Raw genomic sequence first — 113,377 nt, 5'->3', positions numbered from 1 at the left:
ACGCCGATTACGACGACGCCTCGACCTTCCTGAACAACTACCGCACGGGCGACAGCCAGAACACCTCGCGCTATACCAATAAAGCGTACGACGAGACCCTGGCGAACGCGTCGAAAGCCGCCAATGTCACCGAGCGCGGGAAGTATTACCAGCAGGCGGAGATTATCCTGGCGGAAGACGTGCCTGCCATTCCGGTCTATCACTACGTGCGTACCCACATGGTGAAACCCTGGATTGGCGGTTTTTACTCCAATAACCTGGGCTTTTACTACACCAAAGACATGTACATCAAAAAGCATTAACCGAAACGCGCTGCCGTTATCGCCTGTAAAACTGCTGTATTTGTGATCGTTGTGCCGGTATTTCAGTCAATTAGCGCGCTTTTGGCTGTTTTTAAGGCAATCGAACACATTCGGGCTTTACACGGCGCAGGGGGATGTTTATAGTTCGCGTCATTGCGGAAGTGTGGCCGAGCGGTTGAAGGCACCGGTCTTGAAAACCGGCGACCCGAAAGGGTTCCAGAGTTCGAATCTCTGCGCTTCCGCCAACCAATTTAAGGGGATGCCGAAAGGCGTCCCCTTTTTCATTTGAACGTTTTGTCTTTCACGCGCCATCAGGGTTTCCTTAACGATTTTCGGTAAACTTGTTACTGAAGACAACGTGCCCGCCGCTTGCAGCGCCGTAAAACCGCATTACTCCTCTCCTTATCCGTCAAGTCTGCTTACATCTGCCCGTTACCCGGTGCTTGTGTCTGTCTCTTCCGTGCGTAGCATCTGCGCTTTAACACGCTGTTAAATAAACGCTTCTCGCTGAAGTCAAGCGGGCAGGCGGTTTCAGGGAGAGAAACAATGGCATCGCTGCAGACGATTTTAGAGAGTTGTCGGGCAGGGGCAGAGGAGCTTGCCGCACAGGCGCAGGCCCGTCTCGCGCTCTGGGAAAAATGGCTGCAACCCCTTTCGGCGGATTCCCCCACCGGCGACGATCCGGGCTATGACGACGATTTCCAGCAGATCCGCGAAGAGGTGAATAAGCTTTCCGGCGCGGATATCACGCTTATCGGCGAGCTGGCGGAAAAAGTGCTGACCACATCAGCCAAGGATATTCGCGTCGCGACATATTACGCCTGGGCGCGGCTGCACCGCGACGGCGAAGCGGGCTTTGCCGAAGGGCTGGAGCTGCTCGCCGCGCTGCTTCAACGTTTTGGCGCCGCGCTGCACCCGCAACGGGCGCGCAGCCGTCAGGCGGCGCTGGAGTGGCTGGCGTGCTCACGCGTGCTCGACAGCCTGTCGCTTTACCCGGAAGTAACCCGGGATGACGCCCGGCGCACCGCGGGCGCGCTGTTGTTGATTGAGCAGGCGCTGGCTCATGAAGATCCCACCGCGCGCGCGCCGCTCACCGCGCTTTACGGCGCGCTGGAAGCGCGGCTGATGAAAGCAGGCGGCGTGGATGCGGTGGTCCCGCAAACCACCAGCGACAGCGGCGCAGCGCAGACGGCAACGGCGCCCGTTATCGGCGCCATTACCTCCGGGCGAGATCTGCTGGATCAGGCCCGCCAGCTTGCTGACTATCTGCGTAATCAGCCCGACGGCTGGCTTGCCGCCCACCGGCTGATGAAATCCCTGCGCCACGACACCCTTCACCAGTTGCCGCCGCTCTCAGGCGACGGACGCACCCGCATTGAACCGCCGAAGGCCGATCAGCGCGCCCTGTTAAAACGTCTCTGGCTCCAGCAGAGCTGGCTGGAGCTGCTGGAGCAGGCCGACAGCCTGTTCTCGCGCGGCGGCAGTCATTTGTGGCTCGATTTGCAATGGTATCTTCATGAAGGGCTTGTGAAATCGGGGCAGGAGACGCTTGCGGGCATCATTCGCGCCGATCTGAACGGTCTGTTAAACCGGCTGCCGGGCCTTGAGACGCTCGCCTTCAGCGACGGTACACCGTTTGCCGACGACGTGACGCAGCACTGGATAGCGCAACAGGTGCGGGAGCGTTCGCAGGACCCCGATGTCACGCACTCAGCGGAGACGTGCAGCGCCGGAGACGACGAGGTGCTGCAACTGGAGCCGGAAGCCGTCGCGCTTGCCGACAGCGACGGCATTGACGCGGCGCTCGGCTGGCTACAGACCCGGCCCGCACTGACCACACCGCGTCAGCACTGGTTGCTGCGTCTGCTAATGGCGCGTCTTGCCGAGCAGTACGGCAAAAACGATCTGGCGCTGCATCTGCTGGCCGGGCTGGACGCGAGCGCATCGCAGATGACGCTCTCACAATGGGAGCCCGCGCGGCTTTTTGAAGTGGGGGCCAGACGATTACGGCTGCTGCGCATGAGGGCCGGGCGCAGCGAGGCGGATAAGGCGCGTCTGCAAACCGATATGGAGCAGCTATTGGCGGGGCTTATCGCTATCGATCCGGCGCGTGCCGCCGTTTTGTGCAGTTAAGCCGGTACATCACATCACTCAGGGAAGGAGAAACCGATGCCCGAAAACCCTCGCGCGCCGTCGCTTTACGAGATTCTGTACGGCAATTTCGCAGGCGGCCTGCCGCTGGATGTTGTCAGCGAAGAGAATCAGGTGGTCTTGTCGGTGCTTGATAACATGCAGCGCATTCTGAATACCCGCGCCGGCAGTCTCAAGCATCTGCCCGATTACGGCATGCCGGATATGACCAAAATTCTTCAGGGCATGCCGGGTACGGCGCATGAACTGATCGGCGCGCTCTCCGCTGTGTTGCTCAAGTACGAGCCGCGGCTGAAGCGTCTGAACGTCGTCATGCTCCCGCAAACGACGCCCGGTGAGCTGCGCTACGCCATCGACGCCGAGTTAAAAGGCGTGGGGCTGGTGCGCTACGGTACGGAATTTATGCCGGAAGGGCGGGTGCTGATCCGCCACCTCAAACAACAGCAGTTTATGGATAACCGCGCCGCGCGCTGAGCGGCCTTCAGGACAGGGATATTATGGAAACGTCCACTGAACGTCATCTGAAAACCGGCGGCGATCCACGCCTGCTACCGGACTACGCCGCGCTTCGCGAAGAACTCGGCAAACTCACGCACCCGGCGCGCCCGGATGTGAACTGGCGCCGTGTCGAGCAGTTATCGCTGTTGCTCTTTGAGCGCAATGGCGTTGAGCTGCAAACCGCCGCAGCGTATACGCAGGCCCGTTTGCGCTTGCTGGGGTTGCCTGGCCTGAACGAAGGGCTGGCGATTATCGACGCACTCATTGCGCGCCAGTGGGGCAACCTGTGGCCGCAGCCGGTGCATGCGCGCATGGAGATTTTAAGCAGCCTCAGCCAGCGCGTGCAGCAGACGCTGCGCAGCATGCCGCTGCGCTATGCGGAACTCGGCGCGCTCTATCAGGCGGAGCAGCACCTGACGAACATTATCGCGGTGCTGGAGCGCCTTGAGCTTAAGCATTTGAGCCAGATGGACGCGCTGCGTCTGCATCTGCATAACGCGGCGGCGCGGCTGGAAAATGACGCGGAGCAGAGTGATGCGCCGCCTGTCGTACAGAATGCGGCAGACGTTAGCGAAGCTCACGTCGACGACGTGCGCCGGGTATATGTCGCCGCCAGCGCGCCAGCGTCAGACGTGATATCACCTCAATCGCCAGCCCGTCGCGGCCTGAAACCTTTTATCGCCGGGATGTTCACCATGCTGGTGGCGGGCAGTGCGGTGCTGATGGGCTGGCAGGTGTATCACCGCCCCAATCCGGCGCAGGTGCGAATAGCGGCGTCCCTTCGCGACTGGCCGCAGGTGGCCGCCAGTCCAGCGCTCACGCCGGAACAGGCGCGCCAGGCAGACCCGGCGGCGGTGCTTGACCAGACGCGCCAGCGTCTCGACTGGCTGGCGGCTCAAGCGCCGGATCGCAATATTCGCTTTGCCTGCGCGCTGGCGCGACAGGCAGGCGCACTCTTGCCGCAGCATCCACAGGCGCAGGCGCTGACCCGCCAGTGGCGTCAGCAGATGAGCGCCAGCGCGATGCCGCTGCAAAATCTGGAGAGCTGGCGCCACGGTATGACGCAGCTTGATGAGCTTACCGCCAGGCTTAACGCGCTTGATGAGCGGCGGGGGAAATACCTGACTGGCAGCGAGCTCAAAACGATGGTGTTTAACATTCGCCAGGCCTTTGCCGCCATGCCGCCCGCCGAGGAGCTGCTGCGCCAGATGGCCGAACAGCGCCAGCAGGGCGTCGTGCCGACCGCGCTGCGCCAGGAGACCGAAACCCGGCTCAATCAGTTGCTCTATCGCTACGTTCTCCTGACGCCGCCCGCGCCGGATAACATCACGCCATAGCCTGGCGCGTTCGCCCGATGCTGACAGGCTATTTCACCGTCAGATAGCGACAGGCTGTAAGATTTTTAATGCATAAAAATGCGCAGGGAAAAGGGCAATGAAGGACTGAGGGGGCACCTCAGACACGCACATGTGGGGCTGTAAGAATACAAACGCGTCTGCGCATTGTGGTGGAGTCGCGCAGCCCTGAAATGAAGCCCTCTGCAGGCGCAGAGGGCCGAAAGGTCAGACGTTCTTACGTTCGATCGTCTGCTCGCCCCAAAAGAGGGAATCTTTGTCGGTTTTCTTAAAGGCGCGGATCAGCACTTCATCGCTGCCTTCTTCCCAGATCTTCTCGGCCATAACCTCATCGTAATCGGCCACTTCGAAAATCGCTTCAGCAATTTCAGGGGACGTATTACGCAGGCTGGCCCATTCCCCCACGTGATGGGTTTTCGATTCTTGTGTTGGCATGCTTTCCTCCAGTGAAGTGAGTGAGTTAGCCTTTCATTTTGACGGCGAGGCCCGCCACATATTCGCCCTGATAGCGGGCGATCGCCAGTTCTTCCTGGCTTGGCTGGCGTGAACCGTCGCCGCCTGCGATGGTAGTCGCGCCGTAAGGCGTTCCGCCGCGAACCGTGGAAATATCAAAGAGTTCCTGCGCGCCATAACCGATAGGCACAATGATCATTCCATGATGAGCAAGGGTAGTCCATGTGGAGGAGATTGTGTGTTCCTGACCACCGCCGGTGCCGGTAGAGCTAAAGACGCTCCCCAGTTTCCCGTACAGCGCGCCGGAGGCCCACAGGCCGCCCGTCTGGTCAAAGAAGGTACGCATCTGGCCGGACATATTGCCAAAACGGGTCGGGGTACCGACGATAATGGCGTCGTAATCCGCAAGCTCTTGCGGCGTGGCCACCGGGGCGTTTTGCGTTTTGCCGCCCGCTTTCGCGAACGCTTCCGCCTGCATGGTTTCCGGCACGCGCTTAATGGTCACTTCCGCGCCCTGAACCTTTTCAACGCCTTCCGCAACCGCGTGCGCCAGCGTTTCGACATGCCCATACATGGAATAATAAAGCACCAGAACTTTCGCCATCAGCCTTGCTCCTGTATCAGTGTTTGCCACAGCCTGTATCGCTGCGCTCATCTATAAAGCATATGCTTCCGGCGGCAGAGTGCAAACTGATGCGCAAAAAAGCTTTAAAAATAAGGCTTTATCTATAAACAGGTCATTTGTAGCATCAGGTCACATTTTCCCATCCCTGAAATTTTTTAATCATAAGAATAGTTTATTAATCGTTTCGTCAGATTCTTCACCGAAACGCCAGATTGATGTTGCTAAATGTTTCCGAAAAGTGGCGAAGTCATAGGCTCTGGCTAAGCTTTTAATCACGCGGCAACGATAACGGCTCCGGCCAGTGCCGTGAGGTGAAAGAATCCTCTTTTACTGAATGCAGTATGATGTCTAATGATTCACACAATCTGGAGGTCAGAAATGGCAAACCATCGTGGTGGTTCAGGTAATTTCGCAGAAGATCGTGACAGAGCATCAGAAGCAGGTCGTAAAGGTGGCCAGCAGAGCGGCGGGAACTTCAAAAATGACCCGCAACGCGCTTCCGAAGCTGGGAAAAAAGGGGGCAAAAACAGTCATGGCGGCGGTCATAGTTAGCGCCTCGCATGACCGTTATTAACCACCTTATTTGAAAGCGTAAGGTTAATAGCAACCCTCCTCACCGCCGGGCACTCCCGGCGGTTTTTTTATGCCTGCGAGGGTGGATCCTGCGGCGTAAGCACTGGCTCAGCCGCGTGCGCCTGTTTGCGGCTTAACAGCGCATTTAGCGCAATCGCTCCGAATGTGGCGGTGCCGATCCCGCCGAGCGTAAAGCCGCCCACCGTGAGCGCGAAATCACCCGCCCCCAGCACCAGCGTCACCGCCACCATGATCAGATTGCCGTTCTGGCTGAGATCGACATGGTTCTGCACCCAGATACGCGCGCCCGCGACCGCAATCAGCCCGAAGACCACAATCGACGCGCCGCCGATAACCGGCGCCGGAATAGTGTGGATCAGCGCGCCGAATTTCGGCGAGAAGCCCAGCAGCAGGGCGATTACCGCCGCCGCCACAAAGACCAGCGTCGAGTAGACTTTCGTCACCGCCATCACGCCGATATTCTCCGCATAGGTCGTCACGCCGCTGCCGCCCACTGCGCCGGAGAGCATCGTCGCCAGCCCGTCGCCGACAAACGCGCGCCCCATATACGGGTCCATTGTGCGCCCGGTCATGCCCGCCACCGCTTTCAGGTGCCCGAGATTTTCGGCGATCAGAATTACCGCCACTGGCGCAATCAGCATGATGGCCTGCACGTTGAACGTCGGCGCGGCGAAGTGCGGCAGCCCGAACCACGCGGCCTGCGCCGCCGGCGTGAAGTCCACCGGCTTGCCGAAGCCAAGCACATTGGTGAACAGCGCATACAGCGCCCAAGCGGCGATAAGCCCCATCAGGATCAGCAGCCGCTGCACCATGCCGCGCGTGAATACCGCCACGAGGCCGATACAGAGCACGGTCATCACCGCCATCCAGCCATCAAAGCCGCTGGCGGAGACGCTTTTGACCGCAATCGGCGCGAGATTAAGCCCAATTGCCATCACCACAGCGCCAGTCACGACCGGCGGCATCAGCCGTTCTATCCAGCGCGTACCCGATTTCATGACCACCACGCCGATAAGCGTATACAGCAGGCCGCAGGCGATAATACCGCCGAGCGCCACGCTCATATTCGGGTTCAGCCCCTGGCCGTTAAAGCCGGTGGCGGCGATCACCACCCCCACGAAGGCGGCGCTGGAGCCGAGATAACTCGGCACACGCCCGCCGGTAATCACAAAAAACAGCAGCGTGCCGATGCCGGACATCAGGATCGACAAATTCGGATCGAGCCCCATCAAGAGCGGCATCAGCACCGTCGCGCCGAACATCGCCACCGCGTGCTGTACGCCCATAACCAGCGTCTGACCGGCGGAGAGCGTTTCGTCCGGGGCCACCACGCCGCCCGCGGGGCCGGCAGGTTTACGCCAGCGAGGAAACCAGGAATTGGCCATGTGTATCTCCTGTGGAGCTAAGAGGCGAGCCCGCAGACGGGGCGCGAGAGGGCGTGATAATGCCGGTCAAACCAGACCAGCCCGTGCGTATCGTCGTTTCGTGTAATTTCAAGCACCCGGCACAGCAGTACGTCGTGGGTGGAGACCGGCACTACCTGTTCCACCCGGCAGTCGAAGGAGACGACCGCGCCGTCAAGCTGCGGAGAGCCGGTGACGCCGCGACGCCAGCGGGCGGCGGCGAAGCGTTCTTCCATCGGCGTTTTACCGCCGAAGAGACCAGAGAGCGCCTCGTGCCCGGCGGCAAGCGTGTTGACGCACAGCTGACCGTTGGCCTGAAACACCGGCCAGACAGAGGCGTTGCGGTTCAGGCACACCAGCAGCGTCGGCGGGCTGTCCGTCACGCTGCACACCGCCGAGGCGGTAAAGCCCGCCATGCCCGCCGGGCCGTCGGTAGTCACAATATTCACTGCCGCCCCGAGCCGGGACATCGCATCGCGAAAAGCCTGTTGTTCACTCATAACGCCTCCTTAAACGATCGCGCAGGCGTCTTCAAAGGAAAGACGCGGCAGGCGCGGGTGCAGTTTATCCGCATCGCCATAGCCAATATTGATAAGCAAATTGCTCTTCCAGGGAGTGCCGCTGAAGAATTCGACATCCACCGCCGCACGGTCAAAGCCGGACATCGGGCCGGTATCGAGCCCCAGCGCGCGGCAGGCCATAATCAGATACCCGGCCTGTAGCGAGCTGTTGCGAAACGCGGTCTCCTCAGCCACCGCCGGGCTTGAGGTGAACCAGGCGCGGGCGTCGGCGTACGGGAACAGCGTCGGCAGCGCCTCGTAGAATTCACTGTCCCAGCCGACGATGGCGGTCACCGGGGCCTGCATGGTTTTCTCAACGTTGCCGCTGGAGAGCGCAGGCTTCAGGCGGGCTTTAGCCTCCGGCGTTCTGACAAACAGCAGCCGCCCCGGCGAGCAGTTGGCGGAGGTCGGGCCGAGGCGCACCATCTCATAGAGATCGCGCAGCTGCGCGTCGCTGACCGGCGTTTCCCGCCAGGCGCTGTGGGTGCGGGCGTCGGTAAATAAGGTGGCGAGCGCGCTGGCGCTCAGAGCTTCGCTCATACGGTCTCCTTGTGGGGCGCGGGCGTAAGTGCCGCAAGCCCGGCATAAAGCAGAGAATTAAAGCGTTGCGGCGCGGTGACGTTGCAGGCGTGGCCGCCGGACGTCATGACATCGAGACGACTGTGGGGCAACGCCTCGTGCAGCGCCTGCGAACAGGTCCACGGCACCAGCACGTCATCGCGCGCGCAAATCAGCTGGACCGGCGTGGTGACGCGTGCGGCGCGCTCGCGATAATCGGCGGTTTTCAGCGCCCACAGCCTGCGCAGCAGGTTTTCGGTGCCCTGAAAATGGGCGTTTTGCAGCGCCTCTTCGGCTTCGAGGCGCGGCTGGTTTTCCTGCGCCCACTGCGGCGGGTAGAGGAACAGCGGTTGCGCGGCGACGTAAACCGCCGGGCCGCTGTCGAGCAGCAGCCGCTCGCGGGCGTCGAAGCAGCGGCGCGTCCAGGTGCCGAGCGACAGCCAGCCGTTAATAATCACCAGCGCGCTGACCGCCCTGGGGTACGCCAGCGCCAGTTCAAGGCCGACCAGTCCGCCAAGCGCGTGGCCGAGCACCGCGTAGCGCTGCACGCCGTGGAGCGCCAGCGCGCGGTGCAGCTCCTGCGCCATGTCGGTGAGCGTATAACCCTCCGGCAGCGTATCGGCGTTGTCGCCGGTGCCGCGCTGGTCATACACCACCACCTGATACGCCTGACTGAGCGCGTTCTGTTGCGCCAGCCAGTAGCCGCCAAGGCCGCCGAGGCCTGAAATCATCACCATCACCGGCGCGCCGGGGAAGGGAGCGTCGCTTATACGCAGTTTCATCATGCGCCTCCTGACGGCCCGATATGGGCGACCGTGGCTATCTCCACCAACGCCTCCGGCTTCACCAGACCGCACTGAATACAAAAGCGCGCCGGTTTGTCACCGGGGAAAAACTCCGCGTAAATTTCGTTAATCGCGGCGTAGTTTTTCCAGTCGGTAATAAAAATCGAGTTGAACGTCACGTCCTCCATCGTTCCACCCGCCGTTTCGATAACGTGCCGGATCGTCTCCAGCACATGACGGGTTTGCGCCTTTGGGTCGCCGGGATACACCACATTGTTGGCCTTATCGAAAGGCAGCGTGCCGGAGACATAGACCACGCCATCGGCGAGCGTGCCGGGCACAAACGGCGCGATGGGCGTGCTGGCGCCGGGCGGAATAATGACCTGTTTTGGCATAACGGCTCCTTACGCGATGCGGGCGAGGGCGGCGGGAGAAAGCGCGTCGCAGAAGCGCTGCACGTCGCTCACCCAGCCGAAAAAGGTTTCGATATTAAACAGCGCGGCCTGCTGGGCGAACGGCGGCCCGGCCTGGTGCGTGGCGTCTTCCAGCACCACGCCGAAATACTCCAGGAAAAAGCCGTCGCGCAGCGTCGATTCCACACAGACATTGGTGGCGATGCCGGTAAAGACCAGATGGCGGATATTGCGCGCGCGCAGCATGCTGTCGAGCGGCGTGTTGAAAAAGCCGCTGTAGCGCGGTTTCGGCAGTACGATATCGCCGGGAAGCGGCGTGAGTTCATCCACGAGTTGATAATCCCAGCCGCCTTTCGCCAGCAACTTGCCGTGCAGCTCCGGGCGGCGGCGCATGGTTTTCAGCGCGTTCGATTTATGAAAGTTTGGCGATCCGGGGCCGCCCGCTTCGAGATAGTCGCTGTCCCAGCCGTTCTGGAACCAGACGATGGTCATGCCCGCCTCGCGCGCGGCCGCCACGGCGGTTTTAATGTTCTCAATCACCGGCGCGGTGGTTGAGACATCAAACCCCGCCAGATCCAGATAACCGCCCTGGCTTGCATAGGCGTTTTGCATATCCACCACAATCAGCGCGCTCTGTTCCGGCGCGAAAGTGAGCGCCTCAGGGCGCGCCATCAGATTCACCGCATTCATCAGGCCACCTCCTGCGTCACGCGCAGATGATCGCGACAGCGCATCAGCGGCTGAATATGTTCGCCAAAGGCGTCGATGCCGGTCAGGAAATCGTCGAACGTCAGCAGCACGCCTTCGGTGCCCGGCACGGCGGCGACTTCATCCAGCATCCGCGCGACGCTTGCGTAGGAGCCGACCAGCGTGCCCATATTGATATTGACCGCCGAGGTCGGGTCCGCCATCTGGCGCACGTTGGTATCCGCGCCGGAGCGCGTATCTTTCTGGCTCTGCTCGGTGAGCCACGACAGCGCCTCTTCATCGGCGCCGGCTTTGTAGTGCTCCCATTTGGCGCGCGCTGCGTCGTCGGTTTCGTCGGCGATCACCATAAACAGCACGTAGGAGCCGACGTTGCGCCCGGCTTTATCGGCAGCGGCTTTCATCCGCGCGGCGGTCGGCGCGAAAGCGGCAGGCGTATTCACGCCTTTGCCGAAGCAGAAGTTGTAGTCGGCGTGCTGTGCGGAAAACGCCATGCCCGCGTCGCTCTGGCCCGCGCAGATCACTTTCATCGGCTGCTGCGGGCGTGGGCTGACGCGGCAGTCGTTCATCGTAAAGTAGTCGCCTTTGAAATCGCTCTGGCCGGTGTCCCAGAGGTCGCGCAGCACGTGGACATATTCGGTGAGATAGTCGTAGCGGCGTGAGAAGTACTCATCGCCCGGCCACAGGCCCATCTGTTCATATTCCGGTTTCTGCCAGCCGGTCACGAGGTTCACGCCAAACCGTCCGCCGGAGATGGAGTCGATGGTTGACGCCATGCGCGCCACAATCGCGGGCGGCAGGGTGAGCGTGGCGGCGGTGGCGTAAATCTGGATGCGCGAGGTCACGGCGGCGAGGCCCGCCATTAAGGTGAACGACTCCAGGTTGTGATCCCAGAATTCGGTCTTCCCGCCGAAGCCGCGCAGTTTGATCATCGAGAGCGCAAAATCGAACTGCTGCTGCTCGGCTTTCTGCACGATGGCTTTATTCAGCTCGAACGTCGGCATGTATTGCGGGGCATGGGTAGAGATCAGCCAGCCGTTGTTTCCGATAGGCACAAAGACACCAATTTTCATCACGAACCTCTCTTTTGCGGGTAAAAGAACCGTCGCGTGGCGTTGCATCCTGCACGTCCCGTGCCGCGCTCACAGAGGCTTTTGCAAAGCGAATGCCAGTTTTGAAAATGCTTTTGTTATCATTGTGTTGCTCAAGTGTGTTGTTTTTGCACCTGAAAAAGCGGACTAAACGGTCAAAAACGTTGCACAGAAAACAGGCAGCGTTGCGCAATCAAAGTGCAGCGAGGTCGAGCCTGGAGCGCGCTTTTGCTATGCTTGAGCAAAACAGAAGGAGAGGGCGCATGGCACAAGGCGCGCAAAAAGAGACGGGCAAGCGTTCAAAGGCGGTAGCGGCGAAGAAACAGGCTATTCTGGACGCCGGGCTGACGCTGTTTTCCCAGTTTGGCCTGCATGGCACCAGTCTGGAACAGGTGGCGGAGCGCTCAGGCGTTTCCAAAACCAATCTGCTCTACTATTTTCCTTCCAAAGAGGCGCTGTATGTCGCCGTGCTGAAGCACATTCTGGATATCTGGCTGGCGCCGTTGCGGGCCTTTCGGGCGGATCTGCAACCGCTCGCGGCCATCAGCGAATACATTCGCTTAAAGCTTGAGGTCTCGCGCGACTTTCCGGAAGCCTCGCGGCTGTTCTGTCTGGAGATGCTTCAGGGCGCGCCGCTTTTAATGACTGAATTACAGGGCGATTTAAAAGCGCTGGTGGAGACCAAGTCGGCCATCATCAGCGGCTGGGTGGCAAGCGGTAAGCTGGCCCCCGTCGATCCGCACCATTTGATTTTTATGATCTGGGCTACCACCCAGCACTACGCTGATTTCGCGACCCAGGTAGAAGCTGTCACCGGCGCGACGCTCGCCGACGAGGCGTTCTTTAACCGCACCGTCGAGAATGTTCAGCGGATGATTATTGAAGGCGTTCGGGTGCGGTGAAGTAAAACGGGCGTCGGCTTGCGGCGCCTGTTTTACGGAAAATGCCTCTGAGAAGTGAGCCCAGGTGAGGCGTAATATTAAGCGGAAATAAGATCTGTCATTAACAGGGAGTTATACAGATGGGTAATGCCAGTTTTCCGCTTGTTCTGTTTTGCACGCAGCGTAAATTTAATGATAAATCGGCGCCGGATATGAAATCAGGCGATTTGACGGCTGAGCAGTTACAGCAGCATTTTAATTTGAATCACGTTTCAGACCGCGTCGATCCTTATCAGCTTAGAAAAATGACCGCCTTTTCTAATCCCCAATCCCGTTTCGCTGGTATTTATGGCGCAGGACGGGGTGATCTTCTGACCGTCGATCAGTGCGCCACGCTGTTATTTGATGAATTACGAAACACCTCCTGGCCGTTTTCCATGTATGGGGATTGTCGGGAAATCATCAACCGTATGTTTTCTCACATGCAGCATGAAAAAGGGGCGGATTTTCAGGATTTGAAACTTAACGCGGCGCTACGTGAGCGCATCCTGAAAGACACCACTCATAACAGCACGTTACTGGCTATCAGGAGAATCATTAGCAGTGGCGTTGATTATACTAATAAAGGTTTTCCGCAGGCGCTGACAGGGCAGTTTGCTTATACGCTTGGCAAACTTGTTTTACCAAAATTCAATGATTTATCCGACAGATTTAACGGGCTTGGCATCACCGTTCATGATATCCATGCCACGCAAATCACGCTGACGCAGCTACGGGTTGAGGAGGATGGCTGGTCTGCAACGGTGAAGTATCAGTGCCAGGACCATTTTGGACTTGATGAAACGGATATCAGGAATCCCAAATTCAACCAGTTTCTTTTCTTCAGAATTTGGTTTGTTCTTCAGCATTACCACCGCTTTGGTTTTAAACCTTTTATGACCAATATGGAGGCCACCTTTAACCTGAGCGAGGAGCTGGCATGATAAAAAAGCGAGTTTTGCTGCTTGTCATTATCCTGGCGGCGGTCGTTATTATCAGGTTTATGACTGACCGCTCTGTAAACATCATCGCGGTGCATCAAAACCCCTATACAGCGGCGGTAATTGTGGAGCGTCTGCCCTGGCGCGATCGCGATAAAATAGCCTGGTGGCGTGATAATGAAAAACGTCTGATTAAGCACTATTCCCTCAAAATCGATAACCCTCGCGGCGCGTTAGATTACTTCGTCTATGCCTTCGGGGAGGGTTATCAACCGGAAGGTGACGCCGATCGGTTGTGCTTTGAAGAAATAAAAAGCCCTTCTCGCTGTATCGATAAAAACCTGCTGATGGTTGTGACGCAAAACCGTGCGGGTGCGCAGATATTTTTGATTGATCAATATCGATATCAAGTGATGCGTGATGGCGAGCTGCAAAAGCAGCCGCTTATCGAACCCGGAGATATACGTTAATACTTCCTCTCCCAAAGAAAAAGGCGCCCGCGGGCGCCTTTCGTGTTTATTAACCGTCAGCCGATGGTCATCAGGCTGGCGTTGCCGCCTGCGGCGGCGGTGTTGACGCTAAGCGAACGCTCAAGCCACAGGCGCTCCAGCAGGAGGTTGGTTTCTCCGCGTGCGAAGCCCTGCACCGAAACAATCGCGCCCTCGCGCGCGGCCACTTTCTCACACAGCGCGCGCAGCTGGTCGGAATCGCCGTGGTAAATCACCGCATCGAAGAACTGGCTGAACAGCACGTCCGGTTTGGCGAAGTCGATAATCGCGTTCACGGCGGCCGGAAGCTGTTTGGCCAGCGTGCGTTGCAGCGGCTCGTCAACCCACAGTACGCGGCTGCCCGCGCTGGTGGCGGCGGCGAGCTGCACCAGCACGTCCTGTTCGTTATCCGCCAGGCACAGCACGCGCTCGCGCGGCAGCAGGGTATACGTGTTGCGCTCGCCGGTCGGGCCCGGCAGGGTGCGCTGCACGCCGCTTTGCGACAGAGCAAGGTAGTGTTCGCACAACGCTTTAAGCTCCGGACGGCCTGCGGCCCATTCGGTCAGCGCCTGGTGCGGGCGCGTAATCAGCGCTTTGACCTGCGCGTCCTGAGCGTAGCGGGCGTCGTGACGCTCAAGCGTCGTCTGCACCGCCGCTTCCGGACGGCTCGCCAGCAGGCGGTAGAGATAGAGCGGCCCGCCCGCTTTCGGCCCGGTGCCGGACAGCCCTTCGCCGCCGAACGGCTGTACGCCGACCACGGCGCCAACCATATTGCGGTTCACATACAGGTTGCCGACGTGCGCGCTGCCGGTCACCTGCGCGATAGTTTCATCGATACGCGTGTGCACGCCGAGCGTCAGGCCGTAGCCTGCTTTGTTGATCTGCTCAATCAGCCCCGCCAGGTTGTTGCGGTTGTAGCGCACCACGTGCAACACCGGGCCGAAGACCTCTTTTTTCATCTCATCAAAGCTTTCGAGCTCGATAAGCGTCGGCGTGACAAACGTGCCGGTCTGCCATTCACGCGCATCAAGGCTGTTGTCGCGCGCGGCCTGGAAGACTTTGCGGCCTTTGGCGCGCATCGTCTGGATGTGGCGCTCGATACCGGCTTTGGCCTCGGCGTCGATAACCGGCCCGATGTCCGTCGTCAGACGACCAGGGTTGCCCATCCGGCATTCGGCCATCGCGCCTTTCAGCATGGTGAGGGTGTGATCGGCAATCTCTTCCTGAAGGCAGAGCACGCGCAGCGCCGAGCAGCGCTGACCGGCGCTGTCGAACGCCGAGGCGACGACGTCCACGACCACCTGCTCAGTCAGCGCGGAGGAGTCGACAATCATGGCGTTCAGCCCGCCGGTTTCCGCGATAAGCGGTGTCGGGCGGCCCTGCGGATTGAGACGGTCTGCGAGGTTGCGCTGTAAAAGCGTCGCCACTTCCGTTGAACCGGTGAACATGACGCCGCGTACGCGCGGATCGCCCGTCAACTGCGCGCCCACGGTTTCGCCGCGCCCTGGCAGCAGCTGCACCACGCCCTGCGGCACGCCTGCATCCAGCAGGATCTGAATACCCTGGGCGGCGATAAGCGGCGTCTGCTCAGCCGGTTTCGCCAGCACGCTGTTGCCTGCGGCAAGCGCGGCGGCCACCTGGCCGGTAAAGATAGCCAGCGGGAAGTTCCACGGGCTGATACAGACCACCGGGCCGAGCGGGCGATGGGTTTCGTTATCGAAATCATCACGGACCTGGCCTGCGTAATAGCGCAGGAAGTCTACCGCTTCGCGCACTTCGGCGATGGCGTTGGCGAAGGTTTTACCCGCTTCGCGCACCAGAATGCCAATCAGCGTCTGGGTCTGGTCTTCCATCAGCACGGCGGCGCGCTCAAGAATAGCGGCGCGCTCCTGCGGCGGGGTGGCAAACCAGATAGGCGCGTTGTTTACCGCGCTTTGCAGCGCCTGCGCCACTTCGGCTTCGGTGGCTTCACGGGCGTAACCGACAATGTCGCGCGGCTCGGCGGGGTTGATCACCGGCGCCAGTTCACCATCATCCACGGCGTCTTCCAGCATCGGCAGGGCGCGCCATTTTTGCAGCGCGCTGTTCAGCAGCGACGAGGAGAGCGACGCCAGGCGGTGTTCGTTCGCCAGATCAAGCCCGGCGGAGTTGACGCGCCCTTCGCCGTAGAGATCCTGCGGCAGCGGGATTTTCGGGTGCGGCAGACCGACGCGGCCTTCCTGCGCGGCCAGCTGTTCGACCGCGCTGACCGGATCGGCCACCAGATCGTCAAGCGACAGCGTGTTATCGGCGATGCGGTTCACAAACGAGGTGTTGGCGCCATTTTCCAGCAGGCGACGCACCAGGTAGGCCAGCAGCGTTTCATGGGTGCCGACCGGCGCATAGATGCGGCACGGACGGTTGAGTTTGCCGTCGCTGATTTTGCCGACCACCTGTTCGTAGAGCGGCTCGCCCATGCCGTGCAGGCACTGGAATTCATACTGTCCAGGGTAGTAGTTCTGGCCCGCCAGGCTGTAGATTGCCGCCAGCGTATGGGCGTTATGCGTGGCGAACTGCGGGTAAATCAGGTTCGGCACCGCCAGCAGTTTCTTCGCGCAGGCGAGATAGGAGATGTCGGTGTAAACCTTGCGGGTGTAGACCGGGTAGCCCTCAAGGCCTTCCATCTGGGCGCGCTTGATTTCGCTGTCCCAGTAGGCGCCTTTCACCAGACGGATCATCAGACGACGGCGGCTGCGGGTGGCCAGATCGATCAGATAATCGATAACGAACGGGCAGCGCTTCTGGTACGCCTGAATCACAAACCCGATGCCGTTCCAGCCCGCCAGATCCGGCTCAAAGCAGAGTTTTTCCAGCAGGTCGAGGGAGATTTCCAGACGGTCGGCTTCTTCGGCGTCGATGTTAATGCCGATGTCATACTGGCGCGCCAGCAGCGTCAGGGATTTCAGGCGCGGGTAGAGCTCTTCCATCACGCGGTCGTACTGCGCGCGGCTGTAGCGCGGGTGCAGGGCGGAGAGCTTAATCGAAATGCCCGGCCCTTCATAAATGCCGCGTCCGTTAGAGGCTTTGCCGATGGCGTGAATAGCCTGCTGGTAAGAGACCATATAGGCCTGCGCGTCGGCGGCGGTGAGCGCCGCTTCGCCCAGCATATCGTAGGAGTAACGGAAGCCTTTCTCTTCAAGCTTACGGGCGTTGGCCAGGGCCTCGGCGATGGTTTCGCCGGTCACGAACTGCTCGCCCATCAGGCGCATCGCCATATCCACGCCTTTGCGGATCAGCGGCTCGCCGCTCTTGCCGATGATGCGGTTGAGTGAGCGCGACAGGCTGGCTTCGTTGTGGGTCGAGACCAGACGGCCGGTAAACAGCAGACCCCAGGTGGCGGCGTTGACGAACAGCGACGGGCTGCGGCCAATGTGCGAGTGCCAGTTGCCATTGCTGATTTTGTCGCGGATCAGGGCATCGCGCGTGGCTTTATCCGGAATACGCAGCAGCGCTTCGGCAAGGCACATCAGCGCCACGCCTTCCTGCGAGGAGAGAGAAAACTCCTGCAACAGGCTCTGCACCATACCGGCGCGGCCGGAGGCGGTTTTCTGGTTGCGCAGCTTTTCGGCAAGGCTCCAGGCGAGCTGGTGGGTTTTTTCCGCGACCGGCTGCGGCAGGCGGGCCTGCTCCAGCAGCATCGGCACCGCATCGGTTTCCGCACGTCGCCAGGCGGCGGTAATAGCCGCACGGCTGACAGACTGCGGCTGGATCTGCTCGGCGAACTCGAGGAACGGCTGGTGGCTCTCTTCCACCGGCGCCGCGGCCTCGTCGCTTTCGTTCGCCGCGCCCGCCAGTAGCGCAGGCAGCTCCGGCAGGCCGTCGCTGTTTTCCAGCTGTTCCAGATAATTAAAAATGGCCTGCTTAATCAGCCAGTGCGGCGTGCGGTCGATTTTCGTCGCGGCGGATTTAATGCGCTCGCGGGTGGCGTCGTCCAGCTTGACCCCCATCGTAGTGGTGCCCATGCCCTTACTCCTGTGTCTCGGTCTGTATAAAAAGGGGAACGATCGGCAATATCCATCATGTTGCAACTTTGTGCAACCTTGTTAATTGTGACCTCACCAGCAAGCTTAAAAATGAATGAAATGTTAAATATGAAATCGCTATGACGCGTGGGCTAAAAGGCGGTTATAAGCTCAGAATTCGGGGCTGGTTAACATTTTTAACAGGTGCAACCCGGAAAAGCGTGAGCGAGTGCAACCTCTCAAAAAATGTACAGGTTTCACAGATGCAAAACATGTGAATGGTGTGTTAAATCGATTGTGAATAAAAAACGCTTCCGGCAGGATACTGCCGCCACACGAAACGACAATAACGCCACCGCTACGTTCCGGCGGTGATAAACGGGGCGACCCGGCAATAACGCGGAGAAGTGAAATGACGACGAGTACACCGATGCTGGTGACTTTCTTTATTTATATTTTGGGGATGATACTGATTGGGTTTATTGCGTGGCGTTCCACCAAAAACTTTGATGACTACATTCTCGGCGGGCGCAGTCTGGGGAGCGTCGTCACCGCGCTGTCTGCGGGCGCGTCGGATATGTCGGGCTGGCTGCTGATGGGCCTGCCGGGCGCGGTGTTTCTCTCCGGGATCTCCGAAAGCTGGATCGCCATCGGGCTGACGCTCGGGGCCTGGATTAACTGGAAGCTGGTGGCGGGGCGCCTGCGCGTTCATACCGAGCACAACAATAACGCCCTGACGTTACCGGATTATTTCACCGGCCGTTTTGAGGATAACAGCCGTCTGCTACGGATTATCTCGGCGCTGGTTATTTTGCTGTTCTTCACTATCTACTGCGCCTCCGGCATCGTGGCGGGCGCGCGCCTGTTCGAAAGCACGTTCGGCATGAGCTATGAAACCGCGCTCTGGGCGGGTGCCGCAGCAACCATCCTTTATACCTTTATCGGCGGGTTCCTGGCGGTGAGCTGGACCGATACCGTGCAGGCGAGCCTGATGATTTTCGCGCTGATCCTGACGCCGGTTATCGTGATTTTCGCGGTCGGCGGCCTGGACGATTCGCTGGCGGTCATTAAGCAGAAGAGCATCGAAAATATCGATATGCTCAAGGGCCTCAACCTGGTGGCGATTATTTCGCTGATGGGCTGGGGACTGGGCTACTTCGGGCAGCCGCATATCCTGGCGCGTTTTATGGCGGCGGATTCCCATCACACTATTGTTAAGGCGCGTCGCATCTCCATGATCTGGATGATCTTGTGCCTTGCAGGCGCCGTGGCCGTTGGCTTCTTCGGTATCGCCTACTTTACTGAGCATCCGGATCAGGCCGCGGCGGTGAACCAGAACGGCGAGCGCGTGTTTATCGAACTGGCGCAGATCCTCTTTAACCCGTGGATTGCCGGTATCCTGCTGTCGGCGATTCTGGCGGCGGTGATGTCAACGCTGAGCTGCCAGCTGCTGGTCTGCTCCAGCGCCATTACGGAAGATCTCTACAAAGCGTTCCTGCGTAAAGGCGCGAGCCAGAAAGAGCTTGTGTGGGTCGGCCGTATGATGGTGCTGGTGGTGGCGCTGGTCGCGATTGCGCTGGCGGCAAACCCGGAAAACCGCGTGCTGGGCCTGGTGAGCTACGCGTGGGCGGGCTTTGGCGCGGCCTTCGGCCCGGTGGTGCTGCTCTCGGTGATGTGGTCGCGTATGACGCGCAACGGCGCGCTGGCGGGCATGATCATCGGCGCGGTGACGGTTATCGTCTGGAAACAGTTCGCCTGGTTTAACCTCTACGAAATTATTCCGGGCTTTATCTTCGCAAGCCTCGGTATCGTGGTGGTGAGCCTGATGGGCAAAGCGCCATCGGCCTCAATACAGGCGCGCTTTGAAAAAGCGGACGAGGAGTACCACACGCCCGCGCCGTCTAAGCTTCGCGCTCACTAAGCGTTTTAACAAACCCGCCGCCTGGCGGGTTTTTTCTTTCTCATCAATCCGGTAGCTTGCCAGACGCCGCGATTTACGCTGTTATCTTCGCGTTCACCCATAACAAAAAAGGACAGGATGATGGCGATTCGCAAGGTTATCGTTTCACTCGCACTGGCAGCGACGCTCGCTGGTTGCGCGCCGCACGCGGCAGACCAGGCGCAGAGTTGCGCCGCGCAAAACCGCATGACGCAAACCACGCTGTACTTTGGCCTTAACCGGCCGTCCGGCCCCGTGATTACGGGCGAAGAGTGGCAGCGCTTTGTGGATAACGACGTTACGCCGCGTTTTCGCGACGGGCTGACGGTGTTTGATGCGCGCGGGCAGTGGCTCGGTAACGATGGCAAGGTGGCGCGTGAGCCGAGCAAGGCGCTGATGCTTATTCACAGTAATGACAGCGCGAGCGAGAAGGGGATTGAAGCGCTGCGCGGGATCTATAAATCCCGCTTCGCGCAGGAATCGGTCATGCGCGTCGATGAGCGCGTGTGCGTTCAGTTCTGAAAAAAGGCGGGGGAAACCCCGCCTTTACGTTTACAGCACCAGACCGGCGAAGGCCGCAGAGAGTAAACTCACCAGCGTCGCGCCATAAACCAGGCGCAGACCAAAGCGCGACACCGCGTTGCCTTGCGGCTCGTTCAGCCCCTTAATCGCGCCCGCCACAATGCCGATAGAGGCGAAGTTGGCAAACGACACCAGGAATACCGACAGGATACCGAGACCGCGCGGAGAGAGCGTCGCGGCGATTTTTTGCAGCTCGATCATCGCCACGAACTCATTAGCGACCAGCTTGGTGGCCATAATGCCGCCTGCCGTCAGGGCATCCTGCGCCGGAATGCCGATAAGCCAGGCGAGCGGGTAAAAGACATAGCCCAGCAGTTGCTGGAAGCTCTGGCCGAACAGCGTCAGGAACAGCGCATTCACCGCGCTGATAATGGCGATAAAGCCAATCAGCATCGCGAGAATAATCATCGCCACCTTAAAGCCCGCCAGAATGTACTCGCCGAGCATCTCGAAAAAGCTTTGTGATTCATGCAGCTTTTCGAGCTTCACGTCCGGCTCATCCTGCGGGCGCGTCGGGTTAATAACCGAGAGAATAATGAACGTGCTGAAGAGGTTAAGCACCAGCGCCGCCACCACATATTTCGCCTCAATCATCGCCATATACGCGCCGACGATGGAGAGCGAAACGGTGGACATGGCGGTCGCCGCCATCGTAAACAGCCGACGCGAGGAGAGATCCGCCAGCACGCCTTTATAGGCGATAAAGTTTTCCGACTGGCCGAGAATCAGCGAACTGACGGCGTTAAAGGATTCCAGCTTGCCCATGCCGTTGACTTTCGACAGCAGCGTACCGATGACGCGAATGAAAATTGGCAGAATGCGCCAGTGTTGCAGAATGCCAATCAGCGCCGAGATAAACACGATAGGGCAGAGCACGCCGAGAAACACAAACGCGAGGCCTTTCTGACTCATGCCGCCGAAAACGAAATCGGTGCCCTGGGCGGCGAAGTGCAGCAGCGAGGAAAACGCCCCGGCAATGGACTGGATAACCAGCAGCCCGGCCTGCGCATGGAGAAAGAACCAGGCCAGCGCCGCTTCAATCACAATCAGCTGAAGAATATAACGCGGGCGGATCTTTTTACGGTCAAAACTGGCAAGCCAGGCGAGCAGGAGGATCGCCACGACGGCGAAAACAAAGTGCAGTATGGTTGTCATAGTTACGCAGGTGTCTGAAAGAAAAATAGTTAGCCACACAAAAACCGGCCGGTAAACAGCGCGCTAAGCATAATTTCCCGCATCGTTATCTGGCAAATGGAATAAGAAAAAGCGATGACTGAATATTTTTCCCGCCAATATTGTCAGGCATCAGGGAAGGGGAGTTAGAGGCACCGGACGGGCGAATTTCGCTTATGGTTTCATCCTGTGACTACTCAACTTCGCAACTTTTACACTTCGTCATACTTATCCCCACATTTCGCTTGTGTTTCTCCTGGCGGTAATGATAATCACTTTCACTCCCATTTACTTTTCTTTGCATCAGTTGACCTGATTTCACATTTACAGGTGCCCGAATGTTTGTTCCTTTTCTGATTATGCTGCGTGAAGGTCTTGAAGCGGCGCTTATCGTCAGCCTTATCGCCAGCTATCTCAAGCGCACCCAGCGCGGTCACTGGCTTGGCGTGATGTGGGCAGGCGTATTTCTCGCCGCCGCGCTCTGCCTGGGCCTTGGCATTTTCATCAATGAAACCACTGGCGAGTTCCCGCAAAAAGAGCAGGAGCTGTTTGAAGGGCTGGTGGCGGCCGTGGCCGTTGTGATCCTCACCTGGATGGTGTTCTGGATGCGTAAAGTATCCCGCAATGTGAAAGGCGAACTGGAACAGGCCGTGGATCGCGCGCTGAAACGCCCTGGCGGACACGGCTGGGCGCTGGTGATGATGGTGTTTTTTGCGGTCGCGCGCGAGGGCCTCGAATCGGTCTTTTTCCTGCTGGCCGCGTTTGGCCAGGATGTGGGCGTCTGGCCGCCGCTCGGCGCGATGCTTGGGCTTGCGACCGCCGTGGTGCTTGGTTTCCTGCTCTACTGGGGCGGCATTCGTCTTAACCTCGGCGCGTTTTTCCGCTGGACCAGCCTCTTTATTTTGCTCGTCGCCGCAGGGCTCGCGGCGGGCGCCATTCGCGCGTTTCATGAAGCCGGTCTGTGGAATCACTTCCAGGCGGTGGCGTTTGATTTCAGCAATGTGCTCTCCACGCACTCGCTCACCGGCACGCTGCTGGAAGGCATTTTCGGCTACCAGGAAGCGCCGACCGTCAGCGAAGTGGCGGTATGGTTTATCTATCTGATCCCGGCGCTGGCGTGCTATGCGCTGCCAGCTCGCGCCGATACGCGCGTCTCCGGGAACGCCTGATTTTTTGCCGCGCCCGTGCGCGGCTTAGTTACAACATACTTTTAGAGGGATGGTCATGACGAAACAACTTCGCCGTAGCGCGCTTTCCGTGACGCTGCTGGCGCTTATCAGTTCCGCGTTTGCCGCACAGGCCGCGGATATTCCGCAGGTGAAAGTTACCGTAAACGACAAACAGTGCGAGCCGATGACGCTCACGGTAAATGCCGGTAAAACCCAGTTCATCATCCTGAACCACAGCCAGAAGGCGCTGGAGTGGGAAATCCTTAAAGGCGTGATGGTCGTTGAAGAGCGCGAAAACATCGCGCCGGGCTTTAGCCAGAAAATGACCGCTAACCTTGAGCCAGGCGAATATGAGATGACCTGCGGCCTGCTGAGCAACCCGAAAGGCAAGCTTATCGTCAAGGCCGTTGGCGGTGAAAAAGCCGCGGCGAAGAGCGAGCTGATGTCGCTGGAAGGCGCCGTGACTGAGTATAAAACCTGGGTGAGCGCAGAAACCGCCGCGCTGGTCTCCGGCACCAAAGCCTTTACCGATGCCGTAAAAGCGGGCGATATCGCCAAAGCGAAATCTCTCTATGCGCCGACGCGCCAGCATTATGAGCGTATTGAGCCTATCGCCGAGCTGTTCTCCGATCTCGACGGCAGCATCGACGCCCGTGAAGACGATTACGAACAGAAAGCGGCCGACCCGAAATTCACCGGCTTCCACCGCCTGGAAAAAGCGCTGTTTGGCGATAACAGCGTCAAAGGCATGGATCAGTATGCCGACAAGCTCAACAGCGACGTGCTGGAGCTGCAAAAACGCATCAGCGAACTCGCGTTCCCGCCGGGTAAAGTCGTGGGCGGCGCGGCGGGCCTTATCGAAGAAGTCGCGGCCAGCAAAATCAGCGGCGAAGAAGATCGCTACAGCCACACCGACCTGTGGGATTTCCAGGCCAACATCGATGGCGCGCAGAAAATCGTCAACCTGCTGCGTCCGCAGCTGCAAAAAGAGAACGCGCCGCTGCTCGCGAAAGTGGACGCGAACTTCAAAAAAGTGGATGCGATCCTTGCGAAGTACCGCACCAAAGACGGTTTTGAGACCTACGACAAGCTGACCGACGCTGACCGCAACGCGCTGAAAGGGCCGATCACGTCGCTTGCTGAAGATCTCTCATTACTGCGCGGCGTGCTCGGACTGGACTAAGCGTGATGCAAGAATATGATAATCACGGCGTGCCGCAACCGGCGCGCCGCCGTCTGCTGAAAGGACTTGGCGCGCTGACCGGCGCGCTCGCGGTCACCGGCGGTTGTCCGGTGGCGCATGGCGCGCAAGCTGAAAGCGCGCCCGGCACGCTCTCGCCGGATGCGCGTCAGGAGACGCAGCCGTTTTACGGCGAGCATCAGGCGGGCGTGCTGACGCCGCAACAGGCGTCAATGATGCTGGTGGCTTTCGATGTGCTGGCGGGCGATAAGGCGGATCTCGAACGTCTGTTCCGTCTGCTGACTGACCGCATCGCGTTTTTAACCGCAGGCGGCCCGGCGCCGCAAACGGCGAACCCGCGTCTGCCGCCGATGGATTCCGGCATTCTGGGGCCGGTGATTGCGCCGGATAACCTGACGATCACCGTGTCGCTGGGGCGTTCTCTTTTTGACGATCGCTATGGTCTTGCGTCGCAGATGCCGAAAAAGCTGCAAAAGATGGCGCGGTTTCCGAACGATTCGCTGGATGCGGCGCTGTGTCACGGCGATCTGCTGCTGCAAATCTGCGCCAATACCCAGGATACCGTTATCCATGCGCTGCGCGACGTGATAAAGCACACACCGGATCTGCTGAGCGTGCGCTGGAAGCGTGAAGGGTTTATCTCCGATCACGCGGCGCGCAGCCGCGGCAAAGAGACGCCGGTTAACCTGCTCGGCTTTAAAGACGGCACCGCGAACCCGGATACCCGCAACGCGCCGTTAATGGACAATGTGGTGTGGGTGACGCCGGAGCAGGGAGAGCCCGCGTGGGCGGTGGGCGGCAGCTATCAGGCCGTGCGCATTATTCAGTTTCATGTGGAGTTCTGGGACCGCACGCCGCTCAAAGAGCAGCAGACGATTTTCGGGCGCGACAAGCAGACCGGCGCGCCGCTTGGCATGCAGCATGAGCACGACGTGCCGGACTACAGCAAGGATCCCGAAGGCAACGTGATTGCGCTTGACAGCCACATCCGGCTGGCGAACCCGCGCACGCCTGAAACGCAGTCCAGCCTGATGGTGCGCCGCGGCTACAGTTACTCGCTCGGCGTGACCAATTCCGGCCAGCTCGATATGGGCCTGCTGTTTGTCTGCTACCAGCACGATCTCGAAAAAGGATTCCTGACGGTGCAAAAGCGACTTAACGGCGAAGCGCTGGAGGAGTATGTGAAGCCCATCGGCGGCGGCTATTTCTTTGTGCTGCCGGGCGTGGCGGATAAATCCCGCTTCCTGGCCGACGGCCTGCTGAAAGCCTGATAAAACCCCGCCGCGACGGCGGGGTTTTTTTATGTTTCATTTACTAACAATTTTCGCACTGCCGTGGCGGCGCGTTTCCGTGCGGCTATTCTGTTGATACATTTCTGTAATATTTCTCTGTCATAAAAGAGGCATCAGAAGACAGAAAACAAAAGTTATCTTTTAGTAAATATTATGTTGCAAATATGATAATTTTTGTTGTACTTAACGTGTTAGCGGTAGTTCCCCACTGTGACAGCAGTAGCACGACGGAGATCGCGAATGGTAGCGTCCAGAACTGGACTTAAAAGGAAAGCAACCCGCACCACCCGGCGCGGAGGACCCTCCTCCGGCAGCGTTATCTCCACCCCCTCAAACTTGTTCCAGGCTTCTCCCCCTGTTCCAGACGATGCGGTAAGCGGTGCGCGTAGCCGTACTACCGCGTCTTTTCGACCGGCAATTCATGGCTTAAAAGGAAGCCAAACCTCAAATGTTTGTGCGCATAATCGCGTCCACCAGCAGGACGCGGCTCATGTAAACCAACTTAACAAGGTGCCATCCATGGGAAGACAGAAAGCAGTGATCAAAGCTCGTCGTGAAGCCAGACGCGTTCTCAGACGAGATTCACGCAGCCACCGGCAGCGTGAAGAGGAATCGGTCACCACGCTTGTGCAAATGAGTGGCGTTGAAGCAATCGGCATGGCGCGGGACAGCCGCGATAATGCGCCGATTGCCGCTCGTACCGACGCTCAGGCGCATTATCTTGAGGCTATTGAGAGCAAACAGCTGATATTCGCCACCGGCGAAGCCGGATGCGGCAAAACGTTTATCAGCGCGGCGAAAGCCGCTGAGGCCCTGATTCATAAGGATGTCGACAGGATAATTGTCACCCGCCCGGTCCTGCAGGCCGATGAAGATCTCGGCTTCCTGCCCGGCGATATCTCTGAGAAGTTCGCCCCGTATTTCCGCCCGGTGTATGACGTGCTGGTGCGCCGCCTCGGCGCTTCCTTCATGCAATATTGCCTGCGCCCGGAAATCGGCAAAGTTGAAATTGCGCCGTTCGCCTATATGCGTGGACGTACCTTTGAAAATGCCGTCGTGATTCTGGACGAGGCCCAGAACGTGACAGCCGCGCAGATGAAAATGTTTTTAACCCGCCTCGGGGAGAACGTGACCGTGATAGTCAACGGCGACATCACCCAGTGCGATTTGCCGGCAGGCGTACAGTCTGGCCTGAGCGATGCGCTGGCGCGTTTTGAGGAAGATGAGATGATTGGCATCGTGCGGTTCGGCAAAGCCGATTGCGTGCGTTCCGCGCTGTGCCAGCGGACGCTTAACGCTTACGATTAAGCCCGCCTTTCACATCAACGAAAAAGCCCAACGGATGTTGGGCTTTTTTTGTTTTTACCTTTTGCGTTTTCTTTGCGACTGGAAGGTGGGTGCGCTTGCGCTTACCCACCCTACGGAAGGTTCCTGGCACGCGGAAGGTGGGTGCGCTTGCGCTTACCCACCCTACGGCAGGTTCCTGGCACACGGTTGGTGGGTGCGCTGCGCTTACCCACCCTACGGAAGGTGTTGTAGGGCAGGTAAGCGGAGCGCACCTGCCGTTTTCCTGACGAGATATAAAACAAAAAAGCCCGTACTTGCGTACAGGCTCTTTCTTTGAATATGGCGGTGAGGGAGGGATTGATTCGGCCCGTTGGGCCTCACCCTGCGGGCAGTCAGCTCGCAGGGCTCGCAGACTGTCCCACTGGCTGCGCCAGTGGTCGAACCCTGGTCGAGGCTTTTCATCCCTCCCGGGTCGGCGAGATATAAAAGCAAAAAAGCCCGTACTTGCGTACAGGCTCTTTCTTTGAATATGGCGGTGAGGGAGGGATTCGAACCCTCGATACGTTGCCGTATACACACTTTCCAGGCGTGCTCCTTCAGCCACTCGGACACCTCACCATATTGTCTTGCTGCCACGCGTAGCGGGGCAACGGGGCGCTACTATAGGGATCTGCATGAAAACGGTCAAGCAGATTTTTTTCTTTCCTTATCGTTCGGTTAAGGGTTAAACGAAATGGCGTTTTCGCCTGCAAAACCCGCCATCAGGGCCTGTTACGCCACCCGATAACCTCGCTGCCGCTTCGCTTATCCGGTTTTCTGTACCAGGCTTAAACCACAACAATGAGACAGAAAAAGTGGAGCACTATGAAAGAGCGAAATCGTACTATCGGCATCGCGCCTTATGGCGGATCGGCGGGCGGCTGGGGCGCACTCAAGGCTGTCGCCGATGCCATACGCGGCCAGATGTCGGTGAAGCAGGACGTGATTGCCCTGTTCAAAGTTAACCAGCCGCAGGGGTTTGACTGCCCCGGCTGCGCCTGGCCCGACCCGCAGCACGCCTCGTCGTTTGAGTTTTGTGAAAACGGCGCGAAAGCCGTCTCCTGGGAGGCTACCAGCAAGCGCACCACGCCGGAATTCTTCGCGGCGCATACCGTCAGCGAACTATGGGAGCGCAATGCGTTCGAACTGGAAGGCGAGGGGCGCCTGACGCACCCGATGAAATATGATCCCGCGAGCGATACGTATCAGCCCATTGAATGGGAAACGGCTTTTCAGGAGATTGGCGAGCTTCTGCGCAGCTACGACGATCCGGACAGCGTCGAGTTTTACACCTCGGGACGCGCCTCTAACGAAGCGGCGTTCCTGTGGCAGCTTTTCGCCCGCGAATACGGCACCAACAACTTCCCGGACTGTTCAAACATGTGCCACGAGCCCACCAGCGTCGGGCTGCCGGAGTCTATCGGCGTCGGCAAAGGCACGGTGGAGCTGGACGATTTCGACCACTGCGACCTGGTGCTGTGCATCGGCCACAATCCCGGCACCAACCACCCGCGTATGCTCGGCACGCTGCGTGAAGTTTCGAAGCGCGGCGCGACTATTGTCGCCATTAACCCGCTGCGCGAACGTGGTCTGGAGCGCTTTACCTCGCCGCAAAGCCCCATAGAGATGCTGTCATTAAGCTCTACGGAACTGGCGTCGACCTATTATAAGGTGCGGGTCGGCGGTGATGCCGCGATGCTGAAAGGCGTGATGAAAATATTGCTTTCGATGCATGACGAGGCGCTGGCGAACGGCGAGCCGGGCGTTATCGACGAGGCGTTTATTCGTGAGCATACCGAAGGGTTTGAGGCGCTGAAGGCGGATCTCGACGCGACCGACTGGGATCACATCCTGAAAGTTTCCGGTATGGAGCGCAAAGAGATTCAGAATATCGCGCGCCTGTATGCGAAGGCCGAACGGACGATTATCTGTTACGGCATGGGGATCACGCAGCACCAGTACGGCACGCAGAATGTACAACAGCTTGCCAACCTGCTGCTGCTGCGCGGCAATATCGGCAAAAAAGGCGCAGGCATTTGCCCGCTGCGTGGGCATTCCAACGTGCAGGGCGATCGTACGGTGGGCATCACGGAGATCCCCCCGCAGTCGCTGCTTGATGGTATTGAGCGTGTTTTTGGCTTTAAACCGCCGCAGAAGCATGGTCATGGCGCCGTCGCCGCGATTCAGGCAATGCGCGACGGCAAGGCCAAAGCGCTGCTGTGCCTGGGCGGTAATCTGGCCGAAGCGATTTCCGATCCCCAGGTCACGTTCCCGGCGATGCGCAATCTCGATTTAGTCGTGCATATGGCGACCAAGCTTAACCGTTCGCACCTGTTGCTCGGCAAGCACAACTATATTCTGCCGGTGCTGGGCCGCACGGAAACGGACGTGCAGGCGTCGGGCGAACAGAGCATTACCGTTGAGGATTCAATGTCGATGGTGCATGCCTCGCGCGGCATGCTGCAACCGGCGTCGCCGCATCTGCGTTCTGAGCCCGCTATCGTGGCGGGGCTTGCCAAAGCGACGCTGCCGGATACGGTGGTGAACTGGGACAAAATGATCGGCGACTACAGCTTTATCCGCGACGCCATCGAGGCAGTGTTCCCGGCGTTTGAGAATTTTAATGAGCGGGTGAAGCAGCCAGGCGGTTTTCGTCTGCGCAATGCGGCCTCGGAGCGCGTCTGGAATACGCCATCCGGCAAGGCGCAGTTTAAGGTGATGCAGGGGATTAATGAGGATCCGCGGTCGCTGAAGTGTCACGATCTGGTGCTGACGACGCTTCGCAGCCACGATCAGTACAATACGACGCTGTATGGGCTGAATGACCGTTACCGCGGCGTGACCGGGCGGCGGGACGTGTTGTTTATCAACCCCGATGAGGCAGAAAAACGCGAGCTGCGCGTGGGGGATCAGGTCAACGTGACCGCGCTCGATCCGGACGGCAAGCCGACCTCGCGACGGCTCAATAACCTGACCGTGGTGGTTATCGATATGGCGCCCGGCTCGGTAGGCGCCTATTACCCGGAGGCGAACGTGCTGGTGCCGCTGGACAGCCACGATACGCAGAGCGGTATCCCGGCTTATAAAAGTATCCCGATCGCGATGGAGCGCGTCGCCGAGCCGGTGACGACGACGGGCGCACGGCGGTAACCGGATGTAATGGTGGGTGCGCTGCGCTTACCCACCCTACGGAAGGTTTTATAGGGCAGGTAAGCGGAGCGCACCTGCCGTTTTTCGGCGAAGGGCAGGTGCGTTGGCGCTTACCCACCCTACGGAAGGTTTTGTAGGGCAGGTAAGCGCAGCGCACCTGCCGTTTTCCTGGCGCGATATAAAAGCAAAAGAGCCCGTACTTGCGTACAGGCTCTTTCTTTGAATATGGCGGTGAGGGAGGGATTGATTCGGCCCGTTGGGCCTCACCCTGCGGGCAGTCAGCTCGCAGGGCTCGCAGACTGTCCCACTGGCTGCGCCAGTGGTCGAACCCTGGTCGAGGCTTCTCATCCCTCCCGGGTCGGCGAGATATAAAAGCAAAAGAGCCCGTACTTGCGTACAGGCTCTTTCTTTGAATATGGCGGTGAGGGAGGGATTGATTCGGCCCGTTGGGCCTCACCCTGCGGGCAGTCAGCTCGCAGGGCTCGCAGACTGCCCCACTGGCTGCGCCAGTGGTCGAACCCTGGTCGAGGCTTCTCATCCCTCCCGGGTCGGCGAGATATAAAAGCAAAAGAGCCCGTACTTGCGTACAGGCTCTTTCTTTGAATATGGCGGTGAGGGAGGGATTCGAACCCTCGATACGTTACCGTATACACACTTTCCAGGCGTGCTCCTTCAGCCACTCGGACACCTCACCATATTGTCTTCCCGACGTGTCGGGACGGGCGCTAATGTAGGGGAAAGGCCCATAGCCGTCAACGGAAATTTAGCGCTTTCTGACGCGTTTAAACAAACTTCATACAAAATGCGTTTAAAACAACCACTCATTTCCCGCATGGCAAGTCCGTAATATGAGCAAACAAATGCCGTTGATGAATCTGAGCCATCTACACGCGCTTCGTTATATGCGCCGCAATCAAACCGGAGAGAGTACTCATCCGCATGATAATGCAAACCCTATTAATTAAATCCACATAATTACAAAACATAAATATCAATGCCTTTATAAGTATGTATATATCTGTGCTGAAAATGCTCACTCTTAAGATATTATTGAGCCAACATATCTGTATATTGAATGAATGGATGTAACACGCATCAATTCGGTTTTGCTATCTAGCTGGAGGAATCAAATAAAAATTCATTTCAGGAATTGTCAGCTAGTTGGGCTCGGGATAATATGCGCTGGCTTTACACTGTGGCAGGAATTTATTTATTAAACATATGGTTTGGGATAAACAATGATGGAGAAGATATGAAAAGACGTCTCTGTTTGATGATGCTCGCTGGTGCCCTGGCGATAAATGCGGCTTCAGTACTGGCAGCAGACGGGAAAATTAATTTCACAGGTAAAATTACCGATCAGGCATGTGAAATTGATGATGACGATAAAGTGCTGGATGTTGATATGGGTGTCTATTCGGTTAAGCAATTCAACACGACCGTGGGCGTAAAGACGCCACCGATCCCGGTGAATATCAAACTGAAAAATTGCCCGGTAGTAGAAGAGGGCGAAAACCCGCACTTTAGCATCTATCTGACTGGCGATGCTGATACGGTGAATAAGGATTACCTGAAGGTGGCGGATGGGGGCGCGACCGGCGTGGCGATTGCGATTACAGATGATGAGGGAACGCTTATTCCTATGAATCAGTTCTCACAGCGTAAATTCGAAATCACCGATGCGACGATGGATCTTAATCTCATTGCTTATTATGTCTCCACGAGCACCACGGTTGCCGCAGGCGCAGCCAACGGAACGACAGATATAACCTTTGATTATCGTTAATTACTGATTCGTTTAACGTATCAATAAGCCGTTAACGCGAGTTGACGGTTTATTGTTCCTCTTTCGACATGGGTTGACTATGCGTGCGACGAGAAAATACATTCTCAGGGCGAATATTTTTTTACTCCTGATCTTATTGGTGAATAACGCGACCGCTGGCGGTATTGTGGTGGGGGCACCCGTGTCATTTATGAAGGCAATAAAAAAGAAGCGGCGCTGAGCATTAAAAATAACAGCGCTGCCAGCCCGTTTTTATTGCAATCCTGGGTAGATAACGGCGACGGTAAAACACGCGGTCCTTTTATGGTCACGCCGCCACTGTTCCGTATTGAATCTGAAGAAGACCATGAATTACGTATCGCGAAAACCGGCAGCTTGCCGGAGGATCGCGAATCACTGTTTTATCTGAATATCCGCGCCATTCCACCGTCATCGCCGGAGGCGGTCAATACCCTTAAGCTGGTGGTCAAAACCCGCATCAAACTGTTTTACCGTCCGCAGGCGCTGGTGGTCGACGCGCAAACGGCCTACCAACAGCTCAAGTTTCATCTCGCCGAGGGCCATCTGCTGGCCGAAAACCCGACGCCATTCTACATGGTGTTTGACAGCCTGAAGGTTGGCGCGACCCGCATTCAGAGCGCCGACATGCTGGCGCCGTTCGCCAGCCAGCGCTTTGCGCTGCCAACAAAGGAAACCGGGCGGGTGGTGAGCTGGCGCGTCATTAACGACTATGGCGGTGTTACGAAACCTGAGACTCGCACTCTGTGAGCCGTACAGCAAGGAATGCGCCGTGAAGAATACTGCCAACCTTTTTAATGACGGCCCGGAAAGCGGCATTTGTCGTCTCACTATCGCCGTGCTGGCATACGCTCTCGTTGGCGGCGCTGGCGTCTGTGCGCAGGAGAAAGTCTGGTTTGACCCGATGCTAATGGAGCAGGGCGATCCCGGGGAGCGGGGCGCAGATTTATCGATTTTTAGTACGCAAAATCAGCTGCCAGCGGGCAACTACCCGCTGCGCATCCGGCTTAACGGCAGTGAAATGTTTACCCGAACGATTCCGCTGACAGTGAATGCGCAAGGGGAGACCCATCCGGTCATTACGCCCGCGCTGCTGGAGGAACTCAACGTAAAAACTGACGCCTATCCGGCGCTCGCGGCACTGGCTCCGCTTGCGCCCATTGAGGATATTGGCGCGCTGATCCCGGCGGCATCAATACGGCTTAATACCCATCGGATGGCGCTGGAGGTAAGCATCCCGCAGGCGGCGCTCCGCCGTACCGCTCGCGGCTATGTCGACCCGCAGTTCTGGGACGACGGCATTCCGGCGCTGTTTAGCAACTACACCTTTAACGGCGCGCACTCGCAAAGCGACGTGGGGAACGGCGATACCTCGCAATACCTTAACCTCCAGAACGGGCTGAATCTTGGCCCGTGGCGGGTGCGTAACTATTCCACATGGAGTAAAAGCGACGACGAGGCGCACTGGGATTCCATCTACACCTTTCTGCAACGGGATATTAAACCCTGGCGCTCGCAGCTGACGCTCGGCGAGAGCTATTCCCCGTCGATGATTTTTGACAGCGTGAAATTTAAAGGCGCGCAGCTCGCCACCGACGATAACATGCTGCCCGACAGCCTGCGCGGGTTCGCGCCGGTGATTCGCGGCATCGCGAATTCAAATGCGGAAGTCACGGTGCGCCAGAACGGCTACATCATTTTTCAGGACACCGTCGCGCCGGGCGCGTTTGAAATCAACGATCTTTACCCCACGTCGCATAGCGGCGATCTGGAGGTGACGATAAAAGAAGCGGACGGCAAAGAGCGGCGGTTCATCCAGCCGTTTTCCGCCGTGCCGATTATGCAGCGGCCAGGGCAGATAAAATATAGCCTGACGGCGGGCGAGTACGATCCGAACAGTTCGCAGGATGCCACGCCCGCGTTTGCGCAGGGAACGCTGATTTACGGTTTGAACAATCAGCTGACGCTGTATGGCGGCGCAATGGGTGCAGACACTTATCAGGCCGCGGCGCTGGGGGTTGGCGTCGGGCTGGATGAATGGGGCTCGGTCTCGCTTGATGTGACCCATGCGCGCAGTCACCTGCAAAATAACACCACGTCATCAGGCCAGTCCTATCGTTTTCAGTATTCCAAAAATATTGAACTGACGGATACCGCTATTACGCTTGCGGGTTATCGCTACTCCACCAGCGGCTATTTCGCTTTTGACGAGGCGAATCACGACGAGGCCTGGTACGACGATCGCTACAGCGGTTATTACCAGCAGCGCAGCCAGTTGCAGATCAGTATTAACCAGACGCTTAACGATATCGGGTCGTTTTATCTCAACGGCTATCAGCGTGATTTCTGGAACCGCACGGACAAAGAGCAGAATCTCTCGGTGGGCTTCGCGTTTTCAACGGCAGGCGTGACCTGGACGCTCTCTTCGGCGTGGAATAAAACAGACGCTCAAACCGACCGACAAATTGCGCTCGGCGTCAGCGTGCCGCTTAGCCGCTGGCTGGCTAGCAGCTGGGCGACCTTTAACGTCAGCCAGAATCAGGATGGCGATACGCGTTACCAGAGTGGTCTTAGCGGCACGCTAATGGATGACGGCAGGCTCAGCTATTCACTTCAGCAGAGCTATAACCAGGCGGGGCAGAGCGGCGATGACACCGCCGACAGCAGCGCCGATCTTAATTATAAATCACGCTTCGCTAACCTGAGCCTCGGCTATTACCACTCTGATGATTCGCAGCAGTGGAGTTATGGCGCGTCTGGCGCGCTGGTAATGCACCCGCATGGCGTCACGCTGTCACAGCCGCTCGGCGATGCCTTCGCGCTGGTGGATGCCAACGGGGCCAGCGATATCCGCTTTAAAAACCAGGCTGGCGTTTCGACGGACTGGCTGGGCTATGCCGTTATTCCCTGGCTCTCGCCTTATGAAAGAAACGAGCTGACGCTGGATACCACCACCATGCCCTCCGGCGTGGACGCGCAGAATACGCACCTGACGCTCATCCCTAATAAAGGCGCGCTGGTGTATGCGCGTTTTGATGCACGCGAAGGGCTCCGCCTGCTGTTGACCCTGCGGCAGACCAGTGGCGAGCCGGTGCCGTTTGGCGCGTTGGTGACGCTGGATGGCATTGACGGTTATGAAAGCATCGTCGATGAAGGCGGTGTGGCGTATCTGTCTGGCGTCAAAGAGAACGGCGTGGTGCAGGTGAAGTGGGGGAACCATGCCGGACAGCGCTGTCAGGCGTCCATCGTTCTACCCGAAGCGGGGCCAGACGAGGGCGATTTGCGCCCTCTGACCGCTATATGCCGATAATAAGAGAACAAAATATGTTTAGAGTCATGTTATGCGTGCTGCTGGTCTGCCTCGCCGTTATCACGTCTTTTTCACGGGCGGCAACGGGGTTCTGTAATACGACCGGCGGGCCGAAAATATTTAATGTCGATGCGAGTATGACGGTAACCAATCCTGATGTTAATCAGAGCGGTAAAACCTTTACTGAACGGTTTGGTTCCTCGGAAAGCTACAGCGCGCATTGCGACTGCGATGACAGCGATCTCAACAAAGATCCGCATCCTGGCGTGAATTATAAAAGTGAGTATCTGGCGCCATCAATCCAGTACGGGAGTGGGTATTTTATCCGGGTGAATGACAATATCGATCTGGAAGCCGCGATTAACATTGCCAACGTGGGCGATGTGACAGTGCCGTTTACCGATATCTGGAATAAAAAAAATAATGGCTGTTCGCTGAATAGCTTTACGACGGGGCAGAGCGGCTCGCTTATGTTTCGCATCAGTAAGCCTTTTATGGGGCAAATCGTCATTCCGCAAATGGCGGTGGCGGCTATCTATGGCACCGTCAGGCCGGGGCAGTATTCCAGCGAACCGATGGCGAAGATTTTTCTGCAGGGCACTATTACCGTACCGCAAAGCTGTGAAATCAACGCGGGCGAGGTTATCTCCGTTGATTTCGGTACCATTTTTGCCAGCAATTTCACGACCCGTGGCCATAAGCCTGACGGGTTCGTGGATAAAAAAACGGCTATTGCGTATGTTTGCAAAAATATCAGCGATGGGGTCGTCTTAACCATGACGTTTTCTGGTGCGCCAGCGAACGGTATGCCGGAGGCGCTCGCCACCAGTAATGCCGATGTCGGCGTGCTGCTGAAAAACGCCAGCGAGCAGGTGATCCCCATCAATACCGGCGAGGTGCCGATGCCGCTGGATACGTCAGCCGATATCTCCCGGCGTACCGGCGAGGTGAATATCCTGACGGCGCCGGTGAACCTCAGCGGCAAGGCGCCGCAAAACGGCGAGTTTTCCGGCTCGGCATCGATAACAGTGAATATTCGCTGACATTGCCTGCTTTTCCTGTCGCCGCCACCCCCAAAGGCGGCTGATTTTGTTATGGTTACTACCATTAACCTGTCAGGAGAAGCGCCGTGGAGATCCTCTTTTACCATCCCTCTTTTGATATCGCCGGGTGGGCCCCTTTACTGCAACGTCATCTGCCGCATGCGCGTCTTCGCGCCTGGCTGCCTGGCGATAACGCCGCCGCGGATTACGCGCTGGTCTGGCATCCGCCGTATGAAATGCTGCGCGGGCGCTTGAACCTGAAAGCGATTTTCGCGCTCGGCGCGGGTGTGGATTCGCTCTTAAGCCGCCTGAACGAGCATCCGGATCTGCTGCCGCCCGGCGTGCCGCTGTATCGCATGGAGGATACCGGCATGGCCGCGCAGATGCAGGAGTACGCCATAAGCCAGGTATTGCACTGGTTTCGTCGTTTCGATGATTACGCCGCGCTACAGCGTGAAGCGCGCTGGGAGCCGCTGGAAGAGTATCGTCATGCGGATTTCACTGTCGGCGTGCTGGGGGCGGGCGTGCTCGGCGGCCAGGTGGCGCAGAGCCTGAGTTGTCTGGGCTTTCCGGTGCGCTGCTGGAGCCGCAGCCGCAAAACGCTGGCAGGCATTGAAAGCTTCGCCGGCCCGGATGAATTACCTGCGTTTCTGCACGGCACGCGGGTACTGATCAACCTTCTGCCCAATACGCCGGAAACGGTGGGCATCATGAACGCCCGGTTGCTCGCAGCGCTTGCGGATAACGCTTATGTCCTGAACCTGGCGCGCGGCGTTCATCTGGTGGAAGAAGATCTGCTGGCCGCGCTGGAGTGCGGAAAAGTGAAGGGCGCGATGCTGGATGTTTTTCATCATGAGCCGCTGGCGCAAGAGAGTCCGCTATGGCGGCATCCGGGTGTGCGCATTACGCCGCACGTGGCGGCCGTTACCCGCCCGGAAGAGGCGGCCGCGTTTATCGCACAGAGTATTACGCGTATCGAGCGCGGCGACATGCCGCCGAATCAGGTGGACGTGGCGCGCGGCTACTAAGCGCGCCGCCCGGCGATTCGGCTAAAAATCGCCGGGGATACCTGTTATCCTTGCACAAAATCACAGAGGAGAGCGCCATGTATCCCGTTGACCTGCATATGCACACTGTCGCCAGCACCCATGCCTACAGCAACCTGCATGATTACATCGCCGCGGCGAAACAAAAAGGCGTCCGCCTTCTGGCTATCACCGATCACGGCCCGGACATGGCGGATGCGCCGCATCACTGGCATTTTATTAATATGCGCATCTGGCCGCGAGTGGTGGATGGCGTCGGTATTCTGCGTGGTATCGAAGCGAATATTAAAAACCGCGAGGGTGAAATCGACTGCACCGGCCCGATGCTCGATTCGCTCGATCTTATCGTCGCAGGCTTCCACGAGCCGGTATTCGCGCCGCAGGATAAAGACGCCAATACGGAAGCGATGATCGCGGCGATGGCGAGCGGCACGGTGCACATTATCAGCCACCCTGGCAACCCGAAATATCCCGTCGACATTCCGGCTATTGCCGCCGCCGCCGCGAAATATCAGGTTGCGCTTGAAATTAACAACTCCTCGTTTACCCATTCCCGCAAGGGCAGCGGACCGAACTGCAAAGCGATTGCCGCGGCCGTACGCGATGCAGGCGGCTGGGTAGCGCTGGGGTCTGATTCTCACACCGCCTTTACGCTCGGCGATTTCCATGAGTGCCGCAAGGTGCTGGATGACGTCGATTTCCCCGAAGATCGCATCCTGAACGTGACGCCGCGTCGCCTGCTTGATTTCCTTGAAACCCGCGGCATGACGCCGATAGCTGAATTCGCCGCCCTTTAATTTTGCCTGAAATGGAATCTGTTAATGAATGAGTTTTCAATAATTTGCCGCCTGCTGGGCTCCCTCTGGTACCGCGCGCCGCAGGACCCGGTGGTGGCGCCGATCTACAGCCTTATCCGTGAGGGTAAGCTCGCGCAAAACTGGCCGCTGGAGCAGGATGAACTGCTGGCGCGGCTGCAAAAAAGCGCGCAGCCGGATGAGGTTCAGGCAGATTACCAGGCGCTGTTCGGTGAGGACGACGCCCGCGTGACGCCCCTGCGCTCTGCGTGGGTAGAGGGAGGGAGCGATCAGGAGGTGCGCGCCTTTTTAACCACGCGCGGCATGCCGCTCGGCGAGGCGCCAGCGGATCATTTCGGCCTGCTGTTGCTGGCAGCCTCGTGGCTTGAAGATCAGTCTGCGGAAGATGAGGCGCAAGCGCAGGAGATTTTATTCGGCGAGTTCCTGATCCCCTGGTATGAAACGTTCCTCGGCAAAGTGGAAGCGCATGCCGCCACGCCGTTCTGGCGCACGCTGGCGCAGGTCACCCGCGAAGCCATTCAGGCGATGTGGGAAGAGCTGCAGGAAGAGGAAGAAGAGAACGACGCAGAGTAAATTAAATGTGATATTTGTCACATTTAAAATGTAACTCACTGTACGTTATTTCATATGACGTGCGGCAGATCGCATTTCCTGGACGGCGTTTTGTTAAGATACGCCGCCATGAACAGACACATTTCTCTCGCATTAACGACCGGCCTGCTCTCCGCCCTCTGGGCGTGGGCCGCCGTGTCGCTGGGCCTGCCTTCCTGGGCGGGCTTTCTCGGCTGTACCGCCTGGTTTGCCAGCCCAAAAGGCGGCGTCACCGGTTTTCTGACTATCCTGTTTACATTATGCAGCGGCGTGCTGTGGGCGCAGGTCATCATCGCTGGAAGCGCCGTAGCGCCGGAACTCGCCTGGCTAAGCTACGCCATGACCGGCGTGGTGGCGTTTCTGATGTGCATTCAGGCGCGCCAGACGTTGCTTGGATTCGTGCCGGGAACATTTATCGGCGCCTGCGCGACGTTCGCCGGGCAGGGCGACTGGAAGGGCGTGTTGCCTGCGCTGCTGCTGGGGCTACTGTTTGGTGTGGCGATGAAGTGCAGCGGGCAGTGGCTTGCCGGGCGTTGTGAGCCTGAGAAAACCACTGCTACGGAGTAATAAAAGAAAACCCGCGTAAGCGGGTTTTTTATCTGCCAGTCAGACGGCGGGTGCGGAGAGACCGCGATATTTCTTCAGCACCGGATTATTCACCGCGCCTGGGTCGTTAAGCTCCCACAAACCGCGCGTGATCCCATCGTTAATTAAATAGATAACGCCCGTTTCAATGGCCGACATCAGGCACTGCATAACGGGTTCGTTAGCGGTATACCCGACCTCGCCCTCCAGCAGCCGCTGATATTCAATAAAGCGAAAGACGCCCGCCTGCACCTCATAAGAGAGAATGGTTTTACTGGTATTTACCGAGGAGAGAATCTCGCCGGTACTGACATTCACGACGCGCAAATTGACGGCGACCTGATCGAGCTGATATTGCGTGTCCGCCCCGATACCGAAATATTTCGCGCCCGCGCCGCCTGATTTCACATTACTTTCATAACCGATAATCGAGCCTTCGATCATGACATTGGCAGACATTAACGACTGCAGTGGCATGCGGTTATTATCGCCCACGGTACCGTTTTCCTGCGAGGCGCGAATAATCTTTCGCTCATTGAGCAGATTCTGAAGACCCTGACGCTCCAGCGGAATAAACCAGCGGGAATCTTTTAATGCCGTCACCAGCATGGCGGTGGCGCTTTGGGGAACTGCGGTTGAGAAGTTACTGGCCGGGTAGGGTTTAAACTGCCCGGTTTCATCCTGAATATTATATACCGAGACGTAAAGCCTCCCTTTCGGCTCCGGCAGATGAATCAGATCCTGATAGCTCTGTCCGCGTGGCATCAGGGTAGGGCTTGCGGCCTCTTTCGGTGGCGCGGTCAGGCATCCGCTTAACAGTATTGTGGCGATTAGAACGATCAGGCGCTGCATTGTCATCATCCTTCTGTTATCACAGCGGTTAAAAATTGGTCGAGCCGGACTGCAGGCCAGAGACCTGGATCGTGGAGGTTTTGCCGGTTTTACGATCGGTCACGTTGAGATAAAGCTGACCGTCGCGATTAGAGATATCAACGATAAAATCGTTGGTGACCATACGACCCGGCTTACCTTTATTGATATTGGTTAACAGGCCACCCAGCAGCTGTGACTGAATCGCCTGTGTAAAATTATCAAGCGCGGAGGGTGTATCGATTTTATAATCGTCATAAGACGGGTCTTTATATGAGTTTTGCGCCTGCGCGCTGTTCAGCAGAAAAGGGCCATTATTCGGGTTTCCGCCGAAGCTGGGATTACGAAACTGGAAGGTCATATTTCCGGCCAGAGCAGGGTGTGACAGCAACAGTAACGTCATGACAGCAAATGTCCGCTGCATAGCAGCCTCCGTCGTTCAGTGAATTAAAATTCATCGCCGGTTAAATCACCGGTACTGAGTAATGCCTTATCTATCTGGCGCTGTTTCAGCGCCTCGTTGGCCTGGGCTATCGCAAGCTCGACCGCGTTATCCGCCCCTTTGCGGGAGGGGAATAAAAAGGTCTGGTAAATAACATCCTGATCGAGCGTGAGGGTTATCCAGCTCCCCCAGCGTGCGCTCGGCTTTTCATTCACCGAGAGCGTGCCGTCAAAAGGGGTATCCCATTTTTCGGCGAAATCGCGATAAAAATCGTGTCCGACCGAAGAGACCGTATGGTCAGTCACCAGGCCCGGAATCTCCGGTTCGACAGCACGTCCGCACAATGCAGCGCTCCAGAGCGTGGCAACCAGTCCACACAAGAGCCAGCGCTTCATGGGTCAGCCCCTCATGTGATGGTTTGCCCAGGTCACTGCCTGCGTACGGTTCTTTACCGCCAGTTTTTTAAACAGGTTATAGAGATGGGTTTTGACGGTGTTCTCACTGATAAACAGCGAGCGTGCGATTTCCATATTGGAGGCGCCGAAGCGCAATTTATTGAGGATCTCTTTTTCGCGATGCGTTAGCAGCACGGCGTCGCAGTTCAGAAAATGATAAAATCCGGAGCGGGTAATCAGGTAGCTCGCCAGACGCTGGTTGAAAAAGCACTCGCCCCGCAGGATGCACTGCATCCCTTCAATCACGCGCTTTTCGTCATCTGTCGCGTAAAATACGCCGCTAATATGCGGCCATTTTTCTATTTCCTGAAAAGGGTATTCATCCTGCACATTTAGCAGAATGACTTTTGCTGTCTGTGGACGTCGTCCGAGATTATCTTTCCAGTAGGCCATGCTTTTTTTATCGGCTTCGGCCATATCTAAAAGAATAAGCGTTCCTGTTGTTATCTCTTCCAGAGAGCGTTGGATATTATGGATTTTCCCCTCCAGACTGAGCGCGCTTTTAAAATTTTGCAATAAAGCACTGGCCTGCAGAGACGGTTTGGTGATCAACAATAATGACTGACCATGTAACGCATGGAATTCATTAATCATGATGAAACCCCGTTTTATTTACACACGGCTGAGGAAACAAAGACATCAGCCTTCCGTATCGGTAAGCATTGTTATGTGGTAGTCCAAAAAATAAATGTTACACACCGCCAGGGCTGGCGAGAGAAATAAAGCAAGAAAATTCTTATTAGTCCAATCTAACTACTGGGCTGTTTAAAGCAAGTGTTAAAAAAGTAACTAAATGTAACTATAAATTGTTAAATATTACTTATGCTTTAGGGGTAGTTAACTATGGATGTAGCAACACAAATGGTTTTATACAGGTTTAATGAGGGCGTGGGATTGATTATTTAACTGATTTATAATGTTTTTATTTGAAATTTTCTTTTCATCCCGCGCAGAGTTTACGGCGCCTGGACAGCGAGAGCGCTCTCTCACGGTCTGAATAAGAAACCAGGCGTAGATCTCAGTAATAAGAAAGCTGTGAGGGAGTGGTAATAATGAAGAAAATAAAAAAATAGCATGGCAATACTATTAATAATGCCAGAGCGTCTTAGCCAGATTGTGCATAAGTGAATCATGCCTGCATCGCAGTCCAGCTTTTAAAATACGAAAAACAGGTGAGGTATTTTATAAATAACGCGAGACATACTGCTTGTCGTGGCGTGATGAATGGCCGAGGTCTGATATTCATCTGCGCTTATGGCGTGAGGTTTAATCAGTTAAGCCTTAAGGGCCAGGAGTAATATGAATAAATTATTGCTGAGCTGTTGTTTTGTTTCTTTATTAGCGTCATCAGCGGCGTTTGCGGTTAACGCCGATATGGCTGGCGCTGAATATAACTTCGCCGTAAATGAATTAAGCCGCTCTTCGCTGAATCAGGCGGCAATCATAGGCCAGCAAGGGACGCGGAACAACGCGCTGGTACGCCAGGAAGGAGCGACATTACAGGCCACGATTGTCCAGAACGGTATCGCCAATCAGGCCGCTATCGATCAGCAAGGCGAAGCCAACGTGGCTGCTGTCATGCAAACAGGCGCCGCGAATCAGGCAACGATTAGTCAGGAAGGCTATGGGAATCTCGCCTCGGTGACGCAACAAGGAGTCGGGAACCGCGCGAGCATTATCCAGGCAGGGACGCAAAAAACCGCAGTTGTTGTGCAAAGGCAGTCAATGATGGCCGTTCGCATCATTCAGCGTTAACGCCATTTCGTGTTTTTAACATCTTTCCAATGGGGGTTGTCTCATGAAATTGATTAAAATCGCTGTTATCGCCGCACTGGTTGTTTCCGGTAGCGCAATGGCATTTCCTTTCCATCAGTCCGCTGAAAACTCCACGCTGAAAATCTATCAGCAAGGCGTTAATAACAATACGACCGCACTGCAGTCGGATGCTAAAAACTCAACCACTGAAATTAACCAGCTTGGCACTGCGAATGGCGCGGATGTCGGGCAGGGTTCTGACGACAGCAAAATTCTGCTTAATCAGAACGGTTTCGCCAACAACTCCACCATCGATCAATGGAATGGTCACGACTCCGGCGTGACGGTAAACCAGAACGGCGTACAGAACGGCGCGCTGGTCAACCAGACCGCGTCCGGTTCACAGGTCTATGTGACCCAGACCGGCTACGGCAACCACGCCAGCGCCTCTCAGTACTGATTATCCTGGGGCAGGGCCGCGGCCCTGCTTTATCAGGAGGGCATCCACTATGCTCGATTTACTCATGATCGCCGCGTTAAGCGGAGAGGTGGCGTTTAAAGCGCAGCCTCAGGATGCGGGCTGGCAAGTGACGCCTGTCGTGACCGTGGCCCATGCTTGTCTGTGTCGTATTGAGATGGAGCTGCGCCGGCAGGGCAGCTCCGGTAGTGTCGTCACTCAACAGCGAAAAGTGTTGACTCTCTCCCCGAACGCACCGCTCGCGCTGTCTACGTTCTTCTTAAGCGTCGCGGCTGACGATACCGTCACGCTGCGTGTCACCGTCAGCGACAGCGGCACGGCGAGTTTTACCGGGCAGTGGTCGCCCCCCGTGCGCACCTGAAGACCGTCCCCTGATTTAAGACCATTTTTTTTGCGCTGACCAGGCGATGAATTTCTTTGGTATCGGCTTTAATTATGTCAATTTGTAATTTATATGTTAATTGCAAGTTAAAATAATAACGCCTCTGCAGGAGTCATCGCTATGTATAAGCCGCTTTTCGTTACGCTCATTACCGCAGCATTCGTCGGTTTCTCTGGTCCTGGCTTCGCGCAGCCGGGCGGAACGATTGCCTTTCATGGCGCGATTGTCGAAGAGGGCTGCGCGGTTACACACCAGACGGCGCGCATAGAGGTGTCCTGCGCGCGCGGCAATCAGGTGCATCGTCAGACACTTACGCTGCGCGCGTCAGGCGTGCGTGAAATCCATTCCGAATGGGTGCACAGCCGCCTCGATTACCTTAACCCCGCGCATACGCTCGGTATTCTGACATTAACCTACCGCTAAGCTGGTTTTGGCAGTAATCTCCCGGTGTGCTGTTCTACACTTTAGAGAACAGAAAATTGTCAGGAGAGAGGTATGTCCGGACGTATTAATGTGGTGCAGGGTGATATCACCCGTATCGATACCGACGTCATCGTCAACGCCGCCAACCCTTCGCTGATGGGCGGCGGTGGGGTCGATGGCGCTATCCATCGTGCCGCCGGCCCTTCGTTGCTGGCCGCGTGTAAAGTGGTGCGCCAGCAGCAGGGCGAATGTCAGCCAGGCCATGCGGTGATCACCGAAGCAGGCGATCTCGCAGCGAAAGCCGTCATCCATACCGTGGGGCCCATCTGGCGCGGCGGGCACGATAACGAACCGCAGCTGCTGGCGGATGCGTATCGCAACAGCCTGGAGCTGGTGACGGCCAATGGCTATAACAGCGTGGCGTTCCCGGCCATCAGCACCGGCATCTACGGTTATCCAAAAGCGGCGGCGGCGCAAATCGCCTTCGAGACCGTTTCAGACTATCTCACCAGGCGCCCGCAACCGAAGCAGGTATACTTTGTCTGCTATGACGAAGAAAACTTCCTGCTTTACCAGCGGTTACTGGGACAATACGACGAATAGCCGGGCGCATAACACCCGGCTCGGACGCGCTATTGCGCCGACCACGGCCCAGCATCCTCACCACAGCGGTTTACATCCGCTCGATGACAGTCTCGACGCCTTCGCCGCCCGCTATCTTCTGGCGGAGATGGCGGAGCAGACTATCGACGTTCAGTACTATATCTGGGAAGACGATATGTCCGGGCGGCTGCTGTTCGGCGCGCTGCTGGCGGCGGCGCGACGCGGCGTGCGGGTGCGTATTCTGCTGGATGATAACAATACGGTGGGCATGGACAGCACGCTGCGGCTGCTGAACGCCCATCCGAATATCGAAATTCGCCTCTTTAATCCTTTCTCTTTCCGTACTTTGCGCGCGCTGGGCTATCTCACCGATTTCGCCAGGCTCAACCGCCGGATGCATAACAAAAGTTTCACGGTGGATGGAGAAGTGACGATTATTGGCGGGCGTAACGTCGGCGATGCCTATTTCGGCGCGGGCGAACAGCCGCTGTTCTCCGATCTCGACGTGCTGGCAATTGGCCCGGTGGTGGCGGATGTCACGCAGGATTTCGAGCGCTACTGGCGCAGCCGGTCAGTCTCGACGCTGGATAATGTGCTGGATGTTGAGGCGGAAGAAATCGACGCCCGCGTCCAGTTGCCGCCGCACTGGAAGGACGATCCTGTGGCGCAGCGTTACCTGGAGCGCCTGGAGAGCACGCCGTTTGCGAGCTATATCGAAACCCGCACGCTACCGCTGGTGTGGGCCAAAACCCGCCTGTTAAGCGACGATCCGCGCAAAGGGCAGGGGAGAGCGCGCAAAAATACGCTCCTGCCGCAGCGCATGATGACGCACATCGGCGAGCCTAAAACGCAGTTCGACATTATCTCCTCCTATTTTGTCCCGACCCGCGGCGGCGTGGCGATGCTGCTGGCGCTGCGCCGTAAAGGCGTGAAAATTGCGATCCTGACCAATTCGCTGGCGGCGAATGACGTCGCGGTCGTTCACGCCGGTTACGCGCGCTGGCGTAAAAAATTGCTGCGTCACGGCGTGGAACTGTACGAGCTGAAACCGACGCGTGATGCCGGGCGCGTGCCGCACGACCGCGGCCTGACCGGGAACTCTGGCTCCAGCCTGCATGCCAAAACGTTCAGCGTGGATAACAATCAGGTGTTTATCGGCTCGTTTAATTTCGATCCGCGCTCGGCGATGCTCAATACCGAAATGGGTTTTGTCATTGAAAGCGAAACGCTGGCGGGCGCGATTCATAAGCGTTTTACGCGCACGCGGCGCGAGGCAGCCTGGGCGCTACGGCTCGACCGCTGGGGGCGCATCAACTGGATAGAAGAGAAAGACGGTCAGGAGATTATCTGGAAAAAGGAGCCGAAAACGCGGTTCTGGCAGCGCCTGCTGGTGCGCCTGGTGTACCGTCTGCCGGTTGAGTGGATGCTCTGAACACACGCGCCTTGCGGCGCGTGTCATGATCACCCCGTCGCGGTTCCCGGCGACGGGGTTTTATTTTGCGGTTTGCCTGAGAAGAGAAACCGCAGCAGCGGAATGCGCAGATGCGCTTCATACAACACCACCGCAATTCCAATCACAAACACCAGTCCGGCGATAAAGCCCAGCGCGTTTGAATGAATGTGCGGCGTAATATACGCGCCGAAGAACAGCGTCAGCGGGTGGTGCACCAGATAGATAAACAGCGAGGCGTTAACGAAATAGGTGACGCGCGCCGATTTGAAATTCAGCAGGCGATGGCCCAGCGAGAACACCACATTCACCATCCACAGCCCCATCAGCATGCTGATGACGTTGTCGGTTTCATACATCCAGGCGTCGCCGCTGCCATAACGCTGGTTCAGCAGATAGGCGACAAAAGCCGCCGCCGCGCCCAGCGCGCAGCCTGGCGAGAAGGTGGTAAAGCGGTTTTTCAGCGAGGCGTGTTTAAACGCCAGCGCGCCGAGAATAAAGAACGGCGAATAAAAGAGGGTTTGCATCACCACAAAATTAAACAGCCCGTCGCTTAATATCGGCGCGTAAACGATAAAAATAAGACGGCGGAGTGCGGCAAACGCGACCCCGAAAAGTAAAAACAGCGCTGAGAGTTTTCCTAATGTCAGGCGTTCCGCCAGCGCCGCGCTTTTCCCTTCCGGGGCGTTTTTCACCCACTGAAATATCAGCAGACCGAGCGTCGTGAAAACCACCAGCACTAATAAAAACCATAAATGCGAGGTGAGTTCCCATACCAGCGTGTTGAATTTTTCATAGCCGGAAAGCGTCTGCCACGTTTCCGTGCGGCCTTTAACATATTGCAGCATCAAAAATTGCGGCAGCGTCAGCAGCGGAATGGCGGTCAGCATCGGAATGCCGACGCGCTCCACGCGCACCTTCCACCAGCGTTTGCGCGGGTAGCGCAGGAATAGCATGTAGGAGAAATACCCTGAAATAACAAAGAAAACTTGCATGCGGAAAGCGTGGATAAAATCGTTGAACAGCGTCAGGCCCACCGACGGGGTCAGGCTGTTGACGTGCCACTGATGCGTGGAATAAATCAGCGAAATATGAAACGGGATGCCAAGCAGCATCAACCATGCGCGTATGGAATCGAGAAAAAATTCTCTCTGTGTCGATGTCGTCATATCACTCCATAAAATCTCGGACTATTCGCCTTATCCCTCAGGCTGATTCTGTTTTAGATTCGGCCCCCACCCTACAGGAAGGCCGACACGCAGTCTCCAGGACAAATTCGCAAAGCGAAAATGGCGCGCATTCATTTGTTTAATCACTGAGCCGACGTGCTGAACAAAGCGGGGATTGTGTTGTCGGAAACCGCAAGTTTCCATTAAAATGGATCGGATTGATTTAAGCACACAAAGGGGGAAGTGCTTAGTTATATGAAACATAAAACACAGATGATGAAAATGGGTTGGCTGGGTGCAGCAGTAATGTTGTCACTTTATACCACTTCGGGTTGGGCCTTCACTATCGATGACGTCGCAAAACAGGCGAAATCCTTAGCGGGCAAGAGCTATGAAGCGCCGAAAAGCAACCTGCCCTCCGTTTTCCGCGACATGAAATACGCGGACTACCAACAGATCCAGTTCAATCACGACAAAGCCTACTGGAGCAAAATCAAAACCCCGTTCAAGCTTGAATTCTACCATCAGGGTATGTACTTCGACACGCCGGTTGCCCTTAACGAGGTGACGGCCAATACCGTTCGCAAAATTAAGTACAACCCGGATTATTTTAATTTCGGCAATGTGCAGCACGACAAAGACACCGTCAAAGACCTGGGCTTCGCCGGTTTCAAAGTGCTCTACCCGATCAACAATAAAGATAAAAACGACGAAATCGTCAGCATGCTGGGCGCGAGCTACTTCCGCGTGATTGGCCAGGGCCAGGTTTATGGACTTTCCGCGCGCGGCCTGGCTATCGACACTGCGTTACCGTCCGGCGAAGAGTTCCCGCGCTTTCGCGAGTTCTGGATTGAGCGTCCGAAACCGACCGACAAACGCCTGACAATTTTCGCGCTGCTGGATTCTCCACGCGCAACCGGCGCCTATCGCTTCATCATCACCCCCGGTCGCGATACGGTTGTGGATGTGCAGTCGAAAGTTTACCTGCGCGATAAAGTGGGCAAACTGGGCGTCGCGCCGCTGACCAGTATGTTCCTCTTCGGGCCGAACCAGCCGTCGCCGGCCACCAACTACCGTCCGGAACTGCACGACTCCAACGGGCTCTCCCTGCACGCCGGTAATGGCGAGTGGATCTGGCGCCCGCTGAATAACCCGAAACACCTCGCCGTCAGCGCGTTCACCACCGAAAACCCGCAGGGCTTTGGTCTTCTGCAGCGCGGCCGCCAGTTCTCCCGCTTTGAAGATATCGACGACCGCTACGATCTGCGTCCGAGCGCGTGGGTTACCCCGCAAGGGCAGTGGGGCAAAGGTAAAATCGAGCTGGTGGAAATTCCGACCAACGACGAAACCAACGATAACATCGTGGCTTACTGGACGCCGGATCAGCTGCCGGAGCCGGGCAAGGAGATGAATTTTAAATACACCATCACCTTTAGCCGCGACGAAGACAAACTGCACGCCCCGGAAAACGCGTGGGTACTGCAGACGCGCCGCTCTACCGGCGACGTGAAACAGTCCAACCTGATCCGTCAGCCGGACGGCACCATCGCGTTTGTGGTGGATTACACCGGCGCCGAGATGCAAAAGCTGCCGGATAACACGCCGGTGACCGCGCAGGCGAGCATTGGCGATAACGGCGAGATCGTGGAAAACAGCGTGCGCTACAACCCAGTGACTAAAGGCTGGCGTATGACGCTGCGCGTGAAAATCAAAGACGCCAAGAAAACCACTGAAATGCGCGCTGCCTTGATGAATGGCGATCAGCCGCTGAGTGAAACCTGGAGCTATCAGCTACCTGCCAATGAATAAGTCTACTGAGTATATCGACCTGCTGCCGCTTTCCGATGCTGAGAAAGCGGCGCTGCCGACATCGGACATGCAGGCCCTTCATCAGGCGCTGGACGCTGAAGGACGCGTCTGGGCTCGCGAGGATGACTCCCCGCTGGGCTCGGTGAAAACGCGTCTGGAACAGCGCTGGCCAGACTCGCTCAAGGGCGATCAGCTGATCAAAGACGATGAAGGTCGCACCCAGATCCAGGCAATGCCAAAGGCAACGCGTTCCTCTATGTTCCCGGACCCGTGGCGCACCAACCCGATTGGGCGCTTCTGGGACCGTCTGCGCGGTCGCGAAGTGCTGCCGCGCTACATGGCGGGGCTGACAAAAGAAGAGCGCGCCGCGGAGCAGAAATGGCGTACGGTCGGCACCATCCGCCGTTACATCCTGCTGTTGCTGACGTTGTCTCAGACCGTCGTCGCCACCTGGTATATGAAAACCATTCTGCCGTATCAGGGTTGGGCGCTGATCAACCCGGCGGACATGATGGGCCAGGACTGGCTGGTGTCGCTGATGCAACTGCTGCCGTATGTGCTGCAAAGCGGCATCCTTATCCTGTTCGCCATCCTGTTCTGTTGGGTGAGCGCCGGTTTCTGGACGGCGCTGATGGGCTTCTTGCAACTGCTTATCGGCAAAGATAAGTACAGTATCTCCGCCTCGACGGTGGGGGATGAGCCGATAAACCCTGAGCATCGCACCGCGCTTATCATGCCTATCTGTAACGAAGACGTGGATCGCGTCTTCGCGGGCCTGCGCGCGACCTGGGAGTCGGTGAAAGCCACCGGCCAGCAGGCGCACTTTGACGTCTATATCCTGAGCGACAGCTACAATCCGGATATCTGCGTCGCTGAGCAGAAAGCCTGGATGGAGCTGATTGCCGAAGTGCAGGGCGAGGGGCAGATTTTCTATCGCCGTCGTCGCCGCCGCGTGAAGCGTAAAAGCGGCAATATCGACGATTTCTGCCGCCGCTGGGGCAACCAGTACAGCTACATGGTGGTGCTGGACGCCGACTCCGTGATGACGGGCGACTGTCTGACCGGTCTGGTGCGTCTGATGGAAGCGAACCCGAACGCCGGGATCATCCAGTCGTCGCCGAAAGCCTCCGGCATGGACACGCTCTATGCGCGCTGTCAGCAATTCGCGACACGCGTCTATGGGCCGCTGTTTACCGCAGGCCTGCACTTCTGGCAATTGGGCGAATCGCACTACTGGGGCCACAACGCGATTATCCGCGTGAAGCCGTTTATCGAGCATTGTGCGCTGGCGCCGCTGCCGGGCGAAGGTTCCTTCGCAGGCTCTATCCTCTCCCACGACTTCGTGGAAGCGGCGCTGATGCGTCGTGCGGGCTGGGGCGTGTGGATTGCCTACGATCTGCCTGGCTCGTATGAAGAGCTGCCGCCGAACCTGCTGGATGAACTCAAGCGCGACCGCCGCTGGTGTCACGGCAACCTGATGAACTTCCGTCTGTTCCTGGTTAAAGGGATGCACCCGGTTCACCGCGCGGTGTTCCTGACCGGCGTCATGTCTTACCTGTCAGCGCCGCTCTGGTTCTTGTTCCTGGCGCTCTCGACGGCGTTGCAGGTGGTACACGCGCTCACCGAGCCGCAATACTTCCTGCAACCGCGCCAGCTGTTCCCGGTGTGGCCGCAGTGGCGTCCTGAGCTTGCGATAGCGCTGTTCGCCTCCACCATGGTGCTGCTGTTCCTGCCGAAGCTGCTGAGCATCATTCTCATCTGGTGTAAAGGCCCGAAAGAGTACGGCGGCTTTTTCCGCGTCACGCTCTCTTTGCTGCTGGAAGTGCTGTTCTCGGTACTGCTGGCGCCGGTGCGTATGCTGTTCCACACGGTGTTCGTGGTGAGCGCGTTCCTCGGCTGGGAAGTGGTCTGGAACTCGCCGCAGCGTGACGACGACTCCACCCCGTGGAGCGAAGCGTTCCTGCGTCACGGCTCGCAGCTGCTGCTGGGCCTGGTGTGGGCGGTCGGTATGGCGTGGCTTGATCTGCGTTTCCTGTTCTGGCTGGCGCCTATCGTGTTCTCGCTGATCCTGTCGCCGTTCGTATCGGTGATTTCGAGCCGCGCGACCGTTGGCCTGCGCACTAAACGCTGGAAGCTGTTCCTGATCCCGGAAGAGTATTCGCCGCCGCAGGTGCTGGTGGATACCGACCGTTATCTGGTGCTCAACCGCAGCCGTTCGCTGGAAGATGGCTTCATGCACGCGGTGTTCCATCCGTCGTTTAACGCGCTGGCGACCGCCATGGCGACCGCGCGTCATCGCGCAAGCCATGTGCTGGAGATCGCCCGCGATCGTCACGTCGAGCAGGCGCTGAACGATACGCCGGAGAAACTCAACCGCGACCGCCGTCTGGTGCTGCTGAGCGACCCGGTCACGATGGCGCGTATGCACTACCGCGTCTGGGCGAACCCGCAGAGATACTCCTCCTGGGTAAGTCACTACGAGACGCTGAAGCTTAACCCACAGGCGTTAAGCACGCGCTAAGCGTGATGAAATGAAAATGCCGGCCACGAAGGCCGGCATTTTTTTGCCCGTCTGACGGGCTGTTATACTGGATGTATTACGTTAAACGCGAGGTCGCACTTGAGAATTATCGCCGTTCTGCTTGCCGTCTGGATGCTCTGCGGATGTGGCAGCATCATCAGTCGCGCCGTGCCGGGGCAGGGGCATGGCAACCAGTACTACCCCGGCGTGCAGTGGGACGTGCGGGACAGGCCGTGGCGTTTCATCCTGATGCTCGACCTGCCGTTTTCGCTTATCTTCGATACCTTGCTTCTGCCGGTCGATATGCATCACGGCCCGTATGAGTAACGCTTAGCGGGTGGTATCCCACTCATCCGCCGCGGTGCGCCCTTCTTCGGTATCCAGCGGCGGCTCCAGCTGGAACTCGCCCTCATCCCACTCATGCAGGGTATTTTCTTCCTGCCACTCCTGGCGCAGTTCAATTTCATCGAAATCGCCGTCAAACACGCTCTGCGCGGCGTCACCAGTCAACACGGTCAGGCAGTCGCCTTCGTCGGTTTCATCGGCGAAGAACTCCACCTGCCACATGATTTCCCCATCCTGCAGCACATACTTTTGCATATTGAACAGCCCGACAACCGCGTCCTCTTCTTCAATCCCCGGATTTGCGGCAAGGAACTCTTCGCGTGCTGCGTCAATGGCTTCTTCAAGCGTGGCGTACATAGTCATAGCTTACTCCCTGAACGGACATGGTTGTTTCAGGAAAGAATAGTCGAAGATTGCGGTTTGCAAGAATGAATGGAAAAAATTCGCCAGAGGCGGTGCCCGCACGCGATGCGCGGCGGGCAGTCAGGATTAATAACGTGACGGTACGCCTTCGGGGCGCGTTTTAAAGCGGCGGTGCAGCCACATATACTGATCCGGCGCCATCAGGATGCACTTCTCAATGATCTTATTCATCCAGGCGGCGGTCTCTTCGGCGCTGTCGATGGGCGGCGAGCATTCCGGCTCAAGCACAATCAGCTCGTAACCGCTGCCATCCGCTTTGCGGCGCGGTACGAACGGCACGATACTCGCTTTAGACATCTTCTCAAGCATCCATGTGCCGGAGGTCGTGGCGGCCTTATCGACGGCGAATAACGGCACAAACACGCTGTTGCGCGGGCCGTAGTCATGGTCCGGCGCATACCAGATGATCTCGCCGCCTTTCAGCGCCTTGATCATGCCTTTGAGATCCTTACGGTCGAGCATGGTTTTATTGGAGCGCAGGCGCCCCCAGGTTTGCAGCCAGTCGAGCAGCGGATTATCGTTCGGGCGATAAACCCCGATGCCTGGCGTATGCATCCCGAACATGCGCGCGCCCAGCTCCAGCGTCAGAAAATGCACGCCGATCAGCAAAATGCCTTTTTTTTGCGCCAGCAGCGTTTTGACCGGCTCAAGCCCGGATGCTTCCATCCAGCGCGCGATGCGCCAGTCAGGCCAGAACCAGGCCATGCCGGTCTCCATCAGCCCCATGCCGACAGATTCAAAGTTCTTTACCACCAGCGCCTCCCGCTCGGCTTCGCTCATCTCCGGGAAGCAAAGCTCAAGATTGCGATGCGCGATGCGCGCGCGGCGTCTCATCAGCCGCAGCGCGAGGCGGCCCATCCCGCGGCCCAGCCGCCAGATAACCGGGTAGGGCAGCAGCACAACGAGATACAGCAGGCCGATGCCAAGCCAGGTCAGCCAGTAGCGGGGGTGCAGCAGTGCGCGAGAAAATTGCGGTAAATGCGTCATGAAAATTCCATTAATTGCAGGCGAAGCCCTTTCACGGCCCGTATTGTGGCATTTTTTTGCGAACGACCAAAATTCTGTGCCTTTCGCGCCGCGCCGCCTGTCTGAAGATAAATCATCGAGAAGGAATGGAAAATGTAGCGCAAAATGTAAGGATGTAAATTAACGGTAATTGCTATATCATGCCGGCCGTCATTTATTCCCCCACCGATAGCAGGAACGTACACCATGCCAGTGTTACACAACCGCATATCGAATGAGGAACTGAGGGCGCGCATGCTGGCCGAAACCGAGCCGCGCACCACCATCTCATTCTATAAATATTTCACCATCGACGATCCGAAAGCCACGCGCGACGCGCTCTGGCAGACACTCACTGCGCTGAATGTCTTTGGCCGTATTTATCTTGCTCATGAAGGCATCAACGCGCAAATCAGCGTGCCGGAAAGTCATGTCGAGGCGTTTCGCGCCGCGCTGTACGCTTTTCATCCGGCGCTCAATGGCGTGCGTCTGAACATTGCGCTGGATGACGACGGGAAATCCTTCTGGGTGCTGCGCATGAAAGTGCGTGACCGCATTGTAGCGGACGGCATTGACGATCCGACCTTTGACGCCAGCGACGTAGGCGACTATCTCAAGGCGGCGGAAGTCAACGCCATGCTTGACGATCCCGACGCGGTATTTATCGATATGCGTAACCACTACGAATATGAAGTGGGCCATTTTGAGAACGCGCTGGAGATCCCGGCGGATACGTTTCGCGAACAGCTGCCGAAAGCCGTTGAGATGATGGAAGAGTACAGAGACAAAAAAATCGTCATGTACTGCACCGGCGGCATCCGCTGTGAAAAAGCGAGCGCATTCATGCGGCATAACGGTTTCCAGAAGGTCTGGCATATCGAGGGCGGCATCATTGAGTATGCGCGTAAAGCGCGCGAACAAGGGCTGCCGGTGCGCTTCGTCGGTAAAAACTTCGTGTTTGACGAGCGTATGGGCGAGCGCATCTCTGATGACGTGATCGCGCACTGTCACCAGTGCGGCGCGCCGTGCGACAGCCACACCAACTGTAAAAATGACGGTTGCCACCTGCTGTTTATTCAGTGCCCGGCCTGTGCGGAGAAGTTTTCCGGTTGTTGCAGCGAGGTGTGCAAGGAAGAGATGTCGCTGCCGGAAGAGGAGCAGCGTCGTCGCCGCGCGGGGCGTGAGAACGGTAATAAAATCTTTAATAAATCCCGTGGACGTCTTAATACCACGCCTGGCATTCCGGACCCGGAATAACCCGCAGGTGCAAAAAACCGGTCAACTGACCGGTTTTTTTTCGTGCCGAAGCGCGATTACTTCTGCTTCACGCCTTCAACCGAGATAATCAGATCCACGTCCTGAGACGCCGGGCCGAGATCGGTCGTGATGTTAAAGTCTTTCAGCTTGATTTTACCTTCCGCTTCAAAGCCCGCGCGCTCGCCGCCCCACGGATCTTTACCCTGGCCCAACAGTTTGGCCTCCAGCGTCACCGGTTTGGTGACCCCATTGAGGGTCAGGTCGCCGGTGATGTCCAGCTCATCGCCGTCTTTCTTCACGCTGGTGGAGGTGAAGGTAGCTTTCGGGAATTTCGCCACGTTCAGGAATTCCGCGCTGCGCAGATGTTTGTCGCGCTCGGCGTGGTTGGTGTCGACGCTGTTGGTGTTAATGGTGACGCTGACTTTGTCCGCCGCCGGATTTTTCTCATCAAACGTGAACGAGCCGTCGAAATCGCGGAACGTACCGTACAACCAGCTGTAACCCAGGTGCTGGATACGGAAGTTAACAAAGGCGTGCTGGCCTTCTTTATCGATTTTGTAATCGGCGGCAACGGCTGAGCCGGTAGTGAACAGCAGGGCACCCAGAGTGACCCCCAGCAGGCTTTTCTTCATATTTCGCTCCATGGTTAATGTGACGCTTTCCCGAGCATCCGCTTCAGGGTGACGTTTTTGTCGACAAAATGATGTTTCAGCGCGGCGGCGGCATGCGCGACCGAGAGCAGCACGACGATCCAGGCGAGCCACAGGTGAATATCGCCCGCGAGATCCGCCTGCTCGCCTGCGCCGCTGACAAGGGCCGGTACCTCAAACAGCCCGAAGACGGAAATCGGTTTGCCTTCGGCGGTTGAGATCAGATAGCCGCTGATAAGAATGGTGAACAGGATCAGATACAGCATGATATGCACCGCGACGGCGCTGTAATGCGTCAGCCGGGAATAGCTGGCCAGCGGCGGAGGCGGCGGCGAGATAAAACGCCAGACCACGCGCACCAGCAGGAAGACAAACAGAATGATGCCAATACTTTTGTGAATTTCCGGCGCCTGGTGATACCAGACATCGTAGTACCCAAGCGATACCATCCACAGCCCGAGCGCAAACATGCCGTAAACGGTCAACGCCATCAGCCAGTGAAGGAGTACCGAGAAATGTCCATATCGTGTTGGTGAGTTACGCCACTGCATGGTTATGCATCCGTCAATAAGAATGACTCAAACAGTGGCGTTTAGGGGCATGAAAAGCAAACCAAAAAAACAAAACAAATTAGTCAAATAATTTGAACAAAAGGATATATCGCATAAAAATCGCTAATTGATTCCTGATACCGCTATATCACAGGCGAATATCGATTTGCGTATTGGTTATAAAGCAAGCAGCACGAAGGGCAGGGATTGTTTAGCCGCAAAATAGTTTAGTGGTTTATCAGGTTTTGTCAGCGGGCAATCAATAATTTTGACAATAAGATGTCAAAAATTGGGGCCGGTAAGATAGTCCGGCCCGCTGCAATATCATGCAGAAGCGGCAAAGCGCGAGAGCGAGAACGGCGTCAGATCGAATGCATACGGCTTGTCGGCGGCGAACTGCGTGGCGATTTCGCCCAGTACCGAAGCGAACTTAAAGCCGTGGCCGCTCAGCCCCGTCACCAGCAGCACGTTTGGCGCATCCGGCAGGGTATCGATAATAAAATCCTCATCCGGCGTATTGTCGTAGGTGCAGGAGGCGCCATACAGGCAGCCGCCGATGCCCGGCAGGAAATGGCGCAGGAACGGGAATGCTTCCGAACCGTCGCTCGCCACCGCGCCAAACGGCACGCGCTCTTCCGGACGCGAAATTACCTGACCGCCGTTATGTTTGCCGATTTTCAGCTCATTATTTTCAGCCGGGAAACCATAAAACTGGTCGCCGTTCGGCATTTCGCCGGTAAAGGCCGGGAAACGGTTATTCGCGCTGTAGCGCCCGTCGGCCTGATACCAGGCAAAGATTTTACGCACCGGCGTCACCGGCAGGCCCGGCACCAGCCGCGAGACCCACGTACCGGCGCTGATAAGCGCCTTGCGGGCGCGATAGACGCCATCGGCGGTCGTCACGCTGACGCCGTCTGCGGTGGCGTCAAAAGCACTGACCGGGCAGTTGAAGAGCTGTGCGCAGCCCGCTTCTTCGGCAAGACGGATATAGGTGGCGATCGCCTTTTCGCTGAGCAGTACGCCGGAATTCGGTTCAAAGAGGCCGAGGTAGTTTTCCGGTAGTCGGATTTCCGGCCAGCGCGTCATAACCTCGTCACCGGTCAGTTTTTCCAGCGGCAGTTGCCAGCGTGCGGCGCTGTCAGCGACATTCGCCAGAAATTCGGAATCCGCGGGGCCGACATTAATCACGCCGGTACGCTCGAAAATACGCTCGCCGCCGAGTTCTGTCAGCTCATCCCACAGCGCCTGAGCGCGCAGTACCAGCGGCACATAACGCTCGCCTTCGCCGTAAGCGTGACGGATAAGACGTGTGTCGCCGTGGTGGCTGCCTTCCTGATGGGGCGGATGGGCGCTGTCTATCATTAATACGTTAAGCCCGGCGCGAGTCGCGTAATAACCGGCCGCTGCGCCTGTTGATCCGCTACCGATGATAATCAGATCGTATTCCATGAAATTACTCCGTGAAAACCATTGGTTAGCAGAGTAATTAAGAGCAGGACAATTCTCAAGCAGGAAAAAATAAAGGCACCCCGGAGGATGCCTTTGAGTTTTAAGAAAAGCACGTTATCAGTGCTTGCGATAATCGCTTTCCTGGTACTCACCGGATTCAATTTTTGCAATGCCGGCTTCTAAGATAGAAATAAATTGTCTTGCTACATCGGTCGTTAGCCATAATGTCTGGCCGACTTCGGTCGCTTCGCGATCCACTTGCGGAGAGGATTGATAGTGCAACCGCAGCATCAGTGCGTCATAGCTATCGACGGTGCTGATGTCCCATCCAACAAGGGGATGCGTCTGTATTACTTCATTTTTTTCCATCATAACCCCCTTTATACGTGTTTATAGACAACGACTCATGAGGTTCAATGCGGCTTTTCTTATCTCTGAAGCAAATAAAGTATATCAACCAATAAAGGAAAATGGGGCAGAAATAAATACCCTGACACACATTTTTTTCGAGATTTTGAATTCACTGAACAATAAAACGGCAAATTATTCGCAAATTTTTGTTAAGAGAGTCGATCAATGAGATAAATGCTTAAAAGGGAAAAAACGCGCTATCGCAGAAAAAGGCAGGACAAATATAAAAAACCGGGCGGCGAAGCCCGGAAAAACTGACACCATAGAGAAGACAGTTATGAGGGTTAATCAGTGGTAAACCAGTCGTCAGCGCTCTCCCAGGTTTCCTGAAGAATTTCGCTGATGCGATCTTTATCTTCTTTCGCGCCACCCAGCACCGACAGTTGATTAGCGGCGGCATAGCGCACGCTGACATGATTCGGCATTTCCGGATAATGGCTTTCAATACGGCGGGATAGCTCGCAGGCCAGCGCGTCGATAGCGCCCGGCGGCAGCGGCGTGGTTTTGGCGATAGTCACTTCAATACGCATAACAACCCCCTGTTAATCATACTGTATATATATACAGGCTTGCCGGGCGACATGCAACAGGGGGTGTGATTTTTTTAGCGTGCGCTTAGCGTTTTACCGTCCAGCGCACCGCTTCACCGGCGAGGAACGGCACCAGCGTATCGTCGGCGACAGTTATCGTTTCCGGCATGACGCCTTCTTCACGCGCCAGCGTCACGGTATCTTCATTCACCGGCAGGCCGTAAAAACGCGGGCCGTTAATCGAGGTAAACGCCTCAAAGTGCGCCAGCGCGTTCATCTCTTCAAACACGGTGGCGTACGCCCCCAGCGCCGAAGGCGCGTTGAAGCAGCCCGCGCAGCCGCAGCTGGCCTCTTTACGATGGCGCGCATGCGGGGCGGAGTCGGTGCCGAGAAACACGCGATCGCAGCCGCTCGCGACCAGTTCGCGCAGCGCCTGCTGGTGTACGTTACGCTTGAGGATCGGCAGGCAGTAAAGATGTGGACGAATGCCGCCTGCGAGCATGTGGTTGCGGTTAAACATCAGGTGCTGCGGCGTAATAGTGGCCCCGAGCAGCGTGTTGCCCTCGCGTACGTAGTCGGCCGCGTCTTTGGTGGTAATGTGCTCAAAGACCACTTTCAGCCCCGGCAGACGTTGTCTGAGCGGCTCCATAACCGTCTCGATAAACCGCGCTTCGCGATCGAAAATATCGACATCGCTGTGGGTCACTTCGCCATGCACCAGCAGCGGCATGCCGAGTTTCTCCATTCGCTCCAGCACCGTCATGATGTTATCGATGCTGGTCACGCCGTGGCTGGAGTTCGTCGTGGCGTTTGCCGGGTAGAGCTTGGCGGCGGTAAAGACGCCTTGCTGAAAACCGCGCTCCAGCTCGTCCGCATCCAGTGTGTCGGTCAGGTAGCAGGTCATCAGAGGTTCAAACGTGTGGTGTTCCGGCACGGCGTCGAGAATGCGCTGGCGGTAGGCGATAGCGGCTTCCACGGTCGTGACCGGCGGCGCCAGGTTTGGCATGACGATAGCGCGCCCGTAAGTTTCGCTGGTGTAAGGCACGACGGTTTTCAGCATGTCGCCATCGCGCAGATGAACATGCCAGTCGTCAGGGCGGCGGATAGTTAAAACCTGGGGTTGTGCAGTCATGGAAGGCTCCGGCTTGGGGAAACAGTCAGTAATGGCTGGTTTTATGCCGGGCACTAAGGATAAGCGTAAACGTTTTCCTTTGCATCCTTTTCCTGAAAATTCGGGGGCGTCGCGCCCCCGGTATCACATTAATCAGTCAGTGGGATCACGATTTCGCCAGGCTTCACTTCCAGCCCTTTGGCGAATTTCTTCGCCAGCGCTTCGCCCTGGGTGCGGTCTTCGCTCAGCACGTAAGCCGGGCGCTGTTCGAAGTAACTGCGCAGCGATTTGTTCAGATAGGGCATCAGGGTTTCCAGCACCGGCGCCATTTTGTCCGGCGTGATGCTGCTGTCGACGACTTCCATCTCGCGCAGATAAATAGCGCCTTTTTCTTTATCAAACGTTGGCAGGGCTTTCAGTTTCAGCTTTACCAGCGCTTTCTGGTTACCGAAAAGCGATGTCATATCGAGACTCGCATCGCCGTTGAGCGTGATTTTATTCGGCTCTTCACGGCCAATCGCGCTGTTCAGGTTGGTCAGGACGATATGCGCGTCGGCAAGACCCGGCACGCCGATATCTTTGGCGTAGTTATTGCGCTTTTGCAGCGCCTGGTTGATGTCCTGTTCGGTGACGGTGTATTGCGTGAGCTGGTTACATCCCACCAGCAAGCCGCTGACGATAAGTGCCGCGGCGACTAACATTTTTTTCATGAGCTTCCCTCGTTCTGGTGCTGTCGGGCGATCCTGACACAAAGCAGGATGCCCCGCCAGTGGAAGCGGCAAAAGCGGATTCGGCTTAAAACGCCGGTGGAGGCCACCGGCGGGATCGTCAGATAGCCATTCTGGAGAGCAGATTAATTTGCGTCTGCTTGGCCATGTTGTCGCGATAGTCCGCGACGCGGGTAGGGTAGTTGACGCCAGCGACCAGCGTCAGATTGCGCAGCAGCGGGAAAAGATGAATGTCATCTTCAGAGAGTTCGCCGTTCACGGCGTTCGGCTGGACGATAAGCTTGTCGAGCGCGCGCAGGTCGTCGCTGATGTTTTTAATCAGCCCGGCGGAGTGGGCCATATGGTCGTCAAAGGAGCCAATCGCCGCCTCTTTTTTCTCGGTAAAGTAACGACGCGCTTCAGGCGTGGCGAACTCATCGAACGGGGCTTTGGCAAAGCGCGGCAGCAGCAGACGGTTAATGTAGCCGTTAACGCGGCGCAGCCACTCTTCAATCGCCGGGTTGCGCTTGCCGGTGAGCAGCGGTTTGCCATCAAGATTATCGACGTAGTGAACGATATCCATGCTTTCCGGCAGGTAGCGGCTGTCGTCTTTTTGCAGAATCGGGGCCATTTTCTGGCCTATCATGCGGGTGGGAGTGGCTTCGTCATCGTTCGACATCACGATAAGCTCTACCGGAAGGTTTTTGAGCCCGAAAATCATGCGCGCTTTCAGACAGAACGGACAGTGATCGTAAATATATAACTTCACGTTTCTCCTCCTGCTCAGGTTACTGATTTTTCAGTATGGTGGAGAATACGCCGGGGAGCAAATCGCTCCCCGGCTCTTAACTTTCCTGCTCCACCAGCCCCGGCGCGAGCCGTTTCTGACTGAACTGCCACCAGAGCATCAGGAACGTCCCGACACCTATCACGCCAAGCATCGCCCAGGGCAGCTCGGGCGTATTCAGCGTGCGGCCGATGTCAAACAGCCAGCCGCCGCCCGCGTAGCCAAGCGCGCCGCCAAAGGCGAGGCCCAGGCGGCTGAAGCCCATATAGCTGCCGCGCGCACGGGCGTCGGCCAGCGACGCGCTCAGCGTTTCGCGCGCTGGCTCGGCGATAATCGAGCCGATATAAAAGAGGCAAATTAAGGTAAACAGCTGTTGCAGGTTGCTCGCAAGACCGATCGGCACCAGGCTGAACGTCATCACCAGCAGCCCGGCCATCAGACGCTGTTCAAGGCGAAAGCGCTTTTCGCTCCAGCGCGCCAGCGGATAGAGCAGCGTCAGCGACAGCACGGCTTCAATGGCGTACATCCATTTCACCGCCGCCGGTTCGCCCGCGATATCGTTCACCATCACCGGCAGCATGAGCATTACCTGCACCGCCAGCATGTAATAACCGGTCAGCGTCAGCACATAGGTGACGAAGCGCTTATCGCGCAGCACGCGGCCCATGCCTTCGCGCAGCGGCGTGCGCACTGTGGAGAGCTTCCAGTCAGGCAACAGCCAGGCGTTAAAGCCCGCGCAGAGCACAAACAGCAGCGCGCCGACGCCGCACACCAGCCGGAAATCATATTGCAGCAGCCAGCTGCCGATAAGCGCGCCCGTCACGGCGCCCGCGCTGTCCTGCATCATCAGCAGGGAGAAAAAGCGACCGCGCTCCTGGGGGCGTACCAGCTTGACGACCAGCGCCGATCGCGGCGGGTCGAAAAGCGTGCCGCCAAGCCCGGAGAGTATGCAGGAGAGCCACAGCACCCACGGCTCATGGGCGACCGCCATGGTCGCAAATCCCGCAGCGCGCAGCAGCATGCCGGTGACGATCATCGGCCGCGCGCCGAGACGGTCGGCGATGGCGCCGCCGAAAATCCCCAGCCCTTGCTGAACGAGCTGGCGCAGACCGAGCGCGATACCCACCATCAGCGCGGCCCAGCCGAGGCTGTCGACGAAGCGAATGGAAATAAGTGGAAAGACGACAAAAAAGCCCAGAACCACGAGCATGTTATCAATTAACAGGAAATATTTACCCAGGCTCCTTGCCTGCGACACGCTGGACATTTCCCCTCCAGGGAAAAAGCGAAGAGACCGTACTATCTTACGGCCTGGCGTACGAGGTGGTGATGTTTTGCGCGACAATATTTTTTTATCGATCGCTATGATTGATTGATGAAATTCATCGTGAAGCCGTGTAGCGCGTTAAAGAATGGCATGTTGCTGTTTTCACTGTTTTGTTCGGCGCGGTTATAGTAAAACGTAATGCCCGCGACGGCGCGCTGTCCGGGGCTGGAGTGAGGAATAATGCCGAGAAAGGAGCAGGGTATCGATGTTTGGCTACCGAAGTAACGTGCCGAAAGTAAGATTAACGACAGACCGCCTGGTGGTGCGTCTGGTGCACGATCGCGACGCATGGCGGCTGGCGGATTACTACGCCGAGAATCGCCAGTTCCTGAAGCCCTGGGAACCCATTCGCGATGAAAGCCATTGCTACCCGTCGGGCTGGCAGGCGCGGCTTGGCATGATTAACGAACTCCACAAGCAGGGCAACGCCTTCTATTTTGCGCTGCTCGATCCGGACGAACATGAAATCCGCGGCGTCGCTAATTTTTCCAATGTGGTGCGCGGCTCGTTCCACGCCTGCTATCTCGGCTATTCGCTGGGTGAAAAGTGGCAGGGGCAGGGCCTGATGTTTGAAGCGCTCACCAGCGCCATTCGCTATATGCAGCGCAGCCAGCATATGCACCGGATCATGGCCAACTATATGCCGCATAACCAGCGCAGCGGCGATTTGCTGGCGCGCCTCGGTTTTGAAAAAGAAGGCTATGCCAAAGATTACTTACTGATTGACGGCGTCTGGCGCGATCACGTGCTGACCGCGCTCACCGCGCGCGAATGGACGCCGGGGCGTTGAGGAGAAAACCATGAAACATCAGTTCAGCGCGCTGGAAGCGCGTGTTATCGGCTGCATGCTGGAAAAGCAGGTCACCACGCCAGAGCAATACCCGCTCTCGGTCAATGGCGTGGTCACGGCCTGCAACCAGAAGACCAACCGCGAGCCGGTGATGAACCTGAGCGAGGCGCAGGTGCAGGAGACGCTGGATCAGCTGGTCAAACGTCATTATCTGCGCACCGTCAGCGGCTTCGGCAACCGCGTGACCAAGTATGAGCAGCGCTTCTGCAATTCCGAATTTGGCGATTTAAAATTCTCGCCCGCCGAAGTGGCGCTGGTCACGACCCTGCTGCTGCGCGGCGCGCAGACGCCGGGCGAGCTGCGCAGTCGTGCGGCGCGCATGCATGAATTCAGCGATACGGCGGCGCTTGAAAGCGCGCTGGAGACGCTCTCAACCCGCGACGACGGCCCGTTTGTGACGCGGCTTGCGCGCGAGCCGGGCAAGCGCGAGAGCCGCTACATGCATCTCTTCTGCGGCGAGCCGGATGCCGCAGCGCTTGTCGCGCACGACGAAAACACCGGCGCGGATACCGACGCCTTAACGGCGCGCGTCGACGCGCTGGAGCTTGAGGTGGCGGAACTGCGCGAGCGCCTCGAATCACTGTTAGGTCATCTGGGAGAATAATCGTGGCGAAATTACGCGTTGGGGTGGTCGGGCTTGGCGGCATTGCGCAAAAAGCCTGGCTGCCGGTGCTGTCACAGGCGACGGACTGGACGCTCACGGGAGCATTTTCCCCGACGCGCGCCAAAGCGCTGCCAGTATGCGAGGCGTACCGGATACCATATATCGATTCGCTGCAGGCGCTTGCCGCGCAGTGCGACGCGGTATTCGTGCACAGCGCTACAAGCAGCCACTATCAGGTGGTGAGCGAACTGCTAAACGCGGGCGTGCATGTCTGCGTCGATAAACCGCTGGCGGAGAATCTCGCCGATGCCGAGCGTCTGGTGACGCTCGCGAAGCAGCGCAACCTGACGCTGATGGTTGGCTTCAACCGTCGTTTCGCGCCGCTCTATCGCGATTTGAAAAACGCGCTGGGCGCAGGGGCGTCGCTGCGTATGGATAAACATCGCGCCGACAGCGTCGGCCCCCACGATCTGCGCTTTACGCTGCTGGATGATTATCTGCATCTGGTGGATACCGCGCTGTGGCTCGGCGGCGGCGAGGCGACGCTTGCAAGCGGCGCGTTGCAGACCACCGCGCAGGGCGAAATGTGGTATGCCGAACACCATTTTCGCCGCGGCGAGCTTTCCATCACCACCAGCATGCACCGGCGCGCGGGTAGCCAGCGCGAGTGGGTGCAGGCGGTGACTGACGGCGCGCTGATCGACGTGACCGATATGCGCGAGTGGCGCGAAGAGCGCGGCGCAGGCGTGGTGCAGCGGCCGGCGCCCGGCTGGCAGAGCACGCTTGAACAGCGCGGCTTTGCAGGCTGCGCGCGCCATTTCATCGACTGCGTGCAGAATCAGACGGTTCCGGAAACCGCGGGCGAGCAGGCGCTCCTTGCCCAGCGCGTGGTGGAGCGGCTGTGGCGCGAGGCCATGCGCGAGTAACCGCGGCGCGCATCTGCCAGTAGTATTTCCCTTTCAGTCGAGTAGACTAAGCGCTTCGCTGAAAAGCCCCTGACGCCTGCCTTGCAGGCGTCGGTGTTTATGGGAAAGAACAACAATGAATTTACTGAAGTCGCTGGCTGCGGTCAGCTCGATGACCATGTTTTCCCGCGTGCTCGGGTTTGCGCGCGACGCCATTGTGGCGCGGGTGTTTGGCGCCGGGATGGCGACCGACGCCTTTTTCGTCGCGTTCAAGCTGCCGAACCTGTTGCGACGCATATTTGCCGAAGGCGCGTTCTCGCAGGCGTTTGTGCCCATCCTCGCCGAATATAAAAGCAAGCAGGGCGAAGACGCTACGCGGGTGTTTGTGGCCTATGTCTCCGGCCTGCTGACGCTGGCGCTCTTTATCGTCACGGTCATTGGCATGCTGGCGGCGCCCTGGGTTATTCTGGTAACCGCGCCGGGCTTTGCCGATACGGCAGATAAATTCGCGCTCACTTCATCGCTTTTGCGCATTACCTTTCCTTATATTCTGCTGATTTCGCTGGCCTCGCTTGCGGGCGCCATCCTCAACACCTGGAACCGCTTTTCGGTGCCGGCGTTTGCGCCGACGTTTCTGAATGTCAGCATGATAGGCTTTGCCCTTTTCGCCGCGCCGTATTTTAACCCGCCGGTGCTGGCGCTCGCCTGGGCGGTCACGGTAGGCGGCGTGTTGCAGCTCGTTTATCAGCTGCCGCACCTGAAGAAAATCGGCATGCTGGTGCTGCCGCGCATTAACTTTAAAGATGCGGGCGCGATGCGCGTCATGAAACAGATGGGGCCTGCCATCCTCGGCGTCTCGGTCAGCCAGATCTCGCTTATCATCAATACGATTTTCGCCTCGTTTCTGGTTTCCGGCTCGGTCTCCTGGATGTATTACGCCGACCGCCTGATGGAGTTTCCGTCGGGCGTGCTGGGCGTGGCGCTGGGCACCATTCTGCTGCCGTCGCTGTCGAGAAGCTTCGCGAGCGGCAACCATGACGAATATTCACGTCTGATGGACTGGGGGTTGCGCCTGTGCTTTTTACTGGCGCTGCCAAGCGCGGTGGCGCTCGGCATTCTCGCGAGACCGCTGACCGTCTCGCTGTTCCAGTACGGTAAATTCTCCGGTCACGACGCGCTGATGACCCAGCAGGCGCTGGTGGCGTACTCGGTGGGGCTGATGGGGCTGATTGTCGTGAAGGTACTGGCGCCAGGGTTTTATTCACGGCAGGACATCAAAACGCCGGTGAAAATCGCCATCGTAACGCTCATCATGACGCAGGTGATGAACCTGATGTTTATCGGGCCGCTGAAACACGCGGGGCTGGCGCTTTCTATTGGTCTTGCGGCCTGTCTTAACGCGAGTCTGCTCTACTGGCAGCTGCGTAAACGCAAGATTTTCCAGCCGCAGCCGGGGTGGGGCGCATTTTTAGCGCGACTGATTATCGCGGTGCTGGTGATGTCCGCGGCGCTGTTTGGCGTCATGCAAATCATGCCGGACTGGGCGCAGGGCACGATGCCGCTACGTCTGCTGCGTCTTGCTGGTGTCGTGGTCGCAGGCGTTATCGCGTACTTCGCGACGCTGACGTTACTGGGCTTTCGCGTGCGGGATTTCGCGCGTCGTACCGCGTAAACCATACTGAACGGTTAAGCCGTACCCGTTAGAAAACGCGCCGGAGGCGTATTTCCCCGGCGCGTTTTTTTATACCCGGTTTTCTCAATGCGTTTCTTCAGATGCAAAAAAACCTTCCAGCAGGTTTACCCTGCCGGAATGGCGTTTTTTTAACCCAGGACCTTGCGGTCAGATGGCGATTTTCTTCCCGCCGCGATGCATACTCGCGGCAGTCTGCCCGTTAGCGCCGTAAAGCGCCGGCTCCTGAAGCGGTTTTAACACCGCCAGCGCCTGTGCGTTACGCGTCATCTGGCCTTCGAGCAACCAGCCGTTATGCTGGTTCAAATCGCGCAAATGCAGGGTTTTCTGAGTAATCGTCTGCCAGCGCTGCGCCATATCCGGCGGCGCGTCGCGGTGCGTATTCTGTTCGCTGCGGCGCTGCTGTTCCAGATAGTCCAGCGTGGCCAGCAACGAGCTTTTCTCTTCGGTGATGCGCTGAAGCGCACTACTGTTGAGGCTGCCCGCTGATAGCTGTTGCTGCTCCGCATCCATCACCGATTTCAGCGAATTCAGTACAGTTGTCATTTGGTCTAACAGTTCTGACAGACGGCTCATAAATTATTTATCCTGCAAGAAACTCTGAGCTTCCTGGATAAGCGCATCGGCGATTTTGCCGGTATCCATTTTCAGCTCGCCATTACGAATGGCGGCCTTCAGCGCTTCCACACGCTCAACGTTGATGTCATCAGCGCCAGGCTTCATCAGTTTTGCCTGGGCGCCGCTTAAGGTGACGCTGGCGCTACCTGCCGCCGCGGTTTCGGTCGGACGGGCTTTTGGTGCCTGCGGTTCACTGTTTTCGCGCGGTTGCACCGTACTCACTGGTTTCAGGGGTGACGTGCGTTCAATGCTCATTGATTTTTTCCTCATAGAGGGGCTCGCGGCATAGAGCCGATATTCATCGTTAGTTGATTAACTATATCGGCAGCCACAATGAATTCTTTATAAAGATTACAGGTTAATCAGAATAATCCCATCAGAACCCACGATGCCGCTTACCACCTGGCCTGAGGCCATTCTTACCCGGGCGTTTTGCGCCACCGCCGCATTGTTCAGGGCCCGGCCTTCGCCATTAATGCTAAAGCCTTCGCCGTTGGCGATAATCTGTACTTGCTGACCCGCTTTTACACGCCAGGACTGACGTACCATCGACAGCATTACCGGCTGATTTGGCGCGAGGTCACGCAGGGTAACAGCTTCGCGCGCCTGGTCAAGATTGAGCATAGCGTTTGGGGGCAGGAGATCCAGACGACCGCGCTCAAGACGCAGGTTGGATTCGTTCAGCGTGCCGCCGCGCGCGACAGGCTGGCTTGCCACCACATAGTTCCCGAAGGCCTGAACGTTGACCTGCATATACCGTTTCTGATCGCCGCACCGTACCTGCACGCTAAGGTTTCCCCACAGACGCGCATTGCCCGGCAGGCTGAAATCAGGATTGTCGCAAGTCAGTCTCTGCGGCTCCGGCGTTTTCACCGTCACCACCACCGCATCGCTAATTCCCGCCAGACGCTGCAAAAAGAAAGGCGTCAGCTGCGCGTTGAGCATATCGGCGAAAATGCCGGGGCTTAACAGCAGCAAACCCGCGGCGAGACAGAATTTCAGGCTCTTCATTGCACTTCTCCACTTTCGGAACAGGGAGGATTCTACTCTGCTCTGTTTTTGTTCAAGGCAACAAATAGCGACGCATTTTGCGTTTATTCCAACGATAACGCACGCGTGAGGAACAGTAAGCTGTGCACACTCACCAGACTAAGTGGAGGAATCATGCTCGATAAACTGGACGCCGCGCTGCGCTTTCAACAGGAAGCAATCAATTTACGCGCTCAGCGTCAGGAGATCCTGGCGGCCAATATCGCCAACGCCGATACCCCCGGTTATCAGGCGCGCGATATTGATTTCGCCAGCCAACTGAAAAAAGTGATGGATCAGGGCCGCGCGTCAGGAAGCACCATGACGCTCGCCATGACCTCATCACGCCATATACCGGCTCAGGCGTCGACCGGCGCTTCTCTTGATTTGCTGTACCGCGTGCCGGATCAGCCGTCGATGGATGGCAACACCGTCGACATGGACCGTGAGCGTACCCAGTTTGCCGACAACAGCCTGAAGTATCAGACCGATCTGCAGGTTCTTGGCGGCCAAATCAAGAGCATGATGTCCGTGCTGCAGCAACAGTAAGGGTTAAGAAGCGATGGCGCTTTTAAATATTTTCGACATTGCCGGTTCCGCGATGACCGCGCAATCCAAACGCATGAACGTGGCGGCAAGTAACCTTGCCAACGCCGACAGTGCGACCGGGCCGGATGGCCAGCCTTATCGCGCAAAGCAAGTGATTTTCCAGGTTGATGCCGCGCCAGGCGCCGCCACCGGCGGCGTAAAGGTAACGGATGTCGTGGAAAGTCAGGCGCCGGACAAACTGGTCTATGAGCCAGGCAACCCGCTGGCGGATGCCAAGGGTTATGTCCGTATGCCGAACGTTGACGTGGTCGGCGAGATGGTGAACTCCATGTCCGCCTCACGCAGCTACCAGGCCAACGTAGAAGTGCTGAACACCGTGAAAAGCATGATGCTGAAAACGCTCACGCTCGGTCAATAAAGGAGAGAGTTATGTCGGTTACGTCCAGCATTAACGAAAGTTACAGTCCCAGCAGTGCCAGCAGCGCGACCTCCAGCACCAGTCTGACAGGGAGCAATGCCTCGGACCTGCAAAGCAGCTTCCTGACGCTTTTGGTGGCGCAGCTGAAAAACCAGGACCCGACCAACCCGATGCAGAACAACGAACTGACCACGCAGCTTGCGCAGATCAGCACCGTGAGCGGCATCGAGAAACTGAACACCACGCTCGGATCTATCTCCGGCCAGATCGATAACAGCCAGTCGCTTGCGGCGAGCGCGCTTATCGGTCACGGCGTGATGATCCCGGGCAGCACCATTCTGACCGGCAAAGACACCACGACACCGTTTGGCGTCGAGTTGCAACAGGCCGCAGATAAAGTTACCGCCACTGTCACTGATAAGAGCGGGAAAGTCGTTCGTACCATCGAAATCGGCGCGCTGAGCGCTGGCGTCCATACCTTCTCTTGGGATGGCTCGATGAGCGACGGCACCAAGGCGCCGGATGGCTCCTACAACGTCTCCATTGCCGCAAGCAACGGTGGCACCCAGTTGGTCGCACAGCCGCTTAACTTCGCGTTGGTAAACGGCATTACGCGAAGCAACGGTTCGAACCTGCTGGATCTGGGCACCTACGGGACCACGACACTCGACCAGGTACGGCAAATTATTTAAGCCTTCAATCTTATCAGGAGTAAGAAATGGCCTTTTCACAAGCGGTCAGCGGTCTGAATGCTGCCAGCACCAACCTTGACGTTATCGGCAACAACATTGCCAACTCCGCCACTTATGGTTTTAAGTCTGGCTCCGTCTCTTTCGCCGACATGTTTGCCGGTTCGAAAGCGGGCCTGGGCGTTAAAGTCGCGGGTATTACCCAGGACTTCGGCGACGGCGTAACCACCAACACCGGCCGTAAGCTGGACGTAGCTATCAGCCAGAACGGTTTCTTCCGTCTGCTCGACAGCAACGGCGGCGTGTTCTATAGCCGTAACGGCCAGTTCAAACTGGACGAAAAAAGCAACCTGGTGAACATGCAGGGTATGCAGGTGACCGGCTATCCGGCAACCGGCACCCCGCCGACCGTTCAGCAGGGCGCAGACCCGATTCCGCTGACCATCCCGACCGCGCAGATGCCGGCAAGCCAGACCACCAGCGCGAACTTCGTGATGAACCTGAACTCCTCTGATGATGTTCCGGCGCAGACCCCGTTCGATCCGGCTAACTCCAGCACCTTTAACAAAAGCGTGCCGCTGACCGTTTACGATAGCCTGGGTAACGAACACAACCTGAAGCTGTACTACGTGAAGACGGCGGATAACAAGTGGGATGTCTATAACATGGACACCAGCGTTAGCTCCGCGACGCCGACCACCCCGCTGACCAGCCTGACCTTCAGCGACAGCGGCGCCCTGACCGGCATCACCAACGCCGCACCGGCGGGCTCCCAGCAGGTGCCGATTTCTGTGACCTCCCTGAACGGCTCCGCAGCGTTCAGCTTCAGCATGAACCTGACCGGCACCACGCAGCAAAACTCCGGCGCCAACGTCCTGCTGACTTCCAACCAGAACGGCTACAAGCCGGGCGACCTGGTGGGTTACCAGGTGAACGAAGATGGCAGCCTGGTCGGTAACTACTCTAACGAGAAGAGCCAGCTGCTGGGCCAGATCGTTCTGGCGAACTTCGCGAACCCGGAAGGTCTCTCTTCTCAGGGCGACAACGTCTGGTCTGCAAGCACCGCTTCTGGCGTGGCGCTGCTGGGCTCTGCCGGTACCGGCAACTTCGGCAAGCTGACCAGCGGCGCGCTTGAAGCGTCCAACGTCGACCTGAGTAAAGAACTGGTCAACATGATCGTCGCGCAGCGTAACTACCAGTCGAACGCGCAGACCATCAAGACTCAGGACCAGATCCTCAATACCCTGGTTAACCTGCGCTAATTGTCTGAAGGGATGGCTTAATGGATCACGCAATTTATACCGCCATGGGCGCAGCCAGCCAGACGCTGAACCAGCAGTCTGTCACGGCGAGCAACCTGGCCAACGCATCAACGCCTGGCTTTCGCGCTCAGCTCAACGCGCTGCGCGCCGTGCCGGTAGAAGGGCTGTCATTGCCAACCCGTACGCTGGTCACGGCTTCCACCCCTGGCGTGAATATGAGCCAGGGGTCGCTCGACTACACCTCCCGTCCGCTGGACGTTGCCATTCAGGGCAGCGACGGCTGGCTGGCGGTGCAGGCGCCGGACGGCACCGAAGCGTATACCCGCAACGGTAACATCCAGCGCACGGCGACCGGTCAGCTCACCATCCAGGGTAATCCTGTGATGGGCGAGGGCGGCCCGGTCGTGGTGCCGGAAGGCGCGGAAGTCACGATCGCCGCCGACGGGACTATCTCCGTACTGAACCCGGGCGACGCCCCGAACACCATTGCGCCGGTAGGCCGTCTGAAGATGGTGAAAGCCAGCGCGCAGGAAGTGGTACGCGGCGACGACGGACTGTTTCGTTTAAACCAGCAGGCGCAAACCGCCCGCGGCGCGACGTTGCAGGCCGACCCGACCATCAGCCTGATGTCCGGGGTGCTGGAAGGCAGTAACGTGAAACCCGTGGAAGCAATGACCGACATGATAGCCAACGCCCGTCGTTTCGAGATGCAGATGAAAATCATCAGCAGCGTCGATGAAAACGAGCAGCGCGCTAACCAGTTATTGTCGATGAGTTAATCAACAGGACGACACTATGATCAGTTCCTTATGGATTGCCAAAACCGGCCTCGACGCCCAGCAAACCAATATGGACGTTATCGCCAACAACCTGGCGAACGTCAGTACCAACGGTTTCAAACGTCAACGTGCGGTGTTTGAAGATCTGCTTTACCAAACCATCCGCCAGCCGGGCGCGCAGTCTTCTGAACAGACCACGCTGCCTTCCGGCCTGCAGATTGGTACCGGTGTGCGCCCCGTCGCTACCGAGCGTCTGCACAGCCAGGGCAACCTGTCTCAGACCAATAACAGCAAAGATGTCGCGATTAAAGGCCAGGGCTTCTTCCAGGTTCTGCTGCCGGACGGCACCTCCGCGTATACCCGCGACGGTTCTTTCCAGGTGGATCAGAACGGCCAGCTCGTGACCGCGGGCGGCTTCCAGGTTCAGCCGGCAATCACCATTCCTGCGAATGCGCTGAGCATCACCGTCGGTCGCGACGGCGTGGTGAGCGTGACCCAGCAGGGAACGGCGGCGCCGGTACAGGTTGGCCAGATTAACCTGACCACCTTTATGAACGACAGCGGTCTGGAAAGCATTGGTGAAAACCTCTACACCGAAACCCAGTCCTCCGGCACGCCGAACGAAAGCACGCCGGGCCTGAACGGTGCAGGGCTGCTGTATCAGGGTTATGTCGAAACCTCTAACGTCAACGTGGCGGAAGAGCTGGTCAACATGATCCAGGTGCAGCGCGCTTACGAGATTAACAGTAAAGCGGTTTCCACGACTGACCAGATGCTGCAAAAACTGACGCAACTCTAAAGCCTGTTTCGGTGTGGCGTAATGCCACACCGAACGCCACTACGAAGATGAAAGCAATGCAAAAGACCGGTGCGCAACTCTGCCCTATCGCGATAGCTCTCGCATTAACCCTGTCGGGCTGTGCGTGGGTGCCTTCTACTCCGCTGGTTCAGGGCGCGACGACCGCGCAGCCCGCACCTGCCCCCGCGCCGGTGGTTAACGGTTCCATTTTCCAGTCCGTACAGCAGATTAACTACGGTTATCAGCCGCTGTTCGAAGATCGTCGTCCGCGTAACGTCGGCGACACGCTCACTATTGAGCTGCAAGAAAACGTCAGCGCGAGCAAGAGCTCGTCGGCAAACGCCAGCCGCGACGGCAAGACCAACTTTGGTCTCGACACCGTTCCTCGCTATCTGCAGGGCCTCTTCGGCAATGCGCGCGCCGATATCAGCGCATCCGGCGGCAATACCTTTAATGGCAAAGGCGGCGCTAACGCCAGCAACACCTTCAGCGGCACGCTGACCGTGACCGTCGATCAGGTTCTCGCCAACGGCAACCTGCACGTGGTAGGTGAAAAACAGATCGCCATCAACCAGGGCACAGAATTCATCCGCTTCTCGGGCGTGGTTAACCCTCGCACCATTAGCGGCAGCAACACGGTACCGTCCACGCAGGTGGCGGATGCCCGAATCGAATATGTCGGCAACGGCTACATCAACGAAGCGCAGAACATGGGATGGCTACAGCGTTTCTTCCTTAATTTATCGCCGATGTAACAGAGGTGAAAAATGTTTAAATCGCTCCCAGGACTCCTGCTGCTGCTCGTCGCGACGTTCGCGCAAGCTGACCGCATTCGTGACTTAACCACCGTACAGGGCGTACGTGAAAACTCCCTGATCGGCTATGGCCTTGTGGTGGGCCTTGACGGTACTGGCGACCAGACGACCCAGACGCCGTTTACCACCCAGAGCCTGAACAACATGCTCTCTCAGCTGGGGATCACCGTTCCGGCGGGCACCAACATGCAGCTGAAAAACGTGGCGGCGGTAATGGTTACCGCCTCTTACCCGGCGTTCGCGCGCCAGGGGCAGGCCATTGATGTGGTGGTCTCCTCTATGGGTAACGCCAAAAGCCTGCGCGGCGGTACGCTGCTGATGACGCCGCTGAAAGGCGTCGATAACCAGGTTTACGCACTGGCGCAGGGCAACATTCTGATCGGCGGCGCGGGCGCTTCCGCAGGCGGCAGCAGCGTGCAGGTGAACCAGCTTAACGGCGGGCGTATTACCAACGGCGCGGTGATTGAGCGTGAACTGCCGACCCAGTTCGGCAACGGCAACACCATTAACCTGCAGCTGAATAATGATGACTTCACGCTGGCGCAGCAGATCTCCGACACCATCAACCGCGCGCGCGGTTATGGCTCCGCGGTCCCGCTGGACGCCCGTACCGTTCAGGTGCGCGCGCCGAGCGGCGGCAGCTCTCAGGTACAGCTGCTGGCGGGTATCCAGAACCTCGAAGTGAATGTCGCGGTACAGGACGCCAAAGTCATTATTAACTCGCGCACCGGCTCGGTCGTGATGAACCGCGAAGTGTCGCTGGACAGCTGCGCGGTCGCGCAGGGCAACCTCTCTGTGACGGTCAACCAGCAGGCCAACGTCAGCCAGCCGAATACGCCGTTTGGCGGCGGCCAGACTGTCGTGACGCCGCAGACGCAGATCGATATGCGCCAGAGCGGCGGCGCGCTGCAGCGCGTGACCTCCAGCGCCAACCTGAACAGCGTGGTGCGCGCGCTTAACGCGCTGGGCGCTACGCCGATGGATCTGATGTCGATTCTGCAATCCATGCAAAGCGCGGGGTGTCTGCGCGCAAAACTGGAAATCATCTGATGCTGACTGATAGCAAATTACTGTCCAGCGCCGCCTTTGACGCGCAATCGCTTAATGACCTGAAAACTAAGGTCGCAAAGGATCCGAACGGCAACCTGAAATCGGTTGCCCGTCAGATGGAAGGGATGTTCGTGCAAATGATGCTGAAAAGCATGCGCGAAGCGCTGCCCAAGGATGGGCTGTTCAGTAGCGATCAGACCCGGCTTTACACCAGCATGTACGATCAGCAAATCGCCCAGCAGATGACAGCGGGCAAAGGCTTAGGCCTCGCGGACATGATGGTGAAACAGATGGGCGGCGAGCAGGCTGCCGCAGAGCAGCCTGCCGACGCCGCGGATACCGCGGCTCAGGTGCCGATGAAGTTTGATATCGACACCATGAACAGCTACCGCAACCAGGCGATTACGCAGATTGTGCGCCAGGCCATGCCGAAAGCGCCGTCAAACGAAGAACCGCTTTCCGGCGATAGCAAAGACTTCCTGGCGCAGCTTTCGCTGCCTGCGAAGCTTGCGAGCGAGCAGAGCGGCGTGCCGCACCACCTGATTCTGGCGCAGGCCGCGCTGGAATCGGGCTGGGGCCAGCGCCAGATCCGCAAAGAGAACGGCGAGCCGAGCTTTAACATCTTCGGCGTTAAGGCGACTTCTTCCTGGAAAGGGCCGGTGACCGAGATCACCACCACCGAATATGAAAACGGCGAAGCGAAAAAGGTCAAAGCGAAGTTCCGCGTTTACGGCTCCTACCTTGAGGCGCTGTCGGACTACGTAGGCATGCTGACGCGCAACCCGCGCTATGCGGCGGTCACCACAGCCGCCTCGGCGGAAGAGGGGGCGAAAGCCTTGCAGAACGCCGGTTACGCCACCGATCCGAACTACGCACGCAAGCTGACCAGCATGATTCAGCAGATGAAATCGGTGGGTGAAAAAGTGAGCAAAGCGTACAGCCAGGATATCTCAACGCTGTTCTGAAACCGCTCAAGTTCTCTTAAGCGCTGCCGATAAATATCGTCAGGACCCGCATATGAATGTTCAAAAGGAACCTCCATGTCCAGTAGCTTAATTAACAGCGCCATGAGTGGCCTGAGTGCGGCGCAAACCGCACTGAGCACGGTGAGCAACAACATTTCAAACTATAACGTCGCAGGCTATACCCGCCAGACCACTATTCTGGGGCAGTCTAACAGCACCATGACGCAGGGCGGCTGGGTCGGCAACGGCGTGTTTGTTTCAGGTATTCAGCGTGAATATGATGCGTTCATCACCAATCAGCTGAACGCCGCGCAAAACCAGAGCAGTGGGTTAACTACCCGCTATGAGCAGATGTCGAAAATCGACGATATGGTCTCTGGCACCACCAATAACATCTCCACCACGATGCAGGATTTCTTCAAAAGCCTGCAAACGCTGGCCAGCAACGCCGAAGATCCGGCCGCGCGTCAGACCCTGCTCGGTAAAGCAGACGGTCTGGTGAACCAGTTTAAAGTGGTGGATCAGTATCTGCGCGACCAGGATAAACAGGTCAATACGGCCGTTACCGCCAGCGTCCAGCAGATCAACAACTTCGCGACCCAGATTGCCTCGCTGAACGAACAGATCACCCGCCTGACCGGCATGGGCGCTGGCGCATCGCCGAACGATCTGCTGGATCAGCGCGATCAGCTGGTGAGCGAACTGAATAAAATCGTCGGCGTGGATGTCTCCGTACAGGACGGCAACACCTTTAACGTCACGATGGCGAACGGCTATAACCTGGTGCAGGGCAGCAGGGCGAGCCAGATCGCCGCCGTGCCGTCCAGCGCCGATCCGGCCCGCACCACGATTGCTTTTGTCGACAAGACCGCCGGTAACATTGAGATCCCGGAGAAACTGGTTACCAGCGGTTCACTGGGTGGCCTGTTCGCCTTCCGTAGCGAAGATTTAGACCAGGCACGCAATAACCTGGGCCAGATTGCGCTCGCTTTCGGCGATGCATTCAACAAACAGCACGAAGCAGGCTTTGACGCCAACGGCGACGCCGGTAAAGCTTTCTTCACGCTGGGCTCGCCTGCGGCTATGAGCAACGCGCGCAACACAGGCTCTGCTTCGCTGACGGCGACCATCACCGATAGCTCTGCGGTGAAAGCCAGCAACTACCAGATGGCTTACGACGGCACGAACTGGAAAGTGACGCGCCTGTCTGACAACGTCACTGTGAACGCCACGCCGACCACTGATGGTTCCGGCAACGTGACCGCGCTGGAGTTTGACGGCCTGAAGATTGGCATTACGGGTGCGGCAGCGAACAAAGATACCTTTATCGTGAAGCCGGTGAACGACGTCATTATCAGCATGGACGTGGCCGTTCACGACGAGTCTGAAATCGCGATGGCGTCGGATGCGACCTCCGGCGAGAGCGACAACCGTAACGGTAAAGCGCTGCTGGATCTGCAAAACAGCAAAGTCGTCGGCGGCAGCAAAACGTTTAACGATGCTTACGCGGCTTTTATCAGTGAAGTGGGTAACAAAACCAACACGCTGAAAAGCTCCAGCACCACCCAGACTAACGTGGTCACGCAGCTGACTAACCAGCAGCAGTCCATTTCCGGGGTTAACCTGGATGAAGAATACGGCAACCTGCAACGCTTCCAGCAGTACTACCTGGCGAACGCGCAGGTACTGCAAACCGCGTCCGCACTGTTTGACGCGCTTCTCCAGATTCGCTAACAGGGAACCGAACGATGCGTATTAGTACTCAAATGATGTATCAGCAGAACATGCGGGGCATTACCGACTCGCAGAGTACCTGGCTGAAATACGGTGAGCAGATGTCCACCGGCAAACGTGTGAACCGTCCATCTGACGATCCGATCGCCGCCGCTCAGGCTGTGGTGCTTTCTCAGGCGCAGGCGCAGAACGAACAGTACACTCAGGCGCGTACCTTCGCGACCCAGAAAGTGTCGCTGGAGTCGAGCGTACTGTCTCAGGTGACGAGCGTGATTACCTCCGCGCAGGAGAAAATTGTTTACGCGAACAACGGCACGCTGAGCGATACCGACCGCGCCTCGGTTGCAACCGACCTTCAGGGGATGCGCGATCAGCTGCTAAACCTGGCGAACAGCACCGACGGTAATGGCCGCTACATTTTTGCAGGCTATAAAACCGATGCGGCGCCGTTTTCCGGCACGCCTGGCAACGTCACCTATAACGGCGGTACGGAAAACATCACGCAGCAGGTGGATTCCGCGCGTACGATGGTTATCGGCCACACCGGTAACCTGGTGTTTGACAGCATCACCAGCAATGCCAAGCCTGAGCCGGATGGTTCGCCGAGCGAAACCAACCTGTTCAAAATGCTCGACTCCGCTATCGCTGCGCTGAAAACGCCGATGGAAGGCGCGGATGAGACGACCCAGCAGGGCCTGCTGGACGCTATCACTAAAACCTCACGTGGTCTGAGCAACTCGCTGGATAACGTCGGGACGGTGCTGGCGGAAGTCGGTACCCAGCACAAAGAGCTGGAAAACCTGGATCAGCTGGGCGCTGAGCGTACTCTGGGCCAGACGGCGCAGATGAGTAACCTGGTGGATGTGGACTGGAACTCGGCCATCTCTTCCTACGTGATGCAGCAGGCGGCGCTTCAGGCTTCTTACAAAGCGTTTAGCGATATGCAAGGTATGTCGCTGTTCCAGCTGAATAAGTAACGTTGTCGATTTGAAGCATGTCATGAAACTGGGCATGCTTGATGTGCCCGCCTCACGATACTGAGGCGGGCTTTTTTTTGCCTACCGTTGCGCGGGCTGTTCTGCCGCGAAGCCTGTCGGGCGCATTTTCTGCGTCAGGCGAATCACCAGCGCCACGCCGCTTGCAAGCGTCGCCAGCGCCACCACCGCAGGCCATCCGCCAAGGGCCCAGGCTTTACTGCCGAGCAGCGAGCCCAGCGCCATGCCAATAAACACGCCGGTAAAAAGCAGGGCATTCAGACGACCGCGCGCTTTCGGCTCCAGGCTATAGACCAGCGTCTGGTGCGCCACCAGCGACGACTGTAGCCCTAAATCAAAACCGACCGCCGCGATGGCAATAAGTAATAACTGCATGGCAGGCGACAACAGGGGCAGCGCAAACATGGCGGCAAACGAGACCATCACCAGCAGACTGCCGAGCTGCGTCACACGCGCCGGGCCAAAGCGATCCGAGAGCGCGCCGGAGAGCGGGGCGGCCAGCGCGCCGGCGGCGCCTGCCAGACCAAAAGCGCCCGCAACCGCGCTACCCATGTGAAACTCTGCCGCCAGCATCACGGCAAGCATCGACCAGAACGCGCTGAAACCTATCGACAGAAACCCTTGCGCCAGCGCCGCGCCGCGCAGTGTCGGGTAGCGTTTCCACAGGCCGCCCATGGAGTGCAGCAGGGCCGGATAGCTCAGCGTCGCGTGGGTTTCAAAACGTGGCAGCACACGCCACAGCACCAGCCCGGTGAGCGCGATGCTGGCGGCGGCAAGCTGATACATGACTCGCCAGCCGAAGGCGGCGCTGATGACGCCGCTCACCGAGCGGGAGAGCAGAATACCGAGCAGCAGACCGGTCATCACGGTGCCGACAATTTTACCCTGCCGACCTGCGGGCGAGAGGATTGCGGCGGCAGGCACGATATCCTGCGCCATCGTCGCCATCATCCCCACCAGCAGGCTTAACACCAGCAGGCTGTGCAGCCCGCCGCTCAGGCTGTAGAGCGCCAGCATCACGGCCAGCGCCAGGCATTTCACCAGAATCAGCGTGCGGCGGTCGTGGCGGTCGCCAAGCGGCAGCAGAAACAGAATGCCGAGCGCGTAACCTGCCTGGGTCAGCGTCGGGATAAGTCCCATGCCGTCCACACTCAGATGCAAATCGCTGCCGATAAGCGGCAGGATAGGCTGCGCATAATAAATGGAGGCGACGCTCAGGCCCGTCGCCATGGCCAGAATCAGTATCAACAACCGGGAGAGCCCAGGGGCGGAGCGTGCGGTATCGTTATGGTTATTCATGGTGAAACCCTCGTGAGTAGTCAGTAGGGGGATTCTCCGACCGCGGCGGCTGGCGCGGTAGAGGCCGACATGATAAAACGGTTATACGTGTAACGTATGACAAGATGAAAACAGATGGGTATTGAGCGTATAGATCGTGTGGAATTGATGCATACGTTTGTGCGAATCATTGAGAGCGGTTCGCTCTCCGCCGCCGCGCAGCAGATGAATACCACGCAGGCGACCGTCAGCCGCCGCCTGAAATCGCTGGAGGATCTGCTGGGGGCGAGACTCCTGCTGCGTACCACGCATGCCATGAAACTCACCGATGACGGCGAGCGCTGCTATCAGCACGCCCGCAGCGTACTGGCGAGCTGGCAGGCGCTGGAGGATGAGATTAAAAACGCCGAAGGGGAACCGGTTGGCGTATTGCGCGTACGCGCGCCCCACGCGTTCGGTCAGGATCAGCTTATTGAGCCGCTCACCGCTTTTTTAAACCGCTACCCCGGCCTGTGCGTGGACTGGATGCTTAACGACAAGTCGCCGGATTTCATCGGCGAGAATATTGACTGCGCGCTGCATGTCGGCCCGGACATCGACCCGTCTGTCATTGCCGTACAGCTCGCCGAGGTGCCGCGCATTGTGGTGGCTTCGCCTGCATTGCTGGAACGTCATGCGCCCGTGAAGGAGATTGACGATCTCGCCGCGCTGCCGTGGGTGGCGCTCAGTACGTTTTATCGACGCGAAGTAACGCTGCATCATGTGCAGCGCGGTGATCGTCAGGCCTTCACGGTAATGCCGCGTCTGAGCTCCGACAGCCTGTACGCGATACGCCGGGCGATTCTCAACGGCCTTGGCGCCGGGATGGTTTCCGCATGGGTGGTGGAGGACGATCTGCGCGAGGGGCGTCTGGTACAGCTGTTGCCGCAGTGGCAGGCGCCCGCGTTGCCGGTTTATCTGCTCTATCCCTGGGCGCGTTATTATCCGGCGCGGTTGCGTCGTTTCCTGGAGCTGATGAAAACGGTGATGCCTGAACTTGCGGGGATGCGGCAGGTGACAGCGGTGAAAAGCTAGCGGAAAACAGGCAATAAAAAAGCCGGTCAGAGACCGGCTTTTTTTGTGCGGGGAGGGTTACTCCACCGGCTGAGGACGCGTCGCAGGGGCAGAGGCCTGGTGGGTAGCGCTGTGGCCGCCCGCTGAACCTTTACCGCTGAAATCGAACGTCGGGCGAACCCAGTCGCTGTGACGCGGCGGCTCCGGCACGTAGTCCGGCGCCGGTGCGCGGGTCATCGGCGCAGAGGCGACGCTTGCAGAAGCGACAGCCACGACCGGCGCTTTCACTTCGGTTTCCTGCGCGTTCGGCGCAACGACCGGGGCTGCTTCCGGAGTTTTCACCGGCTCATCAGCGATCGCTTCCGGCTGAGGTGCCTCTTCAGGCGCGCTTTCCGCCATCACCGCAGCGGCTTCTTCGCGCGGTGCGTCTTCGGCAACCGGCGCGTCAGCCGCAACGGCGTTCTGAGCAACCTGTTGCGCGACAGCTTCATCCTGCGGCTCGATAATCTGCGGCTGAGCGTCAACCGGCGTGGAGATAGCTTCAGGATAGGTGGTTTCCACCACGGTCTCCTGCGGCGCGCTCTCAACGGCAGACGGCTCGACCACAACCGCGTCGGTTACCGGCGCAACCGGTGCTTCAGTCGTCTGGGTTTCAGCGACCGGCGCGGTGTTCTGCTCCAGTTGCTGCTCTTCCTGCTCCTGTACACGCGGCAGCGGGTAGCGGATCCAGACTTTACCGGACGCCATTTCCGGCGACGCGCACGCTACGGTCAGCGGCATCGGCGACTGGGTCGGGTAACGCTCGTCACGGTAGCGGCGACGGCGCTGGCCGCTGACGCGCAGGTGACGCGGAGAGCGACGAGAACGACGCGGCATACCGGCGTTTTCGCTGCCCGTCTGGTTGTTGTCTTCCGCAGCGGCAGGTGTTTCCACATTTGCAGGCAACGCCAGCGGCGCGGCTTCTTCACGCGTTTCAGCAACCGGCGCGTCGGTGTTGCCGACGGCCGCCGCTTCAGCGGCGGATTCGATACGCACTTTCTGGCTCAGCTGGCGCGGTTTACGGCGCGGCATCACCTGAACAACGCGATCTTCCTGTTCGGTCTCTTCCACGGCGTCATCACGGTTCAGGACATTGACTTCCTGCTGTGCCTGACGTTTCTCTTCAGAGCGACGACGGTTGCGATCGCGGCGAGGGGACTGCTGCTGATCGTCACGGGATTTCGGTTTTTCCGCGACCTCTTCAGCAACCGGCGCGCGCACTTCACGCGTTTCGGCGTTCTGCTGCTGTTTCTCGCGGCGGTTACGGCGGTTTTCTTCGCGCGCTTCGCTGTTGTCACGGTTATCGCGGTTATCGCGATTCTCACGGGACGGACGCTCACCGCGTTCGCTGCGTTCGCCACGCTCGTTGCGGTCGCGACGGTTGTTCTGACGACGGCCGTTGCGGCGATCCTGCGGCTTATCTTCACGATTTTTCGCAGGCTGCGGTTCCGGCTCGCTCGCGACAGGCTGCGCCTGAGGCTCGCTGGCGAACAGGCTCTTCAGCGCGCTGATGGCGCGGCTCAGGAAACCTTCTTTCGCAGGCTCTGCGGCTTTCACCGGCGCTTTCGGCGCAGCAGGTTCGGCTGCTGGCGCGCTGGTTTCCTGCGGCATCGGCGGGACATCCGGCATCACGAAGGTGGCGAGAGCCGGCTGCTCAGGACGTTTACGCTCGGCGTATTCTTCTTCTGACGGCAGCGCCATCGCTTCTTCATGCAGCTTCGGCAGCATGTAGCTCAGGGTGTGCGTCTCTTCGCCTTTGCGCACGCGCAGGACGGAGTAGTGCGGGGTTTCCATCTGATCGTTTGGCACGATCACACAGCGCACGCCGCCCTGGCGCGTTTCGATAGCGGTAATCGCTTCACGCTTCTCGTTCAGCAGGTAGGAGGCGATAGGTACCGGAACGATAGCGTGAACTTCCTGGGTGTTCTCTTTCAGCGCTTCTTCTTCAATCAGACGCAGAATGGAGAGCGACAGGGATTCGTTATCGCGAACGGTGCCGGTGCCGCTACAGCGCGGGCAGACGTGATGGCTGGACTCGCCAAGCGATGGGCTCAGGCGCTGGCGGGACATCTCCAGCAGACCGAAGCGGGAAATATGGCTAATCTGGATGCGGGCGCGATCCTGACGCACCGCTTCGCGCAGACGGTTTTCAACCGCGCGCTGGTGACGTACCGGGGTCATATCGATGAAGTCGATAACGATAAGACCGCCTAAATCGCGAAGACGCAGCTGGCGGGCGATTTCATCCGCCGCTTCGAGGTTGGTGTTGAACGCCGTCTCTTCGATATCGCCGCCGCGGGTAGCGCGGGCGGAGTTGATGTCGATGGCGGTCAGCGCCTCCGTGGTGTCGATAACAATTGAGCCGCCGGACGGCAGGCGCACTTCACGCTGGAAAGCGGACTCAATCTGAGATTCGATCTGGTAGTGGCTGAACAGCGGAATTTCACCGGTGTAGAGCTTAATTTTGCTGCTGAAATCCGGACGACCCAGCGCGGCGATGTGCTGGCGGGCCAGCTCAAGCACTTTCGGGTTATCAATCAGGATTTCGCCGATGTCCTGGCGCAGATAGTCGCGGAACGCGCGTACGATAACGTTACTTTCCTGATGGATAAGGAACGGCGCCGGACGGTTTTCAGCGGCTTTTTGAATGGCTTCCCAGTGCTTGAGGCGGAAGCTTAAATCCCACTGCAACGCTTCGGCGGATTTGCCGACGCCCGCGGTGCGCACGATAAGCCCCATGCCATCCGGCAGTTCCAGGCTTGAAAGCGCTTCTTTAAGCTCGGTGCGATCGTCGCCTTCGATGCGGCGAGAGATGCCGCCCGCGCGCGGGTTGTTCGGCATCAGCACAAGGTAGCTGCCCGCGAGGCTGATAAACGTCGTCAGCGCTGCGCCTTTGTTGCCACGCTCTTCTTTGTCTATCTGAACGATGACTTCCTGGCCTTCGCGCAGGACATCTTTAATATTCGGACGACCATGAGAGGCGTAGCTGGCGGGGAAGTATTCGCGGGCGATTTCTTTTAAAGGGAGGAAACCGTGTCTTTCGGCGCCATAATCAACAAATGCGGCTTCGAGACTGGGTTCAATGCGGGTGATCTTGCCTTTGTAGATGTTCGCTTTTTTCTGCTCGTGTCCAGGACTTTCGATATCCAGGTCGTACAGACGTTGCCCATCCACGAGGGCGACGCGCAACTCTTCCTGCTGAGTTGCGTTGATTAGCATTCTTTTCATCGTAACTTACTCGTTATTCTTACATTGACGACAAAGCTGCGGGCATGGTGACGCTGACCGGGAGTGAACCGATGGCCTCGTGACTGTTCGCGCCGCCAACCTCCCGGTTGTCGAACGCTTAAGAGGCGCAGAGTGTCGGTAGCCTGTATTTCAGGTGGAAATACAGCGCAATTATCAGAGGAATGACCGGGATTGTTTCTCCGGAAGCTTCCCTTTACCGGCCAGGCTGCAACCCGCAGCCCGCTAACTGCCTGAAAGTTCAACACGTCTTACGCCATTGCCGCGTGGAAGGACTGTCAGGCAAAACTGGTAATTCCGCAAAATTCCTTGTCTAAACAAGTCTCAACACGGAAAACAGTCGCATTATTCCATTGCTAAGCTTGATATAGCAAGCTGACTTTTGCCCTTTATCACCGACTTACTCACAGTTTTTTAACTTCTTGTTCGTCTGCTCCGCCGAAGCGATGACAAAACGAACTCATTAGCTGTGTGAATCGATGAGTTACTAAATATAAGCATATAAAAATGTGTGGCGCTACGGTCATCCGGTATTTAGAATCGCGCACCATGAAAACAGAGACTCCATCCGTAAAAATCGTTGCCATCTCCGCCGATCAGGCCGGGCAACGTATCGATAATTTTTTGCGCACCCAGCTCAAAGGCGTGCCGAAAAGCCTCATTTACCGCATCCTGCGCAAGGGCGAAGTACGCGTGAACAAAAAACGCATCAAGCCGGAATATAAGCTTGAGGCGGGCGATGAGGTGCGCATTCCGCCGGTTCGCGTGGCCGAACGCGAGGAAGAAGCGGTTTCTCCACATTTACAAAAGGTGGCGGCGTTAAGCGACGTTATCCTTTATGAAGATGACCATATTCTGGTGCTGAATAAACCGTCCGGCACCGCCGTGCACGGCGGCAGCGGGCTGAGCTTCGGCGTGATCGAAGGGCTGCGCGCGCTGCGCCCGGAAGCGCGTTTCCTTGAACTGGTGCATCGTCTCGACCGCGATACCTCCGGCGTGCTGCTGGTCGCGAAAAAACGCTCTGCGTTGCGTTCGCTGCACGAACAGCTGCGCGATAAGGGGATGCAGAAAGATTATCTGGCGCTGGTGCGTGGACAGTGGCAGTCGCACGTGAAAACCGTACAGGCGCCGCTTCTGAAGAATATTCTGCAAAGCGGCGAGCGCATCGTGCGCGTCAATCAGGAGGGCAAACCTTCAGAGACGCGTTTCAAAGTAGAAGAGCGCTTCGCCAGTGCGACGCTGGTACGCTGTAGCCCCGTGACCGGGCGCACGCATCAGATCCGCGTACATACACAGTTTGCCGGCCACCCGATTGCGTTCGACGATCGCTATGGCGATCGCACATTTGATGCGCAACTGGCGTCCACCGGGCTGAACCGTCTGTTCCTGCATGCGGCGGCGCTGCGTTTTGAGCATCCTGGCACCGGCGAAACGATGCGTGTTGAAGCGCCGATGGACGAAGAACTTAAGCATTGTCTGAAAGTGTTGCGCGCAGGCGGCTGACAGCCTCCCGATTGTGGTAGTTCTCGGACTCCCTTCCCGCGCTGCGGTATGAAATACACTATACTAAACACCCGGCTTCGGCCGGGTGTTTTTTTATACAATTACAACCGCATGGAGATGAAAATGGCCTGGTTACAATCCCGGACATGGAAACGTGTTTTCTTTACCCTGTTTATGACAGGTATGGTATGGCAGCTCGCCGCTTGTGATAACAATAAAGAACCGGAGCAGCGCAAAGCGTTTATCCAGTTCCTCCAGACTCGCATTCTGCCTTCCGAGAAACTGTCCGTCCCGACGCTGACCGCGCAGGAAAAAGAGAGCTTCGGCAAGTACGCTGACGATTATGCCATTCTTAGCGATTACTCCAGCGAAATGACCACGGCGTTTTCCGGCAACGATCAGGCGATGCGCCAGATGCGCAGCGTGACCAGCGCGAAAGATATGGTTGAAAAACGCGACACTATCGAAAAATCTCGCAAGGAAGTAGGGAATATCGAGTCGAAACGCGCTGATACCATGAAGAGCGTGGAAGACCGTTACTCCAAACTGAAACAGCCGGACGATCTGAAAGCGGTTTTCGACCAGGCTTATCAGAAAACGGTTGTGCGTCCTAACGCGCTGCTGACCCAGACCCTGTCTCTGACCGACGCCATTCTTGGTCAGGCGCTGGATATCGGCAACTACCTGAACAGTCTCGGTAATAAAGTGCAGTACGTCGGCTCGATGGCGCAGTTTACCGACCAGAAACAGCTGGATCTGTTTAACGAAAAACTGAGCGCGATGCGCGAGAAGCAGCAGGAACTGCTGGCCGTCGCGCGTCAGCTGGCTGGCATGCAGTAAGCCTCGCTCCGCACCCTAAAAAAGCCCTGCACTGCAGGGCTTTTTGCTTTCAGGGTTCAGCGATGGGCGAGGGGATCGACGCCTTCTCTTCTTAGCATTTCACAAAGGCGAATCAGCGGCAGGCCAATCAGCGTGTTAGGGTCGCGCCCGTCAAGGCGGTCAAACAGCGTGATGCCAAGCCCTTCGCTTTTAAAGCTGCCCGCGCATTGCCAGGGTTCTTCACGATGCAGATAGTTTTCAATTTCGCGGTCGCTTAACGTGCGAAAATGCACGTGGAATGGCTCGCAGTCGGCCTGATGCGCGCCGGTTGCGCTATTATACAGCGCCAGCCCTGTATAAAAGGTAACAACATTGCCGCTGGCCTGTTGCAATTGCTTAACCGCATTTTCAACGGTGTGCGGTTTGCCGGTAATGGTATTATTCAGCACGCAAACCTGATCGCTGCCAATAATCAAATGCCGGGGATATTTCTCCCGTAGCGCTTGCGCTTTTTGCAAAGCCAGCCTTAATACTAATTGTGGTGCGGTTTCATCCGCGTATGGGGTTTCGTCGGTCTCAGGGGCTGCGGTTTCAAACGGTAAACCGAGCTTCTCTAACAGGCTACGGCGAAACGGCGACGTGGAAGCAAGCACGATTGAGGTCATATTTTTCAGTGAAAGATAGCGAATCGATGAGCGCTATTTTAAACTGTCGGCCGCAATGTGTGCGAATAAATGGTAAAAGGTGTTTCAAACCCGCCTTTTTCTTTGACTCTATGACGTTACAAAGTTAATATGCGCGCCCTATGCAAAAGGTAAAATTACCCCTGACTCTTGATCCGGTTCGTACGGCTCAAAAACGCCTTGATTACCAGGGTATCTATACTCCTGAACAGGTAGAGCGTATCGCCGAATCTGTGGTCAGTGTGGACAGCGATGTCGAATGCTCCATGTCGTTCGCTATCGATAACCAGCGTCTCGCCGTATTAAAAGGCGATGCAACGGTTACGGTAACGCTCGCGTGTCAGCGTTGCGGTCAGCCGTTTAGCCATCACGTCCACACAACGTATTGTTTCAGCCCGATCTCTAACGACGATCAGGCGGAAGCACTCCCGGAAGCGTATGAGCCGATTGAAGTTAATGAATTCGGCGAAATCGACCTGCTGGCAACGGTTGAAGATGAACTCATCCTCGCCCTGCCTGTAGTTCCGGTGCATGATTCTGAACACTGTGAAGTGTCCGAGGCGGACATGGTCTTTGGTGAACTGCCTGAAGAGGCACAGAAACCAAATCCATTTGCCGTGTTAGCCAGTTTAAAGCGTAAGTAATTGGCGTTTCCCGCGCGAGCAGGAATAAGCCGTAATTGAGGAGTAAGGTCCATGGCCGTACAACAGAATAAACCCACTCGTTCCAAGCGCGGTATGCGTCGTTCTCATGACGCGCTGACCGCTGTCACCAGCCTGTCTGTAGACAAAACCTCTGGTGAAACCCATCTGCGTCACCACATCACCGCCGACGGTTTCTACCGCGGTCGCAAGGTTATCACTAAGTAATCACGCGCAAGCGTGGTTGAGCTTAGTGCGCTTTCCCCGCTCTGGCGGGGATAACCGTAACCTGGCGATATCTTGACACCTCTAACCCTGGCGTTAGATGTCATGGGCGGGGACTTTGGTCCTGCCGTGACAGTGCCTGCAGCATTGCAGGCACTGAATTCTGATCCACATTTGCATCTTCTTTTAGTCGGCGATCCCGACGCCATCACGCCATTACTTGCCAGAGCTGATTTTGAACAACGTTCGCGGTTGCAGATTATTGCGGCAGAGTCGGTTATTGCCAGTGATGTCCGTCCTTCCCAGGCTGTGCGCAACAGCCGCGGCAGCTCTATGCGTATCGCGCTGGAGCTGGTGAAAGAAGGGCGCGCGCAGGCCTGCATCAGCGCCGGTAATACCGGCGCGCTGATGGGGCTTGCTAAACTGCTGCTTAAACCTGTCGAAGGTATTGAGCGGCCTGCGCTGGTGACGGTGCTGCCGCATCAGCAGAAAGGTAAAACGGTGGTGCTGGATTTAGGCGCCAACGTGGATTGCGACAGCACGATGCTCGCGCAGTTTGCGATTATGGGCTCAGTGATGGCGGAAGAAGTACTCGGTATCGAGAATCCGCGCGTCGCGCTTCTCAATATCGGCGAAGAAGAAACAAAGGGGCTTGATAGCATCCGCGATGCAGCGGCGCTATTAAAAACTGTACCATCGTTGAACTACATCGGCTATCTCGAAGCCAACGAATTACTGACCGGCAAAACCGATGTGCTGGTATGCGACGGTTTTGTCGGTAACGTCACGTTAAAAACGATGGAAGGTGTTGTCAGGATGTTCCTTTCGCTGCTCAAATCGCAGGGCGAAGGTAAAAAACGGTCGTGGTGGTGGCTTTTACTAAAGCGTTGGTTACAAAAAAGCCTCTCAAGGCGATTCAGTCACCTCAACCCCGACCAGTATAATGGCGCCTGTCTGTTAGGATTGCGCGGCACGGTGATCAAGAGCCACGGTGCAGCCAATCAGCGAGCTTTTGCGGTCGCGATTGAACAGGCAGTGCAGGCGGTGCAGCGACAAGTCCCTCAGCGGATTGCCGCTCGCCTGGAATCTGTATTACCCAAGAGTGACTGAGCGTACATGTATACGAAGATTATTGGTACAGGCAGCTATCTGCCTGAACAAGTGCGGACTAACGCCGATCTTGAAAAAATGGTGGAAACCTCTGACGAGTGGATTGTCACTCGCACCGGTATCCGCGAGCGTCGCATTGCGGCGCCCGGCGAAACGGTCGCCACCATGGGCTACGAAGCGGCACTGCGCGCCATTGAGATGGCCGGTATTGACAAAGAACAGATTGGCCTGATTATCGTCGCCACTACTTCCGCCACGCACGCTTTCCCGAGCGCCGCTTGTCAGGTGCAGGGTATGCTTGGCATCAAAGGCTGCCCGGCGTTTGACGTCGCCGCCGCCTGTGCTGGTTTTACCTATGCGTTAAGCATTGCCGATCAATACGTGAAATCCGGCGCGGTGAAAAATGCGCTGGTGATCGGCTCCGACGTGCTGGCGCGCACGCTCGATCCTGAGGATCGCGGTACGATCATTCTGTTCGGCGATGGCGCAGGCGCGGCCGTACTGGGCGCCAGCGAAGAGCCAGGCATTCTGTCTACGCATCTGCACGCTGACGGCAGCTACGGCGAACTTCTGACTCTGCCAAACCAGGATCGCGTGAACCCGGACAGCCCGACCTTCCTGACCATGGCCGGGAACGAAGTCTTTAAAGTCGCGGTAACGGAACTGGCGCATATTGTTGACGAGACCCTGGAAGCGAATCAGCTGGATCGCGCCGATCTCGACTGGCTGGTGCCGCATCAGGCGAACCTGCGCATTATCAGCGCCACCGCGAAAAAACTCGGTATGTCGATGGACAATGTCGTCGTCACCCTCGACCGACACGGCAACACCTCTGCGGCTTCCGTGCCATGCGCGCTGGATGAAGCGGTACGTGACGGACGCATTCAGCGGGGCCAACTGGTGCTGCTGGAAGCCTTCGGCGGCGGCTTCACCTGGGGTTCCGCGCTGGTTCGTTTTTAATCGAGAAGGATAAAAAAATGACGCAATTTGCTTTTGTATTCCCGGGGCAGGGTTCTCAGGCCGTGGGAATGCTGTCTGACATGGCGGCAAATTTTCCCGTTATTGAAGCGACGTTCCGCGAAGCCTCCGCGGCGCTGGGCTATGATCTCTGGGCGCTGGTGCAACAAGGCCCGGCGGAAGAGCTGAATAAAACCTGGCAGACGCAGCCTGCGTTGCTGACCGCCTCCGTCGCGCTGTGGCGCGTATGGCAGGAGCAGGGCGGTAAAGCGCCTGCGCTGATGGCCGGTCATAGCCTTGGCGAATATTCCGCGCTGGTCTGCGCGGGCGTCATCGATTTCGCCGACGCCGTGCGTCTGGTTGAGCTGCGCGGTAAATTCATGCAGGAAGCGGTGCCGGAAGGCACGGGCGCCATGGCTGCGATTATCGGTCTGGACGACGACGCTATCGCGAAAGCGTGCCAGGACGCCGCTGAAGGGCAGGTAGTTTCACCGGTTAACTTCAACTCGCCAGGCCAGGTCGTTATCGCCGGTCATAAAGACGCCGTTGAGCGTGCCGGCGCCGCCTGTAAAGCCGCGGGCGCCAAACGTGCGCTGCCGCTGCCGGTGAGCGTGCCGTCACACTGCGCGCTGATGAAACCCGCAGCGGAGAAACTGGCCGCTGAGCTTGAAAAAATTACGTTTAACGCCCCGCAGATTCCGGTTGTGAATAACGTTGACGTGAAATGCGAAACGTCGCCGGAAGCTATCCGCGATGCGCTGGTGCGCCAGCTTTACAGCCCGGTGCAGTGGACGAAGAGCGTCGAATTTATCGCGGCGCAGGGCGTCACGCAGCTGTATGAAGTCGGTCCGGGCAAAGTCCTTACGGGCCTGGCGAAACGTATTGTTGACACCCTGACGGCGGCGGCCATTAACGAGCCCGCCAGCCTGTCAGCGGCACTTGCGCAATAAAACGAGGAAAACCATGAGCTTTGAAGGAAAAATCGCGCTGGTCACCGGTGCGAGCCGCGGTATCGGCCGCGCTATCGCCGAAACCCTGGCCGCACGCGGCGCGAAGGTTATCGGCACCGCAACCAGCGAAAGCGGCGCGCAAGCGATTAGCGACTATCTGGGCGCGAATGGCAAAGGCCTGATGCTGAATGTGACCGATGCGGCATCCATCGAATCCGTTCTAGAAAATATTCGCTCAGAATTTGGCGAAGTGGACATTCTGGTCAATAATGCCGGGATAACCCGTGACAACCTGCTGATGCGAATGAAAGATGACGAGTGGAACGATATCATCGAAACCAACCTGTCATCGGTTTTCCGTCTGTCAAAAGCGGTAATGCGAGCTATGATGAAGAAACGTCACGGTCGCATTATCACTATAGGTTCTGTGGTCGGTACCATGGGAAATGCTGGTCAGGCCAACTACGCTGCGGCGAAAGCGGGTCTTATCGGTTTTAGTAAATCGCTGGCACGCGAAGTGGCGTCCCGCGGTATTACAGTAAACGTTGTTGCTCCGGGCTTCATTGAAACGGACATGACGCGTGCGCTGTCTGACGATCAGCGTGCGGGTATTCTGGCGGAAGTTCCTGCGGGTCGTTTAGGCGACGCAAAAGAAATCGCCAGTGCGGTTGCATTTTTAGCCTCTGACGAGGCCGGGTACATCACTGGTGAGACCCTGCACGTCAACGGCGGAATGTACATGGTTTAACCACGAATAAAATTATTTGCGTTATCAGGGCAATTGCCCGCAAAATAGCGTAAAATCGTGGTAAGACCTGCCGGGATTTAGTTGCAACTTTTTCAACATTTTATACACTACGAAAACCATCGCGAAAGCGAGTTTTGATAGGAAATTTAAGAGTATGAGCACTATCGAAGAACGCGTTAAGAAAATTATCGGCGAACAGCTGGGCGTTAAGCAGGAAGAAGTTACCAACAATGCTTCCTTCGTTGAAGACCTGGGCGCTGATTCTCTTGACACCGTTGAGCTGGTAATGGCTCTGGAAGAAGAGTTTGATACTGAGATTCCGGACGAAGAAGCTGAGAAGATCACCACCGTTCAGGCTGCCATTGATTACATCAACGGTCACCAGGCGTAAGTGAACATCTCCAGGCGGTCATTCGACCGCCTGAGTTTTATCTTTTTTAGTCCCACGAATCTCTTTTTTTATCCCTCCCTGGAGGACAAACGTGTCTAAGCGTCGTGTAGTTGTGACCGGACTTGGCATGTTGTCTCCTGTCGGCAATACCGTAGAGTCCACCTGGAAAGCTCTCCTTGCCGGTCAGAGCGGCATCAGCCTAATCGACCATTTCGATACTAGCGCCTATGCAACGAAATTTGCTGGCTTAGTAAAGGATTTTAACTGTGAAGAGATCATCTCGCGCAAAGAACAGCGCAAGATGGACGCCTTCATTCAATATGGAATTGTCGCCGGCGTACAGGCCATGCAGGATTCTGGCCTGGAAGTAACGGAAGAGAACGCTCCCCGTATCGGCGCGGCTATCGGTTCCGGCATCGGCGGCCTTGGCCTTATCGAAGAAAACCACAGCTCGCTGGTTAACGGCGGCCCGCGGAAAATCAGTCCTTTCTTCGTGCCATCAACAATTGTCAACATGGTGGCAGGTCACCTGACCATCATGTACGGTCTGCGCGGTCCCAGCATTTCCATCGCCACTGCGTGTACCTCAGGCGTACACAACATTGGCCATGCGGCGCGCATCATCGCCTATGGCGATGCTGACGTTATGCTCGCAGGCGGCGCGGAAAAAGCCAGTACGCCGCTTGGCGTCGGCGGTTTCGGCGCGGCGCGTGCGCTCTCCACCCGTAACGATAACCCGCAGGCGGCAAGCCGTCCGTGGGATAAAGAAAGGGATGGTTTTGTACTGGGCGACGGCGCGGGCATTATCGTACTCGAAGAGTACGAGCACGCGAAAAAACGCGGCGCGAAGATTTACGCCGAGCTGGTCGGTTTTGGTATGAGCAGCGATGCCTACCATATGACCTCGCCGCCGGAAAACGGCGCAGGCGCGGCGCTGGCTATGGTCAACGCGCTGCGTGACGCGGGCCTCGACGCAAGCCAGATCGGTTACGTCAACGCGCACGGCACGTCGACCCCAGCGGGCGACGTCGCTGAAGCGCAGGCAGTGAAATCGGTTTTCGGCGACGCCGCGAAACGCGTCATGGTGAGCTCCACCAAATCGATGACCGGCCATCTGCTTGGCGCGGCGGGCGCAGTAGAGTCTATCTACTCCATCCTCGCGCTGCGCGATCAGGCTGTTCCACCGACCATCAACCTGGACAATCCGGACGAAGGCTGCGACCTCGACTTCGTGCCGCATGAAGCGCGCCAGGTGAGCGGTATGGAGTATACCCTGTGTAACTCCTTCGGCTTCGGTGGCACCAACGGTTCTCTGATCTTTAAAAAGGTCTGACAGCCGCTACAAAGGCCCGCCCCGCGTGGGCCTTTGTGCATTTTCCCTCCCTCTTGCTCCCTGTCGGTCATCCTGCGAGACTAATGCGCTACCCGTTAAGGAGCCTCTATGCTGTTAATTAATGGTATCGAACAGGATTGCCTGTCGACGACCGATCGCGCCGTACAGTTCGGTGACGGCTGCTTTACGACCGCCCGCGTACGCGACGGCGCCGTTCTCCTGCTGGAACAGCATCTGGCGCGCCTGCGCGAAGGCTGTGAACGGTTGCTGATCCCGATGCCGGATAGCGAGGTGCTGCGTGACGAAATGCGCCATGCGGCGCAGGGGCAGGGGAGCGCGGTGGTGAAAGTCATCATCACCCGCGGCGCTGGCAAGCGCGGCTATAGCATTGCCGGGTGCGGCGCGCCCACGCGTATTGTCTCCCGCGGCGCGTACCCTGCTTTTTATGATGAATGGCGCGAGCGCGGCGTGAGCCTCGCGACCAGTCCCGTGCGGCTGGGGCGCAATCCACATCTTGCGGGCATCAAACATCTGAACCGGCTCGAACAGGTGTTGATCCGCACGCATCTTGAGCAGACGCCCGCCGATGAGGCGCTGGTGCTTGACAGCGAAGGGTGGGTTACGGAATGCTGTGCGGCTAATTTGTTCTGGCGTAAAGGAAAAGCGGTGTTCACCCCCCGTCTCGATCAGGCTGGCGTTGATGGCCTTATGCGGCGCCATATTATTGGCTTGCTGAATCAATCATCCTGGCGATTATCTGAAATTAACGCGCCGGCCAGCGCGCTTGACGCGGCGGATGAAGTGTTCATCTGCAACGCGCTGATGCCGCTGGTGCCGGTGCGCGAGATTGACGGCCACGCTTACGCCTCGCGCGAACTGTATTACTACCTCATTTCCCACTGCGAATAACCGGGTTCCCATGAAGAAAATGTTGCGCGTCGCGCTACTGCTGGTTCTTGTGCTTGCCATCGCGGCAGGCGTCGGTTACTGGAAAGTGCGCCAGCTGGCGCACAGCCCACTGCCGATCACCAAAGAGACGATTTTCACCCTGAAACCAGGCACCGGGCGTATCGCGCTTGGCCAACAGCTTTATGAAGAGAAGCTGATCAAACGCCCGCGCGTGTTTCAGTGGCTGCTGCGTCTGCAGCCTGATCTTTCTCACTTCAAGGCTGGCACCTATCGATTCACGCCGCAAATGACCGTGCGCGATGCCCTGCAGTTGCTGGCGAGCGGTAAAGAGGCGCAGTTTCCCCTGCGCTTTGTCGAAGGCATGAAACTGAGCGACTGGCTGAAACAGCTGCGTGAAGCGCCGTATATCAAACATACGCTCAAAGACGACGATTACGCGACGGTGGCTGAGGCGCTCAAGTTTGAGCATCCGGAGTGGGTGGAAGGCTGGTTCTGGCCTGATACCTGGCTCTATACGGCGAATACCTCTGACGTAACGATCCTTAAACGCGCCCATCAGAAAATGGTGAAAGCGGTGGATGACGTCTGGAAAGCGCGGATGGACGGGCTGCCTTACCAGGATCAGAACCAACTGGTGACGATGGCGTCGATTATTGAGAAAGAGACGGCGGTGGCGAGCGAGCGCGACCGGGTCGCCTCGGTCTTTATCAATCGCCTGCGTATTGGCATGCGGCTGCAAACCGACCCGACGGTCATCTACGGTATGGGTAAGAATTACAACGGTAAGCTGTCGCGTAAGGATCTGGAAACCCCGACGCCGTATAATACCTACGTGATTAGCGGCCTGCCGCCGGGACCTATCGCCATGCCAGGCGAGGCGTCGCTTAAAGCGGCGGCGCATCCGGCGAAAACGCCGTATCTCTATTTCGTGGCGGACGGGAAGGGCGGCCACACGTTTACCACGAATCTCGCCAGCCATAATCGTGCGGTGCAGGATTATCTCAAGGCGCTTAAGGATAAAAATGAGCAGTAAATATATTGTTATCGAAGGGCTGGAAGGCGCCGGGAAAACCACGGCGCGCAACCTGGTGGTGGAGACGCTGAAATCGCTCGGCATTACTGATATGACCTTCACCCGCGAGCCGGGCGGCACGGTGCTGGCGGAGAAACTGCGCAGCCTCGTACTGGATATCAAATCGGTCGGTGATGAAGTCATCACCGATAACGCGGAAGTGCTGCTGTTTTATGCCGCGCGCGTGCAACTGGTGGAAACGGTCATTAAGCCTGCGCTGGCGCGCGGCGAATGGGTCATCGGCGACCGTCACGATCTTTCCACGCAAGCCTACCAGGGCGGCGGGCGCGGTATCGACCGTGAACTGCTGGCGACGCTGCGCCAGACCGTGCTCGGCGATTTCGCGCCGGATCTCACGCTCTATCTCGATGTCGATCCGCGCATTGGGCTTGAGCGCGCCCGCGCACGTGGCGAACTCGATCGTATCGAGCAGGAGTCGCTCGACTTCTTTAACCGCACCCGCGCCCGCTACCTTGAACTGGCCGCCGCCGATCCGCGCATCATCACGATTGACGCCTGCCAGCCGCTGGATGCCGTCAGCCGTGATATCCGTTCGGCGATCGCGCGCTGGGTGCAGGAGCAGAAATAATGAAATGGTATCCGTGGCTGCGCCCCTCGTTTGAGCATCTGGTCGGTAACTGGCAGGCCGGCAGGGGACACCATGCGGTATTGATCCATGCGCTGCCCGGTATGGGCGACGACGCGCTGATTTACGCGTTGAGCCGCTGGCGCATGTGCCAGCAGCCGCAGGGCCAGAAAAGCTGCGGCGAATGCCGCGCCTGCCAGCTGATGCAGGCGGGCACGCACCCGGATTATTATCAGGCGGAGCCGGAGAAGGGCAAATCGACTCTGGGCATCGACGCTATCCGCGATATCAGCGAGAAGCTTTACGATCGCGCGCGGCTCGGCGGCGCCAAAGTGGTCTGGATCAAAGAGGCGGCGCAACTGACGGAAGCGGCAGCGAACGCGCTGCTGAAAACGCTGGAAGAGCCGCCGGAAAATACCTGGTTTTTGCTGGGCTGCCGCGAGCCGGAACAGCTGCCTGCCACGCTTCGTAGCCGCTGCTTCAGCTGGCATCTGGCACCGCCCGAAACGCGCTATGCCGAAGCCTGGCTTGCGCGCGAGATCCAGGCGGAGCCGTCGCGGATTAACGCCGCGCTGCGTCTGACCGGCGGCGCGCCCGCCGCCGCGCTTGAACTGCTCCAGCCGGAGCAGTGGCAGCAGCGCGTGGCCCTTGGCGAGAAAATCACGGCGGCGCTGACGAGCGGCGACTGGCTCTCTTTATTACCTGCGCTGAACCATGAACAGGCGCCTTTTCGCCTGCACTGGCTGGCGGCGTTCCTGATGGACGCGCTGAAGTGGCGTCATGGCGCCCAGGCAGCGCTGGTCAACACTGATTATCCGGTGCTCGTGGCCCAGCTGGCGCAGCGTTTTTCACCGGCCGTCACTCAGGCGATGCTTGATTCGCTATTCCGTTGCCGCGACAGGCTGCTAAACGTCGCCGCCGTCAACCGCGAACTGCTGCTGACCGAACTGTTACTCACCTGGGAGCGCTATATGCGCCCTGACGCGGTGCTTCCTTCTTATCACCTCTGAGAGAGACGTTATGTTTTTAGTCGACTCACACTGCCATCTCGATGGCCTGGATTATCAGTCTCTGCATAAAGATGTGGACGACGTGCTGGCGAAAGCCGTCGCGCGCGACGTGAAATATTTTCTGGCGGTCGCCACGACGCTGCCGGGCTACAAATCTATGCGCGAGCTTATCGGCGAGCGTGACAACGTGGCTTACTCCTGCGGCGTGCATCCGCTGAATCAGGATGAAGACTATGACGTGGAAGAGCTGCGTCGCCTTGCCGCCGATCCGCGCGTGGTGGCAATGGGCGAAACGGGCCTCGATTACTACTACACGCCGGAAACGAAAGCCCGCCAGCAGGAATCTTTCCGCCACCACATCCGCATCGGCCGCGAGCTGAACAAGCCGGTTATCGTCCATACGCGCGATGCCCGCGAGGATACGCTCGCCATTCTGCGCGAAGAAAAAGTGACGGACTGTTCAGGCGTACTACACTGTTTTACGGAAGACAAAGAGACGGCGGGCAAACTTCTGGATCTGGGTTTTTACATCTCTTTTTCCGGCATTTTGACCTTCCGCAACGCGGAGCAGATCCGTGAGGCCGCGCGCTATGTTCCGCTCGATCGGATGCTGGTGGAAACCGACTCGCCATACCTGGCGCCGGTTCCGCACCGCGGTAAAGAGAATCAGCCTGCGCTGGTGCGCGATGTGGCGGAATATATGGCGGTGCTTAAGGGCGTAAGCCTGGAAACGCTCGCTGAAACTACCACGCGCAACTTCTCCACGCTGTTTCATATTGACCTCGCCACACTGCAATCTGCCTGAAAATCCGAGTTATTTTAAAGCTCGTAATTAATGGGCAAAGCGAGTAAAGTTCACCGCCGAAATTCAGGCGGTGAACGACGATTTATAAACATCCTGAAACACTTAATGTAAAGAATCGCAATTTTTCGCCCAAGGCTTGTTTGAAACGTGATAACCGTCAAACAAAGATCGCGTGATTTATTTTACTCTGCGTAATAAATAAAGGGTACTCAGATGCCCTGTTTATGGCCCGTTTCTCCCCCGGGCTGATGCGTGAAACGCGTAAAAAAAGCACAAATACTCAGGAGCACTCTCAATTATGTTTAAGAATGCATTTGCTAACCTGCAGAAGGTGGGTAAATCGCTGATGCTGCCGGTCTCCGTACTCCCTATCGCAGGTATCCTGCTGGGCGTCGGTTCTGCAAACTTCAGCTGGCTGCCAGCCGTGGTTTCCCACGTTATGGCGGAAGCGGGCGGATCGGTTTTCGCCAACATGCCGCTTATCTTCGCTATCGGTGTTGCGCTGGGCTTCACCAATAACGACGGCGTTTCTGCTCTGGCTGCTGTGGTGGCTTACGGCATCATGGTAAAAACCATGGCGGTCGTGGCACCGCTGGTACTGCATCTTCCCCCGGAAGAAATCGCGGCAAAACACCTGGCGGATACCGGTGTGCTTGGCGGGATCATCTCGGGTGCGATTGCAGCCTACATGTTCAACCGTTTCTACCGCATTAAGCTTCCTGAGTATCTGGGCTTCTTCGCTGGTAAACGTTTCGTGCCGATCATCTCTGGTCTGGCGGCGATCTTCACCGGCGTTATCCTGTCCTTCATTTGGCCGCCGATTGGTTCCGCAATCCAGACGTTCTCTCAGTGGGCTGCTTATCAGAACCCGGTAGTGGCGTTTGGTATCTACGGCTTCATCGAACGTTGCCTGGTACCGTTTGGTCTGCACCATATCTGGAACGTTCCTTTCCAGATGCAGATCGGCGAATACACCAACGCTGCAGGTCAGGTGTTCCACGGCGATATCCCGCGTTATATGGCGGGTGACCCGACCGCGGGCAAACTCTCTGGCGGCTTCCTGTTCAAAATGTACGGTCTGCCGGCTGCTGCCATCGCTATCTGGCACTCCGCTAAACCGGAAAACCGCGCCAAAGTGGGCGGTATCATGATCTCCGCTGCGCTGACCTCGTTCCTGACCGGTATCACCGAGCCTATCGAGTTCTCGTTCATGTTCGTGGCGCCGATCCTGTACGTTATCCACGCGATTCTGGCAGGCCTGGCCTTCCCGATCTGTATCCTTCTGGGTATGCGTGACGGTACGTCCTTCTCCCACGGTCTGATCGACTTTATCGTTCTGTCCGGTAACAGCAGCAAACTGTGGCTGTTCCCGATTGTGGGCGCGTGCTACGCGGTGGTTTACTACACCATCTTCCGTGTGCTGATTAAAGCGCTGGATCTGAAAACGCCGGGTCGTGAAGACGCGACCGAAGACACCAAAGCAACCGGGACCAGTGAAATGGCGCCGGCTCTGGTGGCCGCGTTCGGTGGTAAAGAGAACATTACTAACCTCGACGCCTGTATCACTCGTCTGCGCGTAAGCGTGGCTGACGTGGCGAAAGTGGATCAGGCTGGCCTGAAGAAACTGGGTGCTGCGGGTGTGGTTGTGGCAGGCTCCGGCGTTCAGGCAATTTTCGGCACCAAGTCCGATAACCTGAAAACCGAAATGGATGAATACATCCGTAACAGCTAATCCTGGCTGACGGGGAGATGAAAAGGGAGGCGCAAGCCTCCCTTTTTTACGTCTGTACTAAGCGCACTAACGCGTGCGAAAAGACGGGAACATCAGCAGGCCTCTACCGCTGTAACCGTTCATCAGCGAATAAAAAAGGGAGCCATAAGGCCCCCATGCGTGCGTATTGATGATGGTCAGAAGCTGTAACTTGCTGTTACGGAGAAGTTACGCGGCGCGCCGTACACGTCATACGTGCCCAGGTAATCGTAATACTCTTTGTCAAAGACATTATTCAGGTTCGCCTGGACCGCGAGATTTTTCGTCGCCTGGTAGCGCGTGAACAGATCCACCACGGTATAGCCGTTTTGGCTTATGCGCGAGTCGCCATTCGGCCCTGCGATATTCTGCCAGGTTTTGGTCTGCCAGCGCGCGCCGCCGCCGACGGTTAATGCAGGGAGGCTCGGCAACTGGTAACGCGTGAACAGTTTCATCGTGGTGCGCGGCTGGTCAGGGTTGACGGCCACGCCATCACCCGCCTCGGCAATATAACGGCTCGCGCCGAAGGTCAGCTGCCAGTTATCGGTCAGCGCGCCGTTTAGCTCAAGCTCAACCCCTTTACTGACGGTGCCATCGACGGATTTATATGCCGTCTGCCCGCCGGAGCCGGGAATGATCACCCCGGTGTTCACCGCCACGTTATCCTGCTCGATACGGAACACCGCCAGCGACGCCGTCAGGCGGGTGTTAAACCAGTCGGCTTTCAGCCCGGCTTCATAGGCTTTGCCGGTGGTCGGATCGAGGAACTCGCTGTTCACATCGCGCTGGCCGCTCGGCTGGAAGATAGAGGTATAGCTGGCATAGGCCGACCAGGTATCGTCGATATCGTAAATGAGGCCCGCGTAAGGCGTAACGTCATCCGATTTGCTGCGGCGAATTTCATCCGGCTTGCGCTCCAGATTATATTTCGCGTTCCATTCAGTGTAACGCGCACCCAGAATCAAATGCAGCGGATCGGCAAGCGAGAGGCGCGTCGCGGCGTAAAGCGATTTCTGACGGATAACGTCTCGCTGGTAGAGCGCAAAATTTGACCATGTCGGGTTTGCCAGCGTGTTGCCGTTATAATCGTGAATATTCCCGACATCCATCAGCCCGGAATTATCATTCACCGGATAGGCGTTATCGTAATTGTTGCGCTGACGGCTGTAGCTGCCGCCGAACATCATCTCATGCTGGCGACCCGCCAGTTCGTAGCCGCCGCGCACGAAAGCGTCGACCGAATCCTGCTTACGCTCGCCGACGTTCCAGCCGCCCCATGCGCCCTGCCAGAGCGCCGCGTTATACCGGCCCGTCGTTTTATCCGGGAAACCGTCGATATACATCAGGCGGTTGTCGAAATTGGTTTCGGCATGCATCGCGTTTACTTTCGCCTCCCAGCCGTTATCGAAGCGCTGCGTCAGGTTGGCGAAAATTTTGGTGGAATCAAGATCGGAATACGCCCAGTCGGCGGCGGTGTTGAAACCTCGGCGGAAATGCGTCCGGCTCCCGTCGCTGTAAAGGGAAGGGAAGCCGCCCCAGGTCGGGCTGTCTTCCTGACTTTCCTGGTAGTCATAACCCAGCGATAACAGCGTTGAATCGGTAATGTCGGCATCCACAACGCCGTAGATGAATTTTTTGCGGTAGTGGTTACGCTCCACGAAGCTGTCATTATCCTGATAACCGGCCACCACGCGCCCGCGCACTTTGCCAGACTCTACCAGCGGCGACTGCACATCCATCACGTAACGCTGTTTATCCCAGCTGCCATACGTGGCCGAGACGTTACCTTTAAACGTCTGGCTGTCGGCGTGTTTGCGCACCATATTTACATACGCCGACGGGTTCCCGGTGCCGCTCATCAGTCCGGCTGCGCCGCGCACAACCTCGATTTTATCGTAAATCGCCGTGTCGCCTGCGGTATCGCCAAAGTTCCAGCGGTTATCAAGAAACGTCGGCATATCTTCATAGGCGAAATTGCTGATGTAAAAACCGCGTGCGAAGAAGTTCGTGCGGCTGGTATCAATGCGTGAGACGGTGACGCCTGTCGTGTTTTCCAGCACGTCTTCAATGGTCGTCAGTTGCTGATCCTGCATGCGTTGTTGGCTAATCACGCTCACCGACTGCGGAATGTCGCGCGGCACCAGCAGCATTTTTGTGCCGGACGTGGTGGTTTTAACGCTGTAATCCTGTGACTCGTCAGGCGTGCCGCTGTCGGCGGCGGCATCAACCACAATCGTGTCGCTGGCGGCGGGCGCCGCGTATGCCGCCGGGGCCGCCAGCGCGCTGGCGATACTGAGCGCCAGCAAAGAGGGAAGGGAGGACGCCGGAACGGTGCCCTGACGGAGTGCATGCTTAGCCATGTGTTGCCCTTAAAATAAAAAAATGATGCTGCGCATCAGGCTATTGTAATACGACGCTTTTCGGCGGCATCCTGGCCTGATGAAAAGAGATCGCGGGACTAAAACAACGTTCCATGTCAATAAGAATGAGAAATATAATCATTTGTCTTTGCGGTGTAAACAAATGTAAGAGGTGTGACAAACCGATGAGTAAGCGAGACGGGAGAAGCATCAGGCGCTATGGCGAAGCGAGAAGCGAAGGGCGCGCCATAAATATCCGCTTTATAAAGAAAAACCGGGCCAAAGGTTGAAAGGAAGCGATTATCTCGCTCATACTCTTAACGTTTATCCAAGAAGGAAAAAAACCATGGTCGAAGAAACCATTTTCAGCAAAATTATTCGTCGCGAAATTCCTGCCGACATCGTCTATCAGGATGAGCTCGTTACCGCGTTTCGCGATATTTCTCCCCAGGCCCCGACCCACATTCTAATCGTCCCGAACGTGCTGGTGCCGACGGTCAATGACGTTACGGCGGAACATGAGCAGGCGCTGGGGCGTCTTTTTACTGCCGCAGCGAAAATCGCGCAGCAGGAAGGCATCGCGGAAGATGGCTATCGCCTCATCATGAACTGCAATCGTCACGGCGGGCAGGAGGTTTACCACATCCATATGCATCTGGTCGGCGGCCGCCCTCTGGGGCCGATGCTTGCGCATAAAGGTCTCTGAGATGGGGCGCGCACGCACAGGCTTACTGCTGGCTGCGGTGTTGATGGCAGGCTGCCGCTCCGCGCCGACCATTCCCGTCAGCGACGATCAGGCGGTAGTGATGGAATCGAGCGTGCTGGCAGCGGGCATCACTGCTGAAAAACCAGACTTTTCTTTGCAAGACGGCAAGCCTGTCGCCGCCGCCGCCATTTACAATAACAAAGACGCGCCCGTTACCGTGCATTACCGCTTTTACTGGTATGACGCCCGCGGGCTGGAAGGCCAGCCGCTGGAAGTCCCGCAGACGGTCGTTATCCCGGCCCAGAGCCGCGTGACGGTAAACGGTCAGACTCACTATCTGGCGGCACGGAAAGCCCGTCTTTATCTCTATCTCTGAAGGGGGAAATGTTGAACAGAATGTATCGCTATGCGCTGCTGGCGACCGTCGCCCTGGCGCTGTCGGGCTGTATTTTGCCCGGCGAGCAGAAACCGGCGCCGGTAGAAGAAGCGCAGCCAGGCACGCAGCAACCGACGCAGCCCGTACCGCCGCCGACGCAGCCAGTGCCTACCGTACCGTCCGTGCCGTCGATTCCGGCGCAGCCTGGCCCGATTGAACATCAGCCTGAAAACGCAACCCCGGAGCCGAAAGCGCGCACCTATGACTGGAACAGCGCGATGGCGCCGATGGTCGGCAAAATGTTGCAGGCCGACGGTGTGAACGCAGGCAGCGTACTGCTGGTGGATAGCGTGAATAACCGTACTAACGGTTCGCTGCAAACCGGCCCGGCCACCGAAGCCCTGCGTGGCGCGCTGGCGAACAACGCCAAATTCACGCTGGTTTCCGCACAGCAGCTTTCGATGGCGAAACAGCAACTGGGGCTTTCGCCGCAGGATAGCCTTGGCTCACGCAGTAAAGCCATCGGCATCGCCCGCAACGTGGGCGCGCAGTATGTGCTGTATGCCAACGCCAGCGGTAATGTGAATGCGCCTACGCTGCAAATGCAGCTGATGCTGGTACAGACCGGCGAAATCATCTGGTCAGGTAAAGGTGCCGTTCAGCAAACCCAATAATCTGAGCCCCGAAGGGTTCTTAGCGCAGTGTTTTCCGGCGGCTTCGGCCGCCGTTGTCGTTTGCGCGCTACCCGGCCTCAGCGACGGCGCCTGGCAGGTAGTCGTCGATGATGACACGTTCGTGGTGCGCCGCGACGCGCGCAAAAGCCGTGCCCGCAGCCCGCGTCAGTATCGCGCCCTGAAACGGCTGCCTGCGGCGCTTGCCCCGCGCCCGCGCTGTAGCGTTAACGGCTGGCTGGCGGTCACGTTTTTACCGGGCGAGATCCACGATACGCTGCCGCCGGTGCCGCAACTCGGCGCGCTGCTGTATCATCTGCACCAGCAGCCATGTTTTGGCTGGCGCATCGAACTGCTGCCGCTTCTGCTGCGCGACTGGCAGCAGAGCGCGCCTTCGCGCCGCACACGCTTCTGGCTGCGACTGTTGCGCCGTTTACGTCGCACGGGCGAGCCGCGCCCGTTGCGTCTCGCGCCGCTGCATATGGATGTTCATCCGGGCAATCTGGTCTGGCAGCCGGACCGGCTCATGCTTATCGACTGGGAATATGCCGGCGATGGCGATGTGGCGCTGGAGCTTGCCAGCGTCTGGCTCGATGATGCGGCCAGATGGGCGCTTATAACAGATTATGCGCGCCGCGCGGCTATCGATGAGATGCAACTGCGCCGTCAGGTGGCGCGCTGGCGTCCGTGGAGCGGGTTGCTGATGGCGGGCTGGTATGAGCGCCGTTTTCAGGAAACCGGCGACCGCACATTTATCACACTTGCAGACGAGGCCTGGCGCCAGCTGCAAATGCATTAACACGAAGGGAGAGAAACATGGGTCCGGTCATGCTGGATGTGGAAGGTTTTGAGCTTGATGCCGAAGAGCGTGAAATTCTGGGGCATCCGCTGGTAGGGGGGCTCATACTCTTTACCCGCAACTATCACGATCCAGAGCAGTTGCGTGAACTGGTCCGCCAGATCCGCGCGAGCGCCCACAATCACCTGGTGATTGCGGTGGACCAGGAAGGCGGCCGCGTGCAGCGTTTTCGCGAGGGCTTTACCCGCCTGCCTGCGGCGCAAAGTTTCGCCGCGCTGCTGGGAATGGACGCCGGCGGCAAACTGGCGGAAGAAGCTGGCTGGCTGATGGCCTGTGAAATGATCGCGATGGATATCGATATCAGTTTTGCGCCGGTACTGGATGTCGGCCATCTCAGCGCTGCGATTGGCGAGCGATCTTTCCATGATGAGCCGGAGAACGTGCTGGCGATGGCGAAGCGTTTCATTTCGGGGATGCGGAGCGCGGGAATGAAAGCGACCGGTAAACACTTCCCCGGTCACGGTGCCGTGAGCGCCGATTCCCATAAAGAGACGCCGCGCGACCCGCGCCCGGCCGCGGACATCCGTCGTCACGACATGCTGCCGTTTCGCGAGCTTATTAGTTACAACATGCTCGATGCTGTAATGCCGGCGCACGTCGTCTATAGCGATGTCGATCCGCTGCCGGCGAGCGGTTCGCCTTACTGGCTTAAGCAAGTGCTGCGTAAGGAGCTCGGTTTTGACGGCGTAATTTTCTCTGACGATCTGTCTATGGAAGGGGCGGCTATTCTCGGCAGCTACGCGGAACGCGGTCAGGCGGCGCTGGATGCCGGTTGCGATATGATCCTTGTCTGTAATAATCGTAAGGGTGCCGTAAGCGTTCTTGATAACCTGTCACCGATCAAAGCAGAGCGTGTTACACGTTTGTATCATAAAGGTGTAATTACGCGTCAGGAACTGATGGCGTCGGCGCGCTGGAAGCAGGTAAGCGGGGAGCTTACCGCGCTGCATGAGCGCTGGCAGACGCACAAGGCGGGGCAATAACGCTTGCCCTGAAGCTGCTACGCTGGGATGAGAATGCAATGATTATCTACTTACACGGTTTCGATTCAAACAGTCCGGGTAACCACGAGAAAGTGCTGCAATTGCAGTTTATCGATCCGGATGTGCGGCTTATCAGCTACAGCACGCGCCACCCGAAACACGACATGCAGCATCTGCTACGTGAAGTGGACAAAATGCTGCAACTGAATGTCGATGAACGCCCGCTCATCTGCGGCGTGGGGCTTGGGGGATTCTGGGCGGAGCGCATCGGCTTTTTATGTGACATCCGCCAGGTGATTTTCAACCCAAACCTGTTTCCGTATGAAAACATGGAAGGCAAAATCGACCGGCCGGAGGAGTATCTCGATATCGCGACCAAGTGCGTAGAGAACTTCCGCGAGAAAAACCGCGATCGCTGCCTGGCGATTCTTTCGCGCGAGGATGAGGCGCTCGACAGCCAGCGTTCGGCCGAACTGCTGCATCAATATTATGAAATCGTCTGGGACGAAGAGCAGACGCACAAGTTTAAAAACATCTCGCCGCACCTTCAGCGCATTAAAGCGTTCAAAGCGCTGGGGTAATTCCGCCGTCGCGCCAAAATACCGCTTCACCGAACAAACGGGTCAGCCAAACGCTGGCCCGTTTTTTGTTTAACTTTAATGCATAAAAATTGATGCACATCAAATTTGGTATGACCAATGCACCGTTCATGTTATGCTCGTCACTGTTGTGGGCCGTGTTGCTAAACTATTGTTAATTAAAAGCTATTTTTAATAACTTTGAATTAACAATTAGTTAAACACTTTAAGGGGGTCACGTTGACTACGCCATTAAGAAAGATCGTTATCGTGGGCGGCGGCGCCGGCGGACTGGAGCTCGCAACACAGCTCGGTCACAAACTGGGCCGCGGCAAAAAAGCGAAAGTCACGCTTGTCGATCGCAACCACAGCCACCTGTGGAAACCGCTGCTGCATGAAGTGGCGACCGGTTCGCTGGATGAGGGCGTCGACGCGCTGAGCTATCTGGCGCACGCGCGCAACCACGGTTTCCAGTTCCAGCTGGGCTCGGTGGTGGATATCAACCGCGAAGCCAAAACCCTGACGCTTGCCGAACTGCGTGATGAGAAGGGCGAGCTGCTGGTGGCTGAACGTAAAGTGCCTTATGACACGCTGGTCATGGCGCTCGGCAGCACCTCTAACGACTTCAACACGCCGGGTGTGAAAGATCACTGCATCTTCCTCGACAACCCGCATCAGGCGCGCCGTTTCCATCAGGAAATGCTCAATCTGTTCCTGAAATACTCCGCTAACCTCGGTGCTAACGGCAAAGTGAATATCGCGATTGTCGGCGGCGGCGCGACGGGCGTTGAGCTCTCCGCTGAACTGCATAATGCGGTTAAACAGCTGCACAGCTATGGCTATAAAGGGCTTACCAACGAAGCGCTGAACGTAACACTGGTGGAAGCGGGCGAGCGTATTCTGCCTGCGCTGCCGCCGCGCATCTCAAGCGCTGCGCATAATGAGCTGACCAAGCTGGGCGTGCGCGTGCTCACCAACACCATGGTGACCAGCGCGCAGGAAGATGGTCTCAACACCAAAGACGGCGAATTTATTCAGGCTGACCTGATGGTCTGGGCGGCGGGCATCAAAGCGCCGGATTTCATGAAAGAGATTGGCGGCCTGGAAACCAACCGCATCAACCAGCTGGTGGTCGAGCAGACGCTGCAAACCACGCGCGACCCTGACATCTTCGCTATCGGCGACTGCGCGTCCTGCCCGCGCCCGGAAGGCGGTTTCGTCCCGCCGCGCGCCCAGGCCGCGCACCAGATGGCCTCCTGCGCGCTGGATAACATCCTGGCGCAAATCAAAGGCAAGCCGCTTAAGCCCTATGTTTACAAAGACAAAGGCTCGCTGGTCTCGCTGTCGAAATTCTCCACCGTCGGCAGCCTGATGGGCAACCTGATGCGCGGCTCGATGATGATTGAAGGGCGTATCGCGCGCTTTGTTTATATCTCGCTGTATCGTATGCACCAGATTGCGCTGCACGGTTACTTCAAAACCGGGCTGATGATGCTGGTGGGCAGTATCAACCGGGTGATCCGCCCGCGTCTGAAACTGCACTAAGCACGCCATCCGCCTCTGTCACCCAGGGGCGGATGACATTTTATTTCCGTCGCCTTTTCCCTTCAGACTCCTCTTAATCCGCGGTTCTGCCCGACGTAATCCTGCTTTTTGAGTCGTTTTCCGATAGGCCATCTGTGGCCTTAATTGCAAAATTGTTACTAATTGCACAGCCGGGAGGAATTCCTGTGAATAAATCAATGTTAGCGGGTATTGGTATCGGGGTTGCATCTGCGCTGGGCGTAGCGGCGGTGGCCAGTCTGGATGTATTCAGCGCTTCGCCGAAATATGCCCAGGTGGTTTCCGCCACGCCGATTAAAGAGACGGTGAAAACGCCGCGTCAGGAATGTCGTAACGTGACGGTGACGCACCGCCGTCCGGTTCAGGATGAAAACCGCCTGACCGGCTCGGTACTGGGCGCGGTTGCAGGCGGCGTTATCGGTCATCAGTTTGGCGGCGGTCGCGGTAAAGATGTCGCTACGGTCGTGGGCGCGCTGGGCGGCGGCTATGCCGGCAACCAGATCCAGGGCCACCTGCAGGAAGGCGATACCTACACCACGACGCAGCAGCGCTGCAAAACGGTTTATGACAAAGCAGAGAAAATGCTGGGTTACGATGTGACATACCGCATCGGGGAAGAGCAGGGCAAAATCCGTATGGATAACGACCCGGGGAGCCGTATCCCGCTGGACAGCAACGGACAGCTGGTACTGAATCAGAAAACCTGAAAATAAAACAGCGTTACGCACCAATTGCCCCTCTTGCACTCAGGCTGAGGGGCTTTTTTTTTGCTTATGCAGGTGAATGAGAACCAAAAAGCGTTGTGAAAACGCTTATGCCACACGGTGAGGTGAGACATAAGCGTTTAAGGACAATTACATAGCATTGTGTTGTCTGAATAAGATAAAACCAGTGATCAGCACTGAGAGAAATGCGAAAAGAATAGAACCACCGCAGAACAACCAAAGGCCAAATAACAATGTTATTACTATTAGCACCTTAAATAATGGTAATAGCAAAACCATGTTCATCTTCCTTCTGTAGGTGTATAGCCAAAAAGCGTCTCGTGCCTTCCATATCTGAAACTCGATACACCACGGATACTGTGTGGAAAAACGTGCTCGTCCCTGTACGGCCCCGTCTTCATGACGTAAATAGCTCCTGTTCTAATAATTGGTGGTGCTAATTAATTAGCACACGAATAATCATTTCTTTGACCGTAAAAGAGTAGCTATTCTGGAGGATATATTTGCCAGTTTTTACCTATTAATAAATGTAACAGAAAGGCGCTCTGTGGGAATGAGATATTCATTTGGGTTATAAATGGGAGTGTGGGCGACGGGCGCCGCCCACGAAACAACAGAAATGCTTTACAGCAGGTGCGGCCACAGTCGCATAGTCATATTCACAATCTCAATCAATTCATCCTGCGTGGCGCCTTCACGGGCGCTGACAGACATACCGTGCACCAGGCAACTGATAAAGCGTACCAGCGCGGGCAGATCGCAATGCTGCGGAATTTCATTTTGCGCCTGACGCTCGCTTAAAAAGCGCAGCAAAATCGCTTCGCGTTGCGTATGGCGCGATTTCAGCGTGGCGGCAATCTCTTCAGACGACGCGGCAAGCGCGGCGGAAGTGGTCACCATAAAGCAACCCGCAGGGGTCTCTTTACTGGCGAAGCAGCGCGCTACCGCGCAAAGGTAGTCGTGCAGCGCTTCGTCAACGCGTTTATCGGCGTGAAACAGGAGCGTTTCCTGCTGCTGTGCAAACCGCGCGATATAGCGGTCGAGCACGGCGCGGAACAGCCCCTCTTTATTGGTGAACTCAGCATACAGCGTCGGGGCTTTCGCGCCGGTCGCTTCGACGAGATGCGCGAGCGACGTCGCTTCGTAACCGTGCTGCCAGAAGAGTGCCATGGCCTTATCAAGCGCCGCTTCCCTGTCGAACACTTTTGGTCGGCCACGGCTTTTTTTTGCGCAACTTTGGACTTCTGTTGTCATAGTGCCGTTTAACCTCTTTATGTAAACCTGCTACCAAAATACCCCTTTTCGCACCAGGAGTACCAGCAAAACCGCGCCATGAATGCTTTTACAGGCGATTCTGTAAGGGCTGCCGTTATTAATATAACGATCGTTAAAAATTATATTGACATGTGATGCGGATCACAACTATTCTTTACCTATCGATCGTTAATTAAATAATTTTTAACGACCACGTAACCAAATCCGCATTACAAAAGAAAGGGTACCCACATGAAAAACGTTAAAGCACTGTTAGCCGCCGCGGTCCTGAGTTCACTGTCATTCGCAAGCGTCGCCGCCGTTCAGGTGCAGTCCACTCCGGCTGGGCAGCAGAAAGCGGGCACCGTCTCTGCGACGGCCGGGACTAACCTCTCCTCGCTGGAAGCCGAGCTTTCGCAAAAAGCTGACGAGATGGGCGCAAAATCGTTCCGTATTACCTCAGCGAATGGCCCGAACAATCTGCACGGCACCGCGGTTATCTATAAATAAGCCGTCACGGTCGCACCGTTTAAGGCCCTGTCATCGGACAGGGCCTTTTTCGTTTCAGATGGCGTCGCTGGCGGGCATTGACGGGTGCGCGGTGACGTTAACCGGCACGCCGGAGCGCAGGCGCAGGGCATGGCCCATGACCTCCCGGTCGGTCTGCGGCGCGGCTTCAAAAGTTTTCAGCATCGCGTCCAGCACAATCGGCAGCGTTTTGGGGTCATCCTCAATGCGTTTCGACAGCGGCTGATGCACCTCGACAAAATGACGTCCATCCGGCTCGATGGACGCTTTCACCGGCGCGTTAATGATATTGACGCGCGTACCGACCGGCACCACGCTGAAGAGGTGTTTGATATCGTCATCGCGCAGGCGAATACAGCCGGAGCTGACGCGCATGCCGATACCGAAATCCGCATTCGTGCCGTGCAGCAGATACACGCCGCCGTAGGCCGCAAGACGAATGGCGTGGTGGCCCATCGGGTTTTCCGGCCCGGCAGGCACGACCGGCGGTAAATCGATTCCCTGCGCTTTATAACGCGCACGGATATTGGCCGTCGGCGTCCAGGTTGGATTGGCGCGCTTTTGCGAGACCGTGGTTTGCATCGTCGGTGTCAGCGTATCGCCGTCGAGCTGGCCGATGCCTATCGGGTAAACAGTGACGCTCTTTTCGCCCGGTGGGAAATAGTACAGCCGCAGCTCGGCAATATTAATCAGAATGCCTTCGCGCGGCGCATCCGGCAGCAGCATCTGGCGCGGAATCGTCAGCACGCTGCCCGCGCGCGGGACATACGGATCAACGCCGGGGTTGGCCTGCAACAGCGCCAGAAAGCCGACGTTATACCGTTTGGCGATGGCCTCCAGCGAGCCGCCGTCGTCCGCCACTGTGTGATACAGCGTTTCGCCAATCAGCCGACTCCCCGGCGCGGGGAGGGGGTAAGTATTCGCCAGCGCCTGGTTTGCGCCAAGCGTCATGCTGGCGACCAACGCGAGCCATGACAGCCAGCGTGAAAAACGTGCATATTCTCTTTTCATTTACCGATCCCAAAGGCGGAGAAGTTTTTGTAATTCATAGATAAAGAGAGAAGTATGGCGGGGCTTCGTCCAGGAAACCCTGGACGATTGCAAAGGATTGTAAAGTTACGCCCCGGGCGGGGCGTGATCGGATTACGGGAGGGTGTGTTCGGCGAGCTGCGCCATAAACTGACGCACCCATTCCATACGGTTTTTACGCTCGTCCAGCTCGCGGAAGAACTTCAGGCGCGTCGGGCCATCGAGGCGGTAATGCTGCGGCTCTTTTTGCAACAGGCCAATAAGCCAGCCAGGATCGACATGGTTTTTCTCGGCAAACTCAATGGTGCCGCCTTTCTCATTGGCCTCGATTTTACGCACGCCAAGCTTCTGCGCCTGCTGGCGCAGGGCGGCGATATCCAGCAGCGTACGCGCCGGGTCCGGCAGCAGACCAAAGCGGTCGATAAGCTCCACTTTGATCTCCTCAAGCTCCTGCTCTTTTTTGGCGCTGGCAATGCGCTTGTAGAACGACAGGCGCGTATTCACATCCGGAATGAACGCCTCCGGCAGTAGCGACGGCATTCGCAACTCCACTTCCGTCTGCTGGCTGGTGAGATCCTCAAGCGATGGCTCGCGCCCGGCTTTCAGCGCGTCAACGGCGTTTTCCAGAAGCTCCATATAGAGCGAGAAGCCAATGGTTTCCATCTGTCCACTCTGATCTTCACCCAGCAGCTCGCCCGCGCCGCGAATTTCCAGATCGTGCGTCGCCAGTGCAAAGCCCGCGCCCAGATCCTCCAGTGAGGCGATCGCCTCCAGACGTTTCTGGGCATCGGTAGTCATCGCCTTCGGCGGCGGGGTCAGCAGCCAGGCATAGGCCTGATGGTGCGAACGACCGACGCGGCCGCGCAGCTGGTGCAGCTGTGCGAGACCAAAATGATCGGCGCGTTCGATGATGATGGTATTGGCGGTCGGAATATCGATGCCGGTTTCGATTATCGTGGTACAGACCAGCACGTTAAAGCGCTGGTGGTGGAAATCGTTCATCACCCGCTCAAGTTCGCGCTCGCGCATCTGGCCGTGACCGATGGCGATACGCGCCTCCGGCACCAGATTCGCCAGCCGCTCGGCGGCTTTCTGAATGTTTTCGACATCATTATATAGGTAATAGACCTGACCGCCGCGCAGCACTTCACGCAGGATAGCCTCGCGCACCACCAGATTGTCATACTCGCGCACGAAGGTTTTCACCGCCAGACGACGCGCGGGCGGCGTGGCGATAATCGACAGATCGCGCATGCCGCTCATCGCCATGTTTAGCGTGCGCGGAATAGGCGTCGCGGTGAGCGTCAGAATATCGACATCGGCGCGCATCGCCTTGATACGCTCTTTGTGACGCACCCCGAAGCGGTGCTCTTCATCGACGATCAAAAGACCGAGGTCTTTCATTTTTACGTCGCTCTGCAACAGCTTGTGGGTGCCGATAAGAATATCGACTTTCCCGTCGGCGGCCTGCTCCAGCACCTGCGCCTGCTCTTTGGCGCTGCGAAAGCGCGACAGCAACTCAATGCGAACGGGCCAGTTGGCGAAGCGGTCACGGAAATTGTCGAAATGCTGCTGGGCCAGCAGGGTGGTCGGCACCAGCACCGCCACCTGCTTATTGTTCTCCACCGCCAGGAACGCCGCGCGCATCGCCACTTCGGTTTTACCAAAGCCCACGTCGCCGCACACCAGACGGTCCATCGCCAGCGGCTGGCACATGTCGCTCAGCACTGCATTGATCGCCTGCGCCTGATCCGGCGTGGTTTCAAACGGGAATCCTTCGCAGAAGAGCTGATACTGCTCTTTGTCATGCTTAAAGGCGAAACCGGATTTCGCGGCGCGCTGGGCGTAGATATCCAGCAGCTCCGCCGCCACGTCGCGCACTTTCTCCGCCGCTTTCTGGCGCGCTTTTGACCACGCGTCGCTGCCGAGCTTATGCAGCGGCGCGTTCTCTTCGGCCCCGCCCGCATAGCGGCTTATCAGATGCAGTGAAGAGACCGGCACATACAGCTTCGCGTCACCGGCGTAGGTCAGCATCAGGTATTCCGCCGTGATGCCGCCCGCTTCAAGCGTCGTCAGACCGGCGTAGCGGCCCACGCCATGCTCCAGATGCACCACCGGCTGTCCAGGACGCAGCTCCGCCAGGTTGCGGATGAGCGTATCCGGGTTAATGGTGCGGCGGCTCTCCTGACGACGGCGCGTGACGCGCTCGCCCAGCAAATCGCTTTCACAGATAAAAGCGCGGTGGCGCAGAGTATCGATAAACCCGCGCTCCGACGCGCCGATGCTCAGGTAGCGTTCGCCTTCCTGCGCATCCTCCAGCCGCAAAAGACGCTTCGGCGCTATTTTGATGCGGGACAGGAGTTCCGAGAGCGCCTCGCGGCGGCCCTCGCTTTCCACCGAGAAAATCACCGGCCCGGTGAAAGATTCCAGAAAGCGGCGCAGGCTGTCGAGCGGCGATTTCTGCTGGGCCTGGACGGCGATATCCGGCAGCGGCTGATAGCCCAGATTCGTATTGGCGGCTTTGTCGGCCAGCGCCTCGGTTTTCAGCTGCACGCGCGGCCAGGCTTTTAACTGCGCATGAAGTTCATCGGTGCGCAGCCAGAGCTCTTCCGGCGGCAGCAGCGGGCGCATCGGGTCCACGCCGCGGTTTTCAAAGCGCGCCACGGCGTCGGCCCAGAAGCGGTCGGCGCTGGCTTCCAGATCGCCCGTGCTCACCACCAGCGTGTTTTTCGGGAAATAACTGAACAGCGGCGGCAGCGGCTCGTTAAAGAACAGCGGCTGCCAGTATTCGATCCCGGCGGGCAGGGTGCCTTTGCTCACCTGCTGGTAGATATGCTCCGGGTCGCGCTTCACCTCGAAACGGTCGCGCCACTGGCTGCGGAACAGCTCAATGGCCGCTTTGTCGGTCGGGAATTCGTGCGCGGGCAGCAGGTTTATCGCTTCCACTTCTTCCAGCGTGCGCTGGGTATCGACATCAAACAACCGCAGGCTGTCGATTTCGTCATCGAAAAAGTCGATACGGTAAGGCTGCTCGCTGCCCATCGGGTAGAGATCGAGCAGCGCGCCGCGGGTGGCGTATTCGCCATGCGCCATCACCTGGTCCACAT

General features: G+C 57.5%; 110 protein-coding genes, 3 tRNA genes, 3 other RNA genes and 1 pseudogene (2 of these 117 only partly in view). 75 read left to right on the top strand and 42 right to left on the bottom strand.

The features are described from left to right. From AB8W27_RS12920 to AB8W27_RS12900, 5 genes are all read left to right on the top strand, one after another. Positions 1-302 carry the 3' end of an ABC transporter substrate-binding protein gene (locus AB8W27_RS12920; RefSeq protein ID WP_041923407.1) on the top strand. Its footprint begins 1,324 nt before the window's first position, so 302 of the gene's 1,626 nt are visible here — the last part of the coding sequence; its start codon lies beyond the left edge, outside the window; it ends in the stop codon at positions 300-302. A gap of 157 nt (positions 303-459) precedes the next feature. Continuing rightward, positions 460-547 (top strand) — tRNA-Ser (locus AB8W27_RS12915). Between the two features lie 301 nt (positions 548-848). Beyond that, a complete protein-coding gene (gene tssA, locus AB8W27_RS12910; RefSeq protein WP_015740772.1) occupies positions 849-2,435 on the top strand; it encodes a type VI secretion system protein TssA in 1,587 nt (528 codons plus the stop codon). 36 nt (positions 2,436-2,471) lie between these two features. Further along, on the top strand, positions 2,472-2,927 hold the full coding sequence (tssE, locus tag AB8W27_RS12905) for a type VI secretion system baseplate subunit TssE (protein ID WP_015740773.1): 456 nt from the start codon (positions 2,472-2,474) through the stop codon (positions 2,925-2,927). A 23-nt stretch (positions 2,928-2,950) separates the two neighbouring features. Then, positions 2,951-4,288: a VasL domain-containing protein gene (locus tag AB8W27_RS12900; RefSeq protein WP_015740774.1), complete on the top strand. Its 1,338-nt coding sequence runs from the start codon at positions 2,951-2,953 to the stop codon at positions 4,286-4,288. A 225-nt stretch (positions 4,289-4,513) separates the two neighbouring features. Here AB8W27_RS12900 and AB8W27_RS12895 read toward each other — a convergent pair whose 3' ends face one another. Together AB8W27_RS12895 and wrbA are read right to left on the bottom strand one after the other, a co-directional pair. Beyond that, a complete protein-coding gene (locus AB8W27_RS12895; RefSeq protein ID WP_004385405.1) occupies positions 4,514-4,741 on the bottom strand; it encodes a YccJ family protein in 228 nt (75 codons plus the stop codon). Positions 4,742-4,766: 25 nt separating this feature from the next. Continuing rightward, complete coding sequence (gene wrbA, locus AB8W27_RS12890) at positions 4,767-5,363, bottom strand: NAD(P)H:quinone oxidoreductase (RefSeq protein ID WP_007768913.1); 597 nt, start codon at positions 5,361-5,363, stop codon at positions 4,767-4,769. Between the two features lie 399 nt (positions 5,364-5,762). Between wrbA and AB8W27_RS12885 the strand changes: the two genes are divergently transcribed. Further along, entirely contained in the window at positions 5,763-5,936 is a 174-nt protein-coding gene (locus tag AB8W27_RS12885; RefSeq protein WP_071820282.1) for a general stress protein, read from the top strand. Between the two features lie 89 nt (positions 5,937-6,025). Here AB8W27_RS12885 and rutG read toward each other — a convergent pair whose 3' ends face one another. Genes rutG through rutA form a run of 7 tightly spaced genes read right to left on the bottom strand, consistent with a single transcriptional unit; the run spans position 6,026 to position 11,475 of the window. Then, complete coding sequence (gene rutG / locus AB8W27_RS12880; protein ID WP_015740777.1) at positions 6,026-7,363, bottom strand: pyrimidine utilization transport protein G; 1,338 nt, start codon at positions 7,361-7,363, stop codon at positions 6,026-6,028. Between the two features lie 17 nt (positions 7,364-7,380). Beyond that, on the bottom strand, positions 7,381-7,881 hold the full coding sequence (gene rutF / locus AB8W27_RS12875; RefSeq protein WP_015740778.1) for an NADH-dependent FMN reductase RutF: 501 nt from the start codon (positions 7,879-7,881) through the stop codon (positions 7,381-7,383). A 9-nt stretch (positions 7,882-7,890) separates the two neighbouring features. Continuing rightward, positions 7,891-8,481 carry a malonic semialdehyde reductase gene (locus AB8W27_RS12870; RefSeq protein ID WP_015740779.1) on the bottom strand — a complete coding sequence of 197 codons (591 nt, stop codon included), beginning with the start codon at positions 8,479-8,481 and terminating at the stop codon, positions 7,891-7,893. Beyond that, positions 8,478-9,281, bottom strand: a complete 804-nt coding sequence (gene rutD / locus AB8W27_RS12865; RefSeq protein WP_015740780.1) for a pyrimidine utilization protein D — start codon at positions 9,279-9,281, stop codon at positions 8,478-8,480. Before rutD ends, AB8W27_RS12870 begins: the two co-directional genes overlap by 4 nt. After that, entirely contained in the window at positions 9,281-9,679 is a 399-nt protein-coding gene (rutC, locus tag AB8W27_RS12860) for a pyrimidine utilization protein C (protein WP_015740781.1), read from the bottom strand. Before rutC ends, rutD begins: the two co-directional genes overlap by 1 nt. A 9-nt stretch (positions 9,680-9,688) precedes the next feature. Continuing rightward, complete coding sequence (rutB, locus tag AB8W27_RS12855; protein WP_015740782.1) at positions 9,689-10,387, bottom strand: pyrimidine utilization protein B; 699 nt, start codon at positions 10,385-10,387, stop codon at positions 9,689-9,691. Further along, positions 10,387-11,475: a pyrimidine utilization protein A gene (gene rutA, locus AB8W27_RS12850; protein WP_041923408.1), complete on the bottom strand. Its 1,089-nt coding sequence runs from the start codon at positions 11,473-11,475 to the stop codon at positions 10,387-10,389. Before rutA ends, rutB begins: the two co-directional genes overlap by 1 nt. Positions 11,476-11,756: 281 nt before the next feature. On the opposite strand from rutA, the gene rutR reads away from it, so the two are divergent. The 3 genes from rutR (at position 11,757) to AB8W27_RS12835 (ending at position 13,824) form a co-directional block, all read left to right on the top strand. Further along, positions 11,757-12,395: an HTH-type transcriptional regulator RutR gene (gene rutR / locus AB8W27_RS12845; RefSeq protein WP_041923409.1), complete on the top strand. Its 639-nt coding sequence runs from the start codon at positions 11,757-11,759 to the stop codon at positions 12,393-12,395. Positions 12,396-12,514: 119 nt separating this feature from the next. After that, the gene (locus tag AB8W27_RS12840; RefSeq protein ID WP_015740785.1) at positions 12,515-13,357 is read left to right on the top strand and encodes a DUF3289 family protein; all 843 of its coding nucleotides are present in this window, start codon (positions 12,515-12,517) and stop codon (positions 13,355-13,357) included. Then, positions 13,354-13,824, top strand: coding sequence for a DUF943 family protein (locus AB8W27_RS12835; protein WP_015740786.1), 471 nt, complete (start codon positions 13,354-13,356; stop codon positions 13,822-13,824). Before AB8W27_RS12840 ends, AB8W27_RS12835 begins: the two co-directional genes overlap by 4 nt. Before the next feature lie 56 nt (positions 13,825-13,880). Here the strand turns inward: AB8W27_RS12835 and putA are convergent, their stop codons facing one another. Beyond that, the gene (gene putA / locus AB8W27_RS12830; RefSeq protein WP_015740787.1) at positions 13,881-17,843 is read right to left on the bottom strand and encodes a trifunctional transcriptional regulator/proline dehydrogenase/L-glutamate gamma-semialdehyde dehydrogenase; all 3,963 of its coding nucleotides are present in this window, start codon (positions 17,841-17,843) and stop codon (positions 13,881-13,883) included. A gap of 412 nt (positions 17,844-18,255) precedes the next feature. Here putA and putP point away from each other — a divergent pair, with 412 nt between their 5' ends. Together putP and AB8W27_RS12820 are read left to right on the top strand one after the other, a co-directional pair. Beyond that, a complete protein-coding gene (gene putP / locus AB8W27_RS12825) occupies positions 18,256-19,764 on the top strand; it encodes a sodium/proline symporter PutP (RefSeq protein WP_071820283.1) in 1,509 nt (502 codons plus the stop codon). Between the two features lie 117 nt (positions 19,765-19,881). Further along, the gene (locus AB8W27_RS12820; RefSeq protein WP_041923411.1) at positions 19,882-20,304 is read left to right on the top strand and encodes a DUF3574 domain-containing protein; all 423 of its coding nucleotides are present in this window, start codon (positions 19,882-19,884) and stop codon (positions 20,302-20,304) included. Between the two features lie 30 nt (positions 20,305-20,334). On the opposite strand, the gene AB8W27_RS12815 is transcribed toward AB8W27_RS12820, so the two are convergent. Continuing rightward, positions 20,335-21,519 carry a NupC/NupG family nucleoside CNT transporter gene (locus tag AB8W27_RS12815; RefSeq protein ID WP_015740791.1) on the bottom strand — a complete coding sequence of 395 codons (1,185 nt, stop codon included), beginning with the start codon at positions 21,517-21,519 and terminating at the stop codon, positions 20,335-20,337. Positions 21,520-21,875: 356 nt separating this feature from the next. Here AB8W27_RS12815 and efeU point away from each other — a divergent pair, with 356 nt between their 5' ends. The 4 genes from efeU to phoH all read left to right on the top strand — a co-directional run bounded on the left by efeU (position 21,876) and on the right by phoH (position 26,507). Beyond that, positions 21,876-22,706: an iron uptake transporter permease EfeU gene (efeU, locus tag AB8W27_RS12810; protein WP_015740792.1), complete on the top strand. Its 831-nt coding sequence runs from the start codon at positions 21,876-21,878 to the stop codon at positions 22,704-22,706. A 55-nt stretch (positions 22,707-22,761) separates the two neighbouring features. Further along, on the top strand, positions 22,762-23,889 hold the full coding sequence (efeO, locus tag AB8W27_RS12805) for an iron uptake system protein EfeO (RefSeq protein WP_041923412.1): 1,128 nt from the start codon (positions 22,762-22,764) through the stop codon (positions 23,887-23,889). Between the two features lie 5 nt (positions 23,890-23,894). Continuing rightward, positions 23,895-25,178: an iron uptake transporter deferrochelatase/peroxidase subunit gene (efeB, locus tag AB8W27_RS12800; protein WP_041923413.1), complete on the top strand. Its 1,284-nt coding sequence runs from the start codon at positions 23,895-23,897 to the stop codon at positions 25,176-25,178. 540 nt (positions 25,179-25,718) lie between these two features. After that, on the top strand, positions 25,719-26,507 hold the full coding sequence (gene phoH, locus AB8W27_RS12795) for a phosphate starvation-inducible protein PhoH (protein WP_041923414.1): 789 nt from the start codon (positions 25,719-25,721) through the stop codon (positions 26,505-26,507). Positions 26,508-26,826: 319 nt separating this feature from the next. On the opposite strand, the gene AB8W27_RS12790 is transcribed toward phoH, so the two are convergent. Next, a non-coding RNA gene (locus tag AB8W27_RS12790) (RtT sRNA) lies at positions 26,827-26,969 on the bottom strand. Positions 26,970-27,016: 47 nt separating this feature from the next. Further along, positions 27,017-27,104: transfer RNA gene (locus AB8W27_RS12785), tRNA-Ser, on the bottom strand. A gap of 246 nt (positions 27,105-27,350) precedes the next feature. Between AB8W27_RS12785 and AB8W27_RS12780 the strand changes: the two genes are divergently transcribed. Then, the gene (locus AB8W27_RS12780) at positions 27,351-29,675 is read left to right on the top strand and encodes an FdhF/YdeP family oxidoreductase (RefSeq protein WP_041923415.1); all 2,325 of its coding nucleotides are present in this window, start codon (positions 27,351-27,353) and stop codon (positions 29,673-29,675) included. A gap of 226 nt (positions 29,676-29,901) precedes the next feature. Here the strand turns inward: AB8W27_RS12780 and AB8W27_RS12775 are convergent. From AB8W27_RS12775 to AB8W27_RS12765, 3 genes are all read right to left on the bottom strand, one after another. Continuing rightward, positions 29,902-30,044, bottom strand: a non-coding RNA gene (locus tag AB8W27_RS12775) — RtT sRNA. Positions 30,045-30,091: 47 nt separating this feature from the next. Continuing rightward, positions 30,092-30,234: non-coding RNA, RtT sRNA (locus AB8W27_RS12770), on the bottom strand. Positions 30,235-30,281: 47 nt separating this feature from the next. Beyond that, positions 30,282-30,369, bottom strand: a tRNA-Ser gene (locus tag AB8W27_RS12765). A 558-nt stretch (positions 30,370-30,927) separates the two neighbouring features. Here AB8W27_RS12765 and AB8W27_RS12760 point away from each other — a divergent pair. From AB8W27_RS12760 to AB8W27_RS12725, 8 genes and pseudogenes are all read left to right on the top strand, one after another. After that, positions 30,928-31,461, top strand: a complete 534-nt coding sequence (locus AB8W27_RS12760; protein WP_015740798.1) for a fimbrial protein — start codon at positions 30,928-30,930, stop codon at positions 31,459-31,461. A gap of 79 nt (positions 31,462-31,540) precedes the next feature. Beyond that, a pseudogene (locus tag AB8W27_RS12755) lies at positions 31,541-32,229 on the top strand (molecular chaperone). A gap of 67 nt (positions 32,230-32,296) precedes the next feature. Continuing rightward, a complete protein-coding gene (locus tag AB8W27_RS12750; protein WP_049787171.1) occupies positions 32,297-34,789 on the top strand; it encodes a fimbria/pilus outer membrane usher protein in 2,493 nt (830 codons plus the stop codon). A 14-nt stretch (positions 34,790-34,803) separates the two neighbouring features. Beyond that, positions 34,804-35,832, top strand: a complete 1,029-nt coding sequence (locus tag AB8W27_RS12745; RefSeq protein WP_282914011.1) for a fimbrial protein — start codon at positions 34,804-34,806, stop codon at positions 35,830-35,832. An 86-nt stretch (positions 35,833-35,918) separates the two neighbouring features. Further along, positions 35,919-36,860, top strand: a complete 942-nt coding sequence (gene ghrA / locus AB8W27_RS12740; RefSeq protein ID WP_015740802.1) for a glyoxylate/hydroxypyruvate reductase GhrA — start codon at positions 35,919-35,921, stop codon at positions 36,858-36,860. A gap of 77 nt (positions 36,861-36,937) precedes the next feature. Beyond that, positions 36,938-37,675 carry a phosphatase gene (locus tag AB8W27_RS12735; protein ID WP_041923418.1) on the top strand — a complete coding sequence of 246 codons (738 nt, stop codon included), beginning with the start codon at positions 36,938-36,940 and terminating at the stop codon, positions 37,673-37,675. A gap of 24 nt (positions 37,676-37,699) precedes the next feature. After that, complete coding sequence (locus AB8W27_RS12730) at positions 37,700-38,266, top strand: molecular chaperone (protein WP_015740804.1); 567 nt, start codon at positions 37,700-37,702, stop codon at positions 38,264-38,266. 108 nt (positions 38,267-38,374) lie between these two features. Continuing rightward, the gene (locus AB8W27_RS12725) at positions 38,375-38,851 is read left to right on the top strand and encodes a DUF1097 domain-containing protein (protein WP_041923419.1); all 477 of its coding nucleotides are present in this window, start codon (positions 38,375-38,377) and stop codon (positions 38,849-38,851) included. Positions 38,852-38,890: 39 nt separating this feature from the next. Here AB8W27_RS12725 and csgG read toward each other — a convergent pair whose 3' ends face one another. From csgG to csgD, 4 genes are read right to left on the bottom strand one after another with little or no spacing between them, the layout of a single operon-like run. Continuing rightward, the gene (gene csgG, locus AB8W27_RS12720; RefSeq protein ID WP_015740806.1) at positions 38,891-39,721 is read right to left on the bottom strand and encodes a curli production assembly/transport protein CsgG; all 831 of its coding nucleotides are present in this window, start codon (positions 39,719-39,721) and stop codon (positions 38,891-38,893) included. 28 nt (positions 39,722-39,749) lie between these two features. Beyond that, positions 39,750-40,163 (bottom strand): curli production assembly/transport protein CsgF, encoded by a 414-nt coding sequence (csgF, locus tag AB8W27_RS12715; RefSeq protein ID WP_041923420.1) that lies wholly within the window; start codon positions 40,161-40,163, stop codon positions 39,750-39,752. 23 nt (positions 40,164-40,186) lie between these two features. Further along, positions 40,187-40,576: a curli production assembly/transport protein CsgE gene (gene csgE, locus AB8W27_RS12710; protein WP_041923421.1), complete on the bottom strand. Its 390-nt coding sequence runs from the start codon at positions 40,574-40,576 to the stop codon at positions 40,187-40,189. Between the two features lie 3 nt (positions 40,577-40,579). Next, positions 40,580-41,230 carry a biofilm master transcriptional regulator CsgD gene (gene csgD / locus AB8W27_RS12705; RefSeq protein WP_041923422.1) on the bottom strand — a complete coding sequence of 217 codons (651 nt, stop codon included), beginning with the start codon at positions 41,228-41,230 and terminating at the stop codon, positions 40,580-40,582. A gap of 705 nt (positions 41,231-41,935) precedes the next feature. On the opposite strand from csgD, the gene csgB reads away from it, so the two are divergent. The 6 genes from csgB to AB8W27_RS12675 all read left to right on the top strand — a co-directional run bounded on the left by csgB (position 41,936) and on the right by AB8W27_RS12675 (position 45,709). Further along, on the top strand, positions 41,936-42,391 hold the full coding sequence (gene csgB, locus AB8W27_RS12700) for a curli minor subunit CsgB (RefSeq protein ID WP_015740810.1): 456 nt from the start codon (positions 41,936-41,938) through the stop codon (positions 42,389-42,391). 43 nt (positions 42,392-42,434) lie between these two features. Then, positions 42,435-42,851, top strand: a complete 417-nt coding sequence (gene csgA / locus AB8W27_RS12695) for a curli major subunit CsgA (RefSeq protein WP_007782804.1) — start codon at positions 42,435-42,437, stop codon at positions 42,849-42,851. A gap of 49 nt (positions 42,852-42,900) precedes the next feature. Then, positions 42,901-43,230 carry a curli assembly chaperone CsgC gene (csgC, locus tag AB8W27_RS12690; RefSeq protein WP_015740811.1) on the top strand — a complete coding sequence of 110 codons (330 nt, stop codon included), beginning with the start codon at positions 42,901-42,903 and terminating at the stop codon, positions 43,228-43,230. Positions 43,231-43,371: 141 nt separating this feature from the next. After that, positions 43,372-43,674 carry a type 1 fimbrial protein gene (locus tag AB8W27_RS12685; protein ID WP_015740812.1) on the top strand — a complete coding sequence of 101 codons (303 nt, stop codon included), beginning with the start codon at positions 43,372-43,374 and terminating at the stop codon, positions 43,672-43,674. Between the two features lie 72 nt (positions 43,675-43,746). After that, positions 43,747-44,277 (top strand): O-acetyl-ADP-ribose deacetylase, encoded by a 531-nt coding sequence (gene ymdB, locus AB8W27_RS12680; protein ID WP_015740813.1) that lies wholly within the window; start codon positions 43,747-43,749, stop codon positions 44,275-44,277. Next, positions 44,222-45,709, top strand: coding sequence for a phospholipase D family protein (locus AB8W27_RS12675; protein WP_015740814.1), 1,488 nt, complete (start codon positions 44,222-44,224; stop codon positions 45,707-45,709). The genes ymdB and AB8W27_RS12675 overlap by 56 nt, the downstream gene beginning before the upstream one ends. A 29-nt stretch (positions 45,710-45,738) precedes the next feature. On the opposite strand, the gene mdoC is transcribed toward AB8W27_RS12675, so the two are convergent. Further along, positions 45,739-46,896: a glucans biosynthesis protein MdoC gene (gene mdoC / locus AB8W27_RS12670; protein ID WP_041923423.1), complete on the bottom strand. Its 1,158-nt coding sequence runs from the start codon at positions 46,894-46,896 to the stop codon at positions 45,739-45,741. Between the two features lie 273 nt (positions 46,897-47,169). On the opposite strand from mdoC, the gene mdoG reads away from it, so the two are divergent. The 3 genes from mdoG to AB8W27_RS12655 all read left to right on the top strand — a co-directional run bounded on the left by mdoG (position 47,170) and on the right by AB8W27_RS12655 (position 51,553). Beyond that, on the top strand, positions 47,170-48,705 hold the full coding sequence (gene mdoG / locus AB8W27_RS12665; RefSeq protein WP_161577233.1) for a glucans biosynthesis protein MdoG: 1,536 nt from the start codon (positions 47,170-47,172) through the stop codon (positions 48,703-48,705). Further along, entirely contained in the window at positions 48,698-51,226 is a 2,529-nt protein-coding gene (gene mdoH / locus AB8W27_RS12660) for a glucans biosynthesis glucosyltransferase MdoH (RefSeq protein ID WP_015740817.1), read from the top strand. The genes mdoG and mdoH overlap by 8 nt, the downstream gene beginning before the upstream one ends. A gap of 99 nt (positions 51,227-51,325) precedes the next feature. Continuing rightward, positions 51,326-51,553: a YceK/YidQ family lipoprotein gene (locus tag AB8W27_RS12655; protein WP_004385242.1), complete on the top strand. Its 228-nt coding sequence runs from the start codon at positions 51,326-51,328 to the stop codon at positions 51,551-51,553. Between the two features lie 3 nt (positions 51,554-51,556). Here AB8W27_RS12655 and AB8W27_RS12650 read toward each other — a convergent pair whose 3' ends face one another. Both AB8W27_RS12650 and AB8W27_RS12645 read right to left on the bottom strand, forming a co-directional pair. Continuing rightward, a complete protein-coding gene (locus AB8W27_RS12650) occupies positions 51,557-51,934 on the bottom strand; it encodes a MysB family protein (RefSeq protein ID WP_015740818.1) in 378 nt (125 codons plus the stop codon). Positions 51,935-52,060: 126 nt separating this feature from the next. Then, positions 52,061-52,981: a Kdo(2)-lipid IV(A) acyltransferase gene (locus AB8W27_RS12645; RefSeq protein WP_041923424.1), complete on the bottom strand. Its 921-nt coding sequence runs from the start codon at positions 52,979-52,981 to the stop codon at positions 52,061-52,063. Between the two features lie 225 nt (positions 52,982-53,206). On the opposite strand from AB8W27_RS12645, the gene AB8W27_RS12640 reads away from it, so the two are divergent. Next, positions 53,207-54,256, top strand: coding sequence for a rhodanese-related sulfurtransferase (locus AB8W27_RS12640; RefSeq protein WP_015740821.1), 1,050 nt, complete (start codon positions 53,207-53,209; stop codon positions 54,254-54,256). Positions 54,257-54,312: 56 nt separating this feature from the next. Here the strand turns inward: AB8W27_RS12640 and AB8W27_RS12635 are convergent, their stop codons facing one another. The 9 genes from AB8W27_RS12635 to mdtH form a co-directional block, all read right to left on the bottom strand. Beyond that, on the bottom strand, positions 54,313-54,888 hold the full coding sequence (locus tag AB8W27_RS12635) for a YceI family protein (RefSeq protein WP_007866757.1): 576 nt from the start codon (positions 54,886-54,888) through the stop codon (positions 54,313-54,315). Positions 54,889-54,902: 14 nt separating this feature from the next. Continuing rightward, the gene (locus AB8W27_RS12630; protein WP_015740822.1) at positions 54,903-55,457 is read right to left on the bottom strand and encodes a cytochrome b; all 555 of its coding nucleotides are present in this window, start codon (positions 55,455-55,457) and stop codon (positions 54,903-54,905) included. Between the two features lie 324 nt (positions 55,458-55,781). Next, complete coding sequence (solA, locus tag AB8W27_RS12625) at positions 55,782-56,906, bottom strand: N-methyl-L-tryptophan oxidase (protein ID WP_015740823.1); 1,125 nt, start codon at positions 56,904-56,906, stop codon at positions 55,782-55,784. Between the two features lie 117 nt (positions 56,907-57,023). After that, entirely contained in the window at positions 57,024-57,278 is a 255-nt protein-coding gene (gene bssS, locus AB8W27_RS12620) for a biofilm formation regulator BssS (RefSeq protein ID WP_007707814.1), read from the bottom strand. Between the two features lie 323 nt (positions 57,279-57,601). After that, positions 57,602-57,847 carry a DNA damage-inducible protein I gene (gene dinI / locus AB8W27_RS12615; protein WP_007769370.1) on the bottom strand — a complete coding sequence of 82 codons (246 nt, stop codon included), beginning with the start codon at positions 57,845-57,847 and terminating at the stop codon, positions 57,602-57,604. An 85-nt stretch (positions 57,848-57,932) separates the two neighbouring features. Further along, positions 57,933-58,979 carry a dihydroorotase gene (gene pyrC, locus AB8W27_RS12610; RefSeq protein WP_015740824.1) on the bottom strand — a complete coding sequence of 349 codons (1,047 nt, stop codon included), beginning with the start codon at positions 58,977-58,979 and terminating at the stop codon, positions 57,933-57,935. Between the two features lie 128 nt (positions 58,980-59,107). After that, the gene (locus AB8W27_RS12605; protein ID WP_041923426.1) at positions 59,108-59,668 is read right to left on the bottom strand and encodes a lipoprotein; all 561 of its coding nucleotides are present in this window, start codon (positions 59,666-59,668) and stop codon (positions 59,108-59,110) included. 118 nt (positions 59,669-59,786) lie between these two features. Then, positions 59,787-60,434, bottom strand: a complete 648-nt coding sequence (gene grxB / locus AB8W27_RS12600; protein WP_041923427.1) for a glutaredoxin 2 — start codon at positions 60,432-60,434, stop codon at positions 59,787-59,789. A 76-nt stretch (positions 60,435-60,510) separates the two neighbouring features. Further along, positions 60,511-61,719, bottom strand: a complete 1,209-nt coding sequence (gene mdtH, locus AB8W27_RS12595; RefSeq protein WP_015740827.1) for a multidrug efflux MFS transporter MdtH — start codon at positions 61,717-61,719, stop codon at positions 60,511-60,513. A 265-nt stretch (positions 61,720-61,984) separates the two neighbouring features. Here mdtH and rimJ point away from each other — a divergent pair, with 265 nt between their 5' ends. The 4 genes from rimJ (at position 61,985) to murJ (ending at position 65,810) form a co-directional block, all read left to right on the top strand. Further along, positions 61,985-62,569, top strand: a complete 585-nt coding sequence (rimJ, locus tag AB8W27_RS12590; RefSeq protein ID WP_015740828.1) for a ribosomal protein S5-alanine N-acetyltransferase — start codon at positions 61,985-61,987, stop codon at positions 62,567-62,569. A 10-nt stretch (positions 62,570-62,579) separates the two neighbouring features. Then, on the top strand, positions 62,580-63,233 hold the full coding sequence (locus tag AB8W27_RS12585) for a YceH family protein (protein ID WP_015740829.1): 654 nt from the start codon (positions 62,580-62,582) through the stop codon (positions 63,231-63,233). 2 nt (positions 63,234-63,235) lie between these two features. Then, positions 63,236-64,159, top strand: a complete 924-nt coding sequence (locus AB8W27_RS12580; protein ID WP_041923428.1) for a Gfo/Idh/MocA family protein — start codon at positions 63,236-63,238, stop codon at positions 64,157-64,159. Between the two features lie 115 nt (positions 64,160-64,274). Next, on the top strand, positions 64,275-65,810 hold the full coding sequence (murJ, locus tag AB8W27_RS12575) for a murein biosynthesis integral membrane protein MurJ (RefSeq protein ID WP_007769395.1): 1,536 nt from the start codon (positions 64,275-64,277) through the stop codon (positions 65,808-65,810). Between the two features lie 168 nt (positions 65,811-65,978). Here the strand turns inward: murJ and flgN are convergent, their stop codons facing one another. From flgN to flgA, 3 genes are all read right to left on the bottom strand, one after another. After that, positions 65,979-66,404: a flagella biosynthesis chaperone FlgN gene (gene flgN / locus AB8W27_RS12570; protein ID WP_007769397.1), complete on the bottom strand. Its 426-nt coding sequence runs from the start codon at positions 66,402-66,404 to the stop codon at positions 65,979-65,981. Between the two features lie 3 nt (positions 66,405-66,407). After that, positions 66,408-66,701: a flagellar biosynthesis anti-sigma factor FlgM gene (gene flgM, locus AB8W27_RS12565; RefSeq protein WP_004385218.1), complete on the bottom strand. Its 294-nt coding sequence runs from the start codon at positions 66,699-66,701 to the stop codon at positions 66,408-66,410. A gap of 96 nt (positions 66,702-66,797) precedes the next feature. Further along, positions 66,798-67,457: a flagellar basal body P-ring formation chaperone FlgA gene (flgA, locus tag AB8W27_RS12560; RefSeq protein ID WP_041923429.1), complete on the bottom strand. Its 660-nt coding sequence runs from the start codon at positions 67,455-67,457 to the stop codon at positions 66,798-66,800. 153 nt (positions 67,458-67,610) lie between these two features. On the opposite strand from flgA, the gene flgB reads away from it, so the two are divergent. The 11 genes from flgB to flgL all read left to right on the top strand — a co-directional run bounded on the left by flgB (position 67,611) and on the right by flgL (position 77,512). Continuing rightward, positions 67,611-68,024 (top strand): flagellar basal body rod protein FlgB, encoded by a 414-nt coding sequence (gene flgB, locus AB8W27_RS12555; protein WP_004385215.1) that lies wholly within the window; start codon positions 67,611-67,613, stop codon positions 68,022-68,024. A gap of 13 nt (positions 68,025-68,037) precedes the next feature. Then, complete coding sequence (flgC, locus tag AB8W27_RS12550) at positions 68,038-68,442, top strand: flagellar basal body rod protein FlgC (protein ID WP_015740833.1); 405 nt, start codon at positions 68,038-68,040, stop codon at positions 68,440-68,442. A gap of 11 nt (positions 68,443-68,453) precedes the next feature. After that, the gene (flgD, locus tag AB8W27_RS12545) at positions 68,454-69,134 is read left to right on the top strand and encodes a flagellar hook assembly protein FlgD (protein ID WP_041923430.1); all 681 of its coding nucleotides are present in this window, start codon (positions 68,454-68,456) and stop codon (positions 69,132-69,134) included. 26 nt (positions 69,135-69,160) lie between these two features. Beyond that, positions 69,161-70,393 carry a flagellar hook protein FlgE gene (gene flgE / locus AB8W27_RS12540; RefSeq protein ID WP_015740835.1) on the top strand — a complete coding sequence of 411 codons (1,233 nt, stop codon included), beginning with the start codon at positions 69,161-69,163 and terminating at the stop codon, positions 70,391-70,393. A gap of 20 nt (positions 70,394-70,413) precedes the next feature. Beyond that, positions 70,414-71,172 (top strand): flagellar basal body rod protein FlgF, encoded by a 759-nt coding sequence (locus tag AB8W27_RS12535; protein WP_007707853.1) that lies wholly within the window; start codon positions 70,414-70,416, stop codon positions 71,170-71,172. A 16-nt stretch (positions 71,173-71,188) separates the two neighbouring features. Further along, positions 71,189-71,971, top strand: a complete 783-nt coding sequence (gene flgG / locus AB8W27_RS12530) for a flagellar basal-body rod protein FlgG (RefSeq protein WP_007663430.1) — start codon at positions 71,189-71,191, stop codon at positions 71,969-71,971. A gap of 56 nt (positions 71,972-72,027) precedes the next feature. Next, positions 72,028-72,726 (top strand): flagellar basal body L-ring protein FlgH, encoded by a 699-nt coding sequence (gene flgH, locus AB8W27_RS12525; RefSeq protein ID WP_015740836.1) that lies wholly within the window; start codon positions 72,028-72,030, stop codon positions 72,724-72,726. Positions 72,727-72,738: 12 nt separating this feature from the next. Beyond that, the gene (locus AB8W27_RS12520) at positions 72,739-73,836 is read left to right on the top strand and encodes a flagellar basal body P-ring protein FlgI (RefSeq protein ID WP_015740837.1); all 1,098 of its coding nucleotides are present in this window, start codon (positions 72,739-72,741) and stop codon (positions 73,834-73,836) included. Then, positions 73,836-74,801 carry a flagellar assembly peptidoglycan hydrolase FlgJ gene (flgJ, locus tag AB8W27_RS12515; RefSeq protein ID WP_015740838.1) on the top strand — a complete coding sequence of 322 codons (966 nt, stop codon included), beginning with the start codon at positions 73,836-73,838 and terminating at the stop codon, positions 74,799-74,801. Before AB8W27_RS12520 ends, flgJ begins: the two co-directional genes overlap by 1 nt. 75 nt (positions 74,802-74,876) lie before the next feature. After that, positions 74,877-76,535: a flagellar hook-associated protein FlgK gene (gene flgK, locus AB8W27_RS12510; protein ID WP_041923431.1), complete on the top strand. Its 1,659-nt coding sequence runs from the start codon at positions 74,877-74,879 to the stop codon at positions 76,533-76,535. Between the two features lie 14 nt (positions 76,536-76,549). Beyond that, positions 76,550-77,512 (top strand): flagellar hook-associated protein FlgL, encoded by a 963-nt coding sequence (gene flgL / locus AB8W27_RS12505; protein WP_015740840.1) that lies wholly within the window; start codon positions 76,550-76,552, stop codon positions 77,510-77,512. Positions 77,513-77,593: 81 nt separating this feature from the next. Here flgL and AB8W27_RS12500 read toward each other — a convergent pair whose 3' ends face one another. Continuing rightward, complete coding sequence (locus AB8W27_RS12500) at positions 77,594-78,829, bottom strand: MFS transporter (protein ID WP_041923432.1); 1,236 nt, start codon at positions 78,827-78,829, stop codon at positions 77,594-77,596. Positions 78,830-78,943: 114 nt separating this feature from the next. On the opposite strand from AB8W27_RS12500, the gene AB8W27_RS12495 reads away from it, so the two are divergent. After that, positions 78,944-79,882 carry a LysR family transcriptional regulator gene (locus AB8W27_RS12495; protein ID WP_015740842.1) on the top strand — a complete coding sequence of 313 codons (939 nt, stop codon included), beginning with the start codon at positions 78,944-78,946 and terminating at the stop codon, positions 79,880-79,882. A 57-nt stretch (positions 79,883-79,939) separates the two neighbouring features. Here the strand turns inward: AB8W27_RS12495 and rne are convergent, their stop codons facing one another. Beyond that, a complete protein-coding gene (rne, locus tag AB8W27_RS12490; RefSeq protein WP_015740843.1) occupies positions 79,940-83,128 on the bottom strand; it encodes a ribonuclease E in 3,189 nt (1,062 codons plus the stop codon). Positions 83,129-83,695: 567 nt separating this feature from the next. On the opposite strand from rne, the gene rluC reads away from it, so the two are divergent. Beyond that, positions 83,696-84,649 (top strand): 23S rRNA pseudouridine(955/2504/2580) synthase RluC, encoded by a 954-nt coding sequence (rluC, locus tag AB8W27_RS12485; RefSeq protein WP_041923433.1) that lies wholly within the window; start codon positions 83,696-83,698, stop codon positions 84,647-84,649. Between the two features lie 123 nt (positions 84,650-84,772). Next, entirely contained in the window at positions 84,773-85,489 is a 717-nt protein-coding gene (locus tag AB8W27_RS12480; RefSeq protein WP_007769434.1) for a DUF3053 family protein, read from the top strand. Between the two features lie 56 nt (positions 85,490-85,545). Here the strand turns inward: AB8W27_RS12480 and AB8W27_RS12475 are convergent, their stop codons facing one another. Then, on the bottom strand, positions 85,546-86,133 hold the full coding sequence (locus tag AB8W27_RS12475; RefSeq protein ID WP_041923434.1) for a nucleoside triphosphate pyrophosphatase: 588 nt from the start codon (positions 86,131-86,133) through the stop codon (positions 85,546-85,548). Between the two features lie 140 nt (positions 86,134-86,273). On the opposite strand from AB8W27_RS12475, the gene yceD reads away from it, so the two are divergent. The 14 genes from yceD (at position 86,274) to ptsG (ending at position 98,620) form a co-directional block, all read left to right on the top strand. Continuing rightward, positions 86,274-86,795 carry a 23S rRNA accumulation protein YceD gene (gene yceD / locus AB8W27_RS12470; protein WP_007769439.1) on the top strand — a complete coding sequence of 174 codons (522 nt, stop codon included), beginning with the start codon at positions 86,274-86,276 and terminating at the stop codon, positions 86,793-86,795. A gap of 51 nt (positions 86,796-86,846) precedes the next feature. Continuing rightward, positions 86,847-87,020, top strand: a complete 174-nt coding sequence (gene rpmF / locus AB8W27_RS12465) for a 50S ribosomal protein L32 (protein ID WP_007374494.1) — start codon at positions 86,847-86,849, stop codon at positions 87,018-87,020. 72 nt (positions 87,021-87,092) lie between these two features. Then, on the top strand, positions 87,093-88,127 hold the full coding sequence (plsX, locus tag AB8W27_RS12460) for a phosphate acyltransferase PlsX (RefSeq protein WP_015740847.1): 1,035 nt from the start codon (positions 87,093-87,095) through the stop codon (positions 88,125-88,127). A gap of 6 nt (positions 88,128-88,133) precedes the next feature. Next, a complete protein-coding gene (locus tag AB8W27_RS12455) occupies positions 88,134-89,087 on the top strand; it encodes a beta-ketoacyl-ACP synthase III (protein ID WP_015740848.1) in 954 nt (317 codons plus the stop codon). A 17-nt stretch (positions 89,088-89,104) separates the two neighbouring features. Continuing rightward, on the top strand, positions 89,105-90,034 hold the full coding sequence (gene fabD, locus AB8W27_RS12450) for an ACP S-malonyltransferase (protein WP_041923436.1): 930 nt from the start codon (positions 89,105-89,107) through the stop codon (positions 90,032-90,034). 13 nt (positions 90,035-90,047) lie between these two features. Next, on the top strand, positions 90,048-90,782 hold the full coding sequence (gene fabG / locus AB8W27_RS12445; RefSeq protein ID WP_007769462.1) for a 3-oxoacyl-ACP reductase FabG: 735 nt from the start codon (positions 90,048-90,050) through the stop codon (positions 90,780-90,782). A gap of 154 nt (positions 90,783-90,936) precedes the next feature. Next, complete coding sequence (acpP, locus tag AB8W27_RS12440; protein ID WP_000103754.1) at positions 90,937-91,173, top strand: acyl carrier protein; 237 nt, start codon at positions 90,937-90,939, stop codon at positions 91,171-91,173. Between the two features lie 91 nt (positions 91,174-91,264). Continuing rightward, positions 91,265-92,506, top strand: coding sequence for a beta-ketoacyl-ACP synthase II (gene fabF / locus AB8W27_RS12435; RefSeq protein ID WP_015740850.1), 1,242 nt, complete (start codon positions 91,265-91,267; stop codon positions 92,504-92,506). Between the two features lie 108 nt (positions 92,507-92,614). Beyond that, positions 92,615-93,415, top strand: coding sequence for an aminodeoxychorismate lyase (pabC, locus tag AB8W27_RS12430; RefSeq protein WP_015740851.1), 801 nt, complete (start codon positions 92,615-92,617; stop codon positions 93,413-93,415). 10 nt (positions 93,416-93,425) lie between these two features. Further along, positions 93,426-94,448, top strand: a complete 1,023-nt coding sequence (gene yceG / locus AB8W27_RS12425) for a cell division protein YceG (RefSeq protein ID WP_041923438.1) — start codon at positions 93,426-93,428, stop codon at positions 94,446-94,448. After that, positions 94,438-95,076, top strand: a complete 639-nt coding sequence (gene tmk / locus AB8W27_RS12420; RefSeq protein ID WP_015740853.1) for a dTMP kinase — start codon at positions 94,438-94,440, stop codon at positions 95,074-95,076. The genes yceG and tmk overlap by 11 nt, the downstream gene beginning before the upstream one ends. Beyond that, complete coding sequence (holB, locus tag AB8W27_RS12415) at positions 95,076-96,083, top strand: DNA polymerase III subunit delta' (RefSeq protein ID WP_041923439.1); 1,008 nt, start codon at positions 95,076-95,078, stop codon at positions 96,081-96,083. The genes tmk and holB overlap by 1 nt, the downstream gene beginning before the upstream one ends. 10 nt (positions 96,084-96,093) lie before the next feature. Next, positions 96,094-96,888: a metal-dependent hydrolase gene (locus AB8W27_RS12410; RefSeq protein WP_015740855.1), complete on the top strand. Its 795-nt coding sequence runs from the start codon at positions 96,094-96,096 to the stop codon at positions 96,886-96,888. A 298-nt stretch (positions 96,889-97,186) separates the two neighbouring features. Beyond that, a complete protein-coding gene (gene ptsG / locus AB8W27_RS12405; protein WP_015740856.1) occupies positions 97,187-98,620 on the top strand; it encodes a PTS glucose transporter subunit IIBC in 1,434 nt (477 codons plus the stop codon). Between the two features lie 176 nt (positions 98,621-98,796). Here ptsG and fhuE read toward each other — a convergent pair whose 3' ends face one another. Continuing rightward, positions 98,797-100,998 carry a ferric-rhodotorulic acid/ferric-coprogen receptor FhuE gene (gene fhuE, locus AB8W27_RS12400; protein WP_049787143.1) on the bottom strand — a complete coding sequence of 734 codons (2,202 nt, stop codon included), beginning with the start codon at positions 100,996-100,998 and terminating at the stop codon, positions 98,797-98,799. Positions 100,999-101,344: 346 nt separating this feature from the next. Here fhuE and hinT point away from each other — a divergent pair, with 346 nt between their 5' ends. The 8 genes from hinT to AB8W27_RS12360 all read left to right on the top strand — a co-directional run bounded on the left by hinT (position 101,345) and on the right by AB8W27_RS12360 (position 107,441). Further along, positions 101,345-101,704, top strand: a complete 360-nt coding sequence (gene hinT, locus AB8W27_RS12395) for a purine nucleoside phosphoramidase (RefSeq protein ID WP_041923441.1) — start codon at positions 101,345-101,347, stop codon at positions 101,702-101,704. Position 101,705: 1 nt separating this feature from the next. Next, entirely contained in the window at positions 101,706-102,080 is a 375-nt protein-coding gene (locus AB8W27_RS12390; protein ID WP_015740859.1) for a YcfL family protein, read from the top strand. Between the two features lie 8 nt (positions 102,081-102,088). After that, on the top strand, positions 102,089-102,754 hold the full coding sequence (gene lpoB, locus AB8W27_RS12385) for a penicillin-binding protein activator LpoB (RefSeq protein ID WP_041923442.1): 666 nt from the start codon (positions 102,089-102,091) through the stop codon (positions 102,752-102,754). Continuing rightward, positions 102,732-103,550, top strand: coding sequence for a thiamine kinase (thiK, locus tag AB8W27_RS12380; protein WP_015740861.1), 819 nt, complete (start codon positions 102,732-102,734; stop codon positions 103,548-103,550). The genes lpoB and thiK overlap by 23 nt, the downstream gene beginning before the upstream one ends. A 17-nt stretch (positions 103,551-103,567) precedes the next feature. After that, positions 103,568-104,593 (top strand): beta-N-acetylhexosaminidase, encoded by a 1,026-nt coding sequence (nagZ, locus tag AB8W27_RS12375; protein ID WP_015740862.1) that lies wholly within the window; start codon positions 103,568-103,570, stop codon positions 104,591-104,593. A 38-nt stretch (positions 104,594-104,631) separates the two neighbouring features. Further along, entirely contained in the window at positions 104,632-105,174 is a 543-nt protein-coding gene (ycfP, locus tag AB8W27_RS12370) for an alpha/beta hydrolase YcfP (protein ID WP_007711381.1), read from the top strand. 237 nt (positions 105,175-105,411) lie between these two features. Beyond that, the gene (locus AB8W27_RS12365) at positions 105,412-106,716 is read left to right on the top strand and encodes an NAD(P)/FAD-dependent oxidoreductase (RefSeq protein WP_007707948.1); all 1,305 of its coding nucleotides are present in this window, start codon (positions 105,412-105,414) and stop codon (positions 106,714-106,716) included. 185 nt (positions 106,717-106,901) lie between these two features. After that, positions 106,902-107,441: a glycine zipper 2TM domain-containing protein gene (locus tag AB8W27_RS12360; protein WP_041923443.1), complete on the top strand. Its 540-nt coding sequence runs from the start codon at positions 106,902-106,904 to the stop codon at positions 107,439-107,441. Between the two features lie 642 nt (positions 107,442-108,083). Here the strand turns inward: AB8W27_RS12360 and AB8W27_RS12355 are convergent. After that, complete coding sequence (locus tag AB8W27_RS12355) at positions 108,084-108,713, bottom strand: TetR/AcrR family transcriptional regulator (RefSeq protein WP_041923444.1); 630 nt, start codon at positions 108,711-108,713, stop codon at positions 108,084-108,086. 252 nt (positions 108,714-108,965) lie between these two features. Between AB8W27_RS12355 and bhsA the strand changes: the two genes are divergently transcribed. Further along, positions 108,966-109,223 (top strand): multiple stress resistance protein BhsA, encoded by a 258-nt coding sequence (gene bhsA, locus AB8W27_RS12350; RefSeq protein ID WP_015740866.1) that lies wholly within the window; start codon positions 108,966-108,968, stop codon positions 109,221-109,223. Between the two features lie 54 nt (positions 109,224-109,277). Here bhsA and AB8W27_RS12345 read toward each other — a convergent pair whose 3' ends face one another. Together AB8W27_RS12345 and mfd are read right to left on the bottom strand one after the other, a co-directional pair. Further along, entirely contained in the window at positions 109,278-110,252 is a 975-nt protein-coding gene (locus AB8W27_RS12345) for a L,D-transpeptidase family protein (protein WP_015740867.1), read from the bottom strand. A 132-nt stretch (positions 110,253-110,384) separates the two neighbouring features. Then, positions 110,385-113,377, bottom strand: the 3' portion of a protein-coding gene (gene mfd, locus AB8W27_RS12340) for a transcription-repair coupling factor (RefSeq protein WP_041923445.1). 454 nt of this gene lie beyond the right edge of the window; the window shows 2,993 of its 3,447 coding nt (coding positions 455-3,447); its start codon lies off the right edge, out of view — the gene reads right to left on this strand; its stop codon occupies positions 110,385-110,387.

This window comes from Cronobacter turicensis (assembly GCF_041222865.1).
In the GTDB taxonomy this organism is placed as follows: Bacteria; Pseudomonadota; Gammaproteobacteria; order Enterobacterales; family Enterobacteriaceae; genus Cronobacter; species Cronobacter turicensis.
The sequence above is the reverse complement of the archived record's forward strand: the minus strand, read 5'-3'. Positions and strand labels throughout refer to the sequence as shown.

Coding starts and splice junctions, on each gene's coding strand:
- tssA (WP_015740772.1), top strand. CDS start 849: ATGGCATCGCTGCAGACGATTTTAGAGAGTTGTCGGGCAGGGGCAGAG.
- tssE (WP_015740773.1), top strand. CDS start 2,472: ATGCCCGAAAACCCTCGCGCGCCGTCGCTTTACGAGATTCTGTACGGC.
- AB8W27_RS12900 (WP_015740774.1), top strand. CDS start 2,951: ATGGAAACGTCCACTGAACGTCATCTGAAAACCGGCGGCGATCCACGC.
- AB8W27_RS12895 (WP_004385405.1), bottom strand. CDS start 4,741: ATGCCAACACAAGAATCGAAAACCCATCACGTGGGGGAATGGGCCAGC.
- wrbA (WP_007768913.1), bottom strand. CDS start 5,363: ATGGCGAAAGTTCTGGTGCTTTATTATTCCATGTATGGGCATGTCGAA.
- AB8W27_RS12885 (WP_071820282.1), top strand. CDS start 5,763: ATGGCAAACCATCGTGGTGGTTCAGGTAATTTCGCAGAAGATCGTGAC.
- rutG (WP_015740777.1), bottom strand. CDS start 7,363: ATGGCCAATTCCTGGTTTCCTCGCTGGCGTAAACCTGCCGGCCCCGCG.
- rutF (WP_015740778.1), bottom strand. CDS start 7,881: ATGAGTGAACAACAGGCTTTTCGCGATGCGATGTCCCGGCTCGGGGCG.
- AB8W27_RS12870 (WP_015740779.1), bottom strand. CDS start 8,481: ATGAGCGAAGCTCTGAGCGCCAGCGCGCTCGCCACCTTATTTACCGAC.
- rutD (WP_015740780.1), bottom strand. CDS start 9,281: ATGAAACTGCGTATAAGCGACGCTCCCTTCCCCGGCGCGCCGGTGATG.
- rutC (WP_015740781.1), bottom strand. CDS start 9,679: ATGCCAAAACAGGTCATTATTCCGCCCGGCGCCAGCACGCCCATCGCG.
- rutB (WP_015740782.1), bottom strand. CDS start 10,387: ATGAATGCGGTGAATCTGATGGCGCGCCCTGAGGCGCTCACTTTCGCG.
- rutA (WP_041923408.1), bottom strand. CDS start 11,475: ATGAAAATTGGTGTCTTTGTGCCTATCGGAAACAACGGCTGGCTGATC.
- rutR (WP_041923409.1), top strand. CDS start 11,757: ATGGCACAAGGCGCGCAAAAAGAGACGGGCAAGCGTTCAAAGGCGGTA.
- AB8W27_RS12840 (WP_015740785.1), top strand. CDS start 12,515: ATGGGTAATGCCAGTTTTCCGCTTGTTCTGTTTTGCACGCAGCGTAAA.
- AB8W27_RS12835 (WP_015740786.1), top strand. CDS start 13,354: ATGATAAAAAAGCGAGTTTTGCTGCTTGTCATTATCCTGGCGGCGGTC.
- putA (WP_015740787.1), bottom strand. CDS start 17,843: ATGGGCACCACTACGATGGGGGTCAAGCTGGACGACGCCACCCGCGAG.
- putP (WP_071820283.1), top strand. CDS start 18,256: ATGACGACGAGTACACCGATGCTGGTGACTTTCTTTATTTATATTTTG.
- AB8W27_RS12820 (WP_041923411.1), top strand. CDS start 19,882: ATGATGGCGATTCGCAAGGTTATCGTTTCACTCGCACTGGCAGCGACG.
- AB8W27_RS12815 (WP_015740791.1), bottom strand. CDS start 21,519: ATGACAACCATACTGCACTTTGTTTTCGCCGTCGTGGCGATCCTCCTG.
- efeU (WP_015740792.1), top strand. CDS start 21,876: ATGTTTGTTCCTTTTCTGATTATGCTGCGTGAAGGTCTTGAAGCGGCG.
- efeO (WP_041923412.1), top strand. CDS start 22,762: ATGACGAAACAACTTCGCCGTAGCGCGCTTTCCGTGACGCTGCTGGCG.
- efeB (WP_041923413.1), top strand. CDS start 23,895: ATGCAAGAATATGATAATCACGGCGTGCCGCAACCGGCGCGCCGCCGT.
- phoH (WP_041923414.1), top strand. CDS start 25,719: ATGGGAAGACAGAAAGCAGTGATCAAAGCTCGTCGTGAAGCCAGACGC.
- AB8W27_RS12780 (WP_041923415.1), top strand. CDS start 27,351: ATGAAAGAGCGAAATCGTACTATCGGCATCGCGCCTTATGGCGGATCG.
- AB8W27_RS12760 (WP_015740798.1), top strand. CDS start 30,928: ATGAAAAGACGTCTCTGTTTGATGATGCTCGCTGGTGCCCTGGCGATA.
- AB8W27_RS12745 (WP_282914011.1), top strand. CDS start 34,804: ATGTTTAGAGTCATGTTATGCGTGCTGCTGGTCTGCCTCGCCGTTATC.
- AB8W27_RS12735 (WP_041923418.1), top strand. CDS start 36,938: ATGTATCCCGTTGACCTGCATATGCACACTGTCGCCAGCACCCATGCC.
- AB8W27_RS12730 (WP_015740804.1), top strand. CDS start 37,700: ATGAATGAGTTTTCAATAATTTGCCGCCTGCTGGGCTCCCTCTGGTAC.
- AB8W27_RS12725 (WP_041923419.1), top strand. CDS start 38,375: ATGAACAGACACATTTCTCTCGCATTAACGACCGGCCTGCTCTCCGCC.
- csgG (WP_015740806.1), bottom strand. CDS start 39,721: ATGCAGCGCCTGATCGTTCTAATCGCCACAATACTGTTAAGCGGATGC.
- csgF (WP_041923420.1), bottom strand. CDS start 40,163: ATGCAGCGGACATTTGCTGTCATGACGTTACTGTTGCTGTCACACCCT.
- csgE (WP_041923421.1), bottom strand. CDS start 40,576: ATGAAGCGCTGGCTCTTGTGTGGACTGGTTGCCACGCTCTGGAGCGCT.
- csgD (WP_041923422.1), bottom strand. CDS start 41,230: ATGATTAATGAATTCCATGCGTTACATGGTCAGTCATTATTGTTGATC.
- csgB (WP_015740810.1), top strand. CDS start 41,936: ATGAATAAATTATTGCTGAGCTGTTGTTTTGTTTCTTTATTAGCGTCA.
- csgA (WP_007782804.1), top strand. CDS start 42,435: ATGAAATTGATTAAAATCGCTGTTATCGCCGCACTGGTTGTTTCCGGT.
- csgC (WP_015740811.1), top strand. CDS start 42,901: ATGCTCGATTTACTCATGATCGCCGCGTTAAGCGGAGAGGTGGCGTTT.
- AB8W27_RS12685 (WP_015740812.1), top strand. CDS start 43,372: ATGTATAAGCCGCTTTTCGTTACGCTCATTACCGCAGCATTCGTCGGT.
- ymdB (WP_015740813.1), top strand. CDS start 43,747: ATGTCCGGACGTATTAATGTGGTGCAGGGTGATATCACCCGTATCGAT.
- AB8W27_RS12675 (WP_015740814.1), top strand. CDS start 44,222: ATGACGAAGAAAACTTCCTGCTTTACCAGCGGTTACTGGGACAATACG.
- mdoC (WP_041923423.1), bottom strand. CDS start 46,896: ATGACGACATCGACACAGAGAGAATTTTTTCTCGATTCCATACGCGCA.
- mdoG (WP_161577233.1), top strand. CDS start 47,170: ATGATGAAAATGGGTTGGCTGGGTGCAGCAGTAATGTTGTCACTTTAT.
- mdoH (WP_015740817.1), top strand. CDS start 48,698: ATGAATAAGTCTACTGAGTATATCGACCTGCTGCCGCTTTCCGATGCT.
- AB8W27_RS12650 (WP_015740818.1), bottom strand. CDS start 51,934: ATGACTATGTACGCCACGCTTGAAGAAGCCATTGACGCAGCACGCGAA.
- AB8W27_RS12645 (WP_041923424.1), bottom strand. CDS start 52,981: ATGACGCATTTACCGCAATTTTCTCGCGCACTGCTGCACCCCCGCTAC.
- AB8W27_RS12640 (WP_015740821.1), top strand. CDS start 53,207: ATGCCAGTGTTACACAACCGCATATCGAATGAGGAACTGAGGGCGCGC.
- AB8W27_RS12635 (WP_007866757.1), bottom strand. CDS start 54,888: ATGAAGAAAAGCCTGCTGGGGGTCACTCTGGGTGCCCTGCTGTTCACT.
- AB8W27_RS12630 (WP_015740822.1), bottom strand. CDS start 55,457: ATGCAGTGGCGTAACTCACCAACACGATATGGACATTTCTCGGTACTC.
- solA (WP_015740823.1), bottom strand. CDS start 56,906: ATGGAATACGATCTGATTATCATCGGTAGCGGATCAACAGGCGCAGCG.
- bssS (WP_007707814.1), bottom strand. CDS start 57,278: ATGATGGAAAAAAATGAAGTAATACAGACGCATCCCCTTGTTGGATGG.
- dinI (WP_007769370.1), bottom strand. CDS start 57,847: ATGCGTATTGAAGTGACTATCGCCAAAACCACGCCGCTGCCGCCGGGC.
- pyrC (WP_015740824.1), bottom strand. CDS start 58,979: ATGACTGCACAACCCCAGGTTTTAACTATCCGCCGCCCTGACGACTGG.
- AB8W27_RS12605 (WP_041923426.1), bottom strand. CDS start 59,668: ATGAAAAAAATGTTAGTCGCCGCGGCACTTATCGTCAGCGGCTTGCTG.
- mdtH (WP_015740827.1), bottom strand. CDS start 61,719: ATGTCCAGCGTGTCGCAGGCAAGGAGCCTGGGTAAATATTTCCTGTTA.
- rimJ (WP_015740828.1), top strand. CDS start 61,985: ATGTTTGGCTACCGAAGTAACGTGCCGAAAGTAAGATTAACGACAGAC.
- AB8W27_RS12585 (WP_015740829.1), top strand. CDS start 62,580: ATGAAACATCAGTTCAGCGCGCTGGAAGCGCGTGTTATCGGCTGCATG.
- murJ (WP_007769395.1), top strand. CDS start 64,275: ATGAATTTACTGAAGTCGCTGGCTGCGGTCAGCTCGATGACCATGTTT.
- flgN (WP_007769397.1), bottom strand. CDS start 66,404: ATGAGCCGTCTGTCAGAACTGTTAGACCAAATGACAACTGTACTGAAT.
- flgM (WP_004385218.1), bottom strand. CDS start 66,701: ATGAGCATTGAACGCACGTCACCCCTGAAACCAGTGAGTACGGTGCAA.
- flgA (WP_041923429.1), bottom strand. CDS start 67,457: ATGAAGAGCCTGAAATTCTGTCTCGCCGCGGGTTTGCTGCTGTTAAGC.
- flgB (WP_004385215.1), top strand. CDS start 67,611: ATGCTCGATAAACTGGACGCCGCGCTGCGCTTTCAACAGGAAGCAATC.
- flgC (WP_015740833.1), top strand. CDS start 68,038: ATGGCGCTTTTAAATATTTTCGACATTGCCGGTTCCGCGATGACCGCG.
- flgD (WP_041923430.1), top strand. CDS start 68,454: ATGTCGGTTACGTCCAGCATTAACGAAAGTTACAGTCCCAGCAGTGCC.
- flgE (WP_015740835.1), top strand. CDS start 69,161: ATGGCCTTTTCACAAGCGGTCAGCGGTCTGAATGCTGCCAGCACCAAC.
- AB8W27_RS12535 (WP_007707853.1), top strand. CDS start 70,414: ATGGATCACGCAATTTATACCGCCATGGGCGCAGCCAGCCAGACGCTG.
- flgG (WP_007663430.1), top strand. CDS start 71,189: ATGATCAGTTCCTTATGGATTGCCAAAACCGGCCTCGACGCCCAGCAA.
- flgH (WP_015740836.1), top strand. CDS start 72,028: ATGCAAAAGACCGGTGCGCAACTCTGCCCTATCGCGATAGCTCTCGCA.
- AB8W27_RS12520 (WP_015740837.1), top strand. CDS start 72,739: ATGTTTAAATCGCTCCCAGGACTCCTGCTGCTGCTCGTCGCGACGTTC.
- flgJ (WP_015740838.1), top strand. CDS start 73,836: ATGCTGACTGATAGCAAATTACTGTCCAGCGCCGCCTTTGACGCGCAA.
- flgK (WP_041923431.1), top strand. CDS start 74,877: ATGTCCAGTAGCTTAATTAACAGCGCCATGAGTGGCCTGAGTGCGGCG.
- flgL (WP_015740840.1), top strand. CDS start 76,550: ATGCGTATTAGTACTCAAATGATGTATCAGCAGAACATGCGGGGCATT.
- AB8W27_RS12500 (WP_041923432.1), bottom strand. CDS start 78,829: ATGAATAACCATAACGATACCGCACGCTCCGCCCCTGGGCTCTCCCGG.
- AB8W27_RS12495 (WP_015740842.1), top strand. CDS start 78,944: ATGGGTATTGAGCGTATAGATCGTGTGGAATTGATGCATACGTTTGTG.
- rne (WP_015740843.1), bottom strand. CDS start 83,128: ATGAAAAGAATGCTAATCAACGCAACTCAGCAGGAAGAGTTGCGCGTC.
- rluC (WP_041923433.1), top strand. CDS start 83,696: ATGAAAACAGAGACTCCATCCGTAAAAATCGTTGCCATCTCCGCCGAT.
- AB8W27_RS12480 (WP_007769434.1), top strand. CDS start 84,773: ATGGCCTGGTTACAATCCCGGACATGGAAACGTGTTTTCTTTACCCTG.
- AB8W27_RS12475 (WP_041923434.1), bottom strand. CDS start 86,133: ATGACCTCAATCGTGCTTGCTTCCACGTCGCCGTTTCGCCGTAGCCTG.
- yceD (WP_007769439.1), top strand. CDS start 86,274: ATGCAAAAGGTAAAATTACCCCTGACTCTTGATCCGGTTCGTACGGCT.
- rpmF (WP_007374494.1), top strand. CDS start 86,847: ATGGCCGTACAACAGAATAAACCCACTCGTTCCAAGCGCGGTATGCGT.
- AB8W27_RS12455 (WP_015740848.1), top strand. CDS start 88,134: ATGTATACGAAGATTATTGGTACAGGCAGCTATCTGCCTGAACAAGTG.
- fabD (WP_041923436.1), top strand. CDS start 89,105: ATGACGCAATTTGCTTTTGTATTCCCGGGGCAGGGTTCTCAGGCCGTG.
- fabG (WP_007769462.1), top strand. CDS start 90,048: ATGAGCTTTGAAGGAAAAATCGCGCTGGTCACCGGTGCGAGCCGCGGT.
- acpP (WP_000103754.1), top strand. CDS start 90,937: ATGAGCACTATCGAAGAACGCGTTAAGAAAATTATCGGCGAACAGCTG.
- pabC (WP_015740851.1), top strand. CDS start 92,615: ATGCTGTTAATTAATGGTATCGAACAGGATTGCCTGTCGACGACCGAT.
- yceG (WP_041923438.1), top strand. CDS start 93,426: ATGAAGAAAATGTTGCGCGTCGCGCTACTGCTGGTTCTTGTGCTTGCC.
- tmk (WP_015740853.1), top strand. CDS start 94,438: ATGAGCAGTAAATATATTGTTATCGAAGGGCTGGAAGGCGCCGGGAAA.
- holB (WP_041923439.1), top strand. CDS start 95,076: ATGAAATGGTATCCGTGGCTGCGCCCCTCGTTTGAGCATCTGGTCGGT.
- AB8W27_RS12410 (WP_015740855.1), top strand. CDS start 96,094: ATGTTTTTAGTCGACTCACACTGCCATCTCGATGGCCTGGATTATCAG.
- ptsG (WP_015740856.1), top strand. CDS start 97,187: ATGTTTAAGAATGCATTTGCTAACCTGCAGAAGGTGGGTAAATCGCTG.
- fhuE (WP_049787143.1), bottom strand. CDS start 100,998: ATGGCTAAGCATGCACTCCGTCAGGGCACCGTTCCGGCGTCCTCCCTT.
- hinT (WP_041923441.1), top strand. CDS start 101,345: ATGGTCGAAGAAACCATTTTCAGCAAAATTATTCGTCGCGAAATTCCT.
- AB8W27_RS12390 (WP_015740859.1), top strand. CDS start 101,706: ATGGGGCGCGCACGCACAGGCTTACTGCTGGCTGCGGTGTTGATGGCA.
- lpoB (WP_041923442.1), top strand. CDS start 102,089: ATGTTGAACAGAATGTATCGCTATGCGCTGCTGGCGACCGTCGCCCTG.
- nagZ (WP_015740862.1), top strand. CDS start 103,568: ATGGGTCCGGTCATGCTGGATGTGGAAGGTTTTGAGCTTGATGCCGAA.
- ycfP (WP_007711381.1), top strand. CDS start 104,632: ATGATTATCTACTTACACGGTTTCGATTCAAACAGTCCGGGTAACCAC.
- AB8W27_RS12355 (WP_041923444.1), bottom strand. CDS start 108,713: ATGACAACAGAAGTCCAAAGTTGCGCAAAAAAAAGCCGTGGCCGACCA.
- bhsA (WP_015740866.1), top strand. CDS start 108,966: ATGAAAAACGTTAAAGCACTGTTAGCCGCCGCGGTCCTGAGTTCACTG.
- AB8W27_RS12345 (WP_015740867.1), bottom strand. CDS start 110,252: ATGAAAAGAGAATATGCACGTTTTTCACGCTGGCTGTCATGGCTCGCG.